This window comes from Neochlamydia sp. AcF95 (genome assembly GCF_018342455.1).
Taxonomy (GTDB): Bacteria; Chlamydiota; Chlamydiia; order Chlamydiales; family Parachlamydiaceae; genus Neochlamydia.
In genome coordinates this window covers 1-105,362 of the sequence record NZ_JAEMUC010000047.1, presented here as the reverse complement: position 1 = coordinate 105,362, position 105,362 = coordinate 1, and the positions used below count along the sequence as shown (strand labels likewise).

Annotated in this window: 75 protein-coding genes, 3 tRNA genes and 1 riboswitch; of the genes, 29 read left to right on the top strand and 49 right to left on the bottom strand. The window is 38.0% G+C overall.

The genetic code is table 11. From position 1 onward, the window contains the following. Nucleotides 1-409 precede the first annotated feature (409 nt). The 3 genes from NEOC95_RS05875 to rpmH are packed head-to-tail and all read right to left on the bottom strand — an operon-like array spanning nt 410 to nt 2,887. A complete protein-coding gene (locus NEOC95_RS05875; protein WP_166157661.1) occupies nt 410-2,416 on the bottom strand; it encodes an ATP-dependent helicase in 2,007 nt (668 codons plus the stop codon). Next, nucleotides 2,400-2,753: a ribonuclease P protein component gene (rnpA, locus tag NEOC95_RS05870; RefSeq protein WP_166157658.1), complete on the bottom strand. Its 354-nt coding sequence runs from the start codon at nt 2,751-2,753 to the stop codon at nt 2,400-2,402. The genes NEOC95_RS05875 and rnpA overlap by 17 nt, the downstream gene beginning before the upstream one ends. After that, the gene (gene rpmH, locus NEOC95_RS05865) at nt 2,750-2,887 is read right to left on the bottom strand and encodes a 50S ribosomal protein L34 (protein WP_042242994.1); all 138 of its coding nucleotides are present in this window, start codon (nt 2,885-2,887) and stop codon (nt 2,750-2,752) included. Before rpmH ends, rnpA begins: the two co-directional genes overlap by 4 nt. A gap of 323 nt (nt 2,888-3,210) precedes the next feature. Between rpmH and rpmJ the strand changes: the two genes are divergently transcribed. Together rpmJ and rpsN are read left to right on the top strand one after the other, a co-directional pair. Further along, nucleotides 3,211-3,348, top strand: a complete 138-nt coding sequence (rpmJ, locus tag NEOC95_RS05860) for a 50S ribosomal protein L36 (RefSeq protein WP_039385792.1) — start codon at nt 3,211-3,213, stop codon at nt 3,346-3,348. Between the two features lie 15 nt (nt 3,349-3,363). Continuing rightward, a complete protein-coding gene (gene rpsN / locus NEOC95_RS05855) occupies nt 3,364-3,669 on the top strand; it encodes a 30S ribosomal protein S14 (RefSeq protein WP_039385795.1) in 306 nt (101 codons plus the stop codon). A 131-nt stretch (nt 3,670-3,800) separates the two neighbouring features. Here rpsN and NEOC95_RS05850 read toward each other — a convergent pair whose 3' ends face one another. Next, nucleotides 3,801-4,229, bottom strand: coding sequence for a DUF4339 domain-containing protein (locus NEOC95_RS05850; RefSeq protein WP_166157655.1), 429 nt, complete (start codon nt 4,227-4,229; stop codon nt 3,801-3,803). 131 nt (nt 4,230-4,360) lie between these two features. Here NEOC95_RS05850 and NEOC95_RS05845 point away from each other — a divergent pair, with 131 nt between their 5' ends. From NEOC95_RS05845 to NEOC95_RS05830, 4 genes are all read left to right on the top strand, one after another. Beyond that, complete coding sequence (locus NEOC95_RS05845) at nt 4,361-4,837, top strand: Asp23/Gls24 family envelope stress response protein (RefSeq protein ID WP_213152131.1); 477 nt, start codon at nt 4,361-4,363, stop codon at nt 4,835-4,837. Between the two features lie 3 nt (nt 4,838-4,840). Continuing rightward, nucleotides 4,841-5,353, top strand: coding sequence for a hypothetical protein (locus NEOC95_RS05840; protein ID WP_213152130.1), 513 nt, complete (start codon nt 4,841-4,843; stop codon nt 5,351-5,353). 28 nt (nt 5,354-5,381) lie between these two features. Continuing rightward, on the top strand, nt 5,382-5,987 hold the full coding sequence (gene mnmM, locus NEOC95_RS05835; protein WP_213152129.1) for a tRNA 5-(aminomethyl)-2-thiouridylate-methyltransferase MnmM: 606 nt from the start codon (nt 5,382-5,384) through the stop codon (nt 5,985-5,987). A gap of 452 nt (nt 5,988-6,439) precedes the next feature. Further along, a complete protein-coding gene (locus NEOC95_RS05830; RefSeq protein ID WP_249270187.1) occupies nt 6,440-6,820 on the top strand; it encodes a hypothetical protein in 381 nt (126 codons plus the stop codon). Between the two features lie 501 nt (nt 6,821-7,321). Here NEOC95_RS05830 and NEOC95_RS05825 read toward each other — a convergent pair. The 11 genes from NEOC95_RS05825 to NEOC95_RS05775 all read right to left on the bottom strand — a co-directional run bounded on the left by NEOC95_RS05825 (nt 7,322) and on the right by NEOC95_RS05775 (nt 37,124). Then, a complete protein-coding gene (locus NEOC95_RS05825) occupies nt 7,322-7,891 on the bottom strand; it encodes a BON domain-containing protein (protein WP_213152127.1) in 570 nt (189 codons plus the stop codon). Nucleotides 7,892-8,754: 863 nt separating this feature from the next. Next, complete coding sequence (locus NEOC95_RS05820; protein WP_166157635.1) at nt 8,755-9,543, bottom strand: leucine-rich repeat domain-containing protein; 789 nt, start codon at nt 9,541-9,543, stop codon at nt 8,755-8,757. A gap of 117 nt (nt 9,544-9,660) precedes the next feature. Beyond that, nucleotides 9,661-11,346 carry a leucine-rich repeat domain-containing protein gene (locus NEOC95_RS05815; RefSeq protein WP_213152126.1) on the bottom strand — a complete coding sequence of 562 codons (1,686 nt, stop codon included), beginning with the start codon at nt 11,344-11,346 and terminating at the stop codon, nt 9,661-9,663. A gap of 513 nt (nt 11,347-11,859) precedes the next feature. Next, nucleotides 11,860-13,227 carry a leucine-rich repeat domain-containing protein gene (locus tag NEOC95_RS05810; protein WP_213152125.1) on the bottom strand — a complete coding sequence of 456 codons (1,368 nt, stop codon included), beginning with the start codon at nt 13,225-13,227 and terminating at the stop codon, nt 11,860-11,862. Between the two features lie 760 nt (nt 13,228-13,987). Next, nucleotides 13,988-16,321 carry a glycosyltransferase family protein gene (locus NEOC95_RS05805; RefSeq protein ID WP_213152124.1) on the bottom strand — a complete coding sequence of 778 codons (2,334 nt, stop codon included), beginning with the start codon at nt 16,319-16,321 and terminating at the stop codon, nt 13,988-13,990. A gap of 100 nt (nt 16,322-16,421) precedes the next feature. Then, nucleotides 16,422-27,026 carry a DUF3638 domain-containing protein gene (locus tag NEOC95_RS05800; protein WP_213152123.1) on the bottom strand — a complete coding sequence of 3,535 codons (10,605 nt, stop codon included), beginning with the start codon at nt 27,024-27,026 and terminating at the stop codon, nt 16,422-16,424. Nucleotides 27,027-27,113: 87 nt separating this feature from the next. Beyond that, nucleotides 27,114-28,676, bottom strand: a complete 1,563-nt coding sequence (locus NEOC95_RS05795; protein WP_213152122.1) for a hypothetical protein — start codon at nt 28,674-28,676, stop codon at nt 27,114-27,116. A gap of 576 nt (nt 28,677-29,252) precedes the next feature. Next, nucleotides 29,253-30,218, bottom strand: a complete 966-nt coding sequence (locus NEOC95_RS05790) for a patatin-like phospholipase family protein (RefSeq protein ID WP_249270186.1) — start codon at nt 30,216-30,218, stop codon at nt 29,253-29,255. A gap of 767 nt (nt 30,219-30,985) precedes the next feature. Beyond that, nucleotides 30,986-33,163 (bottom strand): cation:proton antiporter domain-containing protein, encoded by a 2,178-nt coding sequence (locus tag NEOC95_RS05785; RefSeq protein WP_213152120.1) that lies wholly within the window; start codon nt 33,161-33,163, stop codon nt 30,986-30,988. Between the two features lie 749 nt (nt 33,164-33,912). Next, a complete protein-coding gene (locus tag NEOC95_RS05780; RefSeq protein WP_213152119.1) occupies nt 33,913-34,590 on the bottom strand; it encodes an MIP/aquaporin family protein in 678 nt (225 codons plus the stop codon). 320 nt (nt 34,591-34,910) lie between these two features. Next, the gene (locus NEOC95_RS05775; RefSeq protein WP_213152118.1) at nt 34,911-37,124 is read right to left on the bottom strand and encodes a hypothetical protein; all 2,214 of its coding nucleotides are present in this window, start codon (nt 37,122-37,124) and stop codon (nt 34,911-34,913) included. A gap of 130 nt (nt 37,125-37,254) precedes the next feature. Between NEOC95_RS05775 and NEOC95_RS05770 the strand changes: the two genes are divergently transcribed. Continuing rightward, nucleotides 37,255-37,848 (top strand): DNA-3-methyladenine glycosylase I, encoded by a 594-nt coding sequence (locus NEOC95_RS05770; protein ID WP_166157605.1) that lies wholly within the window; start codon nt 37,255-37,257, stop codon nt 37,846-37,848. 95 nt (nt 37,849-37,943) lie between these two features. Here NEOC95_RS05770 and NEOC95_RS05765 read toward each other — a convergent pair whose 3' ends face one another. Then, nucleotides 37,944-38,801, bottom strand: a complete 858-nt coding sequence (locus tag NEOC95_RS05765) for a DUF2156 domain-containing protein (RefSeq protein WP_213152117.1) — start codon at nt 38,799-38,801, stop codon at nt 37,944-37,946. Further along, nucleotides 38,798-39,265 (bottom strand): YybH family protein, encoded by a 468-nt coding sequence (locus tag NEOC95_RS05760; protein WP_166157599.1) that lies wholly within the window; start codon nt 39,263-39,265, stop codon nt 38,798-38,800. Before NEOC95_RS05760 ends, NEOC95_RS05765 begins: the two co-directional genes overlap by 4 nt. A 236-nt stretch (nt 39,266-39,501) precedes the next feature. Here NEOC95_RS05760 and NEOC95_RS05755 point away from each other — a divergent pair, with 236 nt between their 5' ends. Next, complete coding sequence (locus NEOC95_RS05755) at nt 39,502-39,786, top strand: hypothetical protein (protein ID WP_166157596.1); 285 nt, start codon at nt 39,502-39,504, stop codon at nt 39,784-39,786. Nucleotides 39,787-39,917: 131 nt separating this feature from the next. Continuing rightward, the gene (locus NEOC95_RS05750) at nt 39,918-41,000 is read left to right on the top strand and encodes an F-box/LRR-repeat protein (RefSeq protein WP_213152116.1); all 1,083 of its coding nucleotides are present in this window, start codon (nt 39,918-39,920) and stop codon (nt 40,998-41,000) included. 603 nt (nt 41,001-41,603) lie between these two features. Here NEOC95_RS05750 and NEOC95_RS05745 read toward each other — a convergent pair. The 4 genes from NEOC95_RS05745 to NEOC95_RS05730 all read right to left on the bottom strand — a co-directional run bounded on the left by NEOC95_RS05745 (nt 41,604) and on the right by NEOC95_RS05730 (nt 48,598). Then, a complete protein-coding gene (locus tag NEOC95_RS05745) occupies nt 41,604-43,118 on the bottom strand; it encodes a S10 family peptidase (protein ID WP_213152115.1) in 1,515 nt (504 codons plus the stop codon). A gap of 775 nt (nt 43,119-43,893) precedes the next feature. Further along, the gene (locus tag NEOC95_RS05740; RefSeq protein WP_213152114.1) at nt 43,894-46,212 is read right to left on the bottom strand and encodes a hypothetical protein; all 2,319 of its coding nucleotides are present in this window, start codon (nt 46,210-46,212) and stop codon (nt 43,894-43,896) included. Nucleotides 46,213-46,450: 238 nt separating this feature from the next. Then, on the bottom strand, nt 46,451-47,092 hold the full coding sequence (gene pncA / locus NEOC95_RS05735; RefSeq protein WP_213152113.1) for a bifunctional nicotinamidase/pyrazinamidase: 642 nt from the start codon (nt 47,090-47,092) through the stop codon (nt 46,451-46,453). 3 nt (nt 47,093-47,095) lie between these two features. Then, nucleotides 47,096-48,598 (bottom strand): nicotinate phosphoribosyltransferase, encoded by a 1,503-nt coding sequence (locus tag NEOC95_RS05730; RefSeq protein WP_249270185.1) that lies wholly within the window; start codon nt 48,596-48,598, stop codon nt 47,096-47,098. A gap of 133 nt (nt 48,599-48,731) precedes the next feature. Here NEOC95_RS05730 and NEOC95_RS05725 point away from each other — a divergent pair, with 133 nt between their 5' ends. Continuing rightward, nucleotides 48,732-49,487 carry a hypothetical protein gene (locus NEOC95_RS05725; protein ID WP_213152112.1) on the top strand — a complete coding sequence of 252 codons (756 nt, stop codon included), beginning with the start codon at nt 48,732-48,734 and terminating at the stop codon, nt 49,485-49,487. Between the two features lie 378 nt (nt 49,488-49,865). Continuing rightward, entirely contained in the window at nt 49,866-51,752 is a 1,887-nt protein-coding gene (gene lepB, locus NEOC95_RS05720; RefSeq protein ID WP_213152111.1) for a signal peptidase I, read from the top strand. A gap of 473 nt (nt 51,753-52,225) precedes the next feature. Here lepB and lpxK read toward each other — a convergent pair whose 3' ends face one another. From lpxK to NEOC95_RS05705, 3 genes are all read right to left on the bottom strand, one after another. Further along, a complete protein-coding gene (lpxK, locus tag NEOC95_RS05715; protein ID WP_213152110.1) occupies nt 52,226-53,338 on the bottom strand; it encodes a tetraacyldisaccharide 4'-kinase in 1,113 nt (370 codons plus the stop codon). A gap of 45 nt (nt 53,339-53,383) precedes the next feature. Next, nucleotides 53,384-53,983 (bottom strand): D-sedoheptulose-7-phosphate isomerase, encoded by a 600-nt coding sequence (locus NEOC95_RS05710; RefSeq protein WP_166154557.1) that lies wholly within the window; start codon nt 53,981-53,983, stop codon nt 53,384-53,386. A gap of 742 nt (nt 53,984-54,725) precedes the next feature. After that, complete coding sequence (locus tag NEOC95_RS05705; protein WP_213152109.1) at nt 54,726-55,196, bottom strand: hypothetical protein; 471 nt, start codon at nt 55,194-55,196, stop codon at nt 54,726-54,728. 732 nt (nt 55,197-55,928) lie between these two features. On the opposite strand from NEOC95_RS05705, the gene NEOC95_RS05700 reads away from it, so the two are divergent. Continuing rightward, nucleotides 55,929-57,155 (top strand): hypothetical protein, encoded by a 1,227-nt coding sequence (locus tag NEOC95_RS05700; RefSeq protein ID WP_213152108.1) that lies wholly within the window; start codon nt 55,929-55,931, stop codon nt 57,153-57,155. 85 nt (nt 57,156-57,240) lie between these two features. Here the strand turns inward: NEOC95_RS05700 and NEOC95_RS05695 are convergent, their stop codons facing one another. The 7 genes from NEOC95_RS05695 to nrdR all read right to left on the bottom strand — a co-directional run bounded on the left by NEOC95_RS05695 (nt 57,241) and on the right by nrdR (nt 61,913). Next, nucleotides 57,241-57,900, bottom strand: coding sequence for an RluA family pseudouridine synthase (locus tag NEOC95_RS05695; protein WP_213152107.1), 660 nt, complete (start codon nt 57,898-57,900; stop codon nt 57,241-57,243). A gap of 5 nt (nt 57,901-57,905) precedes the next feature. After that, nucleotides 57,906-58,730 carry a TrmH family RNA methyltransferase gene (locus NEOC95_RS05690; RefSeq protein ID WP_213152106.1) on the bottom strand — a complete coding sequence of 275 codons (825 nt, stop codon included), beginning with the start codon at nt 58,728-58,730 and terminating at the stop codon, nt 57,906-57,908. Next, nucleotides 58,720-59,556: a class I SAM-dependent methyltransferase gene (locus NEOC95_RS05685; RefSeq protein ID WP_213152105.1), complete on the bottom strand. Its 837-nt coding sequence runs from the start codon at nt 59,554-59,556 to the stop codon at nt 58,720-58,722. The genes NEOC95_RS05690 and NEOC95_RS05685 overlap by 11 nt, the downstream gene beginning before the upstream one ends. A gap of 206 nt (nt 59,557-59,762) precedes the next feature. Further along, nucleotides 59,763-60,464: a hypothetical protein gene (locus NEOC95_RS05680; protein WP_213152104.1), complete on the bottom strand. Its 702-nt coding sequence runs from the start codon at nt 60,462-60,464 to the stop codon at nt 59,763-59,765. Between the two features lie 4 nt (nt 60,465-60,468). Then, the gene (gene lspA, locus NEOC95_RS05675) at nt 60,469-61,002 is read right to left on the bottom strand and encodes a signal peptidase II (protein ID WP_166154543.1); all 534 of its coding nucleotides are present in this window, start codon (nt 61,000-61,002) and stop codon (nt 60,469-60,471) included. Nucleotides 61,003-61,004: 2 nt separating this feature from the next. Next, complete coding sequence (locus tag NEOC95_RS05670; RefSeq protein WP_166154541.1) at nt 61,005-61,370, bottom strand: TraR/DksA family transcriptional regulator; 366 nt, start codon at nt 61,368-61,370, stop codon at nt 61,005-61,007. Between the two features lie 27 nt (nt 61,371-61,397). Then, nucleotides 61,398-61,913 (bottom strand): transcriptional regulator NrdR, encoded by a 516-nt coding sequence (nrdR, locus tag NEOC95_RS05665; protein WP_166154539.1) that lies wholly within the window; start codon nt 61,911-61,913, stop codon nt 61,398-61,400. 1,478 nt (nt 61,914-63,391) lie between these two features. On the opposite strand from nrdR, the gene NEOC95_RS05660 reads away from it, so the two are divergent. After that, complete coding sequence (locus tag NEOC95_RS05660) at nt 63,392-64,924, top strand: KGG domain-containing protein (RefSeq protein ID WP_213152103.1); 1,533 nt, start codon at nt 63,392-63,394, stop codon at nt 64,922-64,924. 66 nt (nt 64,925-64,990) lie between these two features. Here NEOC95_RS05660 and NEOC95_RS05655 read toward each other — a convergent pair whose 3' ends face one another. Then, nucleotides 64,991-66,010, bottom strand: a complete 1,020-nt coding sequence (locus NEOC95_RS05655) for an LOG family protein (protein ID WP_213152102.1) — start codon at nt 66,008-66,010, stop codon at nt 64,991-64,993. A 246-nt stretch (nt 66,011-66,256) separates the two neighbouring features. On the opposite strand from NEOC95_RS05655, the gene NEOC95_RS05650 reads away from it, so the two are divergent. Both NEOC95_RS05650 and hemF read left to right on the top strand, forming a co-directional pair. Further along, complete coding sequence (locus NEOC95_RS05650; RefSeq protein ID WP_249270184.1) at nt 66,257-66,778, top strand: class I SAM-dependent methyltransferase; 522 nt, start codon at nt 66,257-66,259, stop codon at nt 66,776-66,778. A 444-nt stretch (nt 66,779-67,222) separates the two neighbouring features. Further along, nucleotides 67,223-68,029: an oxygen-dependent coproporphyrinogen oxidase gene (gene hemF / locus NEOC95_RS05645; RefSeq protein ID WP_213152101.1), complete on the top strand. Its 807-nt coding sequence runs from the start codon at nt 67,223-67,225 to the stop codon at nt 68,027-68,029. Nucleotides 68,030-68,149: 120 nt separating this feature from the next. Here hemF and NEOC95_RS05640 read toward each other — a convergent pair whose 3' ends face one another. After that, the gene (locus tag NEOC95_RS05640) at nt 68,150-69,394 is read right to left on the bottom strand and encodes a BaiN/RdsA family NAD(P)/FAD-dependent oxidoreductase (protein WP_249270183.1); all 1,245 of its coding nucleotides are present in this window, start codon (nt 69,392-69,394) and stop codon (nt 68,150-68,152) included. A gap of 471 nt (nt 69,395-69,865) precedes the next feature. Here NEOC95_RS05640 and NEOC95_RS05635 point away from each other — a divergent pair, with 471 nt between their 5' ends. From NEOC95_RS05635 to NEOC95_RS05625, 3 genes are all read left to right on the top strand, one after another. Beyond that, nucleotides 69,866-70,834 (top strand): pyridoxal-phosphate dependent enzyme, encoded by a 969-nt coding sequence (locus NEOC95_RS05635; RefSeq protein WP_213152100.1) that lies wholly within the window; start codon nt 69,866-69,868, stop codon nt 70,832-70,834. Nucleotides 70,835-71,424: 590 nt separating this feature from the next. Continuing rightward, nucleotides 71,425-71,829 (top strand): DUF1761 domain-containing protein, encoded by a 405-nt coding sequence (locus NEOC95_RS05630; RefSeq protein ID WP_166154529.1) that lies wholly within the window; start codon nt 71,425-71,427, stop codon nt 71,827-71,829. A 19-nt stretch (nt 71,830-71,848) separates the two neighbouring features. Further along, nucleotides 71,849-72,088 carry a hypothetical protein gene (locus NEOC95_RS05625; RefSeq protein WP_213152099.1) on the top strand — a complete coding sequence of 80 codons (240 nt, stop codon included), beginning with the start codon at nt 71,849-71,851 and terminating at the stop codon, nt 72,086-72,088. Nucleotides 72,089-72,343: 255 nt separating this feature from the next. Here NEOC95_RS05625 and NEOC95_RS05620 read toward each other — a convergent pair whose 3' ends face one another. The 4 genes from NEOC95_RS05620 to NEOC95_RS05605 form a co-directional block, all read right to left on the bottom strand. Then, complete coding sequence (locus tag NEOC95_RS05620; protein WP_213152098.1) at nt 72,344-74,188, bottom strand: hypothetical protein; 1,845 nt, start codon at nt 74,186-74,188, stop codon at nt 72,344-72,346. A 241-nt stretch (nt 74,189-74,429) separates the two neighbouring features. Beyond that, a complete protein-coding gene (locus NEOC95_RS05615) occupies nt 74,430-75,689 on the bottom strand; it encodes a glutamate-5-semialdehyde dehydrogenase (RefSeq protein ID WP_213152097.1) in 1,260 nt (419 codons plus the stop codon). 498 nt (nt 75,690-76,187) lie between these two features. Beyond that, nucleotides 76,188-78,506 carry a ribonucleoside-diphosphate reductase subunit alpha gene (locus NEOC95_RS05610; protein WP_213152096.1) on the bottom strand — a complete coding sequence of 773 codons (2,319 nt, stop codon included), beginning with the start codon at nt 78,504-78,506 and terminating at the stop codon, nt 76,188-76,190. A 9-nt stretch (nt 78,507-78,515) separates the two neighbouring features. Further along, a complete protein-coding gene (locus NEOC95_RS05605; RefSeq protein WP_166154519.1) occupies nt 78,516-79,490 on the bottom strand; it encodes a ribonucleoside-diphosphate reductase small subunit in 975 nt (324 codons plus the stop codon). Nucleotides 79,491-79,672: 182 nt separating this feature from the next. Beyond that, nucleotides 79,673-79,860: riboswitch (cobalamin riboswitch) on the bottom strand. A 342-nt stretch (nt 79,861-80,202) separates the two neighbouring features. Between NEOC95_RS05605 and NEOC95_RS05600 the strand changes: the two genes are divergently transcribed. The 3 genes from NEOC95_RS05600 to NEOC95_RS05590 all read left to right on the top strand — a co-directional run bounded on the left by NEOC95_RS05600 (nt 80,203) and on the right by NEOC95_RS05590 (nt 82,514). Continuing rightward, on the top strand, nt 80,203-81,189 hold the full coding sequence (locus tag NEOC95_RS05600; RefSeq protein ID WP_213152095.1) for a hypothetical protein: 987 nt from the start codon (nt 80,203-80,205) through the stop codon (nt 81,187-81,189). Nucleotides 81,190-81,259: 70 nt separating this feature from the next. Continuing rightward, nucleotides 81,260-81,691 (top strand): hypothetical protein, encoded by a 432-nt coding sequence (locus NEOC95_RS05595; RefSeq protein WP_166154515.1) that lies wholly within the window; start codon nt 81,260-81,262, stop codon nt 81,689-81,691. Between the two features lie 307 nt (nt 81,692-81,998). After that, nucleotides 81,999-82,514 (top strand): GyrI-like domain-containing protein, encoded by a 516-nt coding sequence (locus tag NEOC95_RS05590; protein ID WP_213152094.1) that lies wholly within the window; start codon nt 81,999-82,001, stop codon nt 82,512-82,514. A gap of 527 nt (nt 82,515-83,041) precedes the next feature. On the opposite strand, the gene NEOC95_RS05585 is transcribed toward NEOC95_RS05590, so the two are convergent. Further along, nucleotides 83,042-83,130 (bottom strand) — tRNA-Ser (locus NEOC95_RS05585). 302 nt (nt 83,131-83,432) lie between these two features. Between NEOC95_RS05585 and NEOC95_RS05580 the strand changes: the two genes are divergently transcribed. The 3 genes from NEOC95_RS05580 (at nt 83,433) to NEOC95_RS05570 (ending at nt 86,347) form a co-directional block, all read left to right on the top strand. Beyond that, entirely contained in the window at nt 83,433-84,251 is an 819-nt protein-coding gene (locus NEOC95_RS05580; protein WP_213152093.1) for a metal ABC transporter solute-binding protein, Zn/Mn family, read from the top strand. Nucleotides 84,252-84,746: 495 nt separating this feature from the next. Further along, the gene (locus NEOC95_RS05575; RefSeq protein WP_213152092.1) at nt 84,747-85,475 is read left to right on the top strand and encodes a metal ABC transporter ATP-binding protein; all 729 of its coding nucleotides are present in this window, start codon (nt 84,747-84,749) and stop codon (nt 85,473-85,475) included. Continuing rightward, the gene (locus tag NEOC95_RS05570) at nt 85,472-86,347 is read left to right on the top strand and encodes a metal ABC transporter permease (RefSeq protein WP_213152091.1); all 876 of its coding nucleotides are present in this window, start codon (nt 85,472-85,474) and stop codon (nt 86,345-86,347) included. Before NEOC95_RS05575 ends, NEOC95_RS05570 begins: the two co-directional genes overlap by 4 nt. Nucleotides 86,348-86,403: 56 nt before the next feature. Here NEOC95_RS05570 and NEOC95_RS05565 read toward each other — a convergent pair. The 4 genes from NEOC95_RS05565 to NEOC95_RS05550 all read right to left on the bottom strand — a co-directional run bounded on the left by NEOC95_RS05565 (nt 86,404) and on the right by NEOC95_RS05550 (nt 90,001). Next, nucleotides 86,404-86,491, bottom strand: a tRNA-Ser gene (locus tag NEOC95_RS05565). A gap of 431 nt (nt 86,492-86,922) precedes the next feature. After that, nucleotides 86,923-87,402: a leucine-rich repeat domain-containing protein gene (locus NEOC95_RS05560; RefSeq protein ID WP_213152090.1), complete on the bottom strand. Its 480-nt coding sequence runs from the start codon at nt 87,400-87,402 to the stop codon at nt 86,923-86,925. A gap of 9 nt (nt 87,403-87,411) precedes the next feature. Then, entirely contained in the window at nt 87,412-88,254 is an 843-nt protein-coding gene (locus tag NEOC95_RS05555; protein WP_213152089.1) for an F-box/LRR-repeat protein, read from the bottom strand. Nucleotides 88,255-88,897: 643 nt separating this feature from the next. Next, nucleotides 88,898-90,001, bottom strand: coding sequence for an acetate/propionate family kinase (locus tag NEOC95_RS05550; protein WP_213152088.1), 1,104 nt, complete (start codon nt 89,999-90,001; stop codon nt 88,898-88,900). A gap of 684 nt (nt 90,002-90,685) precedes the next feature. Between NEOC95_RS05550 and rfbC the strand changes: the two genes are divergently transcribed. Both rfbC and rfbD read left to right on the top strand, forming a co-directional pair. Next, nucleotides 90,686-91,234 carry a dTDP-4-dehydrorhamnose 3,5-epimerase gene (gene rfbC / locus NEOC95_RS05545; RefSeq protein ID WP_166155173.1) on the top strand — a complete coding sequence of 183 codons (549 nt, stop codon included), beginning with the start codon at nt 90,686-90,688 and terminating at the stop codon, nt 91,232-91,234. After that, entirely contained in the window at nt 91,231-92,091 is an 861-nt protein-coding gene (gene rfbD / locus NEOC95_RS05540; RefSeq protein ID WP_213152087.1) for a dTDP-4-dehydrorhamnose reductase, read from the top strand. The genes rfbC and rfbD overlap by 4 nt, the downstream gene beginning before the upstream one ends. A gap of 119 nt (nt 92,092-92,210) precedes the next feature. On the opposite strand, the gene obgE is transcribed toward rfbD, so the two are convergent. The 3 genes from obgE to rplU all read right to left on the bottom strand — a co-directional run bounded on the left by obgE (nt 92,211) and on the right by rplU (nt 93,910). After that, nucleotides 92,211-93,212, bottom strand: coding sequence for a GTPase ObgE (gene obgE / locus NEOC95_RS05535; RefSeq protein ID WP_213152086.1), 1,002 nt, complete (start codon nt 93,210-93,212; stop codon nt 92,211-92,213). Between the two features lie 104 nt (nt 93,213-93,316). Beyond that, entirely contained in the window at nt 93,317-93,568 is a 252-nt protein-coding gene (gene rpmA, locus NEOC95_RS05530; RefSeq protein ID WP_166155179.1) for a 50S ribosomal protein L27, read from the bottom strand. A 12-nt stretch (nt 93,569-93,580) separates the two neighbouring features. Further along, complete coding sequence (gene rplU, locus NEOC95_RS05525; protein WP_039385975.1) at nt 93,581-93,910, bottom strand: 50S ribosomal protein L21; 330 nt, start codon at nt 93,908-93,910, stop codon at nt 93,581-93,583. Nucleotides 93,911-94,316: 406 nt separating this feature from the next. On the opposite strand from rplU, the gene NEOC95_RS05520 reads away from it, so the two are divergent. Continuing rightward, nucleotides 94,317-96,584 (top strand): hypothetical protein, encoded by a 2,268-nt coding sequence (locus NEOC95_RS05520; protein WP_213152085.1) that lies wholly within the window; start codon nt 94,317-94,319, stop codon nt 96,582-96,584. 895 nt (nt 96,585-97,479) lie between these two features. Here the strand turns inward: NEOC95_RS05520 and NEOC95_RS05515 are convergent. Together NEOC95_RS05515 and tsp are read right to left on the bottom strand one after the other, a co-directional pair. After that, a tRNA-Phe gene (locus tag NEOC95_RS05515) sits at nt 97,480-97,552 on the bottom strand. Between the two features lie 47 nt (nt 97,553-97,599). Further along, on the bottom strand, nt 97,600-99,714 hold the full coding sequence (gene tsp, locus NEOC95_RS05510; protein WP_213152084.1) for a tail-specific protease Tsp: 2,115 nt from the start codon (nt 99,712-99,714) through the stop codon (nt 97,600-97,602). 229 nt (nt 99,715-99,943) lie between these two features. Between tsp and NEOC95_RS05505 the strand changes: the two genes are divergently transcribed. Beyond that, nucleotides 99,944-100,672: a segregation and condensation protein A gene (locus NEOC95_RS05505; RefSeq protein WP_166155185.1), complete on the top strand. Its 729-nt coding sequence runs from the start codon at nt 99,944-99,946 to the stop codon at nt 100,670-100,672. Between the two features lie 6 nt (nt 100,673-100,678). Further along, on the top strand, nt 100,679-101,422 hold the full coding sequence (gene scpB / locus NEOC95_RS05500; protein WP_242678175.1) for an SMC-Scp complex subunit ScpB: 744 nt from the start codon (nt 100,679-100,681) through the stop codon (nt 101,420-101,422). Nucleotides 101,423-102,665: 1,243 nt separating this feature from the next. Here the strand turns inward: scpB and NEOC95_RS05495 are convergent. Together NEOC95_RS05495 and NEOC95_RS05490 are read right to left on the bottom strand one after the other, a co-directional pair. Continuing rightward, on the bottom strand, nt 102,666-104,024 hold the full coding sequence (locus NEOC95_RS05495) for a leucine-rich repeat domain-containing protein (protein WP_213152083.1): 1,359 nt from the start codon (nt 104,022-104,024) through the stop codon (nt 102,666-102,668). Between the two features lie 540 nt (nt 104,025-104,564). Next, nucleotides 104,565-105,362 (bottom strand): leucine-rich repeat domain-containing protein (locus NEOC95_RS05490; protein ID WP_213152082.1); only part of this gene is annotated, 798 nt, incomplete at its 5' end.

Here is a 105,362-nt window from a genome sequence, read left to right as displayed (position 1 = left end):
TGTTGGTTATCTAGCTTGATTGGTTTCATAGTCAACTTTGCAAGAAATTAAGAGCTTTATAATGATTTAGGCGTAAACAAATTATAGCGATTTGGGAGAAAAAACGCTCTCAAAATATGCTTAAGCATGAAATATTCTTTAAATCATGTCAAACTAGATTAAGTTAAAATCGAAGAAGCGATTTAGAATATTAAATATCTTTAAATCATTTTTTATATCCCTACCCTCTAATAAACCAGCTCTTTAAATAAAGAGGTAACTTTTAAACAATGGATTAGAGGGACTTAGTTTTTTAAAACTTATTGACACTCATCTCCCAGTAAAATTGTAGGCTAGTCAGTTATCTGCAGCCTTTTTTTAAGAATATTTGTTTACACCCCGGACAGGATAAACCTAAGGAGTTGCTATTTTACCCACCCCACTCCGTGACTCTTAAGAGCTCTTTGGGAATCTCATAAAGAAAACGCGAAGGCTTACAAGAGACTTTTTTGCCCATTTTATGGCGAGAGCAAGCCATGCTAATCACTAAATTTTGCATCGCACGTGTCATCGCTACATACATTAAACGCCGCTCTTCCTCTACTCCTGTTTCTTTTAAGCTTTTCTCATGAGGAATAATATGATCCTCTATTCCTACTAAGAAACATACAGGAAATTCCAATCCTTTAGCACTATGGAAAGTCATTAAATTGACTTTATCTTCTCCTGTTTGCTGCTGACGAGCCATACGTTCCCAATCATTTTCTAAGCAAACTGTGCTTAAAAAATCATATAGCCGTGGTTGCTTATGAAGTTTTTCTTTTACCTTACATGCATAATCTCTTAACGTCTCCACAAACTCCAGGCAATTTTCCCACTTAAATTCCCGCATCTGCGAACTTTTAACCTCTTCCTCAATAGCTTTACGGTAATCAATTTTTTCAATTAGCCATTGAAGAGTTTCTGCTAAAGGCATTTTTTCAAAGCGCTCTTGAGCTTCTTCAATAAGAGCTACAAACTCTCGGATAGCTTTCAAAGTTTTTGCAGGTAAGGAACTCTTAATCTCTTCCTCTTTAAGCTGGTCATCACCTACCATTTTTAAAACTTCCCAAAGAGAAATATTCTGCTGGCGATTATAGGCCGTAAGAGCATCTAAAGAAATTCCACCTATCCCCCGTCGTGGTTGATTAATAATACGTAGTAAAGCTTCCTGATCTCTATGATTGACTATTACACGTAAATAAGCGCATAAATCTTTGACTTCACGCCTTTCATAAAATTCTATGCCCCCGTAAATTTGATAAGGTATCCCTTTCATCCATTGCCCATTCTCTGTCCACGTATATTTTAATAAAGCCGTTTCAAAAGCACGAGAAAGAGCATTAGAACGGTATAAAATGGCAAAATCATTCCAACGTAAGCCTTTTTTTTCCCTCATTTTGACCATTCTATACACCACAGCTTCAGCCTCATCACTCTCTTGAGGCGCATAAAAAATCTCAATGGGCTCACCCTCTCCCTTGGTGCTCCATAAAGCTTTAGGATAACGAGACTGATTTTTGCTGATCACCGCATTAGCGGCTTTAAGAATTGTATTGGTCGAGCGATAATTTTGTTCTAGCTTAATCACCACTGCTTGCTCAAAATCTAAAATGTTGCGTACTTCCGCTCCTCGCCAGCCGTAAATAGACTGATCATCATCACCTACTACACACAAATTATTATACTTTGCGGAAAGCAATTTTGCTAAGCGATACTGAATAGGGTTGGTATCTTGATACTCATCGATCATAATATAACGATACTGTTCTTGATAGCGATTAAGAACGTCGGGATACTTTTCTAAAAGCTGCACCGTAAGCACCAATAAATCATCAAAATCCACAGCATTATAGGCACGCATACTTTCTTGCAAGCGACGATAAAGAGTGCTTGAAAATTGATCATGCCAGGCAGAGCCTGTATTTTGAATCTGCTCTGCGCAAAGCCCTTTATTTTTAGCCTGCGTGATCACTGCTAACGTAGCGGCTAATGAAGGTAGATCTTTTTCTCTTTCTAGCAGATCACGTGCAATAGTGGAAATGAGACGCTGAACATCACTCTCACGATAAATAGTGAACTCTTTGGTATAACCCAAACGTACGATCTCTTCTCTTAGTATCTGGATGCAAAAACTATGAAATGTACATAAGGTAACTAGCTTGGCTATCCTATGGGGGACGAGTGCGGCCATTCGATGATACATCTCGGACGCAGCTTTGTTGGTAAAAGTGAGGCCAAGAATATGGCGAGGATGAACGTCTAGGTTATTGATTAGATGGCACATACGCATTGTAAGAACGCGCGTTTTGCCCGTACCAGCTCCAGCCAAGATTAAGACACGGCCTGCAATGGTATCCACAGCTTGCTTCTGCTGAGTATTAAGTCCCTCGCTCATGATGATTGGTACTTAAGAGCTTCATTAAATCGGTATAAATGTCTAGAGACGTGGCCTGTTTAGCATTAACGCGCGGCTTTACATTAAGGTCTTGCCCTAATGGAAGACTTGACTGGCAATAGCGGAAAGCCTCACGCGTAATCCTTTTAAACCGATTACGATCATGAGCTTTACCATAGCGTTTGGTGACTGTAATCCCTAATCGGGTCATTTGTAGAGGATTAGGTACGATTTCTACGATAACCCATCGCCCGATTAAACGTTTACTGCTGTGAGTAAACTTCTGAAATTGATAGCGCTTGCGTAATCTAAAAAGCTTGGAAAAGCTGTATTTCACGCCCTTGTTAAAGCCTTACGACCTCGGCGACGGCGGGAATTGATGATTTTACGTCCATCCGCAGTTTTCATTCTCTTCCGAAAGCCATGCTCAGATTTACGACGACGTTTACTAGGTTGGTATGTGCGCTTCACATTAACTTCCTTGATTAAAATTTTCGACAATTAAATAAACATGAACAGCAGGATACAAAACAGGTAAAATAAATGCAAGAAAAGAAGTAGAGAAAACTGATGATAAAGCAACTAAAAAATGGAAGAGAAAAACAACTATATTTTTAATTTAAAGCTTCCTTATCTACTGTCTATAAAGAGGTCCTAGCCATAAGCCCCTTAGCGCTCAAAGCCTCTTGAGAGCTCTTCTCTTTACCTTTACAAGAAAAGGATTGAAAGGAAATTAAGGTTTAGGATATAAGAATCGCTTAACTTACAAATTATTGTAACACGCAGGAACAGATATGAAAGTAAAAGCATCCGTTAAAGCCGATCCATCGAAGGGTGATATCCTCGTACGTCGCCAAGGACGTCTTTATGTGATTAATAAGAAAGACCCGAATCGTAAACAGCGGCAAAAAGGCCCTGCTCGTAAAAAATAGGAAGATTATAATCATATGGCAAAAAGGTCCTCAATAGAAAAAGCAAAACGTCGTGAAAAAGTTGTTAAGCTGAAATGGGAAAAAAGACAAGCTCTTAAAAAAACAGCCGCTGACATCAATATTTCAGAAGAAGAACGTCATGAAGCTCGTGTAGCGCTTAACAAAATGCCACGTGACTCATCCCCTACTCGTCTACGTAATCGCTGCCTTTTAACAGGACGTGCAAGAGGATTTATTAGACAGTTTAAACTCTCCCGCCTTACCTTTAGAGAAATGGCTTTGCATGGATTAATTCCTGGCGTTACTAAGTCTAGCTGGTAAGAGCAAAAAATTATAAGAGGTAAGTTTAGGGTTGAAAGAACAACACGCATGGTTCTACAAAGCCTTAAGCTTACTATTTTTCTTTTTAGTTTGACCTCAATCGTTAGCCAATCTTTAAAGTGCGTAATCCTTTAGCTCCTAATCCTTTTATAAATTTTAGGAAGCTCATTGATACGCTGCCAATCAGCCATCCCTTCTGACCATACATAAGTTAAGGAGGTTATTTTGTTATCTAGCCACAGTGTGTATAACTCTCTAAAATAAATAGGACCTTGTTGGCGGTGTGCCTGGTCCAGATAAAACCATTCTTTATTCTCCTCCGAAACTTCCCCTCTATCTTCCGCTAAAGTTTCATATTTAGGAATCGCATTCTCTTCTATTTTATTTTTTGGCCCTGTTTGATCATTCTCAAAAGGTTTTAAAACAAAAAGTAAAATAAGAGAGAAAATTCCTAAAAGTATACCTAGCATGAACCATATTAATGGATCCCGTCCCCTTTGTTTAGCCACATAAGCAGAAAAGGCAGCCAGAAAAAAAAGTAAAAAAAAACTAACCATCATACGATTCTCTTCACACCCTGCTATCTTTTAAGTATAAATTTCGATTTAATAGGGCAGCATCAACTATTTCAGTTAGCATTTTATTATATTCTTATTTATGATGCTGTCAACTATTATAGGGAGAATCTAGCATGGGGGAAAAGAAAATGCCTATTGATGTGAAAAAAGTTGATACCAAAGAATTTGAGCTACCTGAAACGCTGTTTATTCGTGACGTTGACAACAAAGTCTTTCAAGGAATTGTCCTTGAATGCCTGAATCGCATTGAAGGCGTCACTTTGGTAGAGAGCACTTTCATCGACAGTATCTTTGGACGTAATACTACCGAAGGAGCGCGTGGAATCATAGCAGAGCAAGATAACAAGAATCACTCGGTAGGTATAAAAATTGAGGTGAACGTTTTTTACGGAATTTCTATCCCTGAAAAAGCGGAAGAAATACAAACGCTTGTTTCTGAGGAAATTACCCATCTTACCGGTTTACACGTCTCCTATATCCACGTGGTCTTTAAAAATGTGGTAACTGCCGATTCTAAGAAATCTCTTTCTCCCGTCACAACCCCTGTAAACTTGGTTAGCACCCAAGAAGACTATAGCGATGAGTTCTAAATTATGAACCAATTTTTTTATCCCTTGCTTACCTTTGCTATCTCTCTATTTTTTATAGTGCTTGGCTTACTAAGTATTTTGGTGCAAGCCTCCCAACATGTTCGTTCAGAATTTGTAGCCTTTATTGAGAGAGATCAGCTTTTTCTTTCACTATTTGGGATAGGATGTTTGGCGATCGGAGTTGCTATCATTTTTTACTTACGGACTAATTTAAAAAAAAGTTATTTAAAAATTAATTCCAAAGATAATCATGCTTATTTTTTGGACGAGAACATCTTCCAAGAATATATGCATGATTATTGGAAACAGCTCTTTCCTAAAGAAGAGGTTCCGAGCTCCATTCTTATTAAAAAAAATAAAGTAGTCATCACTGCCGATCTTCCTTATATTCCTTCTGCTAAACAAAAAGCATTGATGGCACGCATAAATGATGACGTGAAAGAGATGTTAGTTCGTTTGCTGGGCTATCAGCAGGAATATGTCCTTTCTTTAAGCTTTCAAAAAGAGATCCCCTAGTAATCTTTCTAATACCTCTTAAAAATCTATGCGAGCTCACTTTCCTCTTTTTAATTCCCATCTAGAACTTGCCCACCTCTATTGGGAAAAATTAGTTCAAAAAGGCGACCTTGTTATTGATGCTACATGCGGGAATGGCCAAGATACGTTAATATTGGCACAATTGTGCGCGGACCCTAAAGGAGGATTAATCTATGCCTTAGACATTTTGCCAAGAGCAATAGAGCTTACTCGGAAGTATTTGCATGAAAAATTATCCTCCATTCATTTCCAACAAGTGCGCTTTATTTTAGGATGTCATTCTACCTTTCCTAAGGAGATTCTCTCTGAAAGTGTTAAATTGATTACTTATAATCTAGGATATTTACCAGGAGGTGGTGATAAAACGCTAACCACTACCGCAAAAACTACTATAGAAAGTATAAAAAATGCTATGCTGCTGCTTCAACCGGGTGGAGCTATAAGCATTACCCTTTATCCAGGCCATCCTGAAGGGCAATGTGAGGAGCAGAGTGTGCTATCTCTCGTGGAAAAACTAAGCCCCTTAGAGTGGAGCTGCAGTCATCATCAATGGATCAATCGACATAAAAAAAGCCCCCATTTACTCTTTATCCAAAAGCGTCTAGCTATATAGCTTCTCCTTTAACTTAAAACATCGATAAGCCAAAACCTGCTTACTTTTAAAACAGCTATTAACCTAGACGCCATGAGCCATCTATCTGATAAAAAAGCTTTTCCTGGGATTTTAAGATTTTTTAGGTAGGAAATGGTCAGCTGGGCCAAGAACAAGAAGAAAGGCGTTAAGGCTAATAGGCAAACGGCGAATAATAGAAAAAAACCATTAAGATAGCTTAAAGCATGCTTTAAACCCTCGAGGAAAATTTATGCCTAGGCTCTTATTTCAACAAGAAAAAGTATTTCTATCTGCATCTTACTTTGTAAATAGCCTAAAATTTTATATTGCGAATTTTTTCTCCGCCTGGTTAAATAAGAGGTCAGTCATTCAGAATGAGCGGAAAGTAGGCAAATATATAGCAACACTTTCCAGGGTTAAAAAAACTTTCTTATTTTCTAGACAAGATGAAAATGTTTAACTTTATCTCTCGTATTATACGACGATTTCGTTATCCCGTCTCCTTACCAGAAGATATTGCCCATGCTTTAGGGGTAGAGTTTTCGTATGGCTTGACTTTCGAGGAGTTTGTGACTCAACTGCAATGCCCTCAGTTAAGATCCACTCGCTTAAAAAAATATATGCCCCGCCAACAAGCTGAGGAGGCATTCAAATCCGCTCTTCGTGTCGATCGTTTCTCTCAAAAAAGCTTATTTTCCTATTACTTTAATGAAGGCTGGATGGAGTTTATTTTACAATTTGATGAGCAGGGATGCTTACGCCGAGTTTACCTTCAACACAAGTATATTCCAGAAGAAATGGGGTTAGAAATTCTTCTCAGCACACAAAACTAAATTTTTCATTTTACTCATAAAATTACTTCTTCCTAGAGGGAGGAGCCCAGCCAAAGAAGCTACTGCGCTCCTTAAAAGATATCTAAGGTGATCGCTTAGAAAAGGGTGTGCAACAATTTTTCTGTAGAAGGTGAGCTCTTTTTCTTTTAACTTATTTTTAAGGTGTTTTTGCCCCTTTTTAGATTGTTTGCATCAATTTTAATGAGCCCCCCTTCATTGGAGTGAGGGGGCACGATTAAAATTTTATTCAGTACCTTAAAAGGTTGATTGGCAAAGCTTCCTCTTAAGGCTGGCTATCTATGTGTATATTTTGCATTCTATCACCCATGCCAAACAGCTCTTTATCGCTTTCTACCGAGCTTGTAAATGTGATTATCCCTATGGATAGGGTAATTTCAATTTAATCCTCATTTTGTTTTACGTCTATCCTTCCTAATTCCCTTCTTTTTTTTAATGAAAAAATTCATGTCTTTAGGCGAGGGTAAATTTTGTTAAGGCTTGCTAGCTAGCAAGCTTGCTGTCTTGATTTTGTGGAGTAGAAGATTCAACTTTCAGCTGATCGTTAATATCAGTAACCCCTTGGATCGCACGTACTCTCCTCTCGACCTGTTGTCTATCATCTTCTGTTTCTACCGTACCAGACAAAATGGCAATACCTTTATAAAAGCGTATATTCACCAAAGGGTAATTTTTCTTTAAACGGTTATTTTTTAATGTTTCTTCGATCTTGTAATAGATTACGCTATTAGAGGCCTTATTTTGATAGCTATTGATCTGCTTGCTGTTTATCTCTCTTTGGTTAGGATTTCCCTCTCGAGTAAAGCCCTGCTGTACACTGCTTTCCCAATCATTCTTCTTTTTATTCTCTCTCCTTGAGCTATTTTGCAAACTAAAATATTGGCTCCCCGGCGAAGTTTGAAGAGGGTAACCCGATGGAGCAGAAGCAGGATCCTCAAAATAAGAATTAGGAACAGGGCAATATTCCCCTCTGCATTGTCCGTAAGCCGAGCTCATTCCTGCAAGGATGACCACAGCACATGTATGAGAAAAAATAGAGAGAGAAATCTTCATAGCATCTCCTTAAAAATAGATAAATTATTGTTTTTGCTGATCCCTCTAGCCAATGTAGTGAGAGAGCTGCGAAGCCGGGCATTAAAAAATGAGGCAGAAAGGCGCCTATGTTAAAAATCTCTTTTTTTCTTGCTTTGCCTAGCTATTTAGGCTGCTAGTTCACCCTTTAATTCGTCCTTATTTTAAAGCAAGGTGGTGGGTAAAATGCACCTACGAATGTGAATCGAATAAACTTAAGCCACAGCGCCCATCTAGGGATAAAAGAGGCGTTATTTTGCAATATACCTAATCTAAAAAATTGTAAATTATATTTTTTAATAATTCTTCACAAAAGCTTAGACTGATACTCTATTCGGCTCTTATTCAAATACTTATAGGAAAGGGATAGGACAATCTAAAGGAAAATTGAAAAAGAGGAAGGAAAAAAGCTAAAGTTAACTTTTATAAGCTTTTTAATAGCATCCATCTTTTGAAATAGTTAAGGAGAGATTGACTTATTTTTTCTTTGAACGGGAAATTCCATTTTTTTAGAAATAATCAAAAGAAAATAAGCTATTGATTAATAATAGCTTATATTTATTGTCGGCGCTTTTTACTTGTGACTACATGCGCATGATTCTTTGGCAAAACTTTTGGTAACTCTATCTTTAAAGCCTCAAACATTTGTCTATTTTGGTGACGTGGTTCTGGAATTTGCTGAAAACCAGCCTAATTAATTTCTTGGCGCCTACAATTTTTAATAAAAAAACCTAAGCTTTTAATAATAAACTAATTATTTAAACTTATAAAAAAATGGAACTTCCGCTAAAAGTTTTTTTATTTCATTTTAGCTCACCCCAATTAAAAAATCACTTACGGCTATTTTACAATAGAAAACGCTGCCTTATTCTTTCTGCAATATCTTTCAAAGGATTTTCCGCTAATTCAAGCTGGATAAGCTGAGACAGCTGCCCGATTTCTGCAGGCAACCTGGTGAGCTGGTTTTCTTTTAAGTCAAGCTCTTGCAGCTTAGACAGCTGCCCGATTTCTGCAGGAAGACGGGTGAGCTGGTTTTCTCTCAAGTCAAGCTCTTGCAGCTTAGATAACTGGCATATTTCTGGGGGTAAATAAGTCAAGCCCGCTTTAGATAAACCTAGCACAGTTGAGTCTTTCCAATTTTCTTCAATCCAATCTCTAAGTAGCTCTCCTTTTTTCTCTAGAGGCAAGTGCTTAATTTCTTCTCGGCTCAAGTATTCTTCCCCACCAGGAAGTTTTTTCCAAACTAAAAGGCGATTAATATTCAGCAGATAAGAGGAGTAGTTAGCTAAAGTAAAATATTTTTTTTCTTCAATCTTCCATTTAAATTCTAGAGGAGAAAGAGAACTAGCTAAAGTAAAGATTTGCCTAAAAATTGCATTTACTTTTGCTGTTTCCGAGAGGCTACTTTCTAGCTTATATATCCTATCTAAAATAAAAGCCTGCTTGTTAATATCTCCTTGGGAAACATGTACTTTACCTATTTGTTTATAAAGAGAAGACATTACTTCAGAAGCCAGCAGATGATGCCATCTTTTACAGGCGCTAAATAAGGAAGGAACTGCGCAAGCCTCTATGATAGGGAGTAGCAATTCATTGGGCAAGCTTTCAATAGAGGCTGAAGAGATAGAATGCATTTTATTTCCTTGAGTAGGGATAACTTTTCAGCATTATTATTTCTAAAGGCAATATAAAAAAATTAAAAAAGCAAGTCTAATTAGCTCGCCCCAAATTAAAAAGAACTTACGGCCATTCTACAATTGAAAACGCTGCCTTATTTTTTCTGGAATATCTTTCAAAGGATTTCCCGCTAATTCAAGCTGGATAAGCTGAGACAGCTGCCCGATTTCTGCAGGCAAACAGGTGAGCTGGTTCTGGTTTAAGTAAAGCCACCGCAGCTCAGACAGCTGTCCGATTCCTGTAGGCAAAGCGGTGAGCTGGTTTTGATTTAGTTCAAGCGTTTGCAGCCGAGACAGCTGCCCGATTTCTGCAGGAAGGCTGGTGAGCTGGTTTTGGTTTAAGTTAAGCTGTAGCAGCTGAGATAGCTGCCCGATTTCTACAGGCAGGCTGGTGAGCTGGTTCTGGTTTAAGTAAAGCCACCGCAGCTTAGACAGCTGCCCGATTTCTCCAGGCAGGCTGGTGAGCTGGTTTTGATTTAAGTAAAGCACTTGCAGCTCAGACAGCTTCCCGATTTCTACAGGCAGAGCGGTGAGCTGGTTTCGATTTAAGTCAAGTCCTTGCAGCTGAGGCAATTGCTCGATTTCTGCAGGAAGGCTGGCAAGCTGGTTTTGATTTAAGTAAAGCCATCGCAGCTGAGACAGCTGCCCGATTTCTGCAGGAAGGGTGGTAAGCTGGTTTTGATTTAAGTAAAGCCAGCGCAGCTGAGATAGCTGCCCTATCTCTGCAGGCAGAGCGGTGAGCTGGTTTTGATTTAAGTAAAGCCTTTGCAGCTGAGACAGCTGTCCGATTTCTGCAGGCAGGCTGGTGAGCTGGTTTTGGCTTAAATCAAGCTCTTGCAGCTTAGACAGCTGTCCGATTTCTGCAGGCAGGGTGGTGAGCTGGTTTTGGCTTAAATCAAGCGTTTGCAGCTGAGACAATTGACCTATTTCTGCAGGCAGACTGGTGAGCTGGTTTTGATTTAATTCAAGCCTTTGCAGCTCAGATAGCTTTTCGATTTCTACAGGCAGACTGGTGAGCTGGTTTTGATTTAATTCAAGCCTTTGCAGCTGAGACAGTTGCCCGATTTCTCCAGGCAGATTGGTGAGCCGGTTTTGATTTAAGCAAAGCCACAGCAGCTGAGAAAGTTGCCCGATTTCTGCAGGAAGGCGGGTGAGCTGGTTTTGTTTTAAGTTAAGCACTTGAAGCTGAGACAACTGGCATATTTCTGGGGGTAAATAAGTCAAGCCTGCGTTAGATAAATTTAGCGAAGTTAAGTCTTTACAATTTCCTTCAATCCAATCTCTAAGAAGATCTCCTTTTTTTTCTAGAGGCAAGAGCTTAATTTCTTCTCGGCTCAAGTATTCTTCTCCACCAGGAAGTTTTTTCCAAACTAAAAGGCGATTAATATTCAGCAGATAAGAAGAGTAATTAGCTAAAGTAAAATATTTTTTTTCTTCAGTCTTCCATTTAAATTCTACAGGAGAAAAAGAACTAGCTAAAGTAAAGATTTGCCTAAAAATTGCATTTACCTTTGCTGTTTCAGAAAGTCTACTTTCTAGCTTATAAATCCTATCTAAAATAAAAGCCTGCTCCTCAACATTTCCTTGGAAAACATGTATTTTACCTATTTGTTTACAAAGAGAAGGCATCACTTCAGAAGCCAGCAGATGATGCCATCTTTTACAGACGCCAAATAAGGAAGGAACTGCGCAAGCCTCTAAGATAGGGAGTAGCAATTCATTGGGCAAGCTTTCAATAGATGTCGATGAGATAGAATGCATCTTATTTCCTTGGTTAGTGATAACTAATCAGCATCTTATTTATTAAAGGCAATATAAAAAAATTAAAAAAGCAAGTCAAACCAATTTGTATCTTTATCAATGAAAAACAATTCGCAGATAATCTACCACGCTTTTATTTCAGATAGATCCAAGAAAAGGGTGGAGACCTTTCAAGCATTTAATAGCAGCCACAGTTTTTGGAGAGTAAGTGAAGCGGCAATCTTGGTTTGGCTAAAAGAATGAGATTGATTCTTTGCCTTATTTGAGAAAATAGCTCTTTTTTGGTGCAATTTTTTAATTCGTTTATCAAATGATGGAATACAATGCGCCTAGCTTCTTCCTGTCAAGAAAGGTTGTTCTCCCCCTAGCAATCTGCAGAAAAAGAGAGAAACTTCTTGTCATTATAAATGTGTAGGTTAGTTTAAGCTTACTTAAGTTGCGGGAAGGAAAGGAGATTACTTGTTTAAAGATAAGATGACTAAAAGTTTTTATTTCATTTTAGCTCACCCCAATTTAAAGATCACTTACGGCTATTCTAAATAGAAAACGCTGCCATATTCTGTCTGCAATATCTTCCAAAGGATTTTCTGCTAGTTCAAGCTTGGTAAGCCGAGACAGTTGCCCGATTTCTCCAGGCAGATTGGTGAGCCGGTTTTGATTTAAGTAAAGCCACCGCAGCTGAGAAAGTTGCCCGATTTCTACAGGCAGGCTGGTGAGCTGATTTTGATTCAAGTAAAGCTCTTCCAGCCGAGACAACCGTCCTATTTTTGCAGGCAGAGCGGTAAGCTGGTTTTGGTTTAATTCAAGCCATTGCAGCTCAGGCAGCTGTCCGATTTCTGCAGGCAGACTGGTGAGCTGATTTTGATTTAATTCAAGCCCTTGCAGCTGAGACAGTTGTCCGATTTCTGTAGGCAGAGCGACGAGCTGGTTTTGGCTTGAATTAAGCCTTTGCAGCTGAGACAGCTGTCCGATTTCTGCAGGCAGACTGGTGAGCTGGTTTTGATATAAGTCAAGGGTTTGCAGCTGAGACAATTGCCCGATTTCTGCAGGCAGACTGGTGAGCTGGTTTTGATTTAAGTAAAGCCTTTGCAGCTGAGACAGCTGTCCGATTTCTGCAGGCAGTGCGGTAAGCTGGTTTTCTCTTAAGTCAAGCTCTTGCAGTTCAGACAGCTGCCCGATTTCAGCAGGCAGTGCGGTAAGCTGGTTTTCTCTTAAGCCAAGCTCTTGCAGTTCAGACAGCTGCCCGATTTCTGCAGGCAGGGCGGTGAGCTGGTTTTGATATAAGTCAAGGGTTTGCAGCTGAGATAACTGGCATATTTCTGGGGGTAAATAAGTCAAACCTACTTCAGATAAATCTAAATCTATGAAGTTTTTACAATTTTCTTCAATCCAATCTCTAAGAAGCTCCCCTTGTTTTTCTAAAGGTAAATACTTGATTTTTTCTTGGCTTAAGTATTCCGCTCCCCCAGGAAGGTTTTTCCAAAGTAAAAGCCGATTAATATTTAAGAGATAAGAAGAGTAATTAGCCAGAGTAAAACACCTTTTTTCCGGGGTTTTCCATTTAAATTCTAGCTCCGCAGGAGCAAGGGCTTTAGCTAGAGTAAAGGCCTCCTTGAAGATTGCCTTAGCTTTTTCTCCTTCAGAAAGCCTATCATCCAGCTTATAAATCCTATCTAAAATAAAAGCCTGCTTGTTAATGTCCCCTTGGGAAACATGTACTTTACCTATTTGTTTATAAAGAGAAGGCATTACTTCAGAATCTAGCAGATGTTGCCATCTTTTACAGACGCTAAATAAGGAAGGAGCTGCGCAAGCCTCTAAGATAGGGAGTAGCAATTCATTGGGCAAGCTCTCAATAGAGGCTGAAGAGATAGGATGCATTTTATTTCCTTGGGCAATGATAACTGCTTAGTATTTTTGTTTTTTAAAGACAATATAAAGAATTAAAAAAGCAAGTCAAACGAATTCGTATCCTTATCAATGAGTAACAACTCACAGGCAATCTACCACGCTTTTATTTCAGATAGATTTAAGGAAAGGGGGGGACTTCCAAGCATTCAGGAGCAGCCACAGGTTTTGGAGAGTAAGTGACGCGGCAATTTTGGTTTGGCTAAAAGAATGAGATTGATTCTTTGCCTTATTTGATAAAATGGCTCTTTTTGGGGCAATTTATTAATTGGTCTATCGAATGATGAAATACAATAGGCCTAGCTTCTTCCTGTCAAGAAAGGTTGTTCTCTTAGCCTAGCAATCTGCAGAAAAAGAGAGAAACTTCTTGCCATTATACCGGAAGTTCCATTTTTTTAGATACCACCAGTAGTAAACAATTTATTGATTGTTAACAGTTTATATTTGTTGCCGGCGTTTTTTCCTAGTGACTACATGCGCATGATTTTTTGGCAAAACTTTTGGTAACTCTATCTTTAAAGCCTCAAGCATTTGTCTAGTTCGGTGACGTGGTTCTGCAATTTGCTGAAAGCCAGTCTAAGTAATTTTTTGGCGACTACAATTAAAAAAAACCTAAGCTTTTAATAATAAACAAATTACTCACTTTACCCTTATAAAAAAATGAAACTTCCGTTTAAACTTTTATTCATCCAAGCGAATGATCCTCTTGCCCAATGGCAGATGTGCCTAAAGGTTAAAATTCTCCGTAGGCTTTAAAAATAATTTCTTCAAATGACTTTACATATCCTTTAACATCAGCAAATTGCTCATATTGCTTTTTTGCATGATAAGACCACTCCTTATAAGTGGTTGGATTGGTTAACAAATGGCAAGCAAGCTGAATATATTCTTCTTTCTTTCCTGTATGCACAGCGCGATCGATTCCCATGAAAATCCCCCCATAGCGAGCTTGCTGAGGACCATTAACATCAAACATGGTGACGACAGGACAACCCGAAGCCATTGCATCTAAAATAGCCAAACAACTTCCCACCGGAAACTCATTTAAATATAGATGCATAGAGCGTGCATATTGACTGGGATTAGCCAAAGGCCCTAAATAATAGAAACGATTATCTACTCCATACTCCTTGAATATTTTTTTTATCCTTTCTAAATTGCTAATAGCTCCTATAGGGGCATAGACAGCCTGAGGGACTTTTTGAAGAATTTCAGCTATGGCATAACATAGCTCAGCTGTCAATCTTGTATCTAATTTAGTAGATATAGTAGTCATGACCAGGCAGTCTTCAGGTAATCCTAAAGATTTTTTTTCATAGGGCTGAGGGAGCCAGTTTTTTCGGACATCCAAAGCAAAAGGCAAAGCTACAACTTGCGTATGAATTTTCTTGTATAAGTCTTGGTAAATTTCTACAGCTGTATCTGTGCTAACAATAGCTAGGTCAAAGCCGGGATAAGTAGGCTGGCTACCATGCTCTAATAAAACCCTTAAAGGCACATCTACCATCTGTGTCGCCAGCGTATTAACCGTATCAGGACCATGGAAAACTGCTACATCTATTTTAGCCTCTTTGAGCAAAGAGCTTAAATGATGAGCTCTATGCAAATAAGTCGCCGGATTCTCATGGATAAGAGTAGAAACCCCTAAGGTTTGGAATTGACAAATTAGTGCTCGCCCTCTTTGCAAAGAAGAGGAAGAGGTATAAAAATTGTGAGGATATTCTAAAAGATTTTCAGCTAATATTTCTGTGCTTATTACTAGGAGTTCCATCTTTGAAGAATCATGATGAAGTACTAAATTCTGTAGTAAGCGTGTAGGAGCATGGCCTCCATAGGCAATTTGAGGAACAATATGAGCTACTTTTATTTTATCTTTTGCTAGGCGGGCTCTTACCGCTCTTTTTTTAGCTAGATCAGAGAGCAAAATTTGCATTTTATCCTGAACTTCAGGCCCCAGGGATTGGCTAGAAGAAGGCAAGCCCTTGTGAGTATCATGCCACCTGAGCTGTCCCTCTCGCATATGTAAAGCAGGTAGGCGACTAAAGCCCAAGCGGTCTTGTTGAATAGAGAACAATAGGCGCTTGGCAATTTCATACAGCCCATTACCTAGCGGGGTATCCACGTTAAATTCTGAGTAAGGTTGTAAAAAACAAGCTTGTAAAGCCTGCATCAACGCGGGAGCATACACCCGTAAATGAGAGGTAGGAATAAAAAAAATGGGGTAAAATTCTTTGCCCAAGAAATCTTTAAAATTTTGAGAGCTTATTTGCGCATGAGGGTAAAATTCTAAAATATAAATAAGATGATGAGCTTCCCCCGCCGCTTGTACAAAAGCTGGAAACTGCAGCATTTGAAAAAAAATAGCAAGGGAAGTAAAGGCAAAAACCGCGGGGCGTTCCTTAAATTTTTCCAAAAAATCTGTAAAATCTTCCTTTAATGGCTCAAAGAAAATCACAGCAATTCTATCTAAAGGCACATCTTCCAAAGAGGGAGGAAATAAAGAATATTGTAAAGGATACCAAGGATGAGCCTCCCCATATTGGCAATTAAGACTTGAAAGATAAGAAGACTTACGTTGGAGAAGGTTTTGCCATCCAGCGGCCATACGTAAATGAAATTCAAATAGAGTTTTAAAATTGTTGGGGACTAACCCTAAAATCTCTTTGATAGCTTCAGGGGATAAAGGTATCTTTCCTTGTTCAGCTTGAAAAATTTTTTCAAGGAAAGGAGGAGCATTTTTACCCAGGCTAGAATGTTCTTTTTCCTGGCAAGCAAACGAGAGAAGAAACAATAAGAAACTTTCTTCCACTTTTAAATCATTAATTTCTTTCTCATATAGGTGAGGATGGCTTTTCCGCAAATTATCTATAAGCAGTAATTGATATCTAGCTTCTAGGCTTTTACCAAAAACTGCTGCATCTACAAAATTGATTACCTGCTTTACCCATTCGTTGGCAGGTTGAAGGGTATCATAGCTAGGCTCTGGAGAGTAGATAATCTGGCTGACAGCAGCTACTAGGTCTCCCCGGCTATAAAATTCAAAAAATTTTTTTAGATATTCCTGCATTTTATACACACCATCGCTTGTTAGAAAAAATTTTTTATATAACATGTAAAGGGCTTTATTAAAAAACTTAAATAGTAAATTAGCTTTTTGAAGAGGAGCTTTACTTGGAAGAACTAATGAAGCGATAATAACGTTCGGGCGAGAGGATACGTAAGGGTGAAAGAGCCATTTGACAAAAAGATTGCCTTGCAACAGAGCGCTTAGGGGTAGCAAATAAGACAAACATTACAGCGCTTAAGATGACTAAAGGATAAAATAAAAGGGCCATCACCCCTATCACTGTATCGCGCTGTTTGTTAATTTTTTTATCAGCATCATACCACATTAATAAAGCTTCTCTAGATAAAAATCGCACTTTTTGTTTGGGCACATTTTTAATGACTTCTCTTGGCTGATTAGAAAAGAAAGTTTCGATAAAAACTTCCTCCATCTCCCCCCATTGAGAAGGAAGCAAATTTTTTAAAGCCTTGAGCAAATCTTTAGGTCGCAAGGTTTTCATACTTAAAAAACTTTGGATTTGAAGAGAGGTAAGCTTCTTAAAAGTCTCTACCGCCATTCCTTGAGCCTCTCCTATTACCAAAGGACTTACGCTTCTTAAAGCCTCAAGGTTTAGATAAGGAAGGAAAAGTAAAAGATGCTGAGGAGCCACCCGCTGTACTTGGCCTCCATCTAATGCATTAATAATTTCTTGATCTAAAGTATATTCAGGCTGTAATAAAGCAATTTGCTTGGCTAAAAGATAGGGATAAAATTTTTTATCTAGGCGCAATAATGTCTGGCGACAAAAAATTTTCTTAACTTGCTCGACTGAAAGTTCTGCCAAACCTTCTTTAGACAGATGGCAAATTTGCTCTCCATCTATTAAAGTTTGGATTAAATGACGATGAGAGATCGATAATTTAGCGATCTGGGATAAATCAAGATAGGAGGCCAGCGAGGCATCAAGTAATTCAAGTTGGTCAATGTTTAAATAGGGCAAGGGACAGGGTTGATTAATTTGTAACACTTGCTCATTAGAAAAATAAGATGCTAACCGAGGATCCACTTCATTCACCCAAGCAGGATTCATCGCTTGAATAAACGCTTTGGCCTCAGGGAAAATTTTTTCTTCCAATAAATATTTTTTATAATCCTCAATTTTTAACAAATGCCAAGCATGAGGAGGCAATAAATGAAACTGCGAGGCATTCAAGAGATAATATTTAGCAGGCGCAACTTGTTGCAACTGTTCTAGCTGAGTTAAATGGGCTAGGCACTCATCAGGGATCAATTTTATACATTCTGGCAGAAGAGCTGGGGCCATACAGGGACGGACGGTTTTAGCAAAACCTTCTAAGCCTAAAAGATCAATTTTTAATATTTGATAAGATCTTTGTCGTTCTTTACTTAAGTTGACTAGCTCCTCGGGATTAATGCGCCCCAAATGCTCCTTAGGCAAGTAATTTAGTGCCTTTCCTTTTAACCAATAAACTTTCTCTGCGGGCACTTGGGCAATTTGCTCAGGCAGACTCAGATGACGCAAACGGTAATTAGGAACTAGCTTTACCTGTTCAGAGGTGACATGCTCAAACTCTTCGGCAGGCAAATAATCAAAAAAGCCAGCACGCTTAAGCATCCCCACTTGCTTACTAGAAAAGAAACGAGCAAAGTGCCAGGGTACTTGATTTAGCGCCTCTTGGTTTAAATGATCAATTTCTTGATTCAACCATTTTGTTTCCTCAGCTTTATTGTTAAAATGAAAAACTGGCACCTCTACAGGTTTTTGAGCTAAAATAGGATCTATAGCAAGTATTTGAGTTTGAATGAGATCCCTTGCTGTTTTTAGGCTTAAGAAACGATACTTTAGCTCATAATTTTCCTTTTTTAACTCATTTTCTACTAAGCTGGGATAAGCACGCAAGTAACAAGCATTTCCATTAAAAAAATGGGCCCACCAAAGAGCCCGTTTTGTAATAGCTAGGCATTCTTGGGGAAGTATACTTTCTTCATTTAATAAGTGTCCTTCTAAGTTCAGTAACCAGCAATCCTTAAGCCGGTAATGCTTGATTTGCTGCCGCCAAAAAGCCGCTTCTTCAAGATCAATAAACAGGGGAAGAAAGTGGGTGCCTTTTTGAATTAAAAGAAGATGGGCGGCCTTTTTCTGGGCTTTATGAAAAACTGGAAGGTCTATCTCATGAGAGCGAGCCAAATTTTCTGTCAAAAAAAGATCGGAGGGAAAAATTTGGTAATAAGAAGCTTCATAGGGAATACGTTTAAGCAATTTGCGGAAAGTCGTTAAATGAGGAAACTTGTAATCTAAGCAGCTTTCAGGGTACTCCTTCAATTTTAACCAGGGAAGTGACTCAGCGGCGGGTGCATCTACACGGACCGCATACTTTTGCACTTCCCTTAACGATTCTTTTTGAATTTCCACATTAACTTCTAGTTGAATTTCCTTTTGCTTTTGGACAAAAACTTGTGTCTCCCTATTAGATGAAGAACCTTTAAGAACATGCCAGGTTAAAGTATTTTCGGCCCATTTGACAATTTTTTCCGCTTTTTCTTCAATCTGTAGTAATTCTAGGGCCTCAAAATAAGGAAAACCCACTTTTTTGAAACGGCTATGGGTAGTATTAAAATACTCTTGAACAACTTTATAGGCAGGCACCCTTTCTTTTAAATCTAGAAAAAGATTAGCAGGGTCTTCTTTGAAAGAACTGTAGAAAAGCCACTCCATCGCTTGGAAAAGTTCAAGGCTTTCTAGCTTAAGTGTAGAATTCATCAATTCCTGCATGATTTTTTGAATAACAGCTGCGCAATAGATTTCTCGCACTTGCTGAAGAGCTGATTGCAATAATTGGCTTTTTTTTCCCTCACTTTGATTACGCAAGGCACAAGTAAAAAGTCTTTCTATTCCATAAAGAGCATGATGAGGAAAATTTTTAACGTTTTTAGTTAAAACTTCTCCTGCCATTTTATGGAAAATAATGTCTACATTTTGAGCATGAAAGAAATTACGAGCACGTAGAGTTCCTTGCAAAATAGTGCGCAATGTAGTGGATAAGGGATCAAAAGTCATCGCCACAAGAGCATTGGCTTTAAAAGGTATATCAGAGCCTATCGCTCTTAGCTCATCAAAATAGATGAAGACCCTTTCTAAAAGCACGCCGTGCTTTTCAAACTCTTCCCGGCGGGTCATCGCTAGCGCAATAGGTTCCTTAAGTTCTCTTTTTAAGAGAAAAAAATTTTCTTGCGCCCCCCTTTTGCATAAAAATACTACGCCGTCTATCTCCTCTTTTAAAGGTTGGAAATTCAAAATCTCTTCTGCTACTGCTTGGTTAGAATAGCGTTTTAGCATCCCGCTCGCATCAATTAAGGCTCTAAGACGGCTAGCAGCATCAGGCGTCCGTTTTATTAAAATAGCATTTAATATTTCATGAGGGGTTGCTTTGTCAATTTCTGAAAGAAAACTTTTTTGGCTAGCGATATCCTGGGTAAGCTTGACCAAAATACGCCCCTCGATCCCTTGCTCAAGAATACAGCTGTCTGCTATTTCTTTAGGAAAGGAATCTTTATTCCCTAATGTGCCTGAGCAACCGATAAACTGCGCTCCCATGTGACTAAGCGCAGCGGGCCCACAACTTAATAAAGAGCTATGATAGCGCAAAAATTGGTCAGAAAACTCGGCATAAAAATCTATACATCGCTGGGGGCTTGCATTTATTTCTTGAAGAGTTGCTTGTAGTTGTTCTGATGACCATTCCTGATGCAAGGCTAATCCAATGAGAGCTTTAAAGTGTTGAGCTTCAGCAGATTCTTCGGGTGCACAGTGGTAGATTTCAGAATAATACAGCGAAGCTTCCCGCATTTGATCCCGGTATTTCATTAGGCGCGCTATATCCACGCCCGCATTAATAGCTCCCTGGAAATAACAACAAGCGGTCACATAGATATTAGCAAATTCCGTATGGTTAGGAGCATCTACTCCTAAGTAAGGAATAATTTTGCCCTCCTCTGTAAAGCCATATCTTTGTTTAAACCCTTTAGCAAGAGCGAGCGGTAAAATTTCACTACACAATTCTTTTATTAAAGCAACTGCTCCTAAGGCCCGTTGAATGGAGCGTTGCGGCTGCCTTTTTAAAGCTTCTAAGCTTCGCAAGAATTCAAGATGGCGCTTAGCCTGTTTGCGCTCCTTTTTTTCTCTAATTTCTAGCCTGTCTAAAAATTCAAAATCATCGTTAGCATTAATCCCTTTTAGCAGACGCGTATCTATTTTCTCCAAAATGTAATCTTGCAAGGATACTTTGAAAGAAGCGTGGCTCATGGGAGAAATTAAAGGAAAAAGAGATGGGTATTCACTTATAAGCACTTTTACGAGCCTAGGAAAGACCTGCTCTTGTAGTGTTTGCCTGTCCACGCAGGCTTGATTATCTTCTAAAAGATTCAATAAAGGGGCAATTTTTGAGTCGGTTGAAAGAACAACATAGATGGATTTAATGACCTCTAGGCTATCTTTTGAAATAGTAACTTCTAGTCCAGCGGGAAAATTAATCTCTTCCAAGCTGTTTAATATGGAATCTACCTCATCGACTAAAAAAAGGCAGTGAGTTTTTATAAAATAAAGGATATGAGCGAGCTCTACAGCCCGTTTTAAAGTTAAAGGATCGCAGTTGCCAGGCTCTTTAAATGCTTTAACTTGATCGATTAATTCCTGTCGAAGAATAAGCAAAAAATTTGCTTTCATTAATATTAAATAATTTTTGTCTTTGGCATGTTGGAGCTGAGCTTTAAGGTAGTAAAGAATTTTAATAGAAGCTAAATCTTCACGATTAAAATCTAGATCTATCACATCTTGATGCAACCGCTTAAATTGAGTATTCATTAGATTGGACTTAAGAGAAGGATATTGGGAAGGGTGGGCTAAAAAAAGAGGCACGCGTGCGTTTTTTGAGGCTAACTTAGCAAGCTTTGCTAAGATCACACTGGTTTTTCCTCCTCCCATCATCATTTGAAAAACTGCGGCAGGACAATACTCTCCTAGATTTTCTGTAAAAATTTTTTCTATCAAGAGATGCAATAGTTGAGCTTGATCTTTACGCATGCGAAAACCTGAAATATGCTCAAAAAGCAAGGTTTCCAAATAGCTTTGATTATCTTGGGAATAGCTTTCAAAAGGATTTAAGAGCTCTCCAATTGCTTGCCATGCCTCCTGAGCAGCAGGTTCATCCTTCCAAGTTAGAGGATGATGGCTTTGAATATGAATGATAGAAAACAGATGATTTTTAACCGTTGCTATAATTTTATTGCTAATTTGCCATTCTAAATATTCCTGTATACATCTTTGTAAAGCTACTAGATCTTCTTCTAAAAAATAAGGATTGCGTTGTTGCAAAAAGGCTAGCTTTTGAGAGGATGTAGGAAAAAAAATGGTTTTAAGCCCATCTTCTAGCTCCATTTGAATTTTATCTTCATTAACCTCTTTTAATTTTGCGAAGATTAAAGCGTTTATTTCAGTAGGCCTTCGATTTAAAATTCGCACAATATTGTTTATCATCCCTACATCATTGCTTTCATGAGCATAAGTCGTAAGGATTTTATCAAGCTGTAAAATTGTTGGGAAATCAGGAAGTAGGTAGTGGTGAGCGTTGTTTTGAAGCTCGATCCCTTCGTACCATTCATGTCGATAAAAATCTAAATCATTTTTAAAAAAATCTTCTTCATTACCCTCTATTTTAAAAGGACAGGATTCTTTAGCAGGCAAAGAGGAATAAATAGTATAGTTATCAAAATCCTCTTTGATTGCTTGAATGATTTGAAAAGGAGAAATGCTTTTATACTTTGCAATTATCTGGCACACCTTGTAGGTAAAATCTAGGTCTTGAAAGATTGTTCCCCTCTTTATCTCCTCTTTTTTTTCTCCCTGACTAGATTGTTTTTGGATAAGAGTGGCTTCTAGTTGAAACGTGGGTAGAGTAGCTAGCAATTGCTCAAACCAGCTCTGCAGGTGCAAAGAATTTTCCGCATATTTCTTTGAGTTTAAAGAGGGCAAAAGAGGGGCTTGATCTTCTTTTTGTAAGGCTACTTTAAGAGAAATTTTGATAAAGTGAGGAATTTTTAAAGTCTCTAGCGTATAGACTAATTCCCACTTTTCTAATGGAGCAGTATAAAGGGAGGAAAGCTTAAGATAATGATAGGCAAAAGCTTTTACAGGATAAGGTTGGCCCGGTAATAAGACCATTTCTACAGGTCTTTCTATTCCTTCTATGAGCTCTAAGGTGATATCCATCGGAGCTTCCCCACCGCTTAAGACAGGATTTCTCCAACGAGCCAACAGGGACTTTTCCAAAATTTCGGCTGGCTTTTCAGTCATCACTATTTTGTGCCCTGTTCTTAGCTCCTGTTTACGATTTTCTAATAAAGCTTTGTTCTCTTGACATGAATAAATCTTTAAATGCTTTTTGTCCTTAGCTATCCAAAGCTCTATTTCTAAACTTAACCTAAAGGCTGGGGGGACAGAAGAGAGATGGCTTAAATAATGCTCGTATACTTCACCCAGCGAGGTTAAAGGATTATTAAGAGGATCCCATCTGCCTTTTAGATCGATTCCTTGATCAATTAAAATCTTATAAGCGATTAATTTTACTGCCGCTGCGGTAGCTGAGTGATCACACGCATCTGCTTGACTATCAATAAGCCATTTTAAGATCAATCTTTCCTGCTGGTCTAAGCGATGGTGAGGTCTAATAGAATGCAAAAATTTAAAAGCTTGATAATAATCTTTACCGAGAAGGGATAGATAGGCGGCAAATAAATTTTCTTTGGGGGTCTCAGGACAAAAGCCATATAAGTTCACTTTAATTTCTATTCCTTCCACGGCAAGCAATTGAGAAGGAGCCTCTATGCCCCCTTTTTCTACTATAGGATAGACAATAGAGGAATGCCTATCGGCAACATGGCGTTGGAAGGGTAAGATTAGAGAAGTTTCTTCGTCTGCACGCAGCAGGTCCCCATTCTTTCTCTTTATTTCGATCCCGTAAATCTTAAGAGAAGTGGATGTAAGTTTTATCCCATTTTCTCTATGAAAAACTGAAGGTGCATAAAAACAAGCCCCTAATTTACGATCAAGGCCTCCTTTTTCATAAAAGTCGGTGTCCTGGCGTTCAAAGACAAGGGGTCTTCCGTGCGGCATACGTATATGGGGGAAAATCAAGCGGTCTCGATAGTCGAAGAGGATCCCATGAATATAACGAGCAGCGTAAGTATAATAATGCATGCCAAACGCTCCCGTGCACTTCTCTAGATTAGATAAAGATTCTTCCTCATTCTCTACTAGTTCAAGCCTCATGCCTTTTTCCGCGCCCTCTTGAAAGACAACAGCCCCTTGGTCATTTCTTAATAACCAAAGCTTATCTGGTTGAGCCTGATAATATCCTCTAGCGACTAAGTTTTCACAATTGATCCACCAAATGCTGTCTTGGCAAAGGGATATAGGTAAATGCAAGCACTTAGCCACTTGAGGAGGTGGCAGATAAAGATGCCATTGCCCTTCGATCAAACGTTGTAAAGAAAGAGGGAAGCTTTCCTTGCTGCTTAGCCGATAAGTTCCGGTCAAAGGATCTGAAAGAATAATATAGGGATGGGATTTATCTACTTGCCAGACCCGCACACGATCAGAAAATAGACGTCTAAAATCTACAGATTTAAGAATAGCGGCAGGAATAGGTAGGTATTGACCTTTACGCGAAGATAAGCTGAGAAAATCAACATTCTTATTTTTTTGGATTTCTTGGATGAAGGCCGGCTGAGTCTTACTTAGTTCATTATAGTGGCGCCACATGTGGTAACGCATATTATACCACCAGGCCCGTGTCATGGCATCCATGGCAATTCGTTCCTGCTCTAATTGCTTGTGTAGTTGGGGGCCTTGATCTAAATACTCCTTCCAAGCTTGCAAGGACAAGTTTTCTCTTTTCTCTAATTCTATCAGCTTTAGTAAAAGCATTCTTATATCTGCAGATTGCTGCTCAGGCATTTTGGTTTTCTGCAGACATGCTTTTAATCCTATTATCCATTGATCATGGAACGTTTTTAAGGTATAACTCATGCTTTCGCAACCAAGAGATGAAGATAGATCAGCTAAGCGGATGGTAAGATTTAAAAGACATTTGCCCTCTTCGCTAAGGATACCCTTATTTAAATTCTTGGCAAAAATGGCGGTACAGCCTAAAAAATCTTTAAGAACAGTATTTAAAACTTGAGGGTAGAGCTTAAATTCCTCTAGTAAAGGAAATTTTTCTACTCCCTCTTTATCTATCACAATTTTAAAAAGATACCTTTCTAAGAAAAATCTAAAGCGATCGATTTTAAAATTTGAAATTTGGTACTTTAATTTGCTCAATAGTTCCACAATCGTCAAGGTAGGTTCAGCAGCAGCTTCTTCAAATGTAAGGCTAAGATTGCTCATCTCTTCCTCTATAGCTACAAAACGCTTTAAAGTTTTATTTTGGTTTTCTCTCCACTTTTCTTTGGAAAATAAGTTTCTTTGATTAGCATCTAGTCTTATTCTTTTCTCCCTACCCTCCAAGTAGAAATCAAAGCGCTTTTGATGATTTTTAGCATAGGTGAGGTTAAAGCCTAAGCCTTGATGGAAAGTAACTATATTTTCATGGCCTACATGATATCTAGATCTTTGATCGCTTAGAAGGTGAACATGCATAGCTATATTTACAAGTTTAGACAAAGCGTTAATCCAAGAATCGGCAAGATCTAGCTTATATGGCAAATGGTTTTGGATCTTTACATTTACTAATTCGGCTAATAATAGTTGCCCTGGAGTAACGGCTTGCAGGATATCTAAGTGGGCCCTTCTTTTTAGATGGTAATAATGCTGGTTAATCTCATTTTTGATCGCAGGATAAGCCTGTAAAATTTCTTCAGCAAAACAACCATCAGCTGTATCGTCAAAGCTTTCCTTGCCTTTTTCAGGAAATAAAAAAACAGGCTTTATACCTTGGACATGCCACCCTTTGATAAAACTCAGTGTATCTAATCTATCCCTCCAGCAAGAATAGGACTCGCACTGAAAATAAGGGCTGGTAGTTAAAGCTAGATATCCCTTAAAAGCCGGTTTAAATTGATTCAGTACCTTTTGATCATCCAGCTTTTCACAAAGAACATAAGCAATGGCTAATAAGCGCACCCCACTATTTTGCAGAGAAGATAAAAAACGCCCCTGTTGGTGAAATGCATGCTTAGCAAGTATTTCTGCAAAAAAAGATAATAGAGGTAAAGCCTTCCTACATTCCTGAATGGATAATCTCATCCACTCACTTTCAAGATGGGGTAATGATAAATTCATCACTGCTGAAGTTACATAAGGGATAACCCACTCATAATCATAAGACTCAAAAAATTTTATTTTACCTTCAATGTTTAATAGTTTATTAATGACGCCTGCATTAGCTAGAGGCTCATCTATATCTACATATAACTCCTTTAACGAAGGTGGGTCTAGAGGAGAATGCAAGGTAGATTTAATAGAACTAAGATACTGTAGGCATTGTTGTGTGCTTTTTTTGATAAGAAAAGGTTGATTGACTGCCAGCTTACAGGACTTAAATCTATCCTCAGCGGGGATAAACTCGCGCAGCAATTGTTCGGATTCCTCCTTTAATTGTTCCAAAGTGCCCACAGCAGCTTCATACAATTCATATAGATAGCGTAAAGAAAAACTATCTTTAAACTTTAATAGGTGGCGAGCCGAGGTAATTAAAGCCTTATTAAGGAGCCCTAATCTAGCATTTAAATTTTCGCTCCTACAAGCAAAGATAGATTTTCTAATCGCTAATACTAAAACTAAACGGGAGATCACCATAAAGGCTTTATAGAGCTCTAAGGAGAACAGCGGTGATGGGCTTTGAGCTTCTATCCATCGATGAATGAATGCTGTCATTGCTTTTAGCTTATGCGCATGCGCTGAGTTGATTAGACGACTTTTAAACTGAGGATCAATCAAATAGGCATGCAAAGGCTCAAAAGCTACTAGGCAAGCATGCTCGTCAACATTGAGAGCCTGTGAAGTTTTCCATAAGATATCTGCATGAATAGCCACAGGCTGTTGAAAGTTAGGTCCTAACAAATCATCGCTAGGAACAGCGGCGTAGTATCTTAAGGGATAAGTTTTTTCATAGCCAAAAGCATATTCTCCGAAGAACTTTCTACTATTTTTCTCTACGGTAAAAAGTTCTATATCAAATGTATCGTCTGCATTTTTGCGATAAAGAACTACATTTTCTAAACTTTGCCCCCAGGTGGTTTGATAAGTTAAAGGAAGTATAAAAATTTCATTTTCTTTTAAATGAAAAAGACGAGAAGTAATTTCCGAAGGGGTAAGGGTTAAATTGTCTAGCAACTTTTGAAAAGCATATAATAAATGTTCACAAATTTCTGGATCTAAAGCAGGCGCCAATTGGGGTAAAGCAGTTGCCAGAGCTATCCATATTTTTAATAGACTGTGAGGATCAATTTTGTTGGGGTTTTCTTCTGTTAATAAGGCTTCGGCTACTTCTTCAAAATTAGCTATTTTACTAATTTGCTCTGCCAGTTGATCATAAGCCTCATCTAAAAGCGGAGCTCTAGGATGAGTTTGAAGAGAAAGGCTAGAAATTTCGTTATCAAAAATTTTCTGTTCTTTTAAAAAGCTTTTAAGCACATGCGTAGCATTCATTCGTCAGTAAATACTCTCCCTCATTTTGCATTAAGCATAAAAGTTAAAATAGTTTATAAAAAATTATTAACTCTAACTTGATGTTTGTTAGGCCTCGCTATATACGATCTTATGAATAGCACTAATATAAACTTCTAATTGGTCAAAATAGGGACTAAAATCTAAATAAAAATCAATATCACAAACGCTAAGGTGGCGATTTTTAAAAAATTCGCTTCTCTTCAGCTGTCTCACAAAGTTAAAAAATTTTAGATCGTAAAATTTTGCATTTATCAAAGGTTCGATATCTACAAGCTTGTATATAAAATCTCTAAAAATTGCTTGCTCACTATAAAATGATAGTCGCTTAAATGCATGGAGAGTAGGAGCTGCCTTTAATAGCTTTTTAGCTTGATGATTTTTGGCTTTTTGCTTATCAATTTCATGTAGGCAAGCATTCTTAGCAGCTCTCATTATATTCTTATCCTCTAACAGCTTTTTTAAGGCCTCCAAGGTTTCTTTAGTTTTAGCAAAGAAAAACAACCTAATGAAAGTATATCCTACCTCGTTGGAATGAATGGCTGCCTCTAGCTCTTCTGTATACCCTTTTTCTACCAAGATATCTTTTAGAAATATACCGAGAGTATAGTAAACCTCGTAGGTGGGCCCTTGTAGATCTGCAGCTAGGTTCCTCTCTAACTGATCTTGGATAAAGACAAAGTCTTGAAACATCTGCCAAATGCTGCTTTTCAGTTCTCTATCAACCTCTATTTTTTCGTGCATAGAGGCTAAACATTCGCTATAAATTTTTGCTTTAGCCTTATATAAATCTTGGAACTGCGGGGAATAATACTCCCCTAAAGCCAGCATTTCCTGAGCAAAATTAAATAAATCAACTTTTCCATGAATCGAAATTAGCCATTCCACGGGAGAAAAAAGCTCCGTGTAAGATTGTTGGAATTCTTCAAATTTTTTATGGTAAATTGTTCTTTGCTCAGATGAAGTGTTTTTAACATGCTCAATAGCTCTTTGAAAAGCAGCCATTAAATGAGCATCTTCTAAGAAAGGGGAAAGAAGCCGAATAAATTGGCAACAATCCTGCTGCTCTGCATATAAATTTAAAAACTTTTCTAGAGCAATAGCTATCTCTTTGCTCTCTTCATACAGATGATCTAAAAAACAGGCTCGCTTACGTTTAATTAATTCCTCAACCCCGTGCTGAAGATGTTTATACTCCTTCGCCTGGTCTATTAAACTTTTATAAATTTTTTCCAAAGGAATAACTTGATTATTCGCTATATCACTAGCAGAAGATTTACTTTCTAAAGGAACTGCTCTAAATTCGAGGGCTGGAGCAAGGTCAAATAAAGGCTGTTGGACTAAAGAAGGATTGTCATTAACTTCTAAGCTACTTTTTTTACAATAATGAATAAATTTTCTTTTTTTTAGATTAGCAAAATCAACCTGCGCTTCTTGGTTACATTTATAGCAAAAAAGATACCCGCCTAGGGTACAGATAATTTTTATAGCTATTTGGGCAGCAATTTTTATAAACTGCCAGCGGGTCATGTCACTTTCATACTTAAAATAGCGGTCATCTTCCGATGCTATTAAAGTCCCCTCATCATTGCCTAGAGCTGAATCAGGATGATAGTACACCGTTAAAGACATCTCTCACCTAAACTTAAGCAGATCGGGGAAAGGAGCTTAACAGCGCATTTGTTTATCATTATAAAGCCCCCTCAAGCACTGAAATTAATTTAGCAAATTGTATGTTCTTTCCTTGAGTACTCAATAGATTGACCTTTACAGGATTAGCCTTATAGATAGCAAGAAGAAAACTACACGCTTTAAGATGTAAAAGCTTGCCACTCCTTAAGATCGAGGGCTAATCATCATGCCCCTTACCAATAGCTTTTTTAAGCAAACGTTTTTTTAAAAGGCAAACTGCCCGTCGCTTTATTCTCTTTTTTCCCATTAACTTATAAAAATTGCAGGTAGCAAAGCGGGCAAAGTCTAACAAAAAAAGTATAGGGTTTTAGAGGGCATATTTCTTTCCTCATAAGCTTTAAGCCTGGCATGTTCTATGCTTACGCTAGTAAGTATTTCCTACTAGTTGTAAGGGATTTTCCGCACTAAAATTTATTATCCTATAAGTAAAAGCTGCAGCCTTTCTTTACCTTTAATAAAAAGCCAAAAACAAAGTAAAAATGCTTTTTCTTTAGCTTAACAAGTTGATCTTTTTCATCAATCAGGGGCATTTCCGGTAGCTGTTTTCTTTAAATAAATTTGAGGTGTATAACATTGAGGCGAATAGAGGCACCAATCATCTTCCTCTAAGCTATCATTAATGTGGTTGGATTTTAAAGCGTCTAACTTCCTCAGAATTTCAGGGATTTTCTCCCTGGCAGCACGCCTTCCCGCTTCATAAATCTGGTCTCTTAAATGATCACTAAAAGTACCAATATCGCAAGTTTTAGGACGGATAATTACATCCGCATGATGGCAGCAGGTCTCATTTTGCCACATAAAGGCTATCTCTGCGCTACGGGTGGCTACTTCAAAAAGATTGGTGGGAAAAGTACGGGGCAAAAGTTCACAAAGATCTACCGCGATGATAAGCTCAGCTCCTATATCAAACGCCACCTCTACCGGAACTGGATTGACCACACCCCCGTCCACTAGTATACGTCCTAGGTGTTCCTGGGGTATAAATATAAAAGGAATCGAGCAAGAGGCTTGGACGGCTTTTTCAACATCTCCCGAACCTATGGGAATCAATTCTCCAGAATTTAAGTCACTAGCCACTATCACTAAAGGGATTTTCAGCTCTTCAAAGGTTTCTGATTTTAAATATTTATTTAAAACTTTACTTAACGACCGACCCTGACAAAGACCATAACGGCATTGCCATAGGTCGAAATCTAACAAAGAAGCTGCCTTTAAGTTCCAAACGGCTTCTTTAATATATTTAGCACAAGGATTATCCGCATATAAAGCACCTACGATACTGCCTGCACTACATCCGACTATTAGATCCACCGATATTCCTGCAGCTTCAAGTTCTTCAATAACCCCTACATGGGCCATACCACGTACGCCCCCACTTCCTAGAACTAATGCAACACGAATTTTTTTAGGGACATAAAATGAAGGGAGAGAAGGAGGATTTACAGTCGGAACGAGACGATGAGAGTAACGGCACCCGCTCAAAGAAAAGAGTAAGAAAAAGAATATCAAAGCAGTAAAAAATCTAAAAAAATTCGGACTCCAGCATTTTTTTTCAAGCGGAACAAGTGTTTTAATAGGAAATCTCATTATTTCTCATCTGCAGGGTTTATATGGCTCTATTTTGCCTTAGCACTGCGTATAAATAGTAAAAGAAAAATTTTATAGTCAACAAAAAAACAAAAAAACAAAAAAATCTTTTATCAAAAAAAGATTTTTACTCGTTCATCCTTCCTGAAAGATCAGTGAAATGTTTAGTCGGCCGCTTAAGATCGCCTAGATATACCAAAGGTGTTATTTCATTTAAGAGCTTAAGTAGGTGGATCATTCCCGAAATTTAAGAATTTAAAAAAGCAAGGCTTTTAGCTTAAGCGAGCAGTTAATTCCTTGCTAGATCTTTTTAATACTCATTGGATAAAAAGAAATTTATATGAAAGATAGCCTTTTACTATTCAATAAGCTTAAAGATATAGGGAAGAAGAAATAAAAAAATCCAAGTTAAATAAATTTTCTTTGCGTTCTAAGGCGTAAAGAATTTAGCTTTTACCTATTTTCTAAAGGCAAAAACATAGGCTACCTGGCTCTTATTGAAAATATTCAGAAACAATGTGAAAGCCGTACAACGGATCATTAAGTACCAGGAGCGGCGATAGAATTTATCAATCGATGCTGGAGACTATGTTGAAGAGTAAAAATAGCAAAGATGCAAACATTTATGATCTACACAGCTGCTTTAAAGGGTAAATTTATTATCAGATTCTTTCATCTTTTCTAACAATATAAAGTAAAATATCTCCTTGCTGTAAAATAGTAGGAGAAAGAGGATTTAAAATATGCTTCCCATTTCTTTCTAAACCTACAATAAGTCCTTTTATATGCTGCTTAACTGTAGAACTTGAGATAGGCAAATGAAGAAGACTGGGGTTTGCATCGACATACATCTTTTGAATTTCCATAGCTGGCGACTCCTCCAACTCCGCAAACTCTTCGATATGTTGCATCGATAAATTGAATCGGTTAATTTCCTCATTTTCTCCCAAAATGACTAATTCATCCTCTGGTAAAATTCGCTCTTGAGCATTAGGTAACCAAATCGTCTTTAGGCGCCTTTGGATGGCCACCACATTAATTCCAAACGATGGACGCAAGCGACATTCCTCTAAACTTTGGCCAATAAAAGGAAAATGCTCTTTAGCTTTGATCTTTACCAAGGTACTATCCCACGGAGCTAAGCCTTGTAAGAGAGTCTCATCTAGCTCATGTTTGCAAGTCAAATTATTAATCAGGCTATTTTCCAACCATGTGTAACACCTCTTAAGAGGTTGAAAAAACAGGGTAAAGTAAATAGAGAGCACAATGCCTAGCGGAACAGTTATCCAGGGAAAGGAAAGGTATAGACAAGACAACATACCCAATTCAACGCCAGTAATGCCCCAGAGCAATATCTGTAACAAGCAGGCTTTTTTGTTGGCTTTTGAAGAGGGATAGGTAAATAACATTGCCCAAATAAAAGGAGAGGCCAGTATGTAGAGCATCAACCAAAAGATAAACTGAAAAGGCCATTGTTGATCTACTACAGGAAGAAAGCGAGGAATAATCACTTGGGCACTTATTGTCGCTAAGATAGCCACAATAATAGCATTGACAGTGAAGCGTACGATCTTTTTTTCCTCCATCCCCTTGGGCCCTAAGTGGCCCCTTACAATAGGAATAATCCAAGCATGATATTTTTTCAATAGCATGGCCCCCTTCTGAGGCACAGAGTTTTCAACACGATAGCTAATCTGCAGGCCAAGCTTTATCAAATAAGGGGTAGCAAAAGTGGTAATCGCTGAAATAGCGACCACGATAGGATACAAAGATCCATCGGTAGCTACCAATGAACTTCCTAATCCAACAATGATAAATGAAAACTCTCCTATTTGAGCCATACTAAAGCCGATTCTTATTGAATCCGAAATCCTTTGCCCTGCTAATAGCGCTCCTAAGCCGCTAGTTAAAAGCTTGCCAGCGATAGTTATCAAAGAGAGGATGAGAATAGAAGGCCAATATTTCATAATCAATAGCGGATCAATTAACATTCCTACCGATACAAAAAATACTGCAGCAAATATATCACGGATGGGTAAGGTCAATTTTTCAATTTTATTGGCTAAAGGTGTTTCGGCTAAAATAGAGCCCATAATAAAGGCCCCTAATGCGGCCGAATAGTTAAAGTAAACGGCTGCAGAGCTAAGGAAAAGACATAATCCTACAGAGATAATGGTCAAAGTCTCGGCAGTAATATAATTTTGTATTTTCCGCATAATATAGGGCAAAGCAAGATAGCCTACAAGAAACCAACTGGTAATTACCTGCAAAAGCTTTAAGGAGGTTGATACTATCTGAGTGGATAGAACTTCAACAGGAGCCCCTAAGGTTGAAACATATACTAGCAATAAGATAGCTAGCAAATCCTCCATTAGAAGCACCCCAACCATTAGCTCAGCAAATGAAAACCTTTTTAGATTAAATTCTTCTAGAGCTTTGACAATGATTGTAGTGGAAGAAATCGATAAAGCAGCGCCTAACAAAAGGCATTCATAGGGAGACCAACCAAGCATTTTGCCTGCAAAAAAACCGAGGATAACCATTAAGACTACTTCAAATAAGCCTATAATAACCGCCGATAGCCCGAGTCGTCTTAATTTACCGAAAGTAAATTCTAATCCTAGTGAAAACATCAAAAAGATGATCCCAAGTTCAGCGAGTAATTTAATTTCAAACTCATCGTCGATTAAGGAAAAGGGAGGAGTGTAAGGACCGATAATAATACCTGCTATCAGATAACCTAGGACAGTAGGCTGCTTAATCTTTTGAAAAAGTACAGTCATTATGCCCGCTATGCATAATACTACTGCTAGATCTTCTATAAGAGGTGTTTGATGCATAGTCACCTAATTTGATACTCTATTGGCCATTCTACCTATTTCATAAGAGTAATCAAATGAAAAACATGATTTCTTTTTCATGCGTCGATAAATCTTTTCTATTCACCCATTGTATATTTTGCTTTCCTAGATAAGTGAGGTTAGAGTTGGTTGTTGCTAAGCTTTTTAAGCCTTTATTTCATAAAAGATTAGAAAGGATAGAATCAAAAAAATGGAGCAAAGTATTAGCTTGAAGCTTAATAAAGCTTAAAGAAAAGGATAAAAAAATTTAAAAAGGCTGACATACAAAGATCTTATAAAAAAGCCAAAGGAGAAAGATATTAAGACTTCTTGAACTATTTCTACGTAAGATTAACTTATTCCTATATGAAAGATAACTCTCTTTTCTATGACGATTAAATAAGCCATGAGGAGGGTGAAATCTGTTAACGGTATATTTAAAGGGTCATGGCAACTTATAAGAAATTAATTAAACAAGCAACACGGGCCGGAAAAATTCTACCTTCTCGTGATGAAATTTATCCATAAAAACACTCTCTTTTTAAAACGAGCTTAAAAAACTTTATCCTAACCGTTAACTTTATTTTTTTTACTTTCTTACGCCTGTCTGTGTGCTTTTAAGCAGCTAACATTTTTATTTATGAATGATCTTAAAAATTGTGCTTATAAAACAATTACCTTAGCGAAGAGAAAAAAAGCATACTAAGCGATTAGCTTATTAAGAGCTAATTCACTGTAAATTGAGGTTCTTAAAGCTTGCTCTTCATCAGTAGGCGGCTATATAAGATTCCCGCTAGAAGTCCACCTATTAGAGGCCCTATCCAGTAAACATATTGATAAGCCCACTCGCCTGCCACAAGAGCCGGGCCAAAAGCTCTAGCAGGATTCATGGCAGCACCTGTTATTCCTCCTCCCATCAATATGCCACATAAGATAAAACCCCCGATCGCAAGCCCACTCATGCCTTTAGAATCCCCTCGTGTGTCTACAACCGTTCCATACACCACTAGCACAAGTAGAAAAGTCAATATAGCTTCAGTAAAAATTCCTACGAAACTAGATAAGCTAGTCTCTATAACAGGAGTTCCTAACTTAGCCATAGAAATAGTAGTGGCAGGAAATACCCACTGTAAAGCAAAAGCTCCTACAATAGCGCCTAAAAGTTGAGCGACTATTTCAGCAAAGGTAAGAATTGTACTTTGCTGGCCACTAGCCCACACTGCCACACTCACTGCGGGATTGAACTTTCCTCCCGAAATGTGTGCCAATGCTGATATCATGACTGCAATAGCAAGGCCATGAGCAACAGCGATTCCTAACAACCCCACTCCCCCATGGGTCATCTCATTTAAGCAAATGGATCCAGCACCAATAAAGATGAGAGTAAACGTGCCGATAAACTCTGCTAACAACCAAGCTATATTCATATCCCCCCTCCGCTTTCAACTATTAGTAAGAAAAAAACCGCTACATTTTGCTAATCAACAAGTAAAATTTATAAGCTTTTTATCCACGAGCACTTATATACATAATAAAATCAGCAAATAATCTCAAGGCTTTTGGAAAAGAAAATATTTGAGGAATGTTTTTTATAAAAAATTATTCACAAAATAAGTGAGAGAAAAAAGGATCTGCCGCCCTTACCAGCAGGAAAAAGAGATTTCTTTAGCCTTTTTCTTGCAGCCTCTCTCGTTTATCTCCTTAAGAAAGATCATAGCTTTATTGTTGAATGATGAGGTGGGATAAGCTACGTTAATTGAATATCTAGCTTATCTATCTCAAAAGTTTCCCCTATCAGCCCTAGGTCAAAAACCATTTCTTGCAAGGCTTCATGGTTTTCATAAACTTTTTGAGGGCAAGAAAAATGGAGATGAATTTCAGAGAAAAAAATCTCAAACTCGGTATGCATAAGTTGATGCGGATAAGGGAATTTAAAAGAATAAAGCTGAGTCAGTATAGCCTCATTCTCAACAATCCCATCCCTTCTTAGATATTTAAATTCGCATGTTTGCTGGTTAAAAACCACATAAATTTGATTTTTTTCTTCCTTGGAGGAAAGCCGAGGAGTTTTAAGAGATAGTTTTTGCTGACGGAATTTACTTCGTCTCGTATTTAGCATGACATTACTAATCAAATAAACAAGATTTTGTTGAAGAAAGTTATAACTAATTTTTAAATAAATTAAAGCTTTATCAAGAGAGACTTTCTTGCCAAAGTTTTCTTCTACTTCCTTATTTAGCTCTTCCCTATCTAGAAGGTGTAAATTTATAAGCACCTCATAAGCTTTTTGTAGATCAGAAAGTAGGCTTTTTTCTTCTGAATAGAGGTTTTTTAGCCTCTCGATAAGAAATTTAAATAAGTGAGGATTACCAAAGAAACGAGTACTGAATATTTCTAATAAAGAGTAGAAGCGTTCGGCAGCTGTCTTTCCTGCTATAGCAAGGGTTTGGCCTTCCTCATATAAATGGATAATGTTATCCTCTTCTACCAAAATGCGTTCAATATCACTAAAATTTTTTAAAGGGTTTGTTACTAAATTATCGATCACCCTCTCTTTTAAATCTTGCTTGGAGGAGACCTCGCTTTCTCTTAATTTTAAGTTTTCAAGTAATTTTAAATGAATAAATTCTAATTGAGGATTTAGCTGCTTCTCTAGGTGCTCTTCAATCAAGCTAAGAGTTCTAACTAATATTTTTCCTATCAACTTTAAAGGCGTAGTATTGATGGTGGATAAAAGTGAAGTTGCATTTTCCTTTATTAAATAGACAATTTTTTCGGCAAACGTTCCCTTCAAGCACTCTTCCATTCCCAACATGGGATCAAAAGTCTTAATATGTTGGCTAATTTTTAGTAAAGTGGCTTTATGTGCTTCTAAAGCAAATTTCAATTGCTTTAGGTAAAGATAATCGTTGGAAATTTTTGCATATTCTAGGGTTTCCCTGGATTCTATGCTTATCTCCTCTTTCTTCCTCAAGGTAATATTTAAAGAGGAAAGGGAAGAGAAAGATGTACTTGGCTTCACCTCGGGTGAAAAGGAGATACTTCGGGGAGGAGACGAAGAATGATTTATTTTAGCAGTTCCCTCTGCCCTAAAAGATTGTATTCTTTCTTGTATGAGATAACTTTTTTTTTCAAGTCGGGTGATATTATTAAATAACTCTGCTGTATGAGGGGCATATTTTTTAATAATTTTTTTATTACGTTCAGTCATCAGCTCTGAATCCAAAAAGATTTTATCCTTTAAAAATTTTTGGACCAAATTTAAAAGCCTCGTTTCATGCTGGGAATCCCATAGGGGGAAAGCCTTGTCTGCTGCAAAGGCGGAAAACTTCTCAGATTCCCCACAAAATTTTTCTAAAGCCAACTTTAAAGTTTTTTCCGCTTCTTTTAAGCCTTCCGAATAATATATCTTTTCTTCAGAGGCTTTTATAGCCTCGTAGCCTAGTAAACGTAAAGATAGCAAAACAGCATGCAAAGGGAGATTCCTAGCTTCTTTTAAAGAAATTATACTTTCCTCGCTTTTAAAAAAATCATAAATGTTTATGCCCTCAGGATTAGGTAAAAAATTTTTTATACAATCACTCGAGCCGGATGAATTACTTGGAGAATAGGTACTTAGCTCAAAGCTAGTAGAAGAGTTTAACCTAGGCGCTAAAGAGGCTGGATCCCAACACACGTTATTCAGGAGCGGGCGAGAAGGCAGTGGATTTTTTAAAGAAGATTTTTCTTCCTTCTCTTTCTCTTTAGAAGTTAAACGTTCTTTTTCTAAGTTACGCTTCCGTACACTAGCTGTTATTTTTTTCTTAGTCTCCCCTTTTTCTTGTTCTTTAGGCGGCGTAAAAAGAGTGATAAGATCTTGTACCGACCGATGTTTTCCTTTGGTAGAACCAAGAGCATCAAAATCTTTGCTGGTAAGATTATTTTCTTGGCTTTTATGTGTAGAATGAGGAATAGTATTCATCTAGCGCTCTCTTTTTAAATTCATTTTATATATGCTTAATTTTCATGTTATATACAAGTAATTTATCTTTATAGCAAAATGAATACCTAAGAATAAAACATTTAAAGAATTTTTTATCCCCTGAATTTGAATGAAAAAAGATTTAACTAACCCACAAGAACGCTCAAGATGTGCTTGGGTGCCCAAAGATCATCAACTTTATGAAGAATATCACGATAATGAATGGGGTGTCGCCGTCCATGACGATCTTAAGCATTTCGAGTTTTTAGTTTTAGAGAGTGCCCAAGCCGGTCTCAGTTGGGAGACGATCCTTAAGCGCCGTCTAAATTATGCCAAAGCCTTTGCTAATTTTAACTGGCTAGAAGTAGCTAAGTTCACTCAGGAGCAAGTAGAAGATCTAATGAAAAATCCGGGGATTATCAAAAATCGTTTAAAAATTCATGCGACCATCCACAACGCTCAAAGATTCATGGAAGTACGTGAAGAATTTGGGACCTTTGATGCTTACGTTTGGCAATTTGTAGGAGGGAAAACTAAGAATAATTACCGGAAAAGTATCAAAGAAGTTCCTGCTGAGACAGAAGAGTCACGAGCCCTGAGTAAGGATTTACGCCGCCGGAATTTCAAATTTGTAGGCCCTACTATCATGTATGCTTATATGCAAGCAGTGGGTATGGTTAACGATCATACACAAGACTGCTTTTGCTATGTCCATGAAACTTAATCGTTGCGTATTAATAGACGAGGAATAAAAAGTTTTATCTGCTATGCCTTGTTTCTTAGCTTTTTCTTTGCTTTGGTAGTTTCTTATGTCAATCTTTATGAAGCTTTCCATTTAGTTAACAATAGATCAGGATTGTATGCAATTTTAGCTTGTCTAAGAGTAGGAATCCCTAAATCTTGCTCCAAGTTGATCCACTGCACACTCTCAGGTAGGTTTAATGCAAAATCTCGATAAAGATAGGGTGTCGCCCCTTTAGTTGTGGTTAAAGCTTTGGTGAAATGCAATAAAGCTGTCTTTGGAGTCAGAAGTTCACCCAGCGTAAATCCAAAAGCTTGGCCATCAGCATATGCTATTCTTCCAAAAAGATGGAGTTTTGAGATTAACGTTAATGCTTCTAAACAAGAGTAGTAGTCGGTTGTTTCTTTAGAATCTTTCCTTTGCGATTGCCATTTCTCCAGTAGCTCCAAAGCCTCTTGTATGTTTTCCTCTTTAATTTCTTTAGATTCAAGAAAACATTTATTTTCTAGCTGATTTAATAAATTTCTTCGGCTGCTTAATTTTCTACCCTGTAAGGTTTGCAGTTTGGATTTGCGAAAAAGATAGTCTGTATCGGCTCGGCAGGAGGCCAAAGACATATTCATCTTTTGACACTCTTCTGCCCAAGCATCCGGCAGAGGAAAAAAACTGCAGATGCAGCCTGGCACAAGCTGGGAAAGTTTAAATTTTACTTGCTTAGGAGGCACACTAGGAATGACAAAACACTCATTATTCTGCAATCTTCCTTGAAGGCAGGGAGTTGAGCATTCCACAAACTGATAAGCATATTTTTTTCGGAATAAAAAAGCATTGGCAAAGCTATACTCGGCAAAACGCAAGTCATAGGTTACACATAGATCTCGCCAAGCCGGCGAGAGAAGAGGCTGATGCTCTAATGCAAGGGGTCTTATAATCATTCGACAGACTGAGGCTGAAATTGATACATTCTAAGGCTTAAAATTTTCCATTGCTCTTTATTCTTTATTAAAATATACACGGCATGCTGCAAAATCGAGTTAAGAGGATCATTTTTATCCCCTTTATTCAATCTGACTGTGCTATCGACTATTACAAGCTCAAGATTTAATAAACGAGCCGCATCTAGCGATTGACTAATCGTACTTTTTCCGTAAAAACCAAGCTTTCCAGATTCAAAGTGCTTCTCAAGTTGGGTAGGATTCATGATCCAGCGTCCCTGGGGAGTCATAAAATCTCCTTGGGTACTCCATAAAGACATTAAAGCTTTTGTGTTATGCGTATTCCAAGCAACATCAAAAGAATGTAAAAAATTGTTAATCTCCGTAGAAGCAAGAGGCAATTCATTCTGAGCAAATAAAGAGGTACTCGCCCATAGGAATAAGCTAAATAAAAAGCGTGCCATCAGTTCCTCCCTTTTTGTTTACCTTATATTTTAAAATTTATATTCGCAATCAGAAAGGTGTGGATAATAAATTTTTTATTACTTTAGCTATTTTAGTCTCCTTCCTTGCAGGGGATAATTAAGCCTAAGTCACATGCAACTTTAATAGTCACCCACTTTTATATTTGCGAGTTAAAGGTCATTTTTCCAACTATTTCCTTATCCCATACCTCATGTTAACCAAAAAAGTAGGATAGGTGGCGCCTGGTGCCAAAAGTCATATCCACAAAATATTGCCAGTAAGCATTTTCTACCCATCGCTACACTACATTTTCATCAGAAATTTTTTACATGGGTTACAAGGCAAGAAGCCCTACAACAAGGATAGTGAAAAAGAAGCCAAAGCCTTTATTAAGCTCCTACAGCAAGAGTTTTCGTGTCCAAGCGATGCTAAACGCCAATTAGATAAGTTTGTAAAAAAACTTAAATATATGCTAAGCAACAACCTTCTATATCTAGCTATCGCCTACAAAGCACAGTAGCTTGCTCTTTGCTTAACAGCCCCCCCCCGGGTGATAAGGATTCGAATTGATTTGACTTGCTTTTTAATTTTTTTATATTGTCTTTAAAAAATAAAAATACTGAAAAAGTTATTACTACCCCAGGAAATAAAATGCATCATATCTCTTCAGCCTCTATTGAAAGCTTACCCAATGAATTGCTACTCCCTATCTTAGAGGCTTGCGCAGTTCCTTCCTTATTTAGTGTCTGTAAGAGATGGCATCATCTGCTAGCTACTGAATTCATGCCTTCTCTTTATAAAAAAATAGCACAGCTTCATTTCCCAAGGGGAGATGCTACTACCCAGCAAACTCTTATGTTAGCTAAAGTTTATCAACTCAATCATGTACCTACCTCTACTGAAAAAGTCTATCTATCTTTTAAACAAGTTTTTACCTTATCTAAATCTATTTCTCCTTTAGAATCTAAAGAGAAAACAGAAGAAAAAAAAGGCTTAACGCTGGCTAATTACTCTTACTATCTTGTAAATATTAATCGCCTTTTACTTTGGAAAAAACTTCCTGGTGGGAGAGAATACTTGAGCCGAGCAGAAATTAAGCACTTGCCTCTAGAGAAAAAAGGAGAGCTACTTAGAGATTGGATTGAGGAAAATTGTAAAAATACCACGACTTTATATTTATCTAGCGCAGGCTTATCTAGCGTAGGCTTGACTTTTTTACCTCCAGAAATATTCCAGTTATCTCAGCTGCAAATCCTTTACTTAAGCCGAAACCATCTTACCGCTCTGCCTGCAGAAATCGGGCAGCTATCTCAGCTGCAAACGCTTTACTTAGATCAAAACCAGCTCACCGCCCTGCCTGCAGAAATCGGGCAACTGACTCAGCTGCAAAAGCTTTACTTAAATCAAAACCAGCTCACCCCCCTGCCTACTGAAATCGGGCAACTGACTCAGCTGCAAAAGCTTTACTTAAATCAAAACCAGCTTACCAGCCTTCCTGCAGAAATCGGGCAGCTATCCAAGCTGAAAGGGCTTTACTTAGATCAAAACCAGCTCACCGCTCTGCCTACAGAAATCGGGCAACTATCTCAGCTGGAAGAGTTTTACTTAAATCAAAATCAGCTCACCAGCCTTCCTGCAGAAATCGGGCAACTGTCTCAGCTGCAAAAGCTTTGCTTAAATCATAACCAGCTCACCAGTCTGCCTGCAGAAATCGGGCAGCTATCCAAGCTGTAAAAGCTCCACTTAAGTGGCAACCTGCTTACCACCCTTCCTATAGAGATAGGTCAGTTATCTCAGGTTAAACATCTTCATTTAAACAGCAGCTAGCTTACCATTATTCCTATAGAGATGAGACAGCTATCGCGACTGCAATTGCTCTTCTAGAACAATCAGCTTACCTCCCTTCCTCCAGAGATTGGACAGCTATCGAAGCTGCAATGCCTTAACTCAGATAATAACCATCTTACCAATATTTCCTGGAGATAGGGCAAATTTTTCAGCTTAATAGATTTTCCTTAGGATACAACCAACATAGAAGAATTTCTTCTAAGAGGAGATTTAACCTTTCAGGAAATTGCCTCATTTCTGAAGGAAGGGAAGTAAGCTAGTTGTTTTTTAAACTAGACACTTGTAATTGAGGAAGCTGCTTTATCTTAAAGTAAAAGTAAGATATAAAAACTCTTACGAAGGTAATCTCGGCAATAAAGCTCCTAAACTAGCATAGAAAAAGCTCTAACACCCTAAAATAAAAAAGCTTTTTCCTCTTATGAGTTAGATGAAATACTTATGCAAGATGGTAATAAAATAATCATGCTTCCCCTAGTTTTTGTGATAACGCTATAGTTTTTTCATCCATTGGCTTATATCCTCCTTCATTTTAATCAAAGAAAATTTTTGAACATACATCATATGCCCAGCCGGGTAATAATGCATACTGGCCCGACTCTGTAAGTCTGAGGCATGCCGTAGATGATTAAAAGTATAGTCAGTAGCAAAAAAAGGGGTAGCTAAGTCATAGTAGCCGCTTCCTACAAATACTTTTAAAGCTTTATTTTGGGTCATTACGTTACGCAACGCAGCTGACATATTTAAAAATTGATTGGTATATTTACTATAATTCCAAGTAGAATGAATATTTGCTAAGATCTTATATTCTTGATCATTTTTTATCTTAAGCTCTTTTCTAATGTACTGATTGAAGGCAGCTGTAAAAGTTCCTGCAATTGCATCAAAGCTCGGATCATAGCTAGGATAATCGTTACATGGATTTAAGGCTTCTCCTTTAAAGCGAGAATCAAAACGCCCTACAATCAAACCATGAGCTCTTAATAATTCTTTGGAAAAGCGTTGCGGGCTAATCCGCAAATTAGCCTTTTTGATAAATTCAGGCGATAATCCTGTATAATCAGCCAATTGAGCTACAATCTTAGCATGCTCATGGGCACTTAAACTATCTCCTTTCATTAAAGCCGAGGTATAATCTGTTAAAGCAAAGTCTTTAACCATTTCCAATGTTTTATCTAAGTCTCTTTGTAAGTTTTCCCCTAGCTTTTTATGATACCATGCAGTAGCTGTATAAGTAGGTAAATATAGGGGGTAAGGAAGATCATTCCCTTCATTATAATCATTGAGCGTTTGAAAGTTTAATACAGACGAGATAAGAATCATCCCATTTAGATAAATATTTAGCTCGTCATGCAAATAACCTGCTAATCCTGCTGCACGCGTCGTTCCATAGCTTTCGCCTGCTAATAGCTTAGGAGAATTCCATCTTTCGTATTGCGTAATAAATTGACGAATGAACTCACCCAGTGACTCAATATCTTCGTCCACTCCATGAAATTGTTTGGCATCTTCTCCAGAGGTCACACGGCTATAGCCTGTAGAGATCGGATCGATAAATACCAAATCCGCTACATCTAAGAGAGAATGAGGATTATCAATCACTTGATAAGGAAAAAGGCCCTCTCCTTCATCGCTTAGAAGGATCCGGCGAGGTCCAAAAACACCTACATGTAACCATATAGACGAAGACCCTGGGCCTCCATTAAAACAAAAAATAAGAGGACGTTTAGCTGGTTCTAAAACCTCTTCTTTAAAATAAGCAATATAAAAAATAGTAGCTTTCGGCTTCGAGTGATCATTCCTAAGCAGGATGTTTCCAGCGATTGCTTTGTAAGGGATTGCTATATTATTAATTGTTATTTGATGTTTAGTTTCAGAAATTGTTTCTTTAAGAGAAGAGGTTATAAGTTCTTCCTCTTTTTTATCTGCCTTTTCTTCTGCAAAAAGAGGAAGATGAGCCGTGCCCGATATTATTCCAATCAGTGCCCATAAAAAAATTTTATACATACTCGCCTTTCCGTTTTTATTAAGCATTTTATAGCATGGAAAAAAATGAAGGGCAAGTTCTAATAAAAATAAGAAAGGAATGAACAATTGAAAGGTAAAGCTAAAAATAACAGCTTAACAGGAGGCCCTATATTCTATAAAAGAGCTGTAGGCTTTTTGGAATCAATTTTCTGCCATAATAAAAGTGCTTAATAGGAATAAGGTAGATTATCCTTTTCTTCTAGGCATCTCAACCGCATGGATTCTCTATCCTCAAGAGCCCATAAATTATATTACACTTTTTATCTTGCGAAATTACTTCTCTGCAAATTGGTAGAGCAATCTGATCTCTAGCCATGGGACGGCCGTGCTGTAGAAGCTAAAAAAACAGATCTTCCTTTTGCTCTCTGCAAGATTTGCGAGCTAATTTATATGCTGCTGAGCCATTCTTTATGCAAACATATGCTCAATAAAATTCATGTTTTGATAAAAGAAATATGTTCTAAAAGGTAATTCTTTTTTAGATTGGGCAAAGGGAGTTTGTTTAAACACCATTATTTTACTTTAGCAATTTTTGGTAAGCGATCACAGGAGACAAAGCTGCTTAAAATCTTAATCCACAGAAGATAATGTAAGGCAGAAAGTGCAATAAATAGAGAATAGCTATTTACAAGCATTTTTGACTTTGTAAATACTCGCATAATCACATTTAAAGCTAGGCTTACCCGTGATCGCTTACAATTTCTGACAGTTTTTCTTTTTTAGCCCTCTTTTCTATTAAATAAGTGATAAGCCTCTACTCATTCAAATTAGTTTGAATTTGATGCCTATCATTTTGGCTAGCAACATCAGTATGCTCTCCTTTATACTTATTAACTTCTCGCTCGGCTTCTTTCAAGAGTGTTTTCAACGTCTCAACTTCTCTTTCTCTTTCAGCCTCTTTGTCAATTAAAGTACCAAAAACCTCCCAAAGCTTATGCTCCTCACACTGCTGCTTAAGATGCAGAGCTTGATAGCGCTCTTCTTGATAATTAATCCCATTTACTCCAAGGTATGTCTCTCGAATGCGCGTCTTATTAGACCTATATCTAGCAGCTACCTTTTTAAAGACTTTTTTGTTTTGCCTTAATTCTTTTTCTAGCTCTTTAAATGTAAACTCTATGGTTGAAAGAGGTCCATCCATATACTCAGCATTAGCATTCCTTATGCGCTCATGACCCTTAAAGATTATTTGAGCAGAATTTATATCGTCGTTATTAGATAAAATAATAGTGATATCGGCATAGTTTTTATCAGAGAGAATAGCTTTATTATCTATAGACAAATTGTTTTCATGGCCTTTGGGCAAGTCTGCTCTTTTTATCCACTGTTTAAATAGTACCCTTTTACCATCTGACCTTTCATACATCTTTTTCATCATTTTATGAAAAGCTTGCTCGCGTATATTTTCTAAGAGGGAAAAGTTATTAGACTTCCTTAACCATAGCTGCTCATATAGCCTAGGAACTTCAATTTCCTCATGATGTTTTTTTAATATCTCTTTATCCTTACTAGACAGTGACTGGGTATTACTTTGAGCTAATCTACTTTCAACCTGGCACTCTCCAGCATTTTTTGCTGACTCCATAATCGCCTGGTCGATTGTTTCATCATTCTTTAGGTCATATGCTGAGTTTTTAGAAGAAGGGCTGATAAATCGGCGTTTCAATTGCCTGGTAACTATATCTTTTAATTTAGAAAAATGCTCAATGGAAGAAAAATCTTTTCGATCTTTTGCCCTTCTAAGACGCTTTACTACTTCTGCGGTTGCAGCAGTCATTCTTTGCTTAAGATGATGGCTTGCCTGCAAAGCAAAATCTTCCAATTCTTGGCGTGCAGCCTCATTAAACTCATAATCTTGATTCTCGATAATGTGGCGAATATAAGCAATTGATAAATTCTGGTTAGTACGGCGAGCGGCCTCTAGAAGCGTCTCTTGTGTTTTAATAAATGCTTTTATTTCTTGATCGATTGCCTCAATTTCGTCTGCAGATAAATTTTTGCCTAGCTCTTCTGCTTTTGCTTGTAAAGCTCTCTCAATTTTTCGATCATAATCGATACACTTCTGCTCTTTCAAGATAGTATGAAAATATAAGGTATAGTAAGTGTCTCGGGTAGCTTCTACTCTGGCCTTTTTCATCTCTCGAATTGAAATAATTGAGCTTATAGTCTGACTAACTTCTTCAGGGGTAAGATTCCAGCGATAATAGCCAGCCATATAAGCATGATAAAGACTAAGGGACTTAAAAGCGAAAGGTTGATTTTTTAGCCTCCCATCACTTCTCCAATTAAAATAGTAAGTTAAAAATGGATAAAAATCTGGCGCTAATTCTTCCTTAAATATGAACGGAGCGTTTAAATTCTTCCAATATTTAGCTTTTATTAAATCCAATTCAGCTGAACTTAAAGCTCGGCCTCGTTGCTTTTCGTAATCAATTTTAGCTTCTTCACGTTTCTTCTTTGTAGCTTCCTCGATAGCTAAGCACAGCCGATTTTTACCTACTATCCCCTCTTTGATAGCAGATGAAGAGGCTAACAGATACTCTCTTAGCTTCTCTTCCGTATGCTTATCAATCCTCTTCCTGATTTTTTCTCTATAAGGTTTTGTACATTCCACCTTTTTTAGATGCATGATAACTTTATTCTTGCGCTTTTGCTTAGCAAGCTCTGGATCACAAATCAAGCCTAACTGATGATGGATCCATAAATTAGTCTTAACCGAAACAAAGCCTACAATCAGAGAAGAAAAAAAGCCAAGGCTGTAGTTAACTACCTTTAGAATGCTTCTTCCTAGGTCTCTAGCATTGGGGCAATGAGAAACAACAATAGGTAAAACTCGTATACATTTGCGTCGAAAAGTAGCAGCTGGGCGATCTAATCCTGTTAAAGGTATTGCTCTCCGCGCAAGAGAGGCTCCCCCTGATAACATAGAGGAGGCAGGCACAATGAGAGCTAGTAAGGGGGAACGTAAGGTATTAAAAAAGACTCCTTGAAGATCCAGCGCAAGCACCCCCAAATTAGCAGCGCGCGCTCGTCCAGCTGCCCCCTTCTCCTCCCATTTAGAGATTTTATTCATAAGGCTATTGAGAGGATTAGAATGAAGCCAACTGCAAAATGTAGACACTGTCATATTTCCTCTAGTCATACTTCTTCAACCTATAAATTTAAGCAGAAACCTTTAATAACGAAATCTAATATATTTAATTATTAAAAAAAAATCAATCGATAGATGAAATGCTTTATAAAATATTAGTAATTGTTCTTTTTCAGCTTTAATCAAGGATGCTTTGCAGCCTTTAATTAATGTTTTATTGCTATTGCTGCGAGCTCAAAGCTAATATTTTAACAACATCTTTTGCATAAATAAGAGAGCCACCCGCTTGCAGAATTTCATTTAAGTGTTTTTCTTCAGCTGCCGGCAATGAATTAACAGGTTTGCATGCATCAATAATTACATACACTTGATAATTTAAATTTAAAGCATCAAGAGCAGAGTATTTCACACAATAGTCGGTAGCCAACCCTACTAAAAAAACTTTTTTAATTCCTTTGCTTTGTAAAAATTTATGTAATTCTGTAGCTTTGCTTCTTCCATTATCAAAAAAAGCGCTATAGCTATCCATTCTTTTATCCGTGCCCTTATAAATCACTTTTTGTACTCGATGATCATCCCAGCCTGCAGAAAATTGCGCTCCTACCGAATTTTGCACACAATGTACAGGCCATAAAACTTGCTCTAAACCACCTATATTGATCACCTCTTCTACCTCTTTTCCATGAGAAGAGGCAAAGCTCACATGATCGAGAGGATGCCAATCTTTTGTAGCTACAATTACCTCAAAAGGATAGCGTATAATTCTATTAAGATTAGGGAGAATTTTTTCAGCCTCTTTGACAGCTAAAGCTCCTTGCGGAAAAAAATCGTTCTGAACATCGATAATCAGCAAAGCTGTCATAAATTATTCCTCTTTTATACCTTTTTTAGTAAAGAGAGAGTCCTGACAAATTTGGTGGCGTATGTGATTAACTACTTGACTTTTGTATGCATATAAAGATTTCTCCATGCCCACCAGGTAAGGGCAAGGGTGTTTTAAAAGCTTAGAATGTTTAGGAAACTTTTCGAGGGCTTGAAGAGTGCTTTCACGAATTTTCGCTAGCTTAGGCAATTGATATACACATTTTCCTTGGCGGAAAATAGGCACTAGCAGTTCTTCGCTTTGCAATCCTTTTTTTAGAACAATTTGTTCAGTCGAATCCTTAAGGTTAATAAGACAAGGTTCAGGGCTCACGGGCATATTTATATCATAAATCATGTCAGCAATAGGAGAAGAACTAGTATTGCGAAAACGGCGCACTTGCAAAATCCCAGGATTAGAAATTTTTATCATCTGTTCGGATAATTTTAATTTATATTTCCAAGGCCCCTCAGGATCGCGCAAAGCCGACAGCTTGTAAACACCATCTAGCGCTGGGTAATCGTAAGAAGTAACTAATTGGGTGCCTACTCCCCATACCCCTATTGGCGCCTTTTGATATTTAAGTTCACTAATTTGGGTTTCATCTAATTCATTACTTGCCACAATGACTGCCTGAGAAAAACCGGCTTCATCTAACATCTTTCGGCTCGTATGACTTAAATAAGCTAAATCTCCTGAATCTAGGCGTATACCATGGAAGGTTTTACCTTGGCTTTTTAGCCACTGGCCTACTTGTATAGCTTTTTTTACTCCTTCAAGGCTATCATAAGTATCTACAAGAAAGAGGCTATTAGCGGGCATACTTTGGGCAAGAGTCTTAAAAGCTTCTAATTCATCATCAAATACCATTACCCAGCTATGCGAATGAGTGCCCTTAACCGGTATGCCAAATAATTTTCCTGCTAAAACATTTGAGGTTGCATCACATCCCCCTATATAAGCTGCTCGGCTAGCTGTAAGACTGCCATCGAAGCCTTGAGCTCGCCTTAAGCCAAATTCTAATATTGGGTCATTATGCGCGGCAACACGCATTCGAGCGGCCTTAGTTGCTACTAAAGTAGGAAAATTAATTAAATTTAGTAAGGGACTTTCTAAAATTTGACATTGAATTAAGGGGCCTTGAATGCGCAATAAAGGCTCATAGGGAAAAACAAGAGTACCTTCAGGTATTGCATCTAAATGGCAAGAAAACCTCATCTTAGATAAATATTCTAGAAAGTCACTTGGAAAAGCAGGTGCTCCCTCAGGATTTTCTAAGCTTGCTAAATAGCTGAGATCGCTAGAATCAAAATGAAAATTTTCTATAAAATTTATGGCGGCTTCAAGCCCTGCTGTAACAGTAAATCCCCCCTGAAATGGAGCACGGCGAAAAAACAGTTGAAATACGGCCTCTTTGTGCTCCAGGCCAGCTTTCCAATATCCATAAGACATAGATAGCTGATATAGATCTGTGAATAAGCCAACAGATTGATTATACGGTTGCAAACCTATTTTTCCTCCATTTAATGGGCTTTCAAATAAACAATTTTAGCATACAAATTTTAAGATGTTTTATTCTACCGTTAAAAATTAAAGCAAGATAAGATATTCTAGGATAAGTTGATTAATTAGGAAAAGTATGCATAAAAATTTTTACAGTTTTTTAATCTTCCTCTTTTGCGGCTATTTTTTTCAGTTAAATGGGCAAGAGCTTTATTTAAAAGATAAATTGAGAAAAGCAAACTCTGGGGATTATATTGTTACTTTGCAAAATAAAACTTATACTTTTTTACTTATCGACACTTTTGCCTCCCATGAAATTTCTTTAGAAGAGATTACGGTTCCTAGCCAAAGCATTCAATTAGAAGGATTTTCATGGAAAAAGTGGGCTGAACAAAATGCTCCTGGGCATACATCCTGGGTGCGATACGTGATTGATACTACTTCGGGGCATATATCTGAATATTTTTCTTATACAAAAAACGGATGGTATACCTTCCCGGAGGGAGAAAATTTTTTATCCACTTTATTAAATTTAAAACTTTATAATATTCCCCTTAAAGAACGGAGGAAAGTAGGGCCGCCTCCTCCTTCTCAAGCTAGCGATAGGAGACCTTACTGGCAACCTAAATTAATTTTCGAAGGAAAGATCATCCCAGGGATAAGTTTTGAAGCATGGCGCGCTTTTTGGCCGAAAGATGGTAGTGAACTATCGGGCAAAATCATTGAAATTTATTTACCCCAAGTAGCGGGTATTTATCCTTCTTATTTTCCTTATTGGTTACAAGTCAGCGGAATTATCGGGAAAGCCAAAATTCACATTATTGACAGCGGTAAAGGAGTGCATGGTAGAGGAGCTCCTGCCAAAGAGAGGCCGCTAAGGAAAGCTGGCTAAGTTATCAACAAAAACCAAGCATTTTCCACTTTTTATTTTTAGAATTTTTTTCTTGCCGACAATCTACCCACACTTCTTCTTATTTCATTTATAATCAAACGCTTATTTATCTTTTCTTGTATTTTTTAGTCTGACATTTTTTCCAAAATTTTGTTGCAATTTTCGTTATAAGAAACTTTTTACACACACCTTTTAAACAAAATTTCCACAGAATTAGTCCTCCTAGCTCTCTATTTTTAGGGCATAAAGCGTACAAAAAGCATACAAAAAAAAGAAGTTTAGGCGCTGCTCGCAAAATTTAGAAGCGTTCTTATTTTTATATTTGCTTTTGGTGAGCATTTTATTTACGATGCTAATCTTTAAAAAATTAGGGATTCCATGAAAATTTATACTCTTAGCAAATCCCGCTCCATTCTTGTAGCCGGCTGTAAAAGCTACAAAAGAAAACATAAGGTCTTATCGTTAGAGCAAAAAGCTACCTTAGAAAACCTTTTAGAGAATTTGGATCAAGCCCTTCTTCAAAAAAATAAAGAAGAAGCTAGTAAGCTGGCACATATCCTAGAAACGTATAACCAAGTAACTTTAAAAAAATCCCTATTTGAATACCTCCGAGAATTTAGTGTAGTTATCCTCGTCGCCTTATTGATGGCCACCCTTTTACGCCAGCTAGTATTTGAAGCCTATGAAATACCCACAGGTTCGATGCGACCTACTTTTCGAGAACAAGATAACGTGTTAGTTAGCAAAACAAGTTTTGGTATTAACACCCCTTTTACGACAGGTCATCTCTATTTTGATCCTTCTCTTGTACAAAGAACCGGGATCGTAATTTTTTCAGGGGATAATATTGATTTGCCGGACACTGACTCTCACTACCTATGGCTTTTTCCTTATAAAAAACGCTATATTAAACGCTGTATGGCTAAGCCTGGAGATACGGTTTATTTTTATGGCGGTAAGATTTACGGAATGGATAAGAATAAAACAGATCAGGTAGAGCTACGTAATAGCCCTTGGATAAAAGATTTAAGCTATATTCCTTTTTTTTACTTAGAAGGTTTAGTGACGCGTCCGAAAAAAAATCAGTTTGTTTTTAATCAAATGCACCAATCCATCGGTCGTATGACTATCCTCCCTTCCAATCAGGTAATTGGCGAAATATACAATGGCAAAGAATGGATTAAAGATGAGCCCCTTGCTTCAGGAATCCCTCATCAGGAGATCAAGACCTATAGTGATTTTTGGGGATTTCGCAATTTTGCGCTCTCTCGTCTTCTAAATCAGCAGCAGCTAACGGATCACAAGTTGTTTAATAAAGATGAAGTTAGCCAAGGCCTCCTTTATTTAGAAATGCGGCATACGCCTTGCCTTAATTACCCGGAAACGCTTTTCCAACAAAGTCGCTTGGGTATTAAGCCACTGGTTGGTGCTTTTACAACAATCATTCCTTTATCTCAAAAACATATCGATGTCTTAATGAACACTATGTATACGGCTCGTTTTGTCGTGCGGGAAGGACGCGCTACACGCTATAGCTACAATTCTTCTAGCTTAGCTAAGGATAGCCCTTTAATGCCGACAATCCCTAACGGCACTTATGAGTTCTACAATGGTATTGCCTATCAAATAGGCCTTGCAAGCCTGGCTTGGGAACTTCCTAGAAACCACCCTATTTACAGTCGTGATCCTGCTCATGTTCAGCTACTATACAATCTTGGCATGGAAATGAGCACTCATTATGAACCTACAGCTGCTAACCCATTTTTATATCCTGCCCGTTATGCCTATTTTAGGGACGGAGCATTATGCACCTTAGGGGCGCCCATTTTTATGCCAGAAGATCCTTACCTTCTTGCCTTTAACAAAAATGAGAAAGTGCGCGAACAAAGAGCTTCAAAAGCTGCACCCTATATTGCTTTCAAGGATCATGGAGCTCCTTTAAAAGAAGATGGCTCGTTAGATAAAGATTTTATTGAAACTTTTGGCCTAAAAATTCCTGAAGGATACTATCTAACTTTAGGAGACAATCATGCCATGAGCGCCGATAGCCGCGTTTTTGGCTTTGTACCAGAAGCTAATTTACAAGGCGCTCCTGATTGGATTATATGGCCGCCAGGGCCTCGGTGGGGTACCCCTCCTCAAAAGCCCTATCCTTGGTTCAATACTCCTCGTTTGATCGTGTGGACAGTTCTTAGCCTAATTAGTATCATATGGTATATGCTACGCTCCTATCGCTTGAAGAGATCTCTCTTTAAAAGATTATGAAAAAAATTAAGCTGTTTTTTAATAATACGTTCTTGAACCACCTTTTATCAGGTATATGATTACATAAAGAGTTGCTCGCAAGCACATTATTTTTAAACGATGTAATATGCTTAAAAAACTTAATCGACCTATTAACCCTCTGGAAGCTGTCTTTCTACTTAACGATAAAGGCTTTATAAAGTAGGGGATTGCATAAGAAGTAGCTTAAAAGCATATAATTAGAAGAGCTTCTTGCCGCTTCTGGCTGCCTATGCATACTAGAGCTACTCCATGGACTACCCTCGAAACGAAAAATTTAAAAGATAAGATGCAAATATCCTTTAAACAGCCAAAAAATGCATATTGGTTTTTTAATTTAGCAAGCTCTCCAGCTAGCTTAAAAAGCAACCGATATTTCTTGATCTTTTTAAATAAAGCCTAGGATTTAATGAATATCCATTAAGCTAGGGTTTAGGAAAGCTAAAGATTCAAATTTATATCCTGCGCTTAATGTAGTGTTTGGTTTTTTCTATAAAACCCTCCCAATGAATTTTTCCTTCAACAATTCTTAAAGTCATCTTTAACCAACCGATTGGCTGGCCAGCTAGAGCTAATTCATCAAGTTTTACCCTATCTTTCTCCGTGCATAAGATCCACTCCGCTCCCTTTGCCTTAGCTCTTTCACAAAATTGGATTAAGCTTTCAGTAGTAAAAGTTAAATGATCTAGCATAAATTCGGTATCCACAGGCTCTGCTCCTAATTGCTTCACAGTTTGATAAAAATAATCAGGATGAGCGATTGCACAAAAGATTCCGACCTTTTTTCCTACTAGCTCCGCTAATGGCTGTCCCTGTAAATCCAATACCTCTGCAACTTCCATTTTCGTGGCTATTAAAGGAGCTTCTGAGAACTTACGAATCTCTTTTGCTATTAACTGAAACTGCTCTTTATCTTGTAGATGATTAAGAACAATCAAATCTGCACGGGAAAGAGAAGAAACAGCTTCGCGCAGGAAGCCACGGGGTAGAAAGTACCCCTGGCCAAAAGGATCTAAAGCATTAATGACTACAATCTCATAATCGCGAGCTAATTTACGATGCTGCATACCATCATCTAGTAGAATTAGCTGGGCTCCTGCCCTAACCGCCATTCTGGAGGATTGCTGGCGGTTTTTACCAACAATGATATGAGCTTTTGGTAAATTCTGAGCTAAAAGGTAAGGTTCATCCCCACAATAAGCTGCAGGATGTACAGGTCCGTTGCCATAACTTAAAATCACAGGTAAAGGAAGATGCTCGGCTTTAGAACGATAACCTCGCGATAAAATAGCAATAGTAAAATCATTGGAAAAAGCTTGTGCCACCATCAAGGTAACGGGGGTCTTACCAGTCCCTCCCACCACAATATTGCCAATGCTAATTACCACGGGCACAGGAGCATGATACTGCTTACAACAACCTTGATCAAACGCCCAATTGCGGCCAGCTATGATCAGTTGGTAAATCCAGCTAAGAAATCTAAGTAAAGTTTTAGCTATAAAAGCCAAAGCCCCTTGCTTTTTACCTTGAATAAGATCAACCAAATAGCGCTCTAGCTTTTTTAACATACAAGTTTAAATCATAAATTATAGGGTTATGAAGAGCCAATACTTTTATTTACCTAAAGCGGATGCTGAAGAATAAAAAAGCCTATTTTCTACCAATTCAATGATGATATGGATAGCTGCCATGTGTGCCTCTTGAATTCTATCAGAGGTTTCAAATCCATCAATAATTATTTCTAAATCTGCAATACCTTTTAACCGCCCGCCGGTCTTTCCTAAGAAGGCGATTATTTGCATTTGATAGAGGCGAGCTGCTTCAAAAGCTTTAACAATATTCAAAGAATTTCCACTAGTGGTCAAGCCAACAAATATATCGCCAGGCTTTCCCAACGCCTCTATCCCCCGAGAAAAAATATTTTCATAACCTAAATCATTTCCCACACAAGTAAGATGACCAGGCTCTGACAAAACAAGAGCTGGCAAAGCAGGTCGTGTCTGCCGAAAAACTCCTGTAAGCTCCTCTGCAAAATGTGCGGCATCACATAAACTACCACCATTTCCGGCAATAATCAGTTTATTTCCCCGACTAAAGCACTCGGCAATCAAAGAAGCTGCCTGCTGCAGGAAAGCTTGATTATGAGGTAATAAAAGCTTTTCAACTGCCTGGATGCTTTGCCGGATGGCCGTAAGGACCTTAGAATTAGACATTATTTTTCTCAATTTTTAATAACATTCATCAAATGCTAGCAAGCTTGCCTATTTCAAATCAAGAAAGGAAAAAGTAGCTCTGCAGCTGCTGTAAATGAAAATTTTAATATCATAACAATCTGAGGAGAGTTGATTCATAAGCAAAGGTTTTCTCGACGCTTGTTGCTGCCTATTGTTTTTATATTAAATCACACCTGTAAAATCAGCGGGTTAACTTTCATTTTAAAATTTTTATATCAATAAGCCTCAGAAGTTATTAGCCGTGTATATATGCTATCGACAAATTAGGGAACAAGAAAGGTGGCAAAAAATTTCACGAAGCATTTTTTAGAAGAGCTAAATTGAATAAAGAAAAGGTTTAACACCCCCCAGAATGAAGATTTTAGCTTCCACACGCAAGACTTGTTATGTTTTTTAAGATAAATTTCCTTAGGCTATTTGTAAGATTCTAAGTAAGCCCTCATTTGAAGAATCAGGATCGAAGAAGAAAATCATTCGACCAAGTTAACCTCTATTGAACCATGCCATGGTATCAGCAAATAGGGAGCCATCCTTGGCTCAAAAATCTTAAGTTTGTATACCGGCTCCTCTGAAACCTACCGCTCTACTTACAAAGTGACACTATAAAGTAAAGGATGGGATTACATAAGAAGTAGCTTAAAAGCATGTAAATAATGCTTCTTGGTCGGTAGGATTGCACATGCATTAACGCTATTTAGGATAAAATGATCATAAGATAGCTTTAACAGTTGCAATAACCACATGCATGGCAATATCCACAAGGCGTTTCATCTTCAAAGTTTAAAAGGATATGCGAACTATTTTTGCTCAATATCGTAGATATAACGTCCATAATTAGGCAAATTAAACCTCCAAGGATAGGAATACTTTCACAAACTCCTCTTGCAATCCATTTAAAGCTTCGGGTAGTTAGCGAATGTAAGTGTATAGTATTAAAAAAACGATACTCTTGGATCCCTTTATAAACTCGAAAAATCCCCATAGCAGTCCCAATAATAGGGATATAGCCTAAAACTTTAGAGGATCGTTTAGTAGTAAAACTCATTGGAAGCTTAGCGCCCGAAGGTAACAACTGGATCAGTTTGATTAAGGAGTAGCTTTCGGATTTCCAAGCAAACGGACACTCCATTTCTGACATTAGAGGCATGGGTTTTATCTCGGAGAACAGCTGAGATATTAGCTCTGCATTCACTATTGGCTCTGTCTTTGGTAACAATGAAGATATTAGCTCTACCTTCGGCAAGGGTTGAGCTATTGATGCTGCCTTTGGTAACAATTGGGATATTAGCTTTGCATTCGGCAAGCTTTGAGATATCCGTTCCGCCTTTGGAAACGTTTGAAATACTAGGGGCCTATTTGCTAATGTTTGAGCCATTGGCTCTGTTACTGGTAACATTTGAAATATCGGTTGTGTTGAGAAAATTGACATTTAATTACCTTAGTTAACCTTATTGAATAAATAATAACTATATCTACCACAAATAGTAATAGCCAGCAATTTAATTTTCAAGCCAAACAAAATATTTATTAAAATCTCTTTAAGATGTATTAGTGCTAGCACCTGTGTTTTATCCTCTGTAGGGGGCTCTAACGCAGAAGAGAAGATAGGCTCTCCCCCTCCCATCCTTCCTCTACAATTGCTTTTTTTCCATTAACCTCCTTGTAAATCCCTAGATTATATGTTGTAAAAGAAGATGCCTTTGTAAGTTAATGTGAATGATATCACCGTAAGAGCTTGTCCAAAGGCCACTATTCATGCTAAAAAGGCAATAAATTAATTTAGTTGTGGAAATGGCTGGCTATAAAATGCTATTCGAAAATAAAAGCATGCTAAAAAGAAAAAGCTATTTATCCATTTTTTTGAGAATAGATACACAAAAATTAGTTTTATGATAACCTTCGCTTAAATTCACAAAGGTATCCAATGATTGGAATTTTTCTTTCTGCACTCGCCGCCTTCTTTATACTTTTTGCTCCTTTTACGCCAATTAACCTGCCAAATGAAAATTTACTAGGCTACCTCTTATTGATCATAGGAACGGCTTTCTTTGTCCTTTTTTGTTTGACAATGGCAGGCAGTTTAATACCTCTGCAAAAAGCTGGGCAAAATTCCACTCCCTATTTATTAAGTTTATTTAAAAAAGATAAATACCTTTTAGGTATTTATAGCTGGATAGTGCTCTTCGCTCTGTTAAGCTACATGCTTGCCTTAGATACCCTCTGGCTAAACTATCTGCAAAAGAGCCACCGATTAGCTCTCTCGGTTTTTAGCTTAGGAATCACCCTAGATATTTATTATACGCTTTTAAAAAGACTCATCACTTATTTAAATCCTTTGGAACAGGTGGTTTTATTCACCCAAATAGCCAAAGAAAGCATCCAAAATGATAGAAAATCAGAGCTTTGCGAAGCTGTGGAGGCACTTACCGAAACAGCTTTAATATCTACTCATAAAATGAATGCAACTGTTTGCAACCAAGCTTTACAAGCCATGCCAAACATTATAAGAAACTTCCTATCTTCCTCTAAAAGGATAGCACATATGGCTACCGATAGTCGGGAGAAAAATTCAGATATGCACGATAAAACTAGCTATATATTGTATTATATCTTTGAACGTATCTCCCTTATTAATGAAAAAGTTTTGGCAAAAAAGCTTGAGCAAGTAGCTGCTACCTTAGTAACAGTATGGGGAAAAATAATTCTTCATTGCGCAAGATTTGATTTAACCTTGGCCAGCTATCCTCTCCGCCTTCTAAGCTGCCATGCGAAGGCAGCGATAAATCAGGGCTTACCTGATATTGGTGTTAGAGCCAGCCTGACCCTTCTAGAAATAAGTAGAAATATCTTAGAAGAGATTGAATACACCTCTTTGGATTTAAAAGATCCCTTTTTTAGCCTTATCAATGGATTGGAAGAAATTACTCAATCTACTTTCCTTCAAGATAAAAGCATTAACGTGAAGATTCTTATGCAGCCTTTTCAAGATTTGAAAGATTTATTTAAAAATCCTAAAGTAGCCACCCACCAAGATACATCTCTTATTATAAAAAACATTGACCGCGTGTTAGGAGAATATGAAGCATTAGAGCTCGTCATGAAAACCATTCCGCCACTTCCAGACATTTCAGAAGAGAAAAGTAAAATTTAAGATTTTAGGTTTATCTAGGTACCCTTCCGCCCATCTTGTCTGCAATCTATAGTTTTTTCTTCTTAAAGCTGATTATGCTGCTTGGTTACAAAAGCTTAAGCATCTCTTCGGGCAAGGTTGCATTTAGGGTAATAGACCTTCCTAAAGTAGGATGAGGAAACATTAACTCCGCGTGATGTAAAGCAATACCTGGAGAAAAACAAGGCTTTTGACTTCCATACTTAGCATCCCCCACAATAGGTTTTCCGATGGCAGCTAGCTGAGCACGAATTTGATGGTAACGGCCCGTCTCCAAAACAACCTCCACTAAAGAAGCCTGGTTAGTATGCTTAAGAACTTGATAATGTAAGCGACATAATTTTGCATCAAGTCTATTGCTCGAAACTACTAGACTTTGATAGTCATCATGCAAAAGGTAATGCTCTAAAGTATCTACCGGCTTTTCAGGAAGACCTTCGACAATTGCCAAATATACTTTGCGAAATTGTTGCTGGCGTAGTGCAGCATTTAAGCGGCTAAGAGCTTTACTCGTGCGTGCAAAAACTACAATGCCGCTTACAGATTTATCTAAACGATGGACAGCTTCTAAAAATATATTGCCCGGCTTATTATAAGTTTTTTTAAGCCAGACTTTACAAATGTCTTCTAAATTTTTTTGCTGGGTACCACTAGGTTGCGTTAAAATTCCTGCAGGCTTGCAAACAACAAAAAGATGATTATCTTCATAAAGAATTTGGGGGTCCATATGACTTACCCTTGTCGCTGACGTAAAGCTTCATATAAAAGTAAGGTAGTGGCCATAGCTACATTCAGAGAATCGGCTACCCCAAGCATAGGAATTTTTACCTGGATATTAGCCTGCTGCATCCACGCCTCTGATAGACCTAGCTGCTCGGTGCCAACAGCAATAGCTACCGGTTGTTTTAAGTCGGCTTGTGTATATTCTAACTTAGCGCTAGGAGTAGCAGCAACAATAGAGATGTTATGCTTTTTTAACCAATGAATGGTTTCATGGCCTTTGCTTTCTATCACGGGGACAGTAAACAAAGTCCCTACGCTAGCACGTACTACATTAGGATTATAAATATCTGTACATTTATCGCAAACAATCAAGGCATCGAGATGAACAGCATCGGATGAACGTAAAATGGTACCTAGATTACCAGGCTTTTCAATAGCTTCTGCCACCACTAAAAGAGGAGAATGAGCATTTTTTTTAATCAAGCTTGATAACTGATCTAGCCCTCGCCGCTGTTGAGCAGCGATAGCAATTAATCCGTCGGGACGATCACGATACGACATTTTCCGAAAAATATTTTCCCAGCAATGAAAAAGCTGAGCTCCTTTACTACTTAAAGAGTCGATCAAAGGCTTTTCATTTTCTCCTAAAAACAGTTCCTGGCAATAAAAAAGACTATCAATTTTATATCCCGCTTCATAAGCACGTAAAATTTCTCGATATCCCTCAATAATGAATTGCGCGGACTTATCACGTACCCGGCGCTCACGAAGGCCAATCACTTGCTTAACACGAGCGTTTTGTAAGCTGGTTAACGTAAGGACTTTACTCTGCATATTGCCACCTTGCAAAAGTTCCACTAGGAATAGGAAAGGTTTCGGCACAGCCTTCTAATAACATCTCTCCTTCATCAATCGTTCCGGAAAGTCCTTCTAAGTTTTGATGGAGAAGATGCTTCATAACTAAAGGAGAAAAGCCGGGAGTATGGCAAGAGAACAAGATGAACAAGGGTTTGGGGGTGAGCAGCTCTCGGCAACTTCTTAAGAGCTTGTTGATTTCCTCCTCAATTTTAAAAACCTCTCCATTAACCCCCCTGCCGAAGCTAGGAGGATCGAGAATAATGGCATCATAGCGGGACCCGCGTCTTAATTCCCGTCCCAAAAACTTGAAAACATCATCAATAATCCAACGAATAGGAGTTTTCTCAAGTTGATTTAAAGCAGCATTTTCACGGGCCCAGGCTACCATTCCTTTGGAAGCATCTAAATGGCACACTTCTGCTCCAGCCTGCGCAGCTGCAAGAGTTGAGCCACCCGAGTAGGCAAATAAATTTAACACACGCTTACCTTTAATACGCCTGCTTTGGATCCACTTCCAAAAAGCTTTTTGCTCAGGAAAAATCCCTAGATGGCCAAAATCTGTTGGAGAGATTTTGAAAACTATATCTGCCACTTTGATCTGCCACACATCTGGGAGCTTTTCTTTCCGAAAAGTCCATTTGTTTTGTCCTTCTCGAGAAAAAAAAGCATGGGCATTATCCCAGCTTTCTTGAGAAAGGCGTGGCTCCCATACTGCTTGTGAGCATGGCCTTGATATTGTATAAGGACCAAATTGTTCTAATTTGTAACCGTTTCCACTATCTATTAAAGAATAAGTATTCATGCAATTTTTCATAGGTGCTAATATACACTATCAAGCAATAAATTATCTATAGTAGCCTCTACTTTTTATCGGTTTAAAAAGCTTCTTTTTTCATTGATCGTTACCCCTCTGCCAGCTTAAGAAAGCTTATTTTAAGCGCTGGCTATTTAGCAAAAGACCTTCTCAGCCTAGCCTTTAAAAAGCTGGCTTTTATCCGGCTTTTTTATTCAGGGGATTTTCGTAGGGGAAGGAAGTTGGACCTGCAAACCTCTGCTTTCTAGCTGGGGATGTTGATTGATCCAGGAAAAACATTCTTTTCCTATGCGCATAGGCACGTTTATCAATTTTTCTTTAACTAAGAAAGGGGTGGGGACCGTATATTTTCTTTGCCATTGTTGAATCAATCGAAACAAAGCTGTATTAGTATAAGCCTCTCCTACTTTATAGATAGCATGTGTTTGAGGATCTTGATAAAGTTGGGGATATGAAAACTGCAACCCCCATGAAACCGGCTCTTTTCCTAACACCATCGAACGGAATTTATTATCAGCTACCGAATAATCGAGGGTATGCAGCTGCAGCTGCACGACTGGCTTTGCAATGCGTATGAGCTGGCGATCGTTGCCTATTGACAAAGCATATAAATAATCTGCAGAAAAAGTCAGCACAGAAGTAAAGAAGGAACGAAAGTACTCCATTTCATGAGTTTGCCTACTTTTAAGTAAGTGAAGGTAATGATTATAATTAGACAGAAAAACTTCACGAGAAATTTGTCCTTCTCCACTTTTTTCTACCCTTCCTATGGAAAAAATTTTAAAATCCCCTAAAGCCTGAAAAAGAGCCTGTATTTCAGATTCCTCAATTAGCATAGCTACAGAAAGCCATTTAGAGGCTTGATAAGGCTCAGGACTAGATTTTACACTAAGCATAGCATCAGGTTATAGGGTGAATTTTTTCTCTTTCAAAAAGTGAGCTTATTAATAGCCAGGCTACCCCTACTGTAATGCAGGAGTCGGCTACGTTAAAGACAGGAAAATCATACCCCCAGAAAACGAAATGAAACATATCTATCACATGTCCATAAACAAAAGTATCGATAACATTTCCTGCGGCCCCTACCACAATTAATAGAAGAGGTAGCCGCCAGCTTTTATTTCGATTATAAAAAAGAGAATAACCTATCAATCCCCCAATCATGAAGAGGCGCAAGACTAGCAAAAAGTCCTTTAGCTCAGCAAACATTCCCCAGGCAGCTCCATGGTTAATGGCATGAGTGATAGAAAATTCAATTCCTAGGAAGTCTTTAAATAGTCCTATTCCTCCATAAGGATACCATAGCAACAAATGATTGGAAATAGGTAAGTAGTAATAAGTAAGGTATTTTGTAACGATGTCTACCATCAAAGCACTACATCCAATGAAAGCTAGCATCTGCCATGATAAACAAATGGTAAAATACTTAATCATGCTCAAATTAAACCTTTCTCCAGCTGCTCCTGCGCTTTTACAGTCATAGTAGCATAAGGAACCGCTTCTAGACGAGCTAACGGTATCTCTTCGCCAGTAAGATCGCAAATTCCATAAGTGTTTTCATCAATTTTTTCCAATGCTCTTTCGATTTGTCGAAGAATATGGTATTCTCGGCTAGTTACTTCAAGGCTAATGGTTCTGTCAAAATCATCCGTACCTTGATCTGCTTGATGCTGAGAATAACCTGTAGCTTCATCAGGAGTTTTAACCTCAGCAGTCGAACCTTTCAAGATATGGGTTAGCTGAGCGCGCATCTCCTCTAGCTTCTTTTTGAAATGGGCGACATCATTTTTCTTTAATCCCATAGGGACCTCCTTTTAAAATATAACTATTTAATTTTTTAGAATTTCCGTTAAAGGCTTTCTCGTCGAACAAGCCTGGGAACTTTTATTTAAACTTTCTTTAGGTTGAATGGTTTTAATTGCTTGCATAAGTTCTTCAATATCTTTAAATCGCTTATATACACAAGCAAATCGAATATAAGCAATCTCATCTAATGCTTGTAAATGCTTCATGGCTATTTCGCCAAGTTCCTTAGTACTCACTACATGCACTTGGCGTTGCGAGAGTTCCTCGCTGATTTCTGCAGCCAAAGCAATGACATGATCATGACTAATAGTGGTATGACGGCATGCCGCCTCTAAACCATTCACGAGTTTTTGCTGTTGAAAATCTTCGTAATGCCCATCACGTTTATGCACTTGTACCGTGAGTTCTACTGTCTCAAAAGTAGTAAACCTTCTTAAGCATCCTAAGCATTCCCTTCTACGCCGAATAGCATTTAGTTCAGCAGCATCGCGCGAATCGATAACCTTAAGCTCACGATGATGGCAAAAAGGACATTTCATTAAACACTCTTTTGTTACAGTTGAGCGTTCATATACAAGTTTTTTAACTCACATTGCAAGCATAAAATAGTATATGTTGAAGCAAATTTTAATCTGTATTTACCGACCGTCTTAAGGGCCTATAAAAAACACACATTTTACTCAACTTTTAGAGTATAAGTATACATTTTTATTCAATCCTTCCTTACATTTATTCTATATCCTTTTTTTGTCTCTTAACCGCCTTACATTTATCTTTTGATTTGCTCATGAAAAAATTAATAAGGTTACTTTCCAAAAGTTTAAAAAATGAATTAAATTCTAAAAGTTGCGAGAAAGAGTCATTTGTAGGATATGTTAAGCCAAGTAGCTTCCTTGATAAGAGTCTTCCCCTTCATTTCGCTCTTCTAATCATCTTTACTTTATAAATATTTAAGATAAAAGCAAGGGTTGATAAGAAGGAAGACTTAATAAAGCCGAAAAAGATTTAAACACAGCTACAACTTTAAAAAAACCATCCTTCCAAACTCTTAATTTATCATCAGAAGTCAGCAGCCAAGCAAGAGCCATTTAAGATAAGAAACTTTATAACCATAAGGCTTCCCAATTTATGTAAAAACCTGTTACTTATTAGATGATTACTTCTCTAAGCTGTTCCTCCATTTGCTGGGCATCCTTTTCAATATTTCTTAAAAGATGAGCTTAAAAAGCATGCAATAAATTTGGATGCAATAGCATTCATTGAGGCTTGCCGCCACTTTTGTTTTTTAGCAAAAACTAGAAAACCTGATAAAGAGCATGAAAGAGTATGGCTAAGCTTATAGAAAGCTATCCTCTCTTCTTTGGACTTTCTTTGGCTTATCGTGCAAGCTAAGCTTTGGCCTTCAGAAGCTACCACATGCTCCCTTGCAAGCCAGGAAGAGAAATGAGTCTATCTGTAATCTTATAACCTGTTAAAGAAGGAACCTACAAAACTGAGAAAGCTAGTCTAAAATAGTAAAAAAGTTAATTTAATTCTTTGTTTTTTTTATTTTTAAATGGCTTAATAAGCTAATGAGGAAAGGGTACTGGGTCAGAAGTATAATATTTAAGACCGTCTAATCCATGCTTATCATATTTTTTGGCTTTAGGCTCGCTTAAAAAGCAGGCTTATATGCATATTTAAACAAGCAAATTTTAATATTTGTAAAAAAATCACTCTTTTTTGTTTAAACCTAAGCCTTTGATTTTAAGCATCTAGCACTTTATTTTTTTTCTTTTTTTGGCTTTTCGCTTTGCGAAGATGAAATTCCTGCTTGTCATCAAATTCTTATCTTTTCATAATCCAAGTCATAAGGTGATACTACAAGCTCTATTCTATTATAACGAATATGAGAACTGAAAATTACACCTGGAAATCCTCACAATCGAACTTTCAAATTAGCAAGCGTTCTAGCAAGCGTTCAACATCTCTTATCACCTGTCAGTGTCCTTTTACTAACATATGAAGGAGGTTATTTATGCCTACTAGAAAATCGTCTGGAGCGACTCGCCAAGAAGCAGGCCAAAAAGGAGCTGAAGCTCGTTCAGGTAGAAGTTCTTCTGATCGTGGTGGACGCGGTGGCCGTGGACATCAAGAGCCTATGAGCCGCCAAGAAGCAGGCCAAAGAGGCGGAAGAGCCGTCTCGGAAAAATATGGGCCAGAGTTTTACCAAGAAATTGGACATAAAGGTGGCCAAGCTGTAGCTTCCAAATACGGCCCTGACTTTTATCGCGAAATTGGCCACAGAGGAGGAGAAAAGGTAGCTTCCGAACGTGGACATGAATTCTATCAAGATATTGGTCATCGAGGCGGACAAAGGGTCGCCGAAGAGTATGGTCCTGAATTTTATCGCGAAATTGGCCGAAAAGGTGGTCGTGCCGTCTCTTCAAAATATGGTCCTGACTTTTATCGTGAAATTGGCCACAAAGGAGGAGAAAAAGTAGCTTCCGAACGTGGGCATGAATTTTATCAAGATATTGGTCATAAAGGCGGACAAAGGGTCGCTGAAGAGTATGGCCCTGACTTTTATCGCGAAATTGGCCGAAAAGGTGGTCGTGCCGTCGCTTCTAAATATGGGCCTGACTTTTATCGTGAAATTGGCCACAAAGGAGGAGAAAAAGTAGCCTCCGAACGTGGACATGAATTTTATCAAGATATTGGTCATCGAGGCGGACAAAGGGTCGCCGAAGAATATGGTCCTGACTTTTATCGCGAAATTGGCCGAAAAGGCGGCCGTGCCGTCTCTTCTAAATATGGACCTGACTTTTATCGTGAAATTGGCCACAAAGGAGGAGAAAAGGTAGCCTCCGAACGTGGACATGAATTCTATCATGATATTGGCCATAAAGGCGGGCAAAGGGTCGCCGAAGAGTATGGCCCTGACTTTTATCGCGAAATTGGCCGAAAAGGCGGCCGTGCCGTCTCTTCTAAATATGGTCCTGAATATTACCGTGAAATAGGCAGCAAAGGAGGCCATGCACGTGGGGGCTATGAGGAAGGCCATGAATCTGATGAAGATTATGAAGAAGAGGATGAAGGTTATAGAGGCCACCGAGGTGAAAGCCATGGTCGCTATCAAAGAGTTGGCTCTCACGGCGAGGAATCTCATCAAGGCTATGAAGCCGATGAGGATTATGAAGACGAAGATGAAGGCTATAGAGGCCACGGGGGTGAAAGCCATGGCCGCTATCAAAGTGGTCATCACGGCGAGGAATCCTATCAAGGACATGAATCCGATGAGGATTATGAAGATGAAGATGAAGGTTATAGAAGCCAAAGGGGTGCAAGCCATGGCTATAGCCAAAGAGGTCAGCACCAAGGTGCTGAAGCTCATCACGACGAAAGTGATGAAGAGGAAGGTGAGGAAGAGTATAGCCACCAAGGTAGTGGCAAGATGAGCCGCCAGGAAGCCGGTCGTAAAGGCGGCTTAGCTACAGCCTCTCATCGCTCTCGCGAAGAGTACAGAGAAATGGGCCGTAAAGGCGGCCTAGCTCGCCGAGAAAATAGATAATAAAACTATTTACTTTCTCAAGCAGTCGCAGAAGGGGTTGTGTTTAACAACCCCTTCTCTGTTTCTTTAAAAAGCATTGAGTGTATCGATCATTGCTCGCAAGATTCCAAAATCGCGATGGGTATGCTGAAAAACCAGACGCGGTAAACTTAAGTGATCTATTTCCTGGGGTAATGGCCCGCTTTTCTCCATCTTTCCTTCGGCCACCAGAACTTGATAATGCTTATTTAGATGCTCTACTTGCCGATCTGTTAGCTCCCTATTTAGACGTATGACAAGCTGTGAACCTACATAGCGACAAGAATGATAATGACGGTAAAACTGTTGGACATGTAAAACGGCATCTTCAACCGAGCGAGCAATGTAAAAAAGATTAAGATCTTCAGGGCTAATCCAACCATTAGCTAACAAATGCTCATCGATATTCATTTTCCAATGGGGCCAATAGACTCCATTTTTACTTTCAACTAGGACTAAAGGCATTAGATTTGCTTTTCCTGTTTGCATAAGCGTTAGCAATTCAAACAATTCGTCCATCGTCCCAAATCCCCCAGGAAAAACAGCTACTGCATCTGAATGAGTTAGAAACATTAATTTGCGTATGAAGAAATAACGAAAAACGATTAATTTAGGATCGCCTGCAATAACAGTATTAGTGGGTGCCTCAAAAGGCAGGCGAATAGAAAGACCAAAGCTTGATTTTTTCTGAGAACCTTCTAAGCCTGCTTTCATGATTCCATCAGCTCCTCCTGTAATGCACATCCAGCCTAGTTCTGCAATTTGAGTGCTAAAGCTTTTGGCTGCAAAATAATCAGGATGATTTTCGGGGGTGCGGGCTGATCCAAAAATACTGATACAACGCGACTGCTTAAATTTACTAAAGATGCGATAAGCATACCGCATCTCCTTTAAGGAGCGATTAATAAGTTTTAATTGCCCGGTATCATTATTCTCGATAAGTAGCTTAAGGCTCGTTTCAATCATCTGCGTGACAAGCTCTGCTTCGAATGTAGCTGAAGATTTTCCACACATTTCTATAAGATTTTTAATCGCCAGCTGAGTCTTCTCACCCTTAAGCTCTATCATAAACCTCACTCCTTTTTTTGAGTGGTAAACCTATTGTTCTTTTAAGCAGAAAGCCCATCCACTATCAAGCTAATAGCCGTAAAAGAAAATAGCCATGCATAGCAAAATAAGCATTTATGAATCTATAGCAAATATGGCAATCTGCTAAAGAAACAGGAAAAATATTTGCCTATTTTACAGCTAGCTGCTTGCTTTTTCTTCCCTACTTAAGCACTATAGATAATTAAACGCTCGATAAAATGTTTTATGATTTTCTTGCTATCTTTGCTACTCCTTCTTTTCATTTTAATAATTGGCTGGTCAATAAAAAATGGTATCGGTCCTATGCCTACCTCTCCTTCTGTAAAACAGATCTTAATGAACAATCTGCCCTTGCAGGAAAAAGGTCTTATTTATGAACTAGGCGCAGGATGGGGAACTTTAGCATTCTCGCTTGCTCACAAATATCCTCAATGTACGGTTCTAGCTTACGAAAGCTCTCCTATCCCTTATTTCTTTTGCCTAATGCGCCATTTCTTTTCGCGCTCACCTCATTTGCATCTTCGCTATCATGATTTTTTTAAAGCTAACCTTATGGATGCTAAGATGATTATCTGCTATCTATATCCTCTAGCCATGCAAAAATTAAAAAGTAAATTTGAAAAAGAATTACCTCAAGGGGCATGGGTAGTCACCCATACCTTCGCTGTTCCTTCTTGGAAGGCTGAACAAATTATAGAGGTTGCCGATCTTTATTCTACTAAAATCTATATTTATAGACGGCCTTGATTCATTTGACTCGCTTTTCCAACCTAGCAAAAAGAGCTTTTTAGAGAGCGCTGAAGATAAATGGGGATATACTTCTATTTACCTTAAATAAAAAAAACAGGCCATTCTTTTGATAGCCAGCTATTTATAATAGATACAAGTAGCCTATGCTCTTCACAAAATAAATACCTAGCGGTCGGGACTTCTAAAGCATTTAGATTAACTCCGGCGGCTCCTTAACTAAAACAAGCCTCCGCTGAGTGAGGAGCCGGGAGTTTTTTAGGAGAGTATAAACTTTCAGCTCTTGCCAATTTCTGTTCTTAAAAATAAAAACACCTCTCTTGTTTCTCTATTACTTTGCAAACATTTCTTATTATTGTAGGCAAAAAGCACTCTTTTGCCGTAATGTATGTAAAAAATACCAAGCTCTTTTTTAAAGGCTAATCAAAAAACCTATGAATTTATATGCATAATGAATCCTCCAGCAATAGACACTCCTCTTTAATCCATTTTCTTAAACACTTGAGAGATGAGATCATTATCGCTTTTGAAAAATTGGAAAACAGTAAGCGTTTTACAAGGAAACCATGGCAACATCCCACAGGAGGAGGGGGCGAAATCTCTATTTTACGAGGAGAAGTTTTTGAAAAAGCAGCCGTTAACTGGTCGGGAGTCTATGGACCTCATTTTCCTATGAGCGAAAGCTCGGGGCCTTTTTTTGCTACAGGAGTAAGCTTGATTACTCACATGGTCAACCCGCATGCACCTACTGTCCATATGAACATTCGCTACATCGAAACGCAAGAAAAATCATGGTTTGGAGGAGGCTTTGATTTAACGCCCATGGGCTTTAGCTATGCTGAGGATACGGGGCATTTTCATCAAACAACTCAAGAGTTTCTAAACTCTATCGATCCTAGTCTATATCCTCTTTTTTCGCAAAATGCTCGCGAGTACTTTTATATTCCCCATCGTCATAAAGAACGTGGAGTGGGAGGCATTTTTTTTGACCATTATAACAGCGGCGATTACGAGAAAGATTTACACCTATGGCAAACGGTAGGCAAACAATTTTTAGCAGCTATCCTTCCTATCTACATAAAACGCGTATCTCTTCCTTATTCTGTTGAAGAAAAAGAAAAGCAGCTAGAAGCTCGCGCTCATTATGTGGAATTTAATTTAATGTATGACCGAGGAACAAAATTCGGATTTCAATCGGGAGGCAATCCTGAGGCTATTTTATGCTCGCTTCCCCCTTTAGCCAAGTGGTAACTTCGTTGCCACCCCTTAAGCCTATTTCTTTTTAGCCATGGCAGGTATTTTTTTCCTTAAGCGACTTAGAGATCGATAAAAAAGCTTAAGTTGCAAGATAAAGAAGAATATGCAAAAAATTTAATCTTTTGCCATCGCCTGGCCAGCAATCCAACCCGTTGTCCAAGCATTCTGAAAGTTAAAGCCCCCGGTGATTCCGTCAATATCTAGCACTTCGCCCGCAAAGAATAAGCCAGGGCATTTTTTACTTTCCATCGTTTTGAAATTAACTTCATCGAGATTCACTCCCCCGCAAGTCACAAACTCCTCTTTAAAAATTGTTTTCCCTTGAATGTTAAAAGTAGAGTTTTGTAACAATTCCAGCAATGCATTTAAATGAACTTTTGATAGATAAGAACAACGCATGCCACACGGGATTCCAGCCATAATAGTAAGCTTTTTCCACAGATTTTTTGGAAGAGCTACCGGACTGTCTGAAGAAATTAATTTGGCAGGATTTTTCACTTTATAATTACTTAAACATGCTGCTAAGGCCTCTTTATTCATCTCTGGCAGCCAGTTGACTACTAAGGTAGCTTGATAATTCATACCATGCAAGATTCTTGCCCCCCAAGCTGACAGCTTTAATACTGCTGGCCCACTAAATCCCCAATGGGTAAGCAAGAGAGGACCTGTTTGCTTAAGATCTGTCTGCTGAATACGTAAGCCTACATTAGAAATCGACATGCCGGCAAGGTCTAGCAAGGGAGAAGTAGGAACATTAAAAGTAAATAATGAGGGCACAGGAGGCACAATCTGATGTCCTAAAGCGGTTAATAATTCATACATTTTAGGGCTACTGCCTGGAGCCAACAATAACTTTTTACACTCTACCCATGAGCCATTCGTAAGGTGAATAACAAACCCTGCCGCTTGGACCTCAATTTTTTCAACCCCACTCTCTGTACGAACCTCTACATGGGCAGCTTTGGCAGCACGCATTAAACAATCAATAATGGTAGCAGAATCATCAGTAAGAGGAAATAAGCGCCCATCCTCTTCTACTTTTAACTCCACGTGACGGTCTTTAAACCACTGAATAGTATCTCGAGGTTGAAAACGAGTGAAAGGACCTAGCAAAGCTTGGCTTCCGCGTGGATAATTTTTTACTAGAGCTACTGGGTCAAAGCATGCATGCGTGACATTACAGCGCCCACCCCCTGAAATGCGCACTTTAGATAAAAGCTGTCTATTCTTTTCTAAAAGAATCACTTTTTTGGCTATGCAAGCTTGAGCGCAGGCAATGGCTCCGAAAAAGCCTGCTGCTCCTCCACCTACTACCACGAGATAATCTTTCATAGGATTGGCATTTAAATCTTTAGGCATTTGAAAAGCTTATTATTATTATAGGCATATTTATATGAACAATTTGAAAAAAGATATAAGCCTAACCTACATGCTAGAAAATGCCATTTACAACTTAGCCAGCAAAGGCAATTTTTTATAAAGGAAGTTATTGCCTGCACCCTGCTCCAAGGTTGAAACTTACTTATGACCGACCAGTTTACACGAGCATTCATTTGTTTTTCAAGAAAGCCTAAAATTTAGGAAAAATTCTTGTTAACCTTTAATTGTAAAATATGAGCTTGAGCAGCTAACCAAGAAAAAGCTTTTTAAGCTAAAAGAAATGCGAGGGATAAAAGAGCAGGGGTAATTAAAAGAAGATAAACATTCCCATGGGTTAAAAAACTTTTACTTGTTATGTTTTTAAAAATGAACAGTTATCCGATATTGATAACATTTAAGTTTTTTTCTTACACTCATTAAACTTAAAAAACATTTCACAAGGCCCCCTTCATGCTCTTTACTTTAGAAAAAACGGTACAGCAATATATTAAGCTCGATTTTCCTTTGCACTCAAGGATCCATAAACTTAAAAGCTATAGCTCTTCCCACCTTCAATGTTATATTAAGCGAGATGACGAGCTTGGGCTCATGGGATCTAAAACAAGAAAATTTAGCTCATTAATGACCTTTTTGATTCATCAAAAAGCCAAGGCAGCCATTGTCATTGGAGGAATTAATTCAAATCATGTATTAGGTATTTCTCAGCTCTTGATTGAAAATCAAATACAGCCATTTCTTTTTCTATGCAAAAGCTATCAACAGAAGCTAAAAGGTAATGCTCTTCTCACCCAACTACTTGTGCCTAACGATCAGATTCATTGGATAGAAAAGCAAGATTGGCCAAAGGTCTATAAAGCTGCTTTGCATTTTGCAGATCTGCAGCGCCATCAAAACATCCACATCATTCCTGAAGGAGGATGCATGCCAGAATCTTTTCCAGGAGCGCTTACGCTTCCTATAGACATCCTTTATAATGAAGCTAAAGAACAGATCCATTTCGAGCATATCTTTGTGGATAGCGGAACAGGCCTTACTGCAATTGCCTTAATAGTAGGCCTGGCTTTTTTACAGCATTCAGCACATGTGCATGTGGTTTTAATGGCGGGCAAGGAAAATGAATTTTTAGATAATTTAAAACGTTATCACCACTATTTTGAAAAACTTGTTAAATCACCCTGTCGGATGCCTACGCATTTCTCTTTATGTCGCCCCCATCAAGCAAAATCTTTTGGGGCGACCTCGGCAAAAACCTTTAAAGACATTCATGAAATAGCTCGAGCAGAAGGAGTACTGTGTGATCCTATCTATAATGCCAAACTTTTTAAAGAAGCCCAACGGATCATTCAACAAAAAACCTTACAAGGAAAAGCTTTGGTGATACAGTCAGGTGGCACCCTCTCTTTACTAGGCTTTTTATAATTTTTAAAATTAAAGGAGATTAAGCTTTTTACTTTAAAATTTTTCTTATCCATTATTTTAGCTATGTTAAAAGGGCAGATTTAAAATTTCCCTTAAAATTATGCGTCCCTGCTGCTTCTCTCCTGCCCATCTTTTTCTTTAAATTAATAAGCATTCTTTATGATTAGCATATAATCAAATTGCTAGAAGCATAGAAATCAATCTCCATAACCTCACCTAATCACATGAATGGCAAGAAAGTAGTAAAAGGGAAGAAACTCGAGGAAAAAATTGCTTTGCTGATAACAGATTTTTCTTCTCAAGAGCAAGGATAGGTGGAGTAAACTGATATACATTTAGATTGGCTTATCAATCCATATTCCTCTCCCCCTCTATTAAGTAGATGGCTTTAAAAGTAATAGGGTTGTAGCAGGATTAGGCAACGAGGATAATCAAATGCCTTTGTAGCAGCAGGAATTACCATCTCTCTTTCCCCTAGCTCTTTTATCTTTCTATGTTTAAGCTTTTAAAAAAGATTTGAAAAATAAAATATCATTATACAATATTGAAGCAATGACTACTTAAATTTTATTCTCAAGGAGCACAATTTTATGGAACCTACTAACGTAAATATTTGGGTCGTGCTGGTATGTACGATGATTAACAACTTTTTAGCCTCTGTTTGGTATTCGCGTAAAGTTTTAGGAGATGCTTGGGCCAAAGAACATGGTTTTGATGCAGAGCTTTTAAAACCAGCTCCTTGGCATTTTATAGGCGCTTTTCTGGTAGCTTTTACCTTATGCTTTGTCTTGAATATGTTCTTCCATAATTTTGCTATCAAAGGCATGGGAAATGGCATGGCTGTAGGCTTTCTCATCTGGCTAGGATTTATTGCCACGACGCATTTCTCTGGCGTCATATGGGCTAAGAAACCTTTTAAGGCTTATTTGATAGATTCCGGATATTTACTCTTGAATTTGATTTTGATTGGTGCAATCATGGGTACCTGGCAGTAATTTAGCAAATTAAAAATGCATGAGGTTGATTGTGGAAAATAAAACACTTACTTTAATCCTAGGAATAATAGCTATTTGTGGGCCTATAGATGCACACAGTGAAGAAGCAGTTTGTCGTAAATGTGAAAAAGTTCGGGAGTATAATGCAGCTCATCCTGAAAACAATTACTATTGGTATGACGATTACTTAAAAGAGAAAAAAGAAGAGAATCAGGGAGCTAAACCTCAAAAGGAATCTATCCCGAACTCTAAAGTGTAGCGGACTTGGCCATAGCTATAGCTGGCTTAATTATAAGAGCGAGAAGTTTAAAAAAACTCTCTTCTATGAGATAAAAAAGCTTTTTAAAGTTAATCTAAAAAGCTTTTTTATCTATATTAATGTAAAAGATTATCGTTGATAAAAACGCTTTTTCACTTTTAAATTTATATGCAGTTTTAAGAACTTTTTTCTTAAACACGCATGGCCTATAGAAAAAAAGCCCCCCTTTCAGAGGAGGGCACTTTGGCAAAAAAATTACCTTTCAGGTACAGCAGCCTCGGGTTCTAAATTAGGCAAAGACGGCTGATTTTCATGATTGAATAAAGCATTTTCTTCTTCTTTACTTTCTAAGGAAGAGGATGGCTGCTGGGGAATAATTGAAGAAGGGGCGTTCTCTTCCGTAATAGGCGGTATAATAATAGAAGAAGGAAGTTCTTCCTCCGCAGCAGGAGCTTCAGGTTTCTGTAAGCTTTTCTTAAGTTTTTCCCATGCCTCTTTCACTTGCTCTAGCGAACTACTTCCAATTTTAACATGGTCTTTTTCCATAAAATTAACAGTCACTGATAAAGTTGCACTTTCCTGTGAAGCTTCATTTGCTAGGCTCCGAAAAAAATCTATAATTTTTGCTTCCTTGTCCTCATCAATGATGCTTAAGGATAAAGGTTGCTTGTTAAATTCAGCGATTTTTTCCAAAACAGGATGAATGCGATTAAAATAAGCGACCAGGTCGTGAATCATTTGTTTGTAATTTTTCCATTCAAACTCATACTTACCTTGAGGGTGGCTTTCAATAAACTCTGCTTGACCATGAGATTTAATTCCATAGGGCTGGGTATCTAAATCAAAGTTATGGATAATTATTTGATGAAGAAAAGGTTTCTTTACAACATCTCTAATCTTCACATCCGCATCAAAGATAAAACTCTTTTTACCCAGTTTGGCATAATCAGGTATAATATCTTCTAACCTATCCTTACAGCATTTTAATAGCTCATCTAATAGTTGGCTCTCTCGCTTTGAAGCAGAGGAGGCCGTCTCAGAGGCCTTTAACTTAAGTCCTTCCATAAATTGCCGGTGTATAGCTTCTATGCCTTGGGGGGTTAAGATAGAGTCTGTACGAAATTCAAGATGAAGATTTCTATGATCATGCTCTTCCTGAGTATGAGCGATCTTGGAAGTGACCAAAAGCTGGCCATATGGATTTTTTATATTCAACTTATTAAGGGTGATGTCAAAATTCTCAGCACTTAAAAAATTCCATAAAGCCAGATGAAGAGGTAGGCTAGCCTCAAACTCTAAATTAAACGTATTTTTTCCAGAGCTTAGAAAGGAAGGAATATCTAACCCATCTGTATTAAGCACCATAAATTTCTTGAAATGTTCTAGCAAAGCTTTACCTTGATTTGCCGCCTCGGCATCTTCTATGTCCAAGCTAAATAAAAATTTATTTTCTTTATTTTTATTTGGATGCTGCTTCCAGCGAAGCCCCCCTTTGGAAAAGCTTAGCCATTGTGTTTGAACATCCCCCTTTTTTTCATATAAAACAAAATCGTGATCTTCATAGCTTACCCTTTTCGATTCTCTTAAAATCTCGTAAATAGAAAAATTTTCTGCATTAAAGCCTTTGGGTAGCTCTGCAAAGGGATGGATAAAAGCATGAGAATAGTGGGGATGAACTGTCTCTAACTTTATTTCTCTATTGCCCTTACATATGTATTCTTTGGCACTTGTCTGACTAGAAGTTGGAGCTATATACTTCAGATCGCCTTCCTGTTTTAGCCAGTAAGATTTTCCTAATATATCCGTTCCTATTTTCAAAGTTCCGTCGATACCCAAAGTTGGGGATGACAGGGATTTTTTTCCTTCTTGAAGTAAAATATAGCGAGGTTTATTTAATTTGACCTCGTAGCTGAAAGGAAATCCTTGCACGGACACATCCCCGGTTTCTAAACGATAGAAGCCCGATGATTGTTTTTCATAGTTTTTAAGATGAGCCAGAACAAATCCTTTTGCTTGCTGGGCACGGTAGAACCAATGACCTACATAGAGAAGAGCAAAAATGGCAACTATAGAAACTGTAAGACGATTGATAATTTTCATGGTTTCCTCAAAATGTTTATTAGGCTTTTGTCACCAAATCTCTTAATGCTTAGCCTAGTTTAGAGCTTGTATTTTTCTTTCCGTATTAGGAAAAGAGAAACTATTTATTTACAGGCCATGCCTGGGGGTAATTCTACTTGTATATTAACGCTTTTCCTATAATAAACAAATATTTTAGCAAGAAAAGTTATAGAAAATTATTGAAAAAGCTTATTTGCTTGTTAGAAGAGAGCATTTATTCTTATTGACAAACATGATAATTACCTTGGACAAGCCTTTTATAGCTCATCAATTCTTTTAAGGTAATAGGACCTGGGAGGCGGAGCTTATGCAGATTATTTAAGGTTTCTGGCTCTGTATCTATGAGGGTTTCATCTAAAAAACGAAGAGAGGAATTAATCATAATAACTTCAGAACTTACTAAAGAGGAAAATTGCATGGCATGGACAGGATGATCAGAAAGAATACCATCACAGCTTCCTGATCCATGCAAATGGATATGTTCGATAGCCTCTTCCATGCCTTTAACCAACTTAATATTTAAAACATGGGAATGCCAGGCTGTATCCCAATCTTGTGATACTGCTAACTGAGCATTTTCAGGATTTAAAGAACAAGAGACCCACAGATTCCAACATCTACCATCCAAACGCAGAGAAATGTTTTTATCAAGTAAGGTTTTAAAAAGAGCAGGAAGAAAAGAATCTGCTAAAGCTTCATGGACAAGCAAAGTGCTGAGGGAATAGGTAGCCTCTACCTCTTGCATTTTAGCATTATTGATAACGTCAAGTGCTTTCTCACTATTGAGAAATAGATCAATATAAAGATGGCCCACACTTTTATTCTCATAAACAAGAGGAATAAGGCTATTTTTTTGGCAAAAAGATGTAAGAGAGGCACTCCCTGCTAAAAGAACGAGATCCACACTTTTTTTACATTGAATAAAATCTTTTAATTGCTCTTCATCATGAGATGGAAGGAGTTGGACGCTCTCGATAGGTAAATCAGCAGCCTCCAACCCCATTTGAATGATCTTAACTAGAAAACAGCAAGTATTTTTGATCTCTTTTCCCGCCCAAATGATTAAAGAATTTCCTGATTTGATAGTTAGAGCTGCCACCCTTAAAACTGCATGGGGGTTAATATCTAAAACGTATCCTACCACACCTATAGGAACACGATATTTTGCTAACTTCAAACCATTGGAAAGTGTTTGATCATCAAAAATTTCTCCATTCAGATCAGGCATTCTTCTAATATCAGATATACATTCTATCAGCTGATCTAAGCAGCCAAGTTCAATGCATTTCTTTTTATCCTCACCTGACTGAGAAAGATCCTGCAAATTAGCCTGCTTTATTTCTTCTAGGTAAGCAGATAAAGCTTTGGATATTTCACTTAAAGCCAGGTTTTTTTGGCTTTCGGAGGCATTAGAAAGTATTAAAGCCGCGTTTTTGGCTTTACTTGTTTTTTTATCTAAATCCGCCATCATCCTATCCATAAGTTCTACTCTCCTTAAGCATAAATTTGCATGCTATTAAGTGAAAAGGTGACCTGTCAAGTAAAAAAGCCTTTAAGAAGCAACACTTTTTCCGCTTGGGAAATAAGCGAGCAAAAGAGATGAGCAGTCAGCTCTATATGGCCCTGCGTTTGTTTAACTTACAAGCTCATTGCATAGTTAAAATATCTGGCATAATTTTTAAACTTTTTGCCTTTTTTTAAAAGGATACCTAGTATCATGCGAAAGCTTGTAACTTAAAATTTTGATAGTCGTCAGAATTTTTTCTTAATTTTTATAGGTTTTTCCTTGGAAATAGCTTAAAAGCTAGCTATTTCCAAGAGAAAAAGATCCGCAAGCTCAAAGCTAAAATTCTTAGAGGATTGTCAGGAAACTCCGCTTTTTTAAATTTCACAAAAAAGAAATGCCAATGCAAGATTCTTTAGCCCTTCTTTTCAACATCAAGCGAGCCTTATTTAAGCATCTTAATCCTTATTTAACTTAAGCACTGCAAGATAGGCATTCTTCTTTGTTATTTGCACTACAAGCCGCAAAAGGCTTGGCTTCTAAAGTAAATTTAATTGCATCCACAGCCGCTTGAGTTCTTAAATAGTACATGCCTGTCTTTAAGCCACATTTCCATCCATAAAAATGCATAGAGGTCAGTTTGGCAAAGGTAGGATTTTGTACAAATAAGTTTAGCGACTGAGATTGGCAAATAAAGGGTCCACGCTCTGCCGCCATCTCCACTAATGTTTTTTGCTTGATCTCCCAAGCTGTCTTATAAAGCTCCTTAATATTTTCAGGAATTTCTTTAATACCTTGTACAGAACCATTAGCAGCGATCAGCTGATTTTTAAGCTCTTCATTCCATAAACCTAGATGGATCAAATCCTTTAATAGATGTTTGTTCACTACGATAAATTCCCCCGATAGTACACGGCGTGTATACAAATTGGAAGTATAGGGTTCAAAGCATTCATTATTCCCAAGGATCTGCGAAGTAGAAGCTGTGGGCATAGGGGCTACTAAAAGTGAATTTCTTACTCCATATAATGCCACTTCAGCTTTAAGAGAGGGCCAATCCCAACGCTTTCCTGGAACCACATTCCACATATCATATTGAAAGATTCCTTTAGATATAGGAGAGCCTTCATAAGTTGAATAAGCCCCATGAATTTTAGCCAGGTCTTTTGAGGCTGTTAAGGCAGCAAAATAGATGGTCTCAAAAATCTCGCGATTTAATTGCTTAGCCTCCTGAGACTCAAAAGGTATTTTTAATATTAAAAACACATCTGCCAAGCCCTGTACCCCAATACCAATGGGGCGGTGACGGAGGTTAGAATACTCAGCTTCCGCTACAGGATAATAGTTGACATCAATAATTTTGTTTAGATTCCGCGTGACCACTTGGGTAACTTCAAATAGCTTAGGGTAATCAAACTGTCCGTCTTTGATGAAACGTGGCAAAGCTAAAGAAGCCAGATTACACACGGCTACCTCGTCTGGAGCTGTGTACTCTACAATTTCGGTACATAGGTTACTCGATTGAATAGTCCCTAGATGTTGCTGATTCGATTTTCTATTACAAGCATCCTTATAAACCATGTAAGGACTGCCTGTCTCAATTTGTGCCTCCAGAATTTTAAACCAGAGCTCTTGAGCTTTAATTACTCTACGGGCACGCCCTTCTTTTTCATACTTTTTATAAAGTTTTTCAAACTCCTCTCCCCAGCAGGCATCTAAACCTGCTGCTTCATTAGGACAAAACAAAGACCAAGCTTGGTTAGCCTCCACGCGCTGCATAAAAAGGTCGGGAATCCAAAGCGCTGTAAAGAGATCCCGCGCCCGCATTTCTTCCTTCCCTTGATTTTTCCTTAAATCTAAGAATTCAAAAATATCAGCGTGCCAAGGTTCTAGATAAACGGCAAAAGAGCCTTTACGCTTTCCTCCTCCTTGATCTACATAGCGAGCAGCATCATTAAACACTTTAAGCATCGGAATGACACCATTGGAGATACCCCCTGTTCCACGGATGTAAGAGCCTGTCGCGCGTATACCATGGATACTTAAGCCTATGCCTCCTGCAGCTCGAGAGATTTTAGCACACTGTTTAAGAGTATCGAAAATCCCGTCAATACTATCTTCTTTCATTTGTAGTAGAAAACAAGAAGAGAGCTGGGGAGCTGGTGTACCAGCATTGAAAAGGGTTGGGGTTGCCTGAGTGAACCATCGATCGCTCATCAGATGATAGGTTTCCATAGCAGCCTCAATATCCCCTTTATGAATGCCTATTGCTACCCGCATTAACATATGCTGAGGTCTTTCCACTACTTTACCTTGCATTTTTAGTAAATAAGCTTTTTCTAAAGTTTTAAATCCAAAGTAATCGTACAAAAAATCTCGATCATAGATGAGAGTAGAGTCTAAGAGCTCTGCATGCTGTTGGATAATCTCATAGACATCTTCGGCAATGAGAGGGGCATGTTTACCGCTTTTGGGATCTACATACAAATAGAGGGCTTTAATAGTCTCAGAAAACGATTTGCTTGTATTTTTATGCAAATTAGAAATCGAGATTCTAGCCGCTAAAATCGCATAATCAGGGTGGTTAGCCGTTAACGTTGCCGCCACTTCAGCAGCTAGATTATCTAGTTCACTGGTAGTTACACCATCAAAAACGCCTTCGATGACACGTCTAGCTACCAGCACAGGATTAATATGCTTAGCATCTAGGGCATAGCATAACTTTTGAAGCCGAGCTGTAATTTTGTCAAACTTCATCGCCTCTTTTCTTCCATCGCGCTTAATTACAAACATACCCCCCCTTTAAAATTCTTCATTTAGAGTAAACTCGTGATTTCTTTGAGTCGACATCACACCTGGTTTCTGATATTCAGAAACCCTTTTTTCAAAGAAATTAGTTTTACCCTGCAGAGATATAAGTTCCATAAAATCAAAAGGATTATTCACGTGATATAATTTAGAATACCCCAGCGCATTTAATAATCGATCGGCTACAAATTCGATATATTGGCACATCAAATCTCCGTTCATGCCAATCAATTTGACAGGTAACGCCTCCATGACAAATTCCTTTTCAATCTTAACTGCATCTCCAATAATCTCTTTAACAAGTTCTTCGGATAGCTTATGAGCAAGTTGCGAATAGATTAAACAAGCAAAATCGCAATGCAAGCCTTCGTCTCTAGAAATTAATTCGTTGGCAAAACTTAAGCCTGGCATGAGACCCCGTTTTTTAAGCCAAAAAATTGAGCAAAAGCTTCCTGAAAAGAAGATACCTTCGACGGCAGCAAAAGCTACTAAACGTTCAGCAAATCCCCCTTTAGAAATCCACCTTAAGGCCCATTCTCCTTTTTTAGCTACGCAAGGAAGGGTATCTAAGGCATGAAAAAGCATGCTTTTCTCTTGCGAATCCTTAATATAGGTTTCAATTAATAAAGAATAAGTTTCAGAATGGATATTTTCGATCATGATTTGAAATCCATAAAAACATCTTGCTTCAGGATATTGAACTTCATTAAGAAAATTCACGGCCAGGTTTTCATTTACAATTCCATCACTAGCAGCAAAAAAAGCTAGTATATGCTTGATAAAGTGCCTTTCATTTTCATTAAGTTTTTTCTCCCAGTGCTGTACATCTGTAGACAGATCGATCTCTTCAGCAGTCCAAAAGCTAGCTTCAGCTTTTTTATACATCTGCCAAATATCTTGGTGATTGATAGGAAATAAAACAAAGCGTTCTTTGTTTTCTAATAAAATTGGTTCATGCAAGGCCTGCATAGGAAACTCCCAAAAAAATAAGCTTAAGGTCTACCATCCTATCTAGAATGATAAGCCCATGATTTAATAATTAAAGAAAGGGAGAAAATAGACCGAGCAGATTGGCCAAAAAGAGAAAGAATATTACTCTTTATTTTCCCCATCCTGTCTTTAACGAGACAGTTCACCTTTTATAAAAAAGATGCGATGAGCAAAGATAAGCAGGTCTTCTGACTCTGAGATCATCCTACTTGCCAGCCTTCCCACTAATAAAAGCAGTGGCATTTTAGCTTTCGTCACTCATTACAGCGGCGTTACCGCACAGGATTTACACCTGTTTCCCTATTCTCTTCTAGCCTTAACTAAAAGCACTTATCTTAAATCCAATGTATTTCTCATTGTGCCAGTAAATATATACGTTGCCAAGATTTTGTCAATAGGAATAAAGAATCTGCACAGTTTTCTTAAATTTTTTATGCCATTAAAAGCTCTCTTAGAAGGATATAAACTGGCAATCCCTATTTTAGTTAGATAGCCAAGCTTATATTGCTGGAGAGAAAAAAGAAAAATGTGTATCTATTTGCAAGCAGTTAATCTTAATGCTTTTTAAGAGAGTGCACCAGGAAAGTCCGCTTCCCACTAAATTTCTTGAAGAATAAGAAAGCAAGCCGATAGCTTTAATATTTATTAAAGAGCTCTTTAACAATCATTCATTTTATTTTAAGGATTAGCAATGAGTTCCCTTACGATTTCTTCAGAGAGATCTCCTTCCAGTGTCTCTTCCCTTAGTCAAGAAAAAGCTGCACGCTTTCCCAGGGAGAGTTTACAGAGATTTTCCCCAGAGGTTATCCTCGGCCTTATGCAAAGACGGGGAGATTTGGACAATCCTCTCTCTTCTTATAAAATTAAAGGGACACCATCCCGTGGAGAATGGCATGACTTTAAGTCTCCTAGAAAAAACCTTTCTTCTTCTAGCTTATCCTTTAAAGCCTCTGTACTTTCTTCTGAGCACGCCAAAAGTGAGAAAATTAATTTTTTTTCTAAGGAAGCAATTAAAGAAATGGGTTTCGAAGCAGTTATATTGACAATTGCTCATCTCTTAAAAACGCTAAATTCTTCGGGCTTTCAAGAAATTAAAATAGGAGGCCTCACAGCTACAGCTTTGCTACCTATCCTGATGATTAATTTTAATAGATTAGCCCCTCAATTTCCTGCAGAGAAAGTTCAATTATATGGCCTGGGGTATGCAGCTGAGCAAAAAGAATTTCTAAATTTAAGTATTGAGGCTCTTTTAAAATCCAAAGGGAAAAAAAACATTACCATTAGTGACTTTAGTGAGTCTAATCTTTTTCAAAACATAAACTTGCAAAAAAAGTATGAACGTCATGTAGGCACATTTGACATTATTTATACTAATCTCTCTTTAGATAAGCTGCCAGAGCTTAAGGCTCTTTTAAAAGTAGGAGGAGCCCTAATTTTTAAAGAAACTCTGAGCATTCCCCAAAGAGCAAAATCGCATGAAAATTTGCTCTCGGAAGAAGAAAATAATTATTATAAAAAGTTTCAAGAAGTTTTCGCCAGCATTCATGCTCCGGTTGAGCATCATCTTCCCCTCTATGCAATCTGTAAAAAAATCCTCCAAAGTGGTTTTCATTTCCACAAAAGAAATATTAGCTCCTCTTATCAACCTACTTATGTTTTTCTTTTAATAAATAAATAGCTTGATTAAGGCAAGCGTTTAGTGTACTTATTCAATAGCATGAAAAACTAAAAATAAGCTGAGGATAGAAATGAAATCGCCCACCTTTCGTCATCAATTATATAACAACGCGGTAGCTATCATTAGCTTAATAGTGGCCGTCATTGCTTTAGCTGTAAACACCTGGCGATTAGAGCAAACAGAAAAAAATAGAAACACCCGCCAAGCAGGCTTTGAAATGCTCAAAAACTTAGGAGGACTGCAAGCTGTTGTTAACACCACTTTATACAAAGAAACGCATTCAAAAATAGAGGCTATTGAAGGATGGAATTATATTGCCATGATGAGTGACATTGTTATCCTTCTCCCCTCCCCTGTCCCAGAGAATCTTAAACAGCTAGCTAAAATATGGAGTGTGCATTGGAAAAACTTAGCTACAAACCATAATAGTGTCTCACAGATTAACCATCAAATAGATACAACAAGAGAAGCTGTTATGCATGCTTTAAACCAATTGCATTAAAATTAAGGTCAATTTCCAAAGAAAAATAAAGGATCCCTAGGATAAAAGCTTAGCTATAAGGGATTAAGCTAAAAGATTCACAAGCTTTGAAAAAATAGAAAAGAGTAGGGAAGCTTTTTTTCTATTCTTCGTGAGAGAGTTTCTATATAATATTTTCTACATTTAAATCTCCTAGCTAAAGTGTGAAGAGAAAAATAATAAATTGACCCCTTTAGCTTAGCTAGGAAAAGAGGCATTTCAATATTTACTGCCTCAAAAATCTAGAGGGCTTAACTAAAACTTTGGTGATCTTAAAGGAATTTAGCTCATGCTCAAAACGATAATACAATTACCAGAAATTAAACTGGTGGGCATTACAAGCCGCACTAACAATTCATTGGAGAAGGACCCATCCTCTGCTAAAATTAGCTCAACAATCCAAACCTACTTCCAAGGTGCATGCTCAGAAAAAATTCTTTATCGCGCAAAACCAGGTATAACCCATTGCGTTTATACCGATTATGAATCTGATCTTAAAGGAGACTATACTTATTTTATTGGTGAAGAAGTCAGCAAATTCGCTGAAATGGCTGAAGGATTTTCCGCCCTTGTTATACCTGCTCGAAATTACGTAAAATTTACAAGCAATCCAGGTACCCTACCTTCCCTATGCATTAATATGTGGCAAGAAATTTGGTCGATGTCCGCTCAGGATTTGGGTGGGGAAAGAGAATATTTGGCTGATTTTGAAATTTACGATGATCGTGCAAGCAATCATCAGAATGCAATACTCGATATTTACATTGGCATTAAAAGCGAAAATCAAAGGCCTTCTTGCACCTAAAGGAGTAAGGTTTAAAAAGTGGCGATTTTTCTCCCAGGTTTTCCTATTATAAACCATAGCCCCTTACCCCAGGTAAGGAGCTAGAAAGATCCTGCGAATACCCATAGAAGCTGCTTTATTGGGTTTGTCTATTAGAATTAGCAAATCCTCCCCTATTTAAACTTAAAGCAAGATTGTATTTCTCTTGAGGCAAGGTCCAAGTGCATTGGGCAGGCCTTATGATTATTAGGATAGCTCTTATATGATGAAAAAGGGTTTGTCTAGAATAGCGTTTTGCATTCTTAAAAACGTATGAAATTTTAAGTTGGATAAGCTCAAAAAATTAATGCATTTTACCACGCCTTCGTTGAAGGTGAAAGAAGGACAAAGTGTGAAAAAAGCTTAAGCCAAATATAAAGAGAAAGCAAAGCAGATGGAGGAGTCTAAAATTCATGTCTTCTTCTGAAAAGCCCGCCAAATGCAACGCTTTAAAGCTTTATCTGCCTTTTGCTGAAGTAAAAAAGAAAAATTTACTCAGGTAAATAGGACGGAGAGGGTGGGATTCGAACCCACGGTACGTTTAAAAGCGTACACACGCTTTCCAAGCGTGCTCCTTAAGCCACTCGGACACCTCTCCAAGATTAAGGAATCTGCAGTAGATTAATCCATCTTTAAAATAAGTTGCAAGAATAAAAAACTTTAATCGTTTGATCTTTCGTTTTTTTTCATTAGCAAATTGCATTCATTGCTACATGAGAAAACGTTTATAAACTTTTTTTAAAATCTTTATTTATATTTTAATTACTTGCTTTAATTCTTAATTCTCAGCATAGTAGAGGTAAATTATTTATCTTATAACTATTATTTATGATGATAAGCTTTAAAAAACATTTAATATTTTTCACTATTTTCCTCTCTTTTTTTTCGCTACCCCATCCGATGTTTTCTAGTGAAAATTCAGCGCGCTCTCATTATGTGCTAGTGAGTGTAGCTCCTCACAAATTTTTTGTAGAAAAGCTTGCTGGGCCTACTCTTCAAGTAGGAGTTATGGTGCCTGCGGGCGCTAGCGCTCATACTTATGAGCCGACGCCTAAACAGATGCTAGAGGCTACTAAAGCTGATCTTTGGTTTTACGTAGGAGAAGGATTTGAGCCAAAAGTTAAGTCAGCCTTAAAAAGCTATAATCCACGCATGCAATTGATCGATTTAAGGCAAAATCTTGATCTTATTTCTTATGAGAGCAAACATCCTCACCGTTGCTGTCACTCTCAAGAAAACAGCTATGATCTTCATTATTGGCTAAGCCCCATTCAAGCTAAAATTCAAGCTAGCACTATTGCAAAAGCCTTAATCACAACCTATCCAGAGAATGCCTCGCTATATCAAGACAATTTAGCTCACTTTCATCAAGAGCTCGATCACCTCCATCAGGAGATTCATACTCTTTTAAGTAAGCCTCATAATCCTGTGCTAATGGTCTCTCACCCAGCTTATGCTTATTTTTGTCGCGAATATAATTGCCGACAGCTCTCCATTGAGTTTGAAGGGAAAGATCCTACCCCTCAACAGCTTACTCGATTGATTAAAGAGGCTCAGAGCCATCATATAAAAACTATTTTCGTGCAAGTTCAATACAGTAGTAAAGGGGCCAAATTGATCGCCGCCCAATTAGGTGCTCGCCTAGTTAATCTAAATCCTTATGCTGAAAATTACTTTGAGAGCATGCGAGATATTGCTAAAGCTTTTGGGGCCTCTTAAAAGAAATTTGCCCCACTTTTTCTTATGCTTAAAAGAAGCTTTGGCAAATATTCTTTATCTTAAAGCTTACCTCATGTCTTTCTTGAATGTATGAGTAGCTTAAGCTTTTACCATGTTTTCTTTATTCCCTATCGAATAACCTACAAGAAGAAAGTAGATCAACTTTTCCCGCCCTACAATTGACCACCTAACTGAAATTTTGCCTGCTCACCCAAAGCTGGGTGTATGCACCTAATTTGCTGAGGAATTTTCGTTCCTTATCCTGTACCTTTTTCCTTCTTAAAATTTGTTGTGAGCAGAGGCACCTCTAAAAAAACCCTTTTAACAATCAATCAAAAAACCTAGCACTTAAAATTGATAGAAATCGTCTAATCTTCTTATCAGGAAGGCTCAAGAATATTAGCTAATTTTCCGGACTTCAGAGATAGATGGACAAATTAATTCTAAAGACTTTAATATAAAAAACCATTAAATTTAGTCTAAAGGCTTTTCTTGATGCCTCCTGTTATCCATATAGATCATCTCAATTTCGCCTACGCCGAAACGCCCGTGCTTACTGACATCCATTTAACTATTGAGTCGAATGATTTCATTGGTATTATAGGACCTAACGGCGGGGGTAAAACCACTCTTCTTAAGCTGTTGATGGGATTTTTAAAACCCTCTTCTGGTAAAATAGAAATTTTAGGATCACCGCCTCAATCCTCTCGCCATCAAATTGCCTATGTCCCTCAAACACATCGTTATGATCGCGAGTTTCCCATTTCTGTTTTAGAAGTGGTTTTAGCTGGGCGCCTCTCTAGGCTCCCCTGGTATGGAAAGTTCTCTTCAGCTGATAAAGAAGCTGCTAAAGAAGCTTTAAATCGCGTAAAGTTACCCAACTTTCATAACAAACCTTTTGGTACATTATCTGGTGGGCAAGCTCAGCGAGCATTGATTGCTAGAGCTTTAATCTCAGATCCGCAGCTCCTGCTGTTAGACGAACCGACAGCTCATGTGGATTCACAAGCAGAAGCTGATATTTATGATATTTTATACAGCCTTCGCCAAAAAATGACTATTCTTATGGTAACCCATGATTTAAACACAGCGATCGAACAAGTAAGACAGGTTCTTCTCGTCCAAAACACAGCTTTATTGTTAAAGCCAGAAGAAGTTTGTGAACATTTCGCTATGGGTCTTTACCATTCACCTTTGATTCAGTTAAAGCGAGAAATTCAATGACCTCTTTTTTTGACGCCTTACATACCAATCCGCTTTTACTAGCAGCTATATTAGCTGGGATAGCAGCTTCATTTGTGAGCGGAATTATAGGCTCTTACGTGGTAGTAAAAAGAATTATTTTTATTTGTGGCAGCATCTCGCATGCCGTTCTTAGCGGGATAGGTATTTGCTTATGGTTAGAAAGGGCTAAAGGCGTGGTAGGGGCCTCGCCTTTGCTAGGTGCTCTTATTGCAGCCATAGCTTCTTCTTTGCTCATCGGATGGATTCATCTTCATTATCGCCAACGTGAGGATACTGTCATTGCTGCCATTTGGTCGATAGGTATGGCGGTAGGAATTCTATTTATCTCACAAACCCCTGGTTTTAATGTTGAGCTCACCAATTTTCTCATTGGAAATATCTTATGGGTCACCCCTACTGATCTAAAAATCTTGCTTATTTTAGATATCGTCATCTTTTTGACAGTGCTTTGTCTACATAAACGCTTTTTAGCCATTTGTTTTGATGAAGAACAAGCTCAGCTCCAAGGTATCTCTGTTAATTCACTTTATCTTTTATTACTAGTGTTAACGGCTGTTTCCATTGTGCTTTTGATTCAAGTGGTGGGTATTATCTTAGTGATGACCATGCTTACAATTCCCGCTGCGATTGCCAATCTATTCACAACTAGGCTTTCTCGAATGATGGCCATTGCGATTTGTATCAGCATAGGATTTTGCTTATTCGGAATGCAAGCAGCTTTTTATATGGATTGGCCCGGCGGAGCAACGATTGCGCTAGTGGCAGGCTTAACTTACGTGCTCACCTTACTAGGAAAATATGGGATGAAAAGAGCTCGGAAGACTAGCTTAACTATCTCTTCCGATAAATAAAATATGAGTAAGATCTATCACAAGCTTTGTTAACTTGCATAGCCTTAAGTTAACTACGGAAAGAGAGGGATTCGAACCCTCGATACCCTTGAGAGGTATGCGTCCTTAGCAGGGACGTGCTTTCGGCCACTCAGCCATCTTTCCATAAATACGCTGATTAAACAGATATCCTAGCGTGCAGACTGTTTTTACGCAACCATTTATATAGAAAAAGAGAAGTTTTTAAGAAGAAAACTGATTTAAGACTCTACAACATTCCTAAGCTTTATAATTTCTTCCTATAATTTAACATCATAAAACAAAAGGTAAAGCCGCGCTTAAAGCTTTTAAGAATAGTTTTGTAGCCATCTTTGGCCTGGCTAATCTGCAACTTTTTATGGTGATTAGCCATTCTATGAAGAGGTAATGAAAAGGTATGCAATTTAAAGTAAAGGCTATATTTTTTTACTTCTTTAAGAAAATCCCGCTTTTTTTGCCTTCTGCCTTAAATTCTATAATTACGACATTTTCTTCGCCTCTAGCCCTTTTCCCTTTAATAAACTAGTCTTGAAGATACAAACTTTTTCAGCCACAGCCTAAAAACTGGCTAGTTTACCTGAATTATATTCCAACGGATTTCCTTCCAACTCTATGTATAACCGTTCATATGATGGCTTTATTTCTGAAGGAAGAGAGGTGAGTTGGTTAAAGCGTACATAAAGTCTTCGCAGACTAGGCAACCGCCCTAACTCTGCTGGAAGGGAGGTAAGCTGGTTATCGTTTAAATAAAGCGCTCTCAAATGAAATAAATGCCCTATCTCGGGAGGAAGGTCAGTAAGATGGTTATCGTCTAAAGAAAGTAATTCCAGATGAAATAAATGCCCTATCTCGGGGGGAAGGCCAGCGAGAAGGTTGTTGCTTAGCTCAAGATTTTTTAGCTGGAAAAGCTCCGTGACCTCTAAAGGAAAAATGGTGAGCTGGTTATCATTTAAGTCAAGTGTTTCCAACTGGGATAGCTGCCCAATCTCTGCTGGAAGAGTAGTCAGATGGTTGTCAGTTAATTCTAACCATCTCAATTGCGATAATTACCCTATCTCTGATGGAAGAGCAGTGAGTTGGTTTTTACCTAAGTGAAGTCTTACTAGCTGGGATAGCTGCCCAATCTCTGCTGGAAGAGTAGTCAGATGGTTGTCAGTTAATTCTAACCATCTCAATTGCGATAATTGTCCTATCTCTGCTGGGAGAGTAGTAAGATAGTTATCATTTAACATAAAATATTTCAGTCGCGATAAATGGCCTATCTCTGCAGGAAGAATAGTGAGTTGGTTATTAATTAAATGAAGCCTTGTTAGTTGAGATAGCTGCCCTATCTCTTTAGATAAAAAAGTCAAGCCAATGCTTATTAAGCCTAGGCTCTCAATATCTTTATTATACTTTTCAATCCACTCTTTAAAAATCTCTCCCCTACTTGCTAAAGGCAGGGCTTCGATTTCCTCTTGATTTAAGTAGTGCTGCCCACCAGGAAGATTTTTCCAAAATAAAAGGCGATTAATATTTATAAGATAAGAGAAGTAGTTATCCAGAGTAAAATATCTTGTTTCCGTAGGTTTATCTTCAAGTTCTAAAGGAGAAAAAGACTTAGCTAAGATAAAGAGATGTCTAAAAATTGTAGTTATTTTTGTGGCTTCAGGGAGATTAGCTTCTAGCTTATAAATCTTATCTATGATAAGAGCCCGCTCGGTTACATCTAGCTGAAGAGCATGTATTTGACCTATTTGCTTATAAAGAGAGGGCATTATTTCAGTATTCAATAAGTGTCGCCATCTTGTACAAACCCTAGATAAGGAAGGGCTAGCGCAAGTCTTTAAAATAGGAACTAATATTTCATTAGGTAGATGTTCAATGGAGAGGAAAGAGCTAGGATTCATTATACGGCCTCTTTAAAATAAAGATATATTTTGATGTTATTTTTGGCCCGCTCTATATAAAAAAAAACACAATAGCTAGGCACAGCTTAGGAAAGCTTAAGCAAGTTATTAATATAAAAACCATAAGAAATTCTTTTTAACTTTTAACCAGAAGAGCCCCCCCTCGGAGAGTAGTGATTCCTTAATGAGTCTGAAGGTGATCTGTATTCTCAAACCCTTCTGTCTAACAAGCTAGATGATGCAAATGCAAGCTTTTTCAGCTATAACCTAAAAGGTGGCTTTATCTCATCTGGAATACTTTTCAGCTAATTTTCTTTAAACTCGAGATTTGACTTTTCATGCAGCTCTCTATCTCAGCAGGAATAGATGAAGAAATACAGGCTGACATTTATCACCTAAAAAATTTAACTTTCAGGTTATACGCTTTTGAGCTAGCCTTTATGCCACTTCATATTTTATAAAATCGTCTTCTTACGTAGAGGAAACAGGTCTAAGAAGATTGAGTATATAGTAGTTTGCTTAAAGAGTAGTATTAAGGAATGGTAAATATTAAATCGTGGAATTTAATTTTTTACCTCATTCTTTACTGCGCTTATTTCTCTTTAAGAAATTGCTAATTAGCTCATAATTTTTTAATGAATCTCTATTTTAAATTGAAGCATTCTTTAGCAATTAACCACTCTTCACGCACATGCACCACAAAAACCTTTACTTTAGAACCGGCTGGTGATATCTCTCCATTATCTTTCCATGTGCCGTTTAAGTTAGAATCTACTTTAACACCCAAATATTCAAGGCCCTCTATAGCCTTTTGCCTTACTGGGACAGCATTCTCTCCAATTCCTCCAGTAAAGCATAGAGTATCTAGGCCATTTAAGGTAGATGCTAAGGCTCCTATCGCTTTTTTCAAACAATGTACATATAAATCTAAAGCTAAAATAGCTCGAGAATCTTTCATCTCTGCAGCTTTTAAAATCTTACGCATATCGAAGCTACCCCCAATACCTAATAAACCTGATTTTTTATTTAAGCAATGATCTACTTCCTCAATAGTCATGTTTTTCTGTTTTTGGAGGTAAAGAATAATACCAGGATCGATAGAACCGCTGCGTGTTCCCATCATTAATCCCTCCAAAGGAGTAAATCCCATAGTCGTATCTATCCCTTTTCCATTTAAAATAGCGGTACAAGAGGAACCATTTCCTAAATGACACGTAATCAATTTATGATTATCGGAACCTAACCTCTCTTGAATGGTTTCCATGCAATACTGATGGCTAATTCCATGAAACCCATAACGACGAATTCCCTCTTTGGTCCATTCACTAGGGAGAGGATAAGTCCATGCTACTTCGGGCATGCTAGTGTAAAAGGCTGTATCAAATACTCCTATTTGTGGGGCAGCGGGAAAATAACACTCTGCCTCCTCTATTCCTTGCAAATTTATTGGGTTATGTAAAGGAGCTAAATGAGACAGTTTTTGAAGAAGCTTTATAGTCTCAGGAGTAAGGAAAGTAGGCTTTTGAAAGAGGCAGCCTCCATGGACGATACGATGGCCAATTCTATCAATGGGCGTGGGAACTTCCTTAAATGCTTTCTTAATAGCTGCTCGGCGATCTTCATAGCTATTTTCAAATTCTATAGTCTTTTGCCATAAGGGCTCAAGATCGCGCAAAAAAACGCTTTTTGCTTCAAATAAAGCAAATTTAAAAGAACTTGACCCCCCATTTACCACTAAAATTTTCATGCAAGCCCCTGCCCTGCTAAGTCCTTGTGAAGAAAAAGCAATAATTAAAAACAAAAATTGAAAAACATTCTCATTATCTAAACGCTTTATACATTATCCTATGAAAACAAAAAACTTTTTTTAGAATTCTTATTCGGCAGGTAAGCCTTTTCCTATTTTATAATGACTTATGTCTGCCATATTATTTCTATTTGTTTTTTTCTCTATCTTTTGCTACTTTGAATTCATCTTTGGAGTCTGGCTTCTTTAGAAGCTAAAAATAAGCAACCTAAATAAGGAAGGCTTCTTTAATATAAGTTTCTTATGTTAGCGATCTATCTTCATCATCCTTTGCTTTAAGCTCAACATAATGTAAATCTAATGGATCTACTTTTTCGTAAAGAAAGCAAAAATCCCCTTTTACTTTTGCTCTACTATTAGTCGAATCCTTCATGCAGAAAAAAGATAGTAAACCTACTTACCAACATCATTAAGTTATTAGCGATAGATACAGAACTCGAGAGAAAAATTAGATAAGAGCAACCTGGCAAAAGCCAATGCTAGTAATTTTTGCCAGCCTATCCTCATAGTATTAATTACACGAAAACTTTTTTCTCAATATTTAGAAGATAGAGGTTTTTTGATTGTATCAAAACCTGCACCTTCTTAAGATAATTTATCACTCTCATCCCTAAAGGTAAATTTATGCAAGTCCTTGGAACATCTATACCTGAAGTCAAAATTATAGAACCCCAGGTTTTCGGGGATGCCCGCGGCTTTTTTTTTGAAAGTTTTAATTTAACGATGTTTCGCGAAAAAGCTCATATTCATGATGTTTTTGTCCAAGACAATCACTCCCATTCTCCTAAACATGTCTTACGGGGGCTCCACTATCAGATTCATCAACCCCAAGGAAAGCTTGTTCGGGTCGTTAGCGGTGAAGTTTATGATGTAGCTGTAGACTTACGCAAACATTCGCCTACTTTCGGCCAGTGGGTAGGATTAATATTATCCGCGCAGAATAAACGAATGTTATGGATTCCTAAAGGCTTTGCCCATGGTTTTCTAGTGTTGTCAGAACAGGCCGACTTTCTATATAAAACATCTGATTTTTATGATCCTTCATCGGAGCGTACAATTATTTGGAATGATCCAGATTTAGCCATCGAGTGGCCCCTTCAGGGAGCTTTACCTATTCTTTCGGCTAAAGATCAACAGGGAAATTTATTCAAAGATGCCGAGGTATTCCTATGAAAAAAATTCTTATCCTAGGCAAGCGAGGGCAAGTAGGTTGGGAGCTCTGTCGCACTCTTTCACCTCTGGGGCAGCTTATTACTTATGACCGGGAAGCCTTAAACCTTGCTTCTCCTCTCTCTATTCGCGAGCTTCTAAACGGATTAAAGCCCCATATGATCGTTAATGCAGCGGCCTATACAGCGGTTGACAAAGCTGAAGTTGAGCAGGAAGCTTGTATGGCCATCAATGCACGGGCTCCTCAAATTCTTGCTGAAGAGGCTAAAAAGCTTAATGCGCTTCTCATTCACTATTCCAGTGATTATGTCTTTGATGGATGCTCGCCCAGTCCTTCTGCTGAAGATACTGTTCCTAATCCTCAAAATTTTTACGGCTACTCTAAACTTGAAGGAGATCGTGCTATTCAGGCCTCAGGCTGCGCTCATGTAATCTTACGTACTAGCTGGGTTTATGGAAATCGAGGCCACAATTTTTTGCTAACTATGCTAAGATTAGGGCTAGAGAAAGATACATTAAAGATTGTAGGCGACCAAATCGGTGCTCCTACCTGGAGCCGTTTAATTGCAGAGGCTACAGCGCAAGTGATAGCCCGTTATGAAGGACAGGATGGCATTTACAATCTTACCTGTCGCGGCAAAACCTCTTGGTTCGGCTTTGCTAAAGCTATCTTTGACTGGCAAAGTCTTAAAAAAGGAGTAAAGGTGCCTACACTTGTAAATATTCCCTCATCAGCCTATCCAGTAGCTGCCCAACGCCCTCATAATTCTTTACTAAGTCACGAGAAAACAGAAAAAACATTTGGTATTCAACTCCCCGATTGGAATGAAACGCTGCAGATGTGCCTCGAGGAGGCATAATTTATAGAAGTTGTTAGTGCACAAGCTAACAAAATACTCTACCGCGCTAATTCTTAAATTTTTTTTAGAGGCAGCTATTGAGGGCTCTCTGCCTTAAATTCTTTTAAAGAATAAGTGGATTACGCTAACGATTGAATATTTAAACGAATAGCTTCACGTAATTCGGGCAAGCCATTACCCAGCATAGCTGAAATTTGAAAAATCTTCTCCTTAGCAGCAAACTTATTCTTTAAAAAGACTTTAATATGCTGAGAAGCTTCTTCGGTATCTATCTTATTTAACACGATAAGATAAGGACGCTCGAGCATTTCAGGATTATAAGCCTGAATTTCATGACGTAATACTTCAAAGTCCGCGCTGGGATCTCGTCCATCGATCCCTGAAGCATCTAAGACAAATAATAAAAGTTTTGTACGTTCGATGTGTCTTAAAAATTCAAAGCCTAATCCTCGGTTGCAATGAGCGCCTTGGATAATCCCGGGAATATCAGCAATAAAAATGCGTTGATGCTCTTTATAAGTAATAAAACCCAGGTTAGGTCGTAAGGTAGTAAAAGGATAGGGAGCTATTTTTACTTTGACAGAAGCCAAAGAGGAAAACAGTGTGGATTTTCCAGCATTAGGAAAGCCTACCAATCCTACATCAGCAATTAATTTTAGCTCTAATTCTACGCTACAGGCTTGACCTTCGGTGCCTTCGGTGCGTGTATTGGGTGCTCGATTGGTAGGAGACTTAAAGCTATCATTACCGCGCCCACCTCGGCCGCCTTTACAAATTTCCCACTTCTCTCCATCCTGGGTAAAGTCATGAAGAATTTCACCCGTATGAACATTTTTTACCAACGTGCCACAAGGAACTTTCAGAACAAGGTCTTTGCCATTGCGTCCTTGCTGGCAATTGGGACCCCCTTCACGGCCATTTTCTGCTTTTAAAATGCGGCGATTGCGAAACCACTCCAAGGAAAAAACTTGGGCATCGGCTTGAAGGATAAGCGAACCGCCCTTACCTCCATTGCCACCGCAGGGCCCTCCCTTAGGGATATACTTTTCCCGCCGCCAAGCAATAACACCATTTCCGCCTTTACCGGCAGCTAGATCTATAGTCACACGATCAACAAACATATTTTTATATAAAAAGGGAGAGTTAAAAGAGAATAATAATTGACGAAGAAGAATGAAGAGAAGAATTAATGCTCATCATTCCTCTTTCTATAGCTCTAAAATGGTTAGGCTCCAGCTTCGATAGAGACGTAAGTGCGATCGGATTTACGAAAAGAAACGCTTCCATCAGCAAGAGCAAAAAGCGTATCATCGCTACCACGGCCTACATTTTTACCGGGGTGCCATTTAGTGCCCCTTTGTCTAACCAAGACACTACCTGTCTTGACGATTTCACCCATCCCTACTTTTATTCCAAGACGCTTTGAGTGAGAGTCGCGTCCGTTACGGGTTGAACCCTGTCCTTTCTTATGTGCCATAATTCTCCTTCCTTATGCTTTGGCAATCTCAGTAATTTTTACACGTGCATAATGTTGGCGGTGGCCAAACTTCCTGTAATTATTATGACTCGGTTTGTATTTTAAGCTTACAACCTTAGGACCAGCTACAATATCTAGCAGCTCACCCATAACTTTGAAGCCTTCTAAAGCTTGGGCGCTAACATGGGAAGAGTTTTCTTCACCGACAAAAAGCACTTCAGCAAATTCAACTTTTTCTCCTGGCTCTGCGTCAAGCATTTCTACTTGGATGATGTCATCTTTAGCTACACGATACTGCTTTCCGCCAGTTTTGATAATCGCGTATGATTTGTTGGAACTCATTCTAGCCCCCTTAGGCATTGTAAAACGATAAAGTTTTTTTAAGAATATCAATAAACTGTGTGCAGTATAGCGCATTAGATGTATTCCAATCAATCGAAATCTAAAGCCACCAAAAGAGCCGGTCTCTTGTCAATAAAAAAGTGTGGTTTAAAAGCAGCTGAATCCTCTTTTCGGGCAACCTACTGCCCATGCTTCTCATAAAAATGATGCCCAACATACTTTTCCAATACAATTAATAATCGCTAGGCCTTTTGTGCTTTGTTTGATAACGATGGAGGGGATAAGCTTGTAATTCTTCTTCTCTCCTAAATTCTTACGTCCTTTTCAGTTAAGTTATAAATATATTGAAAATATCCGAGCTAACTCTTAGTATGGGTTCTTTAAATAAAAAAACTGATTTATAGTTATGCAGGCATTTGCAATCATCCCCTCACTTTTCTACTTACCTTCTTCCCAGCATGCTGGGCGCGAGAAGTTAGCTAAAGCGGAAAGGCTGCTGGCTCAAGGCCAGCTTGAAAAAGCGCAAATATTTTTAAAAGAAATTCTTGATGAGCCTCATCAGAGCTCAGAAACAATCATTAAAGCTAAGCTAAACAGCCAGATTATCCTTGCATATAATAATGAAGCCAAGCTTAACGAGGGTTCATTCTTAGAACTATTTGACACACTCCGACATTCTAGCTGGCTGGAAGAAGAAGAGAAACACAAAGCTTTATTGAGTATAGAGCTTATCGGGCTTTATAATCCTAGCTTAGTAAATGCTTCATCTATAGAAACTATCATCGATAATTATCCAGAAGACCATCCTCTTGCAATTTTAGGGAGATTTTGTCTAGCTGAACGCTTACGTACACAATCTATCAATCATGATGAGCAAAAAATATTAAGCTTGTATAAAAGCATTCATACCCAGCAAGTCAGCTCTATATTTACCTACATACGAGGAATAGCTTGCCTGCAATCTGCAGAGATTTTAACAGCTAGCACTTACTCTGGCGAGCAGAGTTGGTTAGATGCTGATGAGTTATACAATGCAGCGCTAGCAGATTTTTCTCCTCAAGAGCTCACAGACTTTGATGAGAGAAAATGGGATCTTTTTTTCGAGTTTTCTCGCCTTGTTTTAGAAAAGATGTATCCTTGCTCTTACCTCACACATCTAGCTTACGTAGGAAAAGCTTATATGTATGGCATGGGCAGCAAAGACTTAGAACCTGTAGTAGAAAAAGCCATTTTTTACTATGAAAAGTCTTTAGAGACTAATATCGCTTTGGAAGGGCAAATAGAACCCAAGTTTTGTTTAGCAGAGTTGTATTTTTCTCATGGCAAAGCTTCTAAAGCTCTTGCCCTTTTTAATGAAGTCATCGATTTTTCTTCTACGCATGATAGCCATATAGTCTATTCGCTCATGTCCAAATGCTCTAAAGCTGACATTTTGCGTCAGGATTTACCTGATATCACTAAAAATTTGGCACTCTCCCAAAGTTTATACAAAGAAGTGTTGGAGAGTTCTTATAAAAATGATCTTCTTTTGGCTAAAGCTGGGCTAGGATTAGCTACTATTTTTCGCGATGGAGATGACGAGAACTCTCTCAATTGGCCCGATGCTATCTTATTATTTAAGCAAATTATCGAGGCTAAAGATTATTTAAAAGAAGCTCCCCAACTTGTCAGCCAAGCGCAGTTAAATTACGCAGAGATGTTATATAAAGGGGGAAATGAGATTGAACAATGCTTGCCCGAGGCGATGCAATTATTTACTTGTCTTTTGCTGGATGAAAAGCAGGAAGAAGCAATACTAGCTAAAAGCCTAAATAGCTTGACGCAACTAATAGAAAAAGAGCCTGAGGCGGGAGAGCCCCAAAAAGTTTTAGATTTATTTGAACAAGTTATCCAACAGAAACACTTATCCAAAGCCTTGGTTGCTCAGGCCTATTATTGCAAAGCTAAAATCTATAAACTCCAAAATCGACTAGAAGATGAGCTCCATCATCTTTTTGGAGCCTATATATTTGGTGACTTCATCATGCAACAGACGGTTAACGAAGAAGTCCAGCAAAGTCCTTGCACTGCAATTTCCAAAATAGTTGCTTACCACTCAATACTAAAAAATGTAGAAGCAAGTCTTGCACCTGCACCTGACTTTTGGATTCCGCCATTAGGCCCTCTTTCCCAATTTCTTGAAAGCTTTTTAATTGCTAAGGACCTAAACACCTATGCTATTAAAAAAAACATCCTTATAGGTTTAATAAAGCATGAGTATCAAATCACCAGCTACATTGATCCCCTCCTACCTGAACCCATAAAAAATGAGTTATATGATGTTTTAGGTAACTTTTGTCTTTCGGCCGCAGATGAGCATCCTCACTTAGCTATCAAGCTCTTAAGAAATGTAAGTGAAAAAGCCGCATGTTATCCCGTTTCATTAGGTAAATTAATTAATTTAGTTTATACCTCTAAACTTGAAAGTTTAAGATCTGAATGGAAAGCTTACGAGGCTATCACCTCTTATTTAGAGAAAGCAAAGAAAGTAAATCGGCTCTCCCCCACCCCTCTCCTTGACCTTCAACATACTGAGAAATGGGAATTAGCTGCTAAAAGAGAAAAACTTAAATTTATTCAACAGCATCCAATCGATCGCCTTATTAGCTACCCCATTAATAGATACAGCATTTAACCTAATGGCCTATAAAGGGTAGTTTAGGCTTATAAGTAGTTGGTAGGGATTAAGATCGGCTATTCTGTTGAACCTTACTCTTTTAACTTTTCAAAAAATTTTCAAGCTTAATCGCTTCTTTAAGATCATGTCTTTTATACCTTAAGATCGCTTGGATGGCATATTGACTTAAGCGCTGATAGCTATTTTTGAGAATAGGCTAACAAAAAGAAAAAGGATCATGTAACTAATCAATGCGGAAAAATCTTTATTTAATTTATTAAGCTGGGCAGTCCCTATCATCATTTCAAGAAGGCTAGGACTTTCTCGGCTTTCTCTTCTAAACTTTCTTAAGGTGCCAGTCAGCAAAAGTTATGCATTGGATGATGAAAATATTCCGGGGAAAAAGAGAAGTACAAATTTCTAGGAATATGCTCTTTCTTATAAATCTTTTGCCAGCTGGAGCTTTAATCGAGGTATAGTTGCTCTAAAGCCGGCAAAATAGCTTTTTCTGTAAAAATGAGTCTTCTGCTAGCTGCTTCCATGGCTCACTAACTAAAGGGAAATGCCTAAATCTTCTTCTGACAACAAGCTAAAAAGAGCTATATCTAGCCCATTAGAAGTAGTTAAAGTAAGGATTGAAATTTGCTCTTATCGCTTTTTTCCTCTTTATCCAAATTAACATTAAAAAATCAAAAAGAAAAAAATTTGCGCATTTGCTTGCTTGTTAAGCCCTAACCACGCGCTTTTTAAGCGCTTTGCTTGTTCGATTATAAGTTGGCAACGAAACCAAGCTATAGCTAGCTTTTTTAAAGCACCTCTAAAATTTTTAAAATTAAATCACGATTGCTCTAAAGCAAAGCCTAATAAGAAAAGGACAAAAAAAAGCCGGATTAATAGATTAATCCGGCTAAAGTGGCCAGAACTGGAATCGAACCAGCGACACAAGGATTTTCAGTCCTCTGCTCTACCGACTGAGCTATCTGGCCAGAGATAAGTAAGCAAGATAGACTATCATCCCTTTTTTATGCAAACATTAATTTGCTGTAGCAGCTTGAAGAGAAGCAGTAGCGCCTTTAACCTCTTGATTCTGACGTTTTTTGCTATGCAAATAAATCATATCTTTGAGTACATTTATAGTTTCTTGCATCTGTAGATCTTCTTTACCATAATTGTTTGATTCCTTGCCAGGTTCATCTTCGATAGAGGATCCAGAAAGCCTTATGTCATCCCCATTTCCTTCTTTCTTTTGCTTTAGAAACATTTGATAATTTTTATTGTTTTCGATGCGATAAGCGCTATTTTTCTTTAAATAGGGCAACATTTCTCGCCACATTGAGACCTTAGCTTGAAGAGTAGGCGTATAGTATTTCATATACCAAGACTTTACACTAGGCTCAAGATCTTGAAGACTATCTTCAAAATCTGCCTTAATAAAATCGGGCTTCCACGGATGCTCTAAATATTCCTCTCCAATAGGTTCATTATGATAAGGGCCAGGTACGACGATATCAGCTTTTACTCCCTCCAATTGAGGAGTTTTTCCTGAGACCGTGTAATATTTACCCACCGTCACCTTAAAAAAAGAAGTGGTTTCTCCCTCATTGCCCGTCACTGTTTGACTTTGAATAGTGCCCTTTCCATAGGTATGTTCGTCTCCAACAATTAAGCCCACCCCATAATCCTGTAAAGCTTGCGCCACAATTTCAGCAGCAGAAGCGGTAGCTTTTGAAGTCAAAATAATAAGGGGCCCCTGATAAGCAGTCCTCACATCTATATCGCGATAAATACGCTTTTCTCCGTCAGAATATTTAGAAATTACAACGATACCGTTGGAAATAAATAGGCCAGCTACCTTTACAGCTTGGCTAAGAAAGCCCCCACTATTTTCCCGTAAATCTAAAATTAGCCCTCGCAAATTACCTTTTCGATCTAATTCTTTTAGGGCTTTTTGCATATCACTATCGCTACCTGTTCCATCTTCACCTTGGTAAAAAGAGTGAAGGGTGATGATGCCAATAATCCCGTTGCCCACTTTTTCCTGTTTTATATCTATTCGCTCACCTTTAATAGGAATAGACTCTTTTTTAAGAATGATCGTTTCCTGCTTTTCCATCTGTTTTCCATTTTCTTCTTGGAAAGATCTACTGATGACCAGCTCTATAGAAGGCTCTTTTGAGGCTCTTATTGTGTTCATCACCTCCGGCAACGTTTGGCCGGACGTGGTCTTATCATTGATTTGCAGAAGATAATCATTAGCAAAAATTTTGCCGCTTTTAGAAGCTGCTCCACCTTCGATTAGGGAAGAAATCATTATTCCTTGAGGAGTAGACCGTAACACCACTCCTATACCATCAAACTCTTTTTCAAGACGTACTTTCATGTCATAAGCTTCTGCATCACTGTAGAAAGCCGTATGAGCGTCTAAAGAACTAGCTAAAGCTTTTAAAATATGTAAAACTAAAGCATTTTCTTTTTTACCCTCACTATACGACTTACCCTCACTCGTTTGATACAGATATCCCTCTTCAATATTTTTCAATGCCTGATCAAACATGATAAGGAGTTTGGATTTGTAGTTAGATACCTGAGCTTTTCCATATCTTTTCTGCTCGGCCTGAATAAAAGCTACCATCTGCTCTTTGATACGTCTTTTAATCTGCTCAAAAGTAGAAGCAAATGAACCCTTTAAATTAGGCTCTAATCCATCTGTATTTTTATGGCTTGAACGACGCTCATCTGCTGCTTTGAAAAGCTCTTCGGTATTTATTATAAGCTCTTGCCGATATTGGCGTGCCCGCAGGATAGATCTTTGAATGATCGCATTAAGCTTTTCAAAAGAAGAAAAATCTTCATTTTTGTAGGCGGTAATGTAGATTTCCATTTGCTCAGAAGTTAATCCAAGGAAAGGCTCTACCTCTGCTTGGGTTAAATAGGTACGGTCGGGATCAAACTGATCGATATAATTTTTAAAAGCATTTTTTAAGATTTTCTTGTCAATCGTTTTCTGACCTAAATGCTCAGCAAAAATTTGCTCCATAATTTTACTAATATCTTGCCTTTTAAGCTGCTCGGTTTCCTGGCCTAAAAGAAAAGAATTAGTTAGAAAAATAAAGATGATAAATAAATTAAAACGATTAAGCAAGCGCATATCCTTCGACCATAGTTTACTAATAATGAGTCAACTGTGAAATAAAACTCTTCACCTCTTTCCGGATTATAGAGAGCACCAGGTTTAACAACAACATTTTTGAAAAACTATAAAATTATTTTCATCAGCAATCTATTCTTATCTTCGATAGGCTGATTTTAACTTATTTTTTCTTAAAGGTAAGATTTTTATATTTATAGAGAATTCTTGCTCTAGTAGACTTATTGATATGAAAAACTTATATAGTGAAGATGTATTTGCTCTAGATAACTTTGAAGGATCGCTGGATTTTTTGCTCCATCTTGTTCAGAAGCATGAGATTGATCCCGTGGAGATTTCTTTAAAAAAAATTACTGAGCAGTATACCCAAAAGCTAAAGGAATGGCAGGCCTCCTCTGTAGATTCAGGGGCTGAATTTATTGCTTCGGCATCCTTTCTTTTATGGCTTAAAAGCCGTATGCTTCTGCCTACGCATGAACAGCCTCTCTCTTTGGGAGAGGAGGAGCATGATCCCCGTTTTGATATTATTCATCAATTACTGGATTATTGCCGCTTTAAGGAAGCAGCTAAAAACCTTACCCAGCTGGAGATGTCTCAAAGTGCTTATTATTTACGGGAGCCAGAGCCTCTAGGAGAAAATAATAAACCCTTGGGTATCGAGCATTTGACTTTGGAAGACTTAGCGGATCTCTTCAAGCAAGCTTTAGCTAAAGCGCCGATCAAAACGGCAAAATTTATTCACGAAGAAGAGTGGAAAGTTGCTGATAAAATTAAAGCTATTCGTCAATATTTAAAGGTCAATCATCAGCTTGAAATCGGACAACTTTTTGTAAATGCTACAAGCAAGCTAGAAATTATTGTTATCTTCTTGGCTGTACTTGAACTGATGAAAATTGGTGAAAGCTATTTAATCAAGGATGTTGCCTCTCAGAAAATACTGTTATGCATGAACGTATAAATATTTATGGCTAAAGAAATTAACTTTTTCGAACAAGAAATGGAAACGACAGCAGACGAATTAATTCCTTTGCTTCCTTCTGAGGATCTTCCTCCTTCCCCTCCAGACAAACTTACAGCTCCTAAAGACTTTTCTCCTAAAAAGCAATATGTCCAAGGCTCTCTTCCAGGCATTCCCGTTAATAATCAGGCTATAGAACAAAAAGCCACTGAAAAAACTACAAGAACACGCCTTAAAAGAATCATAGAAGCCTTGCTTTTCGTCAGCCGTGAACCGCTTAGCTTTAATAAAATCCGGGAAGTGCTGGATGCTGTTGAACCTCTTAAACCCCGCCAAATTCAAGACTTATTGCAAGAGCTAGCGGAAGAATTTATCTTGCAACAGCGCGCCTTTAGATTAGAAGAAATTGCCCAGGGTTATATTTTACGTACCTGTAAAGAATATAGCCCTTACCTCGATTTACTTTTTCGTAATAAGCGCACAGAGAAGCTTTCTCCCGCTGCTGCTGAAGTGTTAGCCATTATTGCTTATCGGCAGCCTATCACCCGTCCTCAAATTGATGCTATCCGCGGTGTAGATAGCTCGGGTACACTTCAAAGTTTGTTGGAGAGACAACTTGTCGAATCTGTAGGCCGCTTAGAAGCGCCCGGGCGCCCTACTCTCTACGGGATCACTCCCTACTTCCTTAAACATTTTGGACTGAGGGATTTAAAAGAGCTGCCTGGTTGGCAACCTCCTGTAGAAAGTTAAAATACAATTACAATCCTCTTCTCCCCCAACAACTCATACCAGTGAATGCCAAAATTACGATCCTGTATGGCGTTAATTATCAAAGTTTAATAGCATGATAATTGGCCTACTTCTTCGTAGCTCACCTTCTTGAAAATCAAATGAAGTTTGCTCTAGTTTTTCGATGGTAGAAAAATTGAGTCTCAGAATTTTAGCAACTTCTACCCCTTATTGCTTTATCACACTATCCCTTTTCCAAGCTAAGGGATTGCATAAAGCCTACTGACAGATCCTTTTGCAACTTAATTATATTGTTATTACACCCGATGAGAGGCATATTGTGTATTGAGCAAAATATTTTGCTTTTTATTTTTTCAAGAAAAAATAGGCAACAGTAGCCAAACCGCCTTTTATTCCATGCAGTCCTATTAAAAATTTCTCAAAGAACCTAAAAACGCTATAAATAAATTTGATTTTATTCTTATTTGTAACGTTTATCATCTTTAAGAGCGCCTAGGGCTTTTTATAAAAAAATTGGTTACCCTATCAAATTGGTTGGCATTAATACTCGCATTAAAATACTGCCTAAAAAGCATCTCGGTAAAATTTATCCTAAAGAAAATCAAACATGCAAAATAATATATATAGAACCTAAGAAAAAATAAGGTTTTCAGTTAGCACCCTTCTATAGGAAGAGACCTAAAAAGGGGCTTATCTGCCCCTTTTTTCCCTCACTCTTAATAAGGTATGATTAATTTATGGGATGATAAAAAATTTGAGCTTTTTATAAAGCGATCTTTTATCTAGCAAGTTCTCTTTGTAGTATTAAAAATAAAAGAAAAGTTTAATAGCAGCCATAAAGGAATAGCTTTTTGATGCTTATCTACAAACTGCCAAAAAATTTCCATAGTAAAAAAGAGTGGTAGCAGACCGAGTAAAACGGAAACATTAGCAGTTAATTTAAGTATTATATTTGGGGCTAACACATTCATTGTTGAAGAATAGCAGCTTAAGTCTTAGCCTATCGTAACTTCTTTTCTTTTCTAACTTTGCATTTTCAGCTCATAACCAGGCATTTTCTTTAAACAGCTGTTCGTATGAGGGTTGCATACTATGATTAGACAAATATAAATTTTACAAATTATTTTACTTACCAAGAAATAATTGATTACCCCCGTGACCGCTTACCTAAAGCCTGCCTCAGGGCTTTTTTATGAAAAAATTTGACTAATGCTAGATCGGTAACGTAACTGTTAAAATTTTTTCAATACCAGGGGTGAAACCGCTCTTTTAGCACATGAGGGATACTTTCAAATGGATTTCCGATTAAATCAAGGATTACGTTTTCATTATTATTCAACTGCTCTATCTCTACAGGAAGGAAGGTAAGCTGATTATAGCGTATATCAAGCCGTCTCAGCTGAAGCAACTGACATATCTCCTTAGGAAGGCTAGTAAGCAGATTGCATCTTACGACAAGGCTTTCTAGATATGTTAGCTGTCCCATCTCTTTAGGAAGATGAGTTAGCTGATTGTCTTTTAAGTCAAGGTCTTTTAGCTTTGCTAACTGACCCATCTCTACAGGAAGGAAAGCGAGTTGGTTACTTTCTAAGCTAAGGGTTTGCAACTGGGATAGCTGCCCTATCTCTGCTGGAAGAGTAATAAGATAGTTACCTTCTAAGAAAAGTTTTTGCAGCTTAGACATTTGTCCTATCTCTGCTGGAAGGGTGCTGAGCTGGTTATAGTTTAAGTTTAATTTCTTTAGCTGAGCAAGCTGGCCTATTTCTGCAGGAAGGGAGATAAGCTGGTTGACTTCTAAGGAAAGTTCTCGCAGCTGCGAAAGTCTTCCTATCTCTACTGGAAGGGTATTAAGCTGGTTACCTTCTAATAAAAGTCTTCGCAGATTAGACAACTGCCCTAACTCAGCAGGAAGAGTGTTTAGCTGGTTATCGTTTAAATTAAGACATTTTAGATGAGAAAGTTGTATTATCTCTCTAGGAAGAATTGTGAGATGATTATTGCTTAGATAAAGCGCTTGTAACTGGGGTAGCAACACTATCTCTAAGGGTAAAAAGGTTAAACCCTTCTCTGTTAAGTTTAAACACGTAATCTCTTTGCCATGCTCTTCAATCCACCCTCCAAATAGCTCTCCTTTTCTTTCTAAAGGCAAGTACTTGATTTCTTCTTGCTCTAAGAATTCCTCTCCACCTGGAAGTTTTTTCCACATTAACAGGCGATTAGTATTTACCATATAAGAGGAGTAATTAGCCAGGGTAAGATATTTTTTTTCCTCGGTTCTCCATTTAAATTCTAATTCTAATGGAGAAAGAGCTATAGCTAGACTAAAGACTTGCTTAAAGATTGCAGCAACCTTTGCTATTTCCGGAAGTCCCTCGTCTAGCTTATAAATTTTATCTATAAGAAGAGCTCGCTCATTTACATCTCCTTGAGGAAAATGCATCTTACCTATTTGCTTATAAAGAGAAGGCATGACTTCCGTAGCCAGCAGATGATGCCATCTTTTACAGACGCTAAATAAGGGAGGAGCTACGCAAGCCTCTAAGATAGGGAGCAGCAATTCATTGGGCAAGCTTTCAATAGATCCCGAAGAGATAGGATGCATTTTATTTCCTTGGGTAGTGATGGCTTTTCAGCATTTTTATTTTTAAAGACAATATAAAAAAAAATTAAAAAGCAAGTCAAACCGATTCGTATCCTTATCAATGAAAAAAAAACTCGTAGATGATCTACCGGCGCTTTTTTTTCAAATAGATCCAAGAAAAAAAGGAGGGCCTTCCAAACATTCAGGAGCAGCCACAGGTTTTGGCGATTAAGTGACGCGGCAATTTTGGTTTGGCTAAAAGAATGAGATTGATTCTTTGCCTTGTTTGAGAAAAACGGCTCTTTTTGGCGCAATGTTTTAATTCTTCTACCGCCTGATGGAATACAATACGCCTAACTTCTTCCTGTCAAGAAAGGTTGTTCTCCCATCCTAGCAATCTGCAGAAAAAGAGAGAAACTTCTTGTCTTTATAATGTGTAGGCTAGTTTAAGCTTGCCTAGTTGCGGGAAGGAAAGCGAATTACTTATTTAAAGATAAGATGGCTAAAAGTTTTTTTATTTCATTTTAGCTCACTCCAACTTAAAAAGTACTTATGGCCATTCTACAATTGAAAACGCTGCCTTATTTTTTCTGGAATATCTTCCAAAGGATTTCCCGCTAATGTAAGCATGGTAAGCTGAAACAGCTGCCCGATTTCTACAGGCAGATTGGTGAGCTGGTTTTGGCTTAAACCAAGCCTTTGCAGCTGAGACAGCTGCCCGATTTCTACAGGCAGACTGGTGAGCTGGTTTTGGCTTAAACCAAGCCTTTGCAGCTGAGACAGCTGCCCGATTTCTACAGGAAGGCTGGTGAGCTGGTTTTGATATAAGTAAAGCGATTGCAGCTGAGACAATTGCCCGATTTCTGCAGGAAGGCTGGTGAGCTGGTTCTGATTTAAGGCAAGTCTTTGCAGATGAGACAGCTGCCCGATTTCTACAGGCAGATTGGTGAGCTGGTTTTGATTTAAGTTAAGCCATTCTAGCTGAGACAATTGCCCGATTTCTGCTGGCAGAGCGGTGAGCTGGTTTTGAATTAAGGCAAGTCTTTGCAGATGAGACAGCTGCCCGATTTCTACAGGAAGGCTGGTGAGCTGGTTGTGATATAAGTGAAGCGATTGCAGCTGAGACAATTGCCCGATTTCTGCGGGCAGACTGATGAGCTGGTTTTGATCTAAGTAAAGCTCTTGCAGCTGAGGCAGTTGCCCGATTCCTGCAGGCAGGCTGGTGAGCTGGTTTTGATTTAAGTTAAGCCATTCTAGCTGAGACAATTGCCCGATTTCTGCTGGCAGAGCGGTGAGCTGGTTTTGATTTAAGGCAAGTCTTTGCAGATGAGACAGCTGCCCGATTTCTACAGGAAGGCT

Excerpts from the sequence above, each read along its gene's own strand:
- NEOC95_RS05875 (WP_166157661.1), bottom strand. The coding sequence starts at position 2,416 with ATGAGCGAGGGACTTAATACTCAGCAGAAGCAAGCTGTGGATACCATT.
- rpmJ (WP_039385792.1), top strand. The coding sequence starts at position 3,211 with ATGAAAGTAAAAGCATCCGTTAAAGCCGATCCATCGAAGGGTGATATC.
- rpsN (WP_039385795.1), top strand. The coding sequence starts at position 3,364 with ATGGCAAAAAGGTCCTCAATAGAAAAAGCAAAACGTCGTGAAAAAGTT.
- NEOC95_RS05850 (WP_166157655.1), bottom strand. The coding sequence starts at position 4,229 with ATGATGGTTAGTTTTTTTTTACTTTTTTTTCTGGCTGCCTTTTCTGCT.
- NEOC95_RS05845 (WP_213152131.1), top strand. The coding sequence starts at position 4,361 with ATGGGGGAAAAGAAAATGCCTATTGATGTGAAAAAAGTTGATACCAAA.
- NEOC95_RS05840 (WP_213152130.1), top strand. The coding sequence starts at position 4,841 with ATGAACCAATTTTTTTATCCCTTGCTTACCTTTGCTATCTCTCTATTT.
- mnmM (WP_213152129.1), top strand. The coding sequence starts at position 5,382 with ATGCGAGCTCACTTTCCTCTTTTTAATTCCCATCTAGAACTTGCCCAC.
- NEOC95_RS05830 (WP_249270187.1), top strand. The coding sequence starts at position 6,440 with ATGTTTAACTTTATCTCTCGTATTATACGACGATTTCGTTATCCCGTC.
- NEOC95_RS05825 (WP_213152127.1), bottom strand. The coding sequence starts at position 7,891 with ATGAAGATTTCTCTCTCTATTTTTTCTCATACATGTGCTGTGGTCATC.
- NEOC95_RS05820 (WP_166157635.1), bottom strand. The coding sequence starts at position 9,543 with ATGCATTCTATCTCTTCAGCCTCTATTGAAAGCTTGCCCAATGAATTG.
- NEOC95_RS05815 (WP_213152126.1), bottom strand. The coding sequence starts at position 11,346 with ATGCATTCTATCTCATCGACATCTATTGAAAGCTTGCCCAATGAATTG.
- NEOC95_RS05810 (WP_213152125.1), bottom strand. The coding sequence starts at position 13,227 with ATGCATCCTATCTCTTCAGCCTCTATTGAGAGCTTGCCCAATGAATTG.
- NEOC95_RS05805 (WP_213152124.1), bottom strand. The coding sequence starts at position 16,321 with ATGCAGGAATATCTAAAAAAATTTTTTGAATTTTATAGCCGGGGAGAC.
- NEOC95_RS05800 (WP_213152123.1), bottom strand. The coding sequence starts at position 27,026 with ATGAATGCTACGCATGTGCTTAAAAGCTTTTTAAAAGAACAGAAAATT.
- NEOC95_RS05795 (WP_213152122.1), bottom strand. The coding sequence starts at position 28,676 with ATGTCTTTAACGGTGTACTATCATCCTGATTCAGCTCTAGGCAATGAT.
- NEOC95_RS05785 (WP_213152120.1), bottom strand. The coding sequence starts at position 33,163 with ATGCATCAAACACCTCTTATAGAAGATCTAGCAGTAGTATTATGCATA.
- NEOC95_RS05780 (WP_213152119.1), bottom strand. The coding sequence starts at position 34,590 with ATGAATATAGCTTGGTTGTTAGCAGAGTTTATCGGCACGTTTACTCTC.
- NEOC95_RS05775 (WP_213152118.1), bottom strand. The coding sequence starts at position 37,124 with ATGAATACTATTCCTCATTCTACACATAAAAGCCAAGAAAATAATCTT.
- NEOC95_RS05770 (WP_166157605.1), top strand. The coding sequence starts at position 37,255 with ATGAAAAAAGATTTAACTAACCCACAAGAACGCTCAAGATGTGCTTGG.
- NEOC95_RS05765 (WP_213152117.1), bottom strand. The coding sequence starts at position 38,801 with ATGATTATAAGACCCCTTGCATTAGAGCATCAGCCTCTTCTCTCGCCG.
- NEOC95_RS05760 (WP_166157599.1), bottom strand. The coding sequence starts at position 39,265 with ATGGCACGCTTTTTATTTAGCTTATTCCTATGGGCGAGTACCTCTTTA.
- NEOC95_RS05750 (WP_213152116.1), top strand. The coding sequence starts at position 39,918 with ATGCATCATATCTCTTCAGCCTCTATTGAAAGCTTACCCAATGAATTG.
- NEOC95_RS05745 (WP_213152115.1), bottom strand. The coding sequence starts at position 43,118 with ATGTATAAAATTTTTTTATGGGCACTGATTGGAATAATATCGGGCACG.
- NEOC95_RS05740 (WP_213152114.1), bottom strand. The coding sequence starts at position 46,212 with ATGAATAAAATCTCTAAATGGGAGGAGAAGGGGGCAGCTGGACGAGCG.
- pncA (WP_213152113.1), bottom strand. The coding sequence starts at position 47,092 with ATGACAGCTTTGCTGATTATCGATGTTCAGAACGATTTTTTTCCGCAA.
- NEOC95_RS05725 (WP_213152112.1), top strand. The coding sequence starts at position 48,732 with ATGCATAAAAATTTTTACAGTTTTTTAATCTTCCTCTTTTGCGGCTAT.
- lepB (WP_213152111.1), top strand. The coding sequence starts at position 49,866 with ATGAAAATTTATACTCTTAGCAAATCCCGCTCCATTCTTGTAGCCGGC.
- lpxK (WP_213152110.1), bottom strand. The coding sequence starts at position 53,338 with ATGTTAAAAAAGCTAGAGCGCTATTTGGTTGATCTTATTCAAGGTAAA.
- NEOC95_RS05710 (WP_166154557.1), bottom strand. The coding sequence starts at position 53,983 with ATGTCTAATTCTAAGGTCCTTACGGCCATCCGGCAAAGCATCCAGGCA.
- NEOC95_RS05700 (WP_213152108.1), top strand. The coding sequence starts at position 55,929 with ATGATTGGAATTTTTCTTTCTGCACTCGCCGCCTTCTTTATACTTTTT.
- NEOC95_RS05695 (WP_213152107.1), bottom strand. The coding sequence starts at position 57,900 with ATGGACCCCCAAATTCTTTATGAAGATAATCATCTTTTTGTTGTTTGC.
- NEOC95_RS05690 (WP_213152106.1), bottom strand. The coding sequence starts at position 58,730 with ATGCAGAGTAAAGTCCTTACGTTAACCAGCTTACAAAACGCTCGTGTT.
- NEOC95_RS05685 (WP_213152105.1), bottom strand. The coding sequence starts at position 59,556 with ATGAATACTTATTCTTTAATAGATAGTGGAAACGGTTACAAATTAGAA.
- NEOC95_RS05680 (WP_213152104.1), bottom strand. The coding sequence starts at position 60,464 with ATGCTTAGTGTAAAATCTAGTCCTGAGCCTTATCAAGCCTCTAAATGG.
- lspA (WP_166154543.1), bottom strand. The coding sequence starts at position 61,002 with ATGATTAAGTATTTTACCATTTGTTTATCATGGCAGATGCTAGCTTTC.
- NEOC95_RS05670 (WP_166154541.1), bottom strand. The coding sequence starts at position 61,370 with ATGGGATTAAAGAAAAATGATGTCGCCCATTTCAAAAAGAAGCTAGAG.
- nrdR (WP_166154539.1), bottom strand. The coding sequence starts at position 61,913 with ATGAAATGTCCTTTTTGCCATCATCGTGAGCTTAAGGTTATCGATTCG.
- NEOC95_RS05660 (WP_213152103.1), top strand. The coding sequence starts at position 63,392 with ATGCCTACTAGAAAATCGTCTGGAGCGACTCGCCAAGAAGCAGGCCAA.
- NEOC95_RS05655 (WP_213152102.1), bottom strand. The coding sequence starts at position 66,010 with ATGATAGAGCTTAAGGGTGAGAAGACTCAGCTGGCGATTAAAAATCTT.
- NEOC95_RS05650 (WP_249270184.1), top strand. The coding sequence starts at position 66,257 with ATGATTTTCTTGCTATCTTTGCTACTCCTTCTTTTCATTTTAATAATT.
- hemF (WP_213152101.1), top strand. The coding sequence starts at position 67,223 with ATGCATAATGAATCCTCCAGCAATAGACACTCCTCTTTAATCCATTTT.
- NEOC95_RS05640 (WP_249270183.1), bottom strand. The coding sequence starts at position 69,394 with ATGCCTAAAGATTTAAATGCCAATCCTATGAAAGATTATCTCGTGGTA.
- NEOC95_RS05635 (WP_213152100.1), top strand. The coding sequence starts at position 69,866 with ATGCTCTTTACTTTAGAAAAAACGGTACAGCAATATATTAAGCTCGAT.
- NEOC95_RS05630 (WP_166154529.1), top strand. The coding sequence starts at position 71,425 with ATGGAACCTACTAACGTAAATATTTGGGTCGTGCTGGTATGTACGATG.
- NEOC95_RS05625 (WP_213152099.1), top strand. The coding sequence starts at position 71,849 with ATGAGGTTGATTGTGGAAAATAAAACACTTACTTTAATCCTAGGAATA.
- NEOC95_RS05620 (WP_213152098.1), bottom strand. The coding sequence starts at position 74,188 with ATGAAAATTATCAATCGTCTTACAGTTTCTATAGTTGCCATTTTTGCT.
- NEOC95_RS05615 (WP_213152097.1), bottom strand. The coding sequence starts at position 75,689 with ATGGATAGGATGATGGCGGATTTAGATAAAAAAACAAGTAAAGCCAAA.
- NEOC95_RS05610 (WP_213152096.1), bottom strand. The coding sequence starts at position 78,506 with ATGTTTGTAATTAAGCGCGATGGAAGAAAAGAGGCGATGAAGTTTGAC.
- NEOC95_RS05605 (WP_166154519.1), bottom strand. The coding sequence starts at position 79,490 with ATGCAGGCCTTGCATGAACCAATTTTATTAGAAAACAAAGAACGCTTT.
- NEOC95_RS05600 (WP_213152095.1), top strand. The coding sequence starts at position 80,203 with ATGAGTTCCCTTACGATTTCTTCAGAGAGATCTCCTTCCAGTGTCTCT.
- NEOC95_RS05595 (WP_166154515.1), top strand. The coding sequence starts at position 81,260 with ATGAAATCGCCCACCTTTCGTCATCAATTATATAACAACGCGGTAGCT.
- NEOC95_RS05590 (WP_213152094.1), top strand. The coding sequence starts at position 81,999 with ATGCTCAAAACGATAATACAATTACCAGAAATTAAACTGGTGGGCATT.
- NEOC95_RS05580 (WP_213152093.1), top strand. The coding sequence starts at position 83,433 with ATGTTTTCTAGTGAAAATTCAGCGCGCTCTCATTATGTGCTAGTGAGT.
- NEOC95_RS05575 (WP_213152092.1), top strand. The coding sequence starts at position 84,747 with ATGCCTCCTGTTATCCATATAGATCATCTCAATTTCGCCTACGCCGAA.
- NEOC95_RS05570 (WP_213152091.1), top strand. The coding sequence starts at position 85,472 with ATGACCTCTTTTTTTGACGCCTTACATACCAATCCGCTTTTACTAGCA.
- NEOC95_RS05555 (WP_213152089.1), bottom strand. The coding sequence starts at position 88,254 with ATGAATCCTAGCTCTTTCCTCTCCATTGAACATCTACCTAATGAAATA.
- NEOC95_RS05550 (WP_213152088.1), bottom strand. The coding sequence starts at position 90,001 with ATGAAAATTTTAGTGGTAAATGGGGGGTCAAGTTCTTTTAAATTTGCT.
- rfbC (WP_166155173.1), top strand. The coding sequence starts at position 90,686 with ATGCAAGTCCTTGGAACATCTATACCTGAAGTCAAAATTATAGAACCC.
- rfbD (WP_213152087.1), top strand. The coding sequence starts at position 91,231 with ATGAAAAAAATTCTTATCCTAGGCAAGCGAGGGCAAGTAGGTTGGGAG.
- obgE (WP_213152086.1), bottom strand. The coding sequence starts at position 93,212 with ATGTTTGTTGATCGTGTGACTATAGATCTAGCTGCCGGTAAAGGCGGA.
- rpmA (WP_166155179.1), bottom strand. The coding sequence starts at position 93,568 with ATGGCACATAAGAAAGGACAGGGTTCAACCCGTAACGGACGCGACTCT.
- rplU (WP_039385975.1), bottom strand. The coding sequence starts at position 93,910 with ATGAGTTCCAACAAATCATACGCGATTATCAAAACTGGCGGAAAGCAG.
- NEOC95_RS05520 (WP_213152085.1), top strand. The coding sequence starts at position 94,317 with ATGCAGGCATTTGCAATCATCCCCTCACTTTTCTACTTACCTTCTTCC.
- tsp (WP_213152084.1), bottom strand. The coding sequence starts at position 99,714 with ATGCGCTTGCTTAATCGTTTTAATTTATTTATCATCTTTATTTTTCTA.
- NEOC95_RS05505 (WP_166155185.1), top strand. The coding sequence starts at position 99,944 with ATGAAAAACTTATATAGTGAAGATGTATTTGCTCTAGATAACTTTGAA.
- scpB (WP_242678175.1), top strand. The coding sequence starts at position 100,679 with ATGGCTAAAGAAATTAACTTTTTCGAACAAGAAATGGAAACGACAGCA.
- NEOC95_RS05495 (WP_213152083.1), bottom strand. The coding sequence starts at position 104,024 with ATGCATCCTATCTCTTCGGGATCTATTGAAAGCTTGCCCAATGAATTG.